The sequence below is a fragment of the Nocardia sp. NPDC004123 genome (assembly GCF_053603795.1).
In genome coordinates, this window is the sequence record NZ_JBSGGG010000028.1 from 1 (window position 1) to 112,078 (window position 112,078).

109 protein-coding genes and 1 pseudogene (1 of these 110 cut by a window edge) are annotated in these 112,078 nt (G+C 69.0%); 55 read left to right on the forward strand and 55 right to left on the reverse strand.

Features of this window, described 5'->3' with window-relative positions; translation table 11 throughout:
• Positions 1-443 precede the first annotated feature (443 nt).
• A complete protein-coding gene (locus tag ACWEQQ_RS34280; protein WP_452351207.1) occupies positions 444-1,256 on the forward strand; it encodes a carbon-nitrogen hydrolase family protein in 813 nt (270 codons plus the stop codon).
• Positions 1,257-1,569: 313 nt separating this feature from the next.
• Positions 1,570-2,361 (forward strand): SDR family oxidoreductase, encoded by a 792-nt coding sequence (locus ACWEQQ_RS34285; protein WP_452351129.1) that lies wholly within the window; start codon positions 1,570-1,572, stop codon positions 2,359-2,361.
• Positions 2,362-2,657: 296 nt separating this feature from the next.
• On the opposite strand, the gene ACWEQQ_RS34290 is transcribed toward ACWEQQ_RS34285, so the two are convergent.
• Positions 2,658-3,617: a MerR family transcriptional regulator gene (locus ACWEQQ_RS34290; protein ID WP_452351130.1), complete on the reverse strand. Its 960-nt coding sequence runs from the start codon at positions 3,615-3,617 to the stop codon at positions 2,658-2,660.
• A gap of 137 nt (positions 3,618-3,754) precedes the next feature.
• Here ACWEQQ_RS34290 and acpM point away from each other — a divergent pair, with 137 nt between their 5' ends.
• Together acpM and ACWEQQ_RS34300 are read left to right on the forward strand one after the other, a co-directional pair.
• The gene (acpM, locus tag ACWEQQ_RS34295; RefSeq protein ID WP_452340230.1) at positions 3,755-4,060 is read left to right on the forward strand and encodes a meromycolate extension acyl carrier protein AcpM; all 306 of its coding nucleotides are present in this window, start codon (positions 3,755-3,757) and stop codon (positions 4,058-4,060) included.
• Positions 4,061-4,103: 43 nt separating this feature from the next.
• A complete protein-coding gene (locus ACWEQQ_RS34300; protein WP_452340229.1) occupies positions 4,104-4,547 on the forward strand; it encodes an SRPBCC family protein in 444 nt (147 codons plus the stop codon).
• Between the two features lie 499 nt (positions 4,548-5,046).
• On the opposite strand, the gene ACWEQQ_RS34305 is transcribed toward ACWEQQ_RS34300, so the two are convergent.
• The 3 genes from ACWEQQ_RS34305 to ACWEQQ_RS34315 are packed head-to-tail and all read right to left on the reverse strand — an operon-like array spanning position 5,047 to position 7,551.
• Positions 5,047-5,451, reverse strand: coding sequence for a VOC family protein (locus ACWEQQ_RS34305; RefSeq protein ID WP_452351131.1), 405 nt, complete (start codon positions 5,449-5,451; stop codon positions 5,047-5,049).
• A 13-nt stretch (positions 5,452-5,464) separates the two neighbouring features.
• Positions 5,465-6,958, reverse strand: coding sequence for a UbiD family decarboxylase (locus tag ACWEQQ_RS34310; RefSeq protein ID WP_452351132.1), 1,494 nt, complete (start codon positions 6,956-6,958; stop codon positions 5,465-5,467).
• A 17-nt stretch (positions 6,959-6,975) separates the two neighbouring features.
• Positions 6,976-7,551, reverse strand: coding sequence for a UbiX family flavin prenyltransferase (locus ACWEQQ_RS34315; RefSeq protein WP_452340226.1), 576 nt, complete (start codon positions 7,549-7,551; stop codon positions 6,976-6,978).
• A 562-nt stretch (positions 7,552-8,113) separates the two neighbouring features.
• On the opposite strand from ACWEQQ_RS34315, the gene ACWEQQ_RS34320 reads away from it, so the two are divergent.
• The gene (locus ACWEQQ_RS34320) at positions 8,114-8,599 is read left to right on the forward strand and encodes a carboxymuconolactone decarboxylase family protein (RefSeq protein ID WP_379385545.1); all 486 of its coding nucleotides are present in this window, start codon (positions 8,114-8,116) and stop codon (positions 8,597-8,599) included.
• A 3-nt stretch (positions 8,600-8,602) separates the two neighbouring features.
• Here the strand turns inward: ACWEQQ_RS34320 and ACWEQQ_RS34325 are convergent, their stop codons facing one another.
• The 7 genes from ACWEQQ_RS34325 to ACWEQQ_RS34355 form a co-directional block, all read right to left on the reverse strand.
• On the reverse strand, positions 8,603-9,151 hold the full coding sequence (locus tag ACWEQQ_RS34325; RefSeq protein ID WP_379395265.1) for a hypothetical protein: 549 nt from the start codon (positions 9,149-9,151) through the stop codon (positions 8,603-8,605).
• The gene (locus ACWEQQ_RS34330; RefSeq protein WP_452340225.1) at positions 9,148-10,269 is read right to left on the reverse strand and encodes a hypothetical protein; all 1,122 of its coding nucleotides are present in this window, start codon (positions 10,267-10,269) and stop codon (positions 9,148-9,150) included. The genes ACWEQQ_RS34325 and ACWEQQ_RS34330 overlap by 4 nt, the downstream gene beginning before the upstream one ends.
• A gap of 29 nt (positions 10,270-10,298) precedes the next feature.
• Positions 10,299-10,706 carry a FixH family protein gene (locus ACWEQQ_RS34335; protein ID WP_452340224.1) on the reverse strand — a complete coding sequence of 136 codons (408 nt, stop codon included), beginning with the start codon at positions 10,704-10,706 and terminating at the stop codon, positions 10,299-10,301.
• On the reverse strand, positions 10,703-12,139 hold the full coding sequence (locus tag ACWEQQ_RS34340) for a hypothetical protein (protein WP_452351133.1): 1,437 nt from the start codon (positions 12,137-12,139) through the stop codon (positions 10,703-10,705). The genes ACWEQQ_RS34335 and ACWEQQ_RS34340 overlap by 4 nt, the downstream gene beginning before the upstream one ends.
• A gap of 121 nt (positions 12,140-12,260) precedes the next feature.
• Positions 12,261-12,668 (reverse strand): hypothetical protein, encoded by a 408-nt coding sequence (locus tag ACWEQQ_RS34345; RefSeq protein WP_452340222.1) that lies wholly within the window; start codon positions 12,666-12,668, stop codon positions 12,261-12,263.
• A gap of 199 nt (positions 12,669-12,867) precedes the next feature.
• Complete coding sequence (locus tag ACWEQQ_RS34350; protein ID WP_452351134.1) at positions 12,868-14,004, reverse strand: 2Fe-2S iron-sulfur cluster-binding protein; 1,137 nt, start codon at positions 14,002-14,004, stop codon at positions 12,868-12,870.
• 12 nt (positions 14,005-14,016) lie between these two features.
• Positions 14,017-15,504 carry a phytoene desaturase family protein gene (locus ACWEQQ_RS34355; RefSeq protein WP_452351135.1) on the reverse strand — a complete coding sequence of 496 codons (1,488 nt, stop codon included), beginning with the start codon at positions 15,502-15,504 and terminating at the stop codon, positions 14,017-14,019.
• A gap of 121 nt (positions 15,505-15,625) precedes the next feature.
• Between ACWEQQ_RS34355 and ACWEQQ_RS34360 the strand changes: the two genes are divergently transcribed.
• Positions 15,626-16,192, forward strand: coding sequence for a PadR family transcriptional regulator (locus ACWEQQ_RS34360; RefSeq protein ID WP_354840223.1), 567 nt, complete (start codon positions 15,626-15,628; stop codon positions 16,190-16,192).
• Between the two features lie 99 nt (positions 16,193-16,291).
• Entirely contained in the window at positions 16,292-16,918 is a 627-nt protein-coding gene (locus ACWEQQ_RS34365; protein WP_452340219.1) for a TetR/AcrR family transcriptional regulator, read from the forward strand.
• A gap of 3 nt (positions 16,919-16,921) precedes the next feature.
• Here ACWEQQ_RS34365 and ACWEQQ_RS34370 read toward each other — a convergent pair whose 3' ends face one another.
• The gene (locus ACWEQQ_RS34370; RefSeq protein ID WP_452351136.1) at positions 16,922-17,854 is read right to left on the reverse strand and encodes an alpha/beta fold hydrolase; all 933 of its coding nucleotides are present in this window, start codon (positions 17,852-17,854) and stop codon (positions 16,922-16,924) included.
• Between the two features lie 139 nt (positions 17,855-17,993).
• Between ACWEQQ_RS34370 and ACWEQQ_RS34375 the strand changes: the two genes are divergently transcribed.
• Positions 17,994-18,818 (forward strand): SDR family oxidoreductase, encoded by an 825-nt coding sequence (locus tag ACWEQQ_RS34375; protein ID WP_452351137.1) that lies wholly within the window; start codon positions 17,994-17,996, stop codon positions 18,816-18,818.
• A 15-nt stretch (positions 18,819-18,833) separates the two neighbouring features.
• Positions 18,834-19,868: a phosphotransferase family protein gene (locus ACWEQQ_RS34380; RefSeq protein ID WP_379440513.1), complete on the forward strand. Its 1,035-nt coding sequence runs from the start codon at positions 18,834-18,836 to the stop codon at positions 19,866-19,868.
• Between the two features lie 31 nt (positions 19,869-19,899).
• On the opposite strand, the gene ACWEQQ_RS34385 is transcribed toward ACWEQQ_RS34380, so the two are convergent.
• A complete protein-coding gene (locus ACWEQQ_RS34385) occupies positions 19,900-21,564 on the reverse strand; it encodes a bifunctional 3'-5' exonuclease/DNA polymerase (RefSeq protein WP_452340216.1) in 1,665 nt (554 codons plus the stop codon).
• A gap of 383 nt (positions 21,565-21,947) precedes the next feature.
• Here ACWEQQ_RS34385 and ACWEQQ_RS34390 point away from each other — a divergent pair, with 383 nt between their 5' ends.
• Positions 21,948-22,970, forward strand: a complete 1,023-nt coding sequence (locus ACWEQQ_RS34390) for a glycoside hydrolase family 6 protein (protein ID WP_452351138.1) — start codon at positions 21,948-21,950, stop codon at positions 22,968-22,970.
• Positions 22,971-22,973: 3 nt separating this feature from the next.
• Here ACWEQQ_RS34390 and ACWEQQ_RS34395 read toward each other — a convergent pair whose 3' ends face one another.
• From ACWEQQ_RS34395 to ACWEQQ_RS34405, 3 genes are all read right to left on the reverse strand, one after another.
• Complete coding sequence (locus tag ACWEQQ_RS34395) at positions 22,974-24,932, reverse strand: galactose oxidase-like domain-containing protein (protein WP_452340214.1); 1,959 nt, start codon at positions 24,930-24,932, stop codon at positions 22,974-22,976.
• A complete protein-coding gene (locus tag ACWEQQ_RS34400; RefSeq protein ID WP_452351139.1) occupies positions 24,926-26,710 on the reverse strand; it encodes a glycosyltransferase family 2 protein in 1,785 nt (594 codons plus the stop codon). Before ACWEQQ_RS34400 ends, ACWEQQ_RS34395 begins: the two co-directional genes overlap by 7 nt.
• 745 nt (positions 26,711-27,455) lie before the next feature.
• Entirely contained in the window at positions 27,456-28,334 is an 879-nt protein-coding gene (locus ACWEQQ_RS34405) for an oxygenase MpaB family protein (protein ID WP_452351208.1), read from the reverse strand.
• Between the two features lie 62 nt (positions 28,335-28,396).
• On the opposite strand from ACWEQQ_RS34405, the gene ACWEQQ_RS34410 reads away from it, so the two are divergent.
• The 3 genes from ACWEQQ_RS34410 to ACWEQQ_RS34420 all read left to right on the forward strand — a co-directional run bounded on the left by ACWEQQ_RS34410 (position 28,397) and on the right by ACWEQQ_RS34420 (position 29,731).
• Positions 28,397-28,717 carry a hypothetical protein gene (locus ACWEQQ_RS34410; RefSeq protein WP_452351140.1) on the forward strand — a complete coding sequence of 107 codons (321 nt, stop codon included), beginning with the start codon at positions 28,397-28,399 and terminating at the stop codon, positions 28,715-28,717.
• A 12-nt stretch (positions 28,718-28,729) separates the two neighbouring features.
• A complete protein-coding gene (locus tag ACWEQQ_RS34415; protein ID WP_452351141.1) occupies positions 28,730-28,861 on the forward strand; it encodes a hypothetical protein in 132 nt (43 codons plus the stop codon).
• 72 nt (positions 28,862-28,933) lie between these two features.
• Positions 28,934-29,731, forward strand: a complete 798-nt coding sequence (locus ACWEQQ_RS34420) for an SDR family oxidoreductase (RefSeq protein WP_452351142.1) — start codon at positions 28,934-28,936, stop codon at positions 29,729-29,731.
• A gap of 120 nt (positions 29,732-29,851) precedes the next feature.
• Here the strand turns inward: ACWEQQ_RS34420 and ACWEQQ_RS34425 are convergent, their stop codons facing one another.
• The 3 genes from ACWEQQ_RS34425 to ACWEQQ_RS34435 all read right to left on the reverse strand — a co-directional run bounded on the left by ACWEQQ_RS34425 (position 29,852) and on the right by ACWEQQ_RS34435 (position 32,157).
• Positions 29,852-30,739, reverse strand: coding sequence for an RNA polymerase sigma-70 factor (locus tag ACWEQQ_RS34425; protein WP_379385509.1), 888 nt, complete (start codon positions 30,737-30,739; stop codon positions 29,852-29,854).
• Positions 30,740-30,858: 119 nt separating this feature from the next.
• Positions 30,859-31,272, reverse strand: coding sequence for an SRPBCC family protein (locus ACWEQQ_RS34430; RefSeq protein ID WP_452340208.1), 414 nt, complete (start codon positions 31,270-31,272; stop codon positions 30,859-30,861).
• 21 nt (positions 31,273-31,293) lie between these two features.
• On the reverse strand, positions 31,294-32,157 hold the full coding sequence (locus ACWEQQ_RS34435) for a LysR family transcriptional regulator (RefSeq protein ID WP_452351143.1): 864 nt from the start codon (positions 32,155-32,157) through the stop codon (positions 31,294-31,296).
• Between the two features lie 101 nt (positions 32,158-32,258).
• Between ACWEQQ_RS34435 and ACWEQQ_RS34440 the strand changes: the two genes are divergently transcribed.
• On the forward strand, positions 32,259-32,765 hold the full coding sequence (locus ACWEQQ_RS34440) for a nuclear transport factor 2 family protein (protein ID WP_452351144.1): 507 nt from the start codon (positions 32,259-32,261) through the stop codon (positions 32,763-32,765).
• A gap of 114 nt (positions 32,766-32,879) precedes the next feature.
• The gene (locus ACWEQQ_RS34445; RefSeq protein ID WP_357007956.1) at positions 32,880-33,023 is read left to right on the forward strand and encodes a DUF6374 family protein; all 144 of its coding nucleotides are present in this window, start codon (positions 32,880-32,882) and stop codon (positions 33,021-33,023) included.
• 13 nt (positions 33,024-33,036) lie between these two features.
• Here ACWEQQ_RS34445 and ACWEQQ_RS34450 read toward each other — a convergent pair.
• The 5 genes and pseudogenes from ACWEQQ_RS34450 to ACWEQQ_RS34470 all read right to left on the reverse strand — a co-directional run.
• Positions 33,037-33,858, reverse strand: a pseudogene (locus tag ACWEQQ_RS34450) (STM4011 family radical SAM protein); the annotation flags it as partial.
• 6 nt (positions 33,859-33,864) lie between these two features.
• Complete coding sequence (locus tag ACWEQQ_RS34455) at positions 33,865-35,202, reverse strand: STM4012 family radical SAM protein (protein WP_452351145.1); 1,338 nt, start codon at positions 35,200-35,202, stop codon at positions 33,865-33,867.
• Complete coding sequence (locus tag ACWEQQ_RS34460) at positions 35,199-36,032, reverse strand: STM4013/SEN3800 family hydrolase (RefSeq protein WP_452351146.1); 834 nt, start codon at positions 36,030-36,032, stop codon at positions 35,199-35,201. The genes ACWEQQ_RS34455 and ACWEQQ_RS34460 overlap by 4 nt, the downstream gene beginning before the upstream one ends.
• 10 nt (positions 36,033-36,042) lie before the next feature.
• Entirely contained in the window at positions 36,043-37,173 is a 1,131-nt protein-coding gene (locus tag ACWEQQ_RS34465) for an STM4014 family protein (RefSeq protein WP_452351147.1), read from the reverse strand.
• Positions 37,170-38,120: an STM4015 family protein gene (locus ACWEQQ_RS34470; RefSeq protein ID WP_452351148.1), complete on the reverse strand. Its 951-nt coding sequence runs from the start codon at positions 38,118-38,120 to the stop codon at positions 37,170-37,172. The genes ACWEQQ_RS34465 and ACWEQQ_RS34470 overlap by 4 nt, the downstream gene beginning before the upstream one ends.
• Before the next feature lie 236 nt (positions 38,121-38,356).
• Here ACWEQQ_RS34470 and ACWEQQ_RS34475 point away from each other — a divergent pair, with 236 nt between their 5' ends.
• Together ACWEQQ_RS34475 and ACWEQQ_RS34480 are read left to right on the forward strand one after the other, a co-directional pair.
• Positions 38,357-38,674, forward strand: a complete 318-nt coding sequence (locus tag ACWEQQ_RS34475) for a hypothetical protein (RefSeq protein ID WP_452351149.1) — start codon at positions 38,357-38,359, stop codon at positions 38,672-38,674.
• A gap of 103 nt (positions 38,675-38,777) precedes the next feature.
• On the forward strand, positions 38,778-39,800 hold the full coding sequence (locus ACWEQQ_RS34480) for a DUF6745 domain-containing protein (RefSeq protein ID WP_452351150.1): 1,023 nt from the start codon (positions 38,778-38,780) through the stop codon (positions 39,798-39,800).
• 45 nt (positions 39,801-39,845) lie between these two features.
• On the opposite strand, the gene ACWEQQ_RS34485 is transcribed toward ACWEQQ_RS34480, so the two are convergent.
• From ACWEQQ_RS34485 to ACWEQQ_RS34525, 9 genes are all read right to left on the reverse strand, one after another.
• Positions 39,846-41,432, reverse strand: a complete 1,587-nt coding sequence (locus ACWEQQ_RS34485; protein WP_452351151.1) for a regulator — start codon at positions 41,430-41,432, stop codon at positions 39,846-39,848.
• A 12-nt stretch (positions 41,433-41,444) separates the two neighbouring features.
• Complete coding sequence (locus ACWEQQ_RS34490) at positions 41,445-42,143, reverse strand: cysteine hydrolase family protein (RefSeq protein ID WP_452351152.1); 699 nt, start codon at positions 42,141-42,143, stop codon at positions 41,445-41,447.
• Entirely contained in the window at positions 42,140-43,528 is a 1,389-nt protein-coding gene (locus tag ACWEQQ_RS34495; RefSeq protein WP_452351153.1) for an allophanate hydrolase, read from the reverse strand. The genes ACWEQQ_RS34490 and ACWEQQ_RS34495 overlap by 4 nt, the downstream gene beginning before the upstream one ends.
• A gap of 56 nt (positions 43,529-43,584) precedes the next feature.
• Complete coding sequence (locus ACWEQQ_RS34500; RefSeq protein WP_452340196.1) at positions 43,585-44,253, reverse strand: GntR family transcriptional regulator; 669 nt, start codon at positions 44,251-44,253, stop codon at positions 43,585-43,587.
• A gap of 97 nt (positions 44,254-44,350) precedes the next feature.
• Positions 44,351-45,421, reverse strand: coding sequence for an LLM class flavin-dependent oxidoreductase (locus ACWEQQ_RS34505; RefSeq protein WP_452351154.1), 1,071 nt, complete (start codon positions 45,419-45,421; stop codon positions 44,351-44,353).
• Entirely contained in the window at positions 45,421-45,936 is a 516-nt protein-coding gene (locus ACWEQQ_RS34510) for an SRPBCC family protein (protein WP_452340194.1), read from the reverse strand. Before ACWEQQ_RS34510 ends, ACWEQQ_RS34505 begins: the two co-directional genes overlap by 1 nt.
• Positions 45,937-46,037: 101 nt before the next feature.
• Positions 46,038-46,547 (reverse strand): winged helix-turn-helix transcriptional regulator, encoded by a 510-nt coding sequence (locus ACWEQQ_RS34515; RefSeq protein ID WP_379395200.1) that lies wholly within the window; start codon positions 46,545-46,547, stop codon positions 46,038-46,040.
• Positions 46,548-46,607: 60 nt separating this feature from the next.
• Positions 46,608-47,339, reverse strand: coding sequence for a hypothetical protein (locus tag ACWEQQ_RS34520; protein ID WP_452351155.1), 732 nt, complete (start codon positions 47,337-47,339; stop codon positions 46,608-46,610).
• 61 nt (positions 47,340-47,400) lie between these two features.
• On the reverse strand, positions 47,401-48,135 hold the full coding sequence (locus ACWEQQ_RS34525; RefSeq protein ID WP_452351156.1) for a maleylpyruvate isomerase family mycothiol-dependent enzyme: 735 nt from the start codon (positions 48,133-48,135) through the stop codon (positions 47,401-47,403).
• A gap of 314 nt (positions 48,136-48,449) precedes the next feature.
• Between ACWEQQ_RS34525 and ACWEQQ_RS34530 the strand changes: the two genes are divergently transcribed.
• Positions 48,450-49,580, forward strand: a complete 1,131-nt coding sequence (locus ACWEQQ_RS34530; RefSeq protein ID WP_452351157.1) for an agmatine deiminase family protein — start codon at positions 48,450-48,452, stop codon at positions 49,578-49,580.
• Between the two features lie 103 nt (positions 49,581-49,683).
• On the forward strand, positions 49,684-50,259 hold the full coding sequence (locus tag ACWEQQ_RS34535; protein ID WP_452340189.1) for a TetR/AcrR family transcriptional regulator: 576 nt from the start codon (positions 49,684-49,686) through the stop codon (positions 50,257-50,259).
• Positions 50,260-50,307: 48 nt separating this feature from the next.
• On the opposite strand, the gene ACWEQQ_RS34540 is transcribed toward ACWEQQ_RS34535, so the two are convergent.
• Positions 50,308-51,123 (reverse strand): alpha/beta fold hydrolase, encoded by an 816-nt coding sequence (locus ACWEQQ_RS34540; RefSeq protein WP_452340188.1) that lies wholly within the window; start codon positions 51,121-51,123, stop codon positions 50,308-50,310.
• Positions 51,124-51,358: 235 nt separating this feature from the next.
• Between ACWEQQ_RS34540 and ACWEQQ_RS34545 the strand changes: the two genes are divergently transcribed.
• From ACWEQQ_RS34545 to ACWEQQ_RS34555, 3 genes are all read left to right on the forward strand, one after another.
• Positions 51,359-51,679: an ArsR/SmtB family transcription factor gene (locus tag ACWEQQ_RS34545; RefSeq protein WP_364624478.1), complete on the forward strand. Its 321-nt coding sequence runs from the start codon at positions 51,359-51,361 to the stop codon at positions 51,677-51,679.
• 129 nt (positions 51,680-51,808) lie between these two features.
• Positions 51,809-53,602 (forward strand): phosphoenolpyruvate carboxykinase (GTP), encoded by a 1,794-nt coding sequence (locus ACWEQQ_RS34550; RefSeq protein ID WP_452340361.1) that lies wholly within the window; start codon positions 51,809-51,811, stop codon positions 53,600-53,602.
• Between the two features lie 2 nt (positions 53,603-53,604).
• A complete protein-coding gene (locus ACWEQQ_RS34555) occupies positions 53,605-53,985 on the forward strand; it encodes a DUF5313 family protein (RefSeq protein ID WP_452340187.1) in 381 nt (126 codons plus the stop codon).
• Positions 53,986-53,997: 12 nt separating this feature from the next.
• Here ACWEQQ_RS34555 and ACWEQQ_RS34560 read toward each other — a convergent pair whose 3' ends face one another.
• Positions 53,998-55,041 carry an extracellular solute-binding protein gene (locus ACWEQQ_RS34560; protein ID WP_452340186.1) on the reverse strand — a complete coding sequence of 348 codons (1,044 nt, stop codon included), beginning with the start codon at positions 55,039-55,041 and terminating at the stop codon, positions 53,998-54,000.
• Between the two features lie 350 nt (positions 55,042-55,391).
• On the opposite strand from ACWEQQ_RS34560, the gene ACWEQQ_RS34565 reads away from it, so the two are divergent.
• The 11 genes from ACWEQQ_RS34565 to pdxS all read left to right on the forward strand — a co-directional run bounded on the left by ACWEQQ_RS34565 (position 55,392) and on the right by pdxS (position 70,071).
• Positions 55,392-57,602 carry a SulP family inorganic anion transporter gene (locus ACWEQQ_RS34565; RefSeq protein WP_452340185.1) on the forward strand — a complete coding sequence of 737 codons (2,211 nt, stop codon included), beginning with the start codon at positions 55,392-55,394 and terminating at the stop codon, positions 57,600-57,602.
• Positions 57,603-57,786: 184 nt separating this feature from the next.
• On the forward strand, positions 57,787-60,018 hold the full coding sequence (locus ACWEQQ_RS34570; protein WP_452340184.1) for a SulP family inorganic anion transporter: 2,232 nt from the start codon (positions 57,787-57,789) through the stop codon (positions 60,016-60,018).
• Between the two features lie 264 nt (positions 60,019-60,282).
• Positions 60,283-61,062, forward strand: coding sequence for a (2Fe-2S)-binding protein (locus ACWEQQ_RS34575; protein ID WP_452351158.1), 780 nt, complete (start codon positions 60,283-60,285; stop codon positions 61,060-61,062).
• 486 nt (positions 61,063-61,548) lie between these two features.
• Positions 61,549-63,606, forward strand: coding sequence for a threonine--tRNA ligase (gene thrS / locus ACWEQQ_RS34580; protein ID WP_452340170.1), 2,058 nt, complete (start codon positions 61,549-61,551; stop codon positions 63,604-63,606).
• Positions 63,603-64,196 (forward strand): HIT family protein, encoded by a 594-nt coding sequence (locus ACWEQQ_RS34585; RefSeq protein WP_452351159.1) that lies wholly within the window; start codon positions 63,603-63,605, stop codon positions 64,194-64,196. Before thrS ends, ACWEQQ_RS34585 begins: the two co-directional genes overlap by 4 nt.
• Before the next feature lies 1 nt (position 64,197).
• Entirely contained in the window at positions 64,198-64,869 is a 672-nt protein-coding gene (pgsA, locus tag ACWEQQ_RS34590) for a phosphatidylinositol phosphate synthase (protein WP_452340168.1), read from the forward strand.
• A gap of 20 nt (positions 64,870-64,889) precedes the next feature.
• Complete coding sequence (locus ACWEQQ_RS34595; RefSeq protein ID WP_452340183.1) at positions 64,890-65,852, forward strand: phosphatidylinositol mannoside acyltransferase; 963 nt, start codon at positions 64,890-64,892, stop codon at positions 65,850-65,852.
• Positions 65,849-66,973, forward strand: coding sequence for a glycosyltransferase family 4 protein (locus tag ACWEQQ_RS34600; RefSeq protein WP_452340167.1), 1,125 nt, complete (start codon positions 65,849-65,851; stop codon positions 66,971-66,973). The genes ACWEQQ_RS34595 and ACWEQQ_RS34600 overlap by 4 nt, the downstream gene beginning before the upstream one ends.
• Positions 66,973-68,013, forward strand: a complete 1,041-nt coding sequence (locus tag ACWEQQ_RS34605; protein WP_379440519.1) for an NUDIX hydrolase — start codon at positions 66,973-66,975, stop codon at positions 68,011-68,013. The genes ACWEQQ_RS34600 and ACWEQQ_RS34605 overlap by 1 nt, the downstream gene beginning before the upstream one ends.
• 114 nt (positions 68,014-68,127) lie before the next feature.
• Entirely contained in the window at positions 68,128-68,796 is a 669-nt protein-coding gene (locus tag ACWEQQ_RS34610) for a hypothetical protein (protein ID WP_452351160.1), read from the forward strand.
• 372 nt (positions 68,797-69,168) lie between these two features.
• Positions 69,169-70,071, forward strand: coding sequence for a pyridoxal 5'-phosphate synthase lyase subunit PdxS (pdxS, locus tag ACWEQQ_RS34615; protein WP_452340165.1), 903 nt, complete (start codon positions 69,169-69,171; stop codon positions 70,069-70,071).
• An 81-nt stretch (positions 70,072-70,152) separates the two neighbouring features.
• Here the strand turns inward: pdxS and ACWEQQ_RS34620 are convergent, their stop codons facing one another.
• A complete protein-coding gene (locus ACWEQQ_RS34620; protein WP_452351161.1) occupies positions 70,153-70,641 on the reverse strand; it encodes an MmpS family transport accessory protein in 489 nt (162 codons plus the stop codon).
• Between the two features lie 465 nt (positions 70,642-71,106).
• On the opposite strand from ACWEQQ_RS34620, the gene ACWEQQ_RS34625 reads away from it, so the two are divergent.
• Complete coding sequence (locus tag ACWEQQ_RS34625) at positions 71,107-71,256, forward strand: hypothetical protein (RefSeq protein WP_452351162.1); 150 nt, start codon at positions 71,107-71,109, stop codon at positions 71,254-71,256.
• 42 nt (positions 71,257-71,298) lie between these two features.
• Entirely contained in the window at positions 71,299-71,736 is a 438-nt protein-coding gene (locus ACWEQQ_RS34630; RefSeq protein ID WP_452340162.1) for an SRPBCC family protein, read from the forward strand.
• 19 nt (positions 71,737-71,755) lie between these two features.
• Here ACWEQQ_RS34630 and ACWEQQ_RS34635 read toward each other — a convergent pair whose 3' ends face one another.
• Positions 71,756-72,700, reverse strand: coding sequence for a GlxA family transcriptional regulator (locus tag ACWEQQ_RS34635; RefSeq protein ID WP_452340182.1), 945 nt, complete (start codon positions 72,698-72,700; stop codon positions 71,756-71,758).
• A 111-nt stretch (positions 72,701-72,811) separates the two neighbouring features.
• Here ACWEQQ_RS34635 and ACWEQQ_RS34640 point away from each other — a divergent pair, with 111 nt between their 5' ends.
• The gene (locus ACWEQQ_RS34640) at positions 72,812-73,447 is read left to right on the forward strand and encodes an HD domain-containing protein (protein ID WP_452351163.1); all 636 of its coding nucleotides are present in this window, start codon (positions 72,812-72,814) and stop codon (positions 73,445-73,447) included.
• Here ACWEQQ_RS34640 and ACWEQQ_RS34645 read toward each other — a convergent pair.
• Positions 73,419-74,066: a TetR/AcrR family transcriptional regulator gene (locus tag ACWEQQ_RS34645; RefSeq protein ID WP_452340160.1), complete on the reverse strand. Its 648-nt coding sequence runs from the start codon at positions 74,064-74,066 to the stop codon at positions 73,419-73,421. The genes ACWEQQ_RS34640 and ACWEQQ_RS34645 overlap by 29 nt on opposite strands.
• A gap of 92 nt (positions 74,067-74,158) precedes the next feature.
• Here ACWEQQ_RS34645 and ACWEQQ_RS34650 point away from each other — a divergent pair, with 92 nt between their 5' ends.
• Positions 74,159-75,178, forward strand: coding sequence for a hypothetical protein (locus tag ACWEQQ_RS34650; RefSeq protein ID WP_452340159.1), 1,020 nt, complete (start codon positions 74,159-74,161; stop codon positions 75,176-75,178).
• Positions 75,179-75,220: 42 nt separating this feature from the next.
• Here the strand turns inward: ACWEQQ_RS34650 and ACWEQQ_RS34655 are convergent, their stop codons facing one another.
• The 10 genes from ACWEQQ_RS34655 to ACWEQQ_RS34700 all read right to left on the reverse strand — a co-directional run bounded on the left by ACWEQQ_RS34655 (position 75,221) and on the right by ACWEQQ_RS34700 (position 86,084).
• Positions 75,221-75,832, reverse strand: a complete 612-nt coding sequence (locus tag ACWEQQ_RS34655; protein ID WP_379395158.1) for a nucleoside/nucleotide kinase family protein — start codon at positions 75,830-75,832, stop codon at positions 75,221-75,223.
• A 41-nt stretch (positions 75,833-75,873) separates the two neighbouring features.
• On the reverse strand, positions 75,874-77,331 hold the full coding sequence (locus ACWEQQ_RS34660; RefSeq protein ID WP_452351164.1) for a hypothetical protein: 1,458 nt from the start codon (positions 77,329-77,331) through the stop codon (positions 75,874-75,876).
• A complete protein-coding gene (locus ACWEQQ_RS34665) occupies positions 77,328-78,026 on the reverse strand; it encodes an FHA domain-containing protein (protein WP_452351165.1) in 699 nt (232 codons plus the stop codon). The genes ACWEQQ_RS34660 and ACWEQQ_RS34665 overlap by 4 nt, the downstream gene beginning before the upstream one ends.
• Before the next feature lie 10 nt (positions 78,027-78,036).
• Positions 78,037-79,329, reverse strand: coding sequence for a VWA domain-containing protein (locus ACWEQQ_RS34670; RefSeq protein ID WP_452351166.1), 1,293 nt, complete (start codon positions 79,327-79,329; stop codon positions 78,037-78,039).
• On the reverse strand, positions 79,326-80,237 hold the full coding sequence (locus ACWEQQ_RS34675) for a protein phosphatase 2C domain-containing protein (RefSeq protein ID WP_452351167.1): 912 nt from the start codon (positions 80,235-80,237) through the stop codon (positions 79,326-79,328). The genes ACWEQQ_RS34670 and ACWEQQ_RS34675 overlap by 4 nt, the downstream gene beginning before the upstream one ends.
• Positions 80,238-80,240: 3 nt before the next feature.
• Positions 80,241-82,508 (reverse strand): tetratricopeptide repeat protein, encoded by a 2,268-nt coding sequence (locus ACWEQQ_RS34680; RefSeq protein ID WP_452351168.1) that lies wholly within the window; start codon positions 82,506-82,508, stop codon positions 80,241-80,243.
• Complete coding sequence (locus tag ACWEQQ_RS34685) at positions 82,505-82,759, reverse strand: hypothetical protein (protein ID WP_452351169.1); 255 nt, start codon at positions 82,757-82,759, stop codon at positions 82,505-82,507. Before ACWEQQ_RS34685 ends, ACWEQQ_RS34680 begins: the two co-directional genes overlap by 4 nt.
• A 174-nt stretch (positions 82,760-82,933) precedes the next feature.
• Positions 82,934-83,755 (reverse strand): PaaX family transcriptional regulator C-terminal domain-containing protein, encoded by an 822-nt coding sequence (locus ACWEQQ_RS34690; RefSeq protein WP_452351209.1) that lies wholly within the window; start codon positions 83,753-83,755, stop codon positions 82,934-82,936.
• An 84-nt stretch (positions 83,756-83,839) separates the two neighbouring features.
• Positions 83,840-85,042 carry a saccharopine dehydrogenase family protein gene (locus ACWEQQ_RS34695; RefSeq protein WP_452351170.1) on the reverse strand — a complete coding sequence of 401 codons (1,203 nt, stop codon included), beginning with the start codon at positions 85,040-85,042 and terminating at the stop codon, positions 83,840-83,842.
• Positions 85,043-85,061: 19 nt separating this feature from the next.
• Positions 85,062-86,084, reverse strand: a complete 1,023-nt coding sequence (locus tag ACWEQQ_RS34700; protein WP_452351171.1) for an alpha/beta hydrolase family protein — start codon at positions 86,082-86,084, stop codon at positions 85,062-85,064.
• Between the two features lie 89 nt (positions 86,085-86,173).
• Between ACWEQQ_RS34700 and ACWEQQ_RS34705 the strand changes: the two genes are divergently transcribed.
• The gene (locus ACWEQQ_RS34705) at positions 86,174-87,025 is read left to right on the forward strand and encodes an acyl-CoA thioesterase (RefSeq protein WP_452340150.1); all 852 of its coding nucleotides are present in this window, start codon (positions 86,174-86,176) and stop codon (positions 87,023-87,025) included.
• Between the two features lie 82 nt (positions 87,026-87,107).
• Here ACWEQQ_RS34705 and ACWEQQ_RS34710 read toward each other — a convergent pair whose 3' ends face one another.
• Positions 87,108-88,799 (reverse strand): APC family permease, encoded by a 1,692-nt coding sequence (locus ACWEQQ_RS34710; RefSeq protein WP_452340180.1) that lies wholly within the window; start codon positions 88,797-88,799, stop codon positions 87,108-87,110.
• A gap of 208 nt (positions 88,800-89,007) precedes the next feature.
• Between ACWEQQ_RS34710 and pdxT the strand changes: the two genes are divergently transcribed.
• The 7 genes from pdxT (at position 89,008) to ruvB (ending at position 94,025) form a co-directional block, all read left to right on the forward strand.
• Positions 89,008-89,631: a pyridoxal 5'-phosphate synthase glutaminase subunit PdxT gene (gene pdxT / locus ACWEQQ_RS34715; protein WP_452351210.1), complete on the forward strand. Its 624-nt coding sequence runs from the start codon at positions 89,008-89,010 to the stop codon at positions 89,629-89,631.
• Positions 89,632-89,726: 95 nt separating this feature from the next.
• Positions 89,727-90,479, forward strand: a complete 753-nt coding sequence (locus ACWEQQ_RS34720) for a YebC/PmpR family DNA-binding transcriptional regulator (protein ID WP_354837162.1) — start codon at positions 89,727-89,729, stop codon at positions 90,477-90,479.
• A gap of 96 nt (positions 90,480-90,575) precedes the next feature.
• Positions 90,576-91,100 carry an O-acetyl-ADP-ribose deacetylase gene (locus ACWEQQ_RS34725; RefSeq protein WP_452340148.1) on the forward strand — a complete coding sequence of 175 codons (525 nt, stop codon included), beginning with the start codon at positions 90,576-90,578 and terminating at the stop codon, positions 91,098-91,100.
• A 97-nt stretch (positions 91,101-91,197) separates the two neighbouring features.
• Positions 91,198-91,644, forward strand: a complete 447-nt coding sequence (locus ACWEQQ_RS34730; protein ID WP_452351172.1) for a hypothetical protein — start codon at positions 91,198-91,200, stop codon at positions 91,642-91,644.
• A 114-nt stretch (positions 91,645-91,758) separates the two neighbouring features.
• Positions 91,759-92,328, forward strand: coding sequence for a crossover junction endodeoxyribonuclease RuvC (ruvC, locus tag ACWEQQ_RS34735; RefSeq protein WP_452340178.1), 570 nt, complete (start codon positions 91,759-91,761; stop codon positions 92,326-92,328).
• Positions 92,325-92,930 (forward strand): Holliday junction branch migration protein RuvA, encoded by a 606-nt coding sequence (ruvA, locus tag ACWEQQ_RS34740; RefSeq protein WP_452351173.1) that lies wholly within the window; start codon positions 92,325-92,327, stop codon positions 92,928-92,930. The genes ruvC and ruvA overlap by 4 nt, the downstream gene beginning before the upstream one ends.
• Positions 92,931-92,936: 6 nt before the next feature.
• Positions 92,937-94,025 (forward strand): Holliday junction branch migration DNA helicase RuvB, encoded by a 1,089-nt coding sequence (gene ruvB / locus ACWEQQ_RS34745; RefSeq protein ID WP_452340145.1) that lies wholly within the window; start codon positions 92,937-92,939, stop codon positions 94,023-94,025.
• Between the two features lie 81 nt (positions 94,026-94,106).
• On the opposite strand, the gene ACWEQQ_RS34750 is transcribed toward ruvB, so the two are convergent.
• Positions 94,107-95,075 (reverse strand): NADP-dependent oxidoreductase, encoded by a 969-nt coding sequence (locus ACWEQQ_RS34750; protein WP_452351174.1) that lies wholly within the window; start codon positions 95,073-95,075, stop codon positions 94,107-94,109.
• 69 nt (positions 95,076-95,144) lie between these two features.
• On the opposite strand from ACWEQQ_RS34750, the gene ACWEQQ_RS34755 reads away from it, so the two are divergent.
• Positions 95,145-96,128: a GlxA family transcriptional regulator gene (locus ACWEQQ_RS34755; RefSeq protein WP_452351175.1), complete on the forward strand. Its 984-nt coding sequence runs from the start codon at positions 95,145-95,147 to the stop codon at positions 96,126-96,128.
• Between the two features lie 4 nt (positions 96,129-96,132).
• On the opposite strand, the gene ACWEQQ_RS34760 is transcribed toward ACWEQQ_RS34755, so the two are convergent.
• A complete protein-coding gene (locus ACWEQQ_RS34760) occupies positions 96,133-96,828 on the reverse strand; it encodes a FadR/GntR family transcriptional regulator (RefSeq protein WP_452340142.1) in 696 nt (231 codons plus the stop codon).
• Between the two features lie 149 nt (positions 96,829-96,977).
• Here ACWEQQ_RS34760 and ACWEQQ_RS34765 point away from each other — a divergent pair, with 149 nt between their 5' ends.
• The 3 genes from ACWEQQ_RS34765 to ACWEQQ_RS34775 are packed head-to-tail and all read left to right on the forward strand — an operon-like array spanning position 96,978 to position 100,797.
• Entirely contained in the window at positions 96,978-98,126 is a 1,149-nt protein-coding gene (locus tag ACWEQQ_RS34765) for an acetamidase/formamidase family protein (RefSeq protein WP_452340141.1), read from the forward strand.
• Entirely contained in the window at positions 98,126-99,322 is a 1,197-nt protein-coding gene (locus tag ACWEQQ_RS34770) for an amidase family protein (protein ID WP_452351176.1), read from the forward strand. The genes ACWEQQ_RS34765 and ACWEQQ_RS34770 overlap by 1 nt, the downstream gene beginning before the upstream one ends.
• A 23-nt stretch (positions 99,323-99,345) precedes the next feature.
• Entirely contained in the window at positions 99,346-100,797 is a 1,452-nt protein-coding gene (locus tag ACWEQQ_RS34775; RefSeq protein WP_452351177.1) for a DUF222 domain-containing protein, read from the forward strand.
• Positions 100,798-101,440: 643 nt separating this feature from the next.
• On the opposite strand, the gene ACWEQQ_RS34780 is transcribed toward ACWEQQ_RS34775, so the two are convergent.
• Both ACWEQQ_RS34780 and ACWEQQ_RS34785 read right to left on the reverse strand, forming a co-directional pair.
• A complete protein-coding gene (locus ACWEQQ_RS34780; RefSeq protein WP_452340138.1) occupies positions 101,441-102,736 on the reverse strand; it encodes an amidohydrolase family protein in 1,296 nt (431 codons plus the stop codon).
• Between the two features lie 80 nt (positions 102,737-102,816).
• A complete protein-coding gene (locus ACWEQQ_RS34785; protein ID WP_452340137.1) occupies positions 102,817-103,527 on the reverse strand; it encodes a GntR family transcriptional regulator in 711 nt (236 codons plus the stop codon).
• Positions 103,528-103,753: 226 nt separating this feature from the next.
• Between ACWEQQ_RS34785 and ACWEQQ_RS34790 the strand changes: the two genes are divergently transcribed.
• The 6 genes from ACWEQQ_RS34790 (at position 103,754) to ACWEQQ_RS34815 (ending at position 110,756) form a co-directional block, all read left to right on the forward strand.
• A complete protein-coding gene (locus ACWEQQ_RS34790) occupies positions 103,754-104,953 on the forward strand; it encodes an amidohydrolase (RefSeq protein WP_452351178.1) in 1,200 nt (399 codons plus the stop codon).
• 69 nt (positions 104,954-105,022) lie between these two features.
• Entirely contained in the window at positions 105,023-105,868 is an 846-nt protein-coding gene (locus ACWEQQ_RS34795; RefSeq protein ID WP_452351179.1) for an ABC transporter ATP-binding protein, read from the forward strand.
• The gene (locus tag ACWEQQ_RS34800) at positions 105,865-106,764 is read left to right on the forward strand and encodes an ABC transporter permease (RefSeq protein WP_452340134.1); all 900 of its coding nucleotides are present in this window, start codon (positions 105,865-105,867) and stop codon (positions 106,762-106,764) included. The genes ACWEQQ_RS34795 and ACWEQQ_RS34800 overlap by 4 nt, the downstream gene beginning before the upstream one ends.
• Positions 106,765-106,810: 46 nt before the next feature.
• The gene (locus tag ACWEQQ_RS34805) at positions 106,811-107,944 is read left to right on the forward strand and encodes an ABC transporter substrate-binding protein (RefSeq protein ID WP_452351180.1); all 1,134 of its coding nucleotides are present in this window, start codon (positions 106,811-106,813) and stop codon (positions 107,942-107,944) included.
• A gap of 13 nt (positions 107,945-107,957) precedes the next feature.
• Positions 107,958-109,238 (forward strand): cytosine permease, encoded by a 1,281-nt coding sequence (locus ACWEQQ_RS34810; protein WP_452351181.1) that lies wholly within the window; start codon positions 107,958-107,960, stop codon positions 109,236-109,238.
• A gap of 9 nt (positions 109,239-109,247) precedes the next feature.
• A complete protein-coding gene (locus tag ACWEQQ_RS34815; protein WP_452351182.1) occupies positions 109,248-110,756 on the forward strand; it encodes an amidase in 1,509 nt (502 codons plus the stop codon).
• Here the strand turns inward: ACWEQQ_RS34815 and ACWEQQ_RS34820 are convergent.
• Positions 110,716-111,498, reverse strand: a complete 783-nt coding sequence (locus tag ACWEQQ_RS34820; protein ID WP_452340130.1) for a hypothetical protein — start codon at positions 111,496-111,498, stop codon at positions 110,716-110,718. The genes ACWEQQ_RS34815 and ACWEQQ_RS34820 overlap by 41 nt on opposite strands.
• A gap of 94 nt (positions 111,499-111,592) precedes the next feature.
• Positions 111,593-112,078, reverse strand: the 3' portion of a protein-coding gene (locus ACWEQQ_RS34825; RefSeq protein WP_452340129.1) for a DivIVA domain-containing protein. Its footprint extends 84 nt past the window's final position; the window shows 486 of its 570 coding nt (coding positions 85-570); the start codon falls outside the window, past its right edge; its stop codon occupies positions 111,593-111,595.

Here is a 112,078-nt window from a genome sequence, read left to right on the forward strand (position 1 = left end):
CGGCTCGTACAGCTGCGGACATCGTGGGTCGAACGATAGTCGCTGGGCCGACTGGATCAGTGTGTGGAAGAACTGATCCTGCTCGGTAGCTACCACTGCTGAACTCCTCTGCTCGGTCATGTTTCACGCTGGTTGGCGCGCGGCCGGGCTTCCTTTTTCCTCCGCCGTGTTCTCGACGGCCTGGCGAACAGGGATGGCTGTCGACGGACCTATACCCGGAAAGGCGAGGCTCTGCGACTGCGCATCCCGCCGCGCAGACCGTCGCGCCTGGAATTCGCTGAAAGTGCCAACACTGCAAATCATTTTGGAGAGGTCAGGCTCCCTCGGCTGTGCACGATGAGCCGGGTGCGGACGTGACGCACCGCGCAGGCCGAGGATGGCTCAGGGAGTATAGGCGTTGGTGAGGGTGGCGACGTCGTCCAGGGGCGTCGAGAGTGTCGCGGATGGTCATTTGGCGGAGGCTGGAGGGGCCGGCACACCCGATCGAGGAAGACGTCGACCGCGTAGGTCACTGCATTCACATTGCGCGGCGTAATCTGCAGCGCATGAGAGTCGCAGCGGCACAGCTCACTTGCGCACCCACCGATGTCCGGGCCAATATCGGACAAATGGTCAGGCTTGCCGAACAGGCAGGCGCAGACTCCGCCGAGCTGATCGTGTTTCCGGAACTAGCGGTGACCGGATACGAACTGGCCGCCACTGCAGCCGATGAGAGCCTGTGGCTCCGCGCCGATGACCCTCGCCTGGATCCGCTGCGCACCAGCGGGATAGCGACCGTTGTGAACTGCGCTGCCCCCGACCTCGGCGGTCACCGTCCCGTGATCGCCACTTACGTCTACAGCGCCGCCGGCGATCTGCTCACCACCTATCACAAACAGCATTTGTTTGAGGAAGAGCAGCAGTTCTTCACCTCCGCGGACAAGGACGGCCGCTTCGAACTCCAGGGTTTACGTTTCTCCCTTGCCACTTGCTTCGACAACCATTTCCCCGACTTGGTCGGCCGAATCGCCGACGATGGTTGTGACGTTCATCTGGCCAGCGCCCTGTACGGCACCGGTCGCGGCATCGCCGAACGTGCGTCGATATATCCAGGCATCGCAGACCGTGCGAACGTTTACGTCGCCCTTGCCAACCACGTGGGACCTGCGGGCCCGGTCACCGGGTGCGGCCGCGCCGCTCTGTGGGACACCTCCGGAACCCTGCTGGCAGAGGCCGACGACCACACACCGATGTTCGTCGTCGCCGATATCGGCTAGCAATGGCGACACGTAGTAACCGGAGTGCGAAACCATCCCCCTGCAAACGGCATTCGTGGCTGACCATTAGTGGACCCCTCGGCGATCCCGACAGAGGCCGAGACGCGGCTGTGCGTACCCCGCGAATAATCCATGACCGGCAAGAGGTCGGGCAATTACGCTGCCGGCCATAGAGATCCCCGGCGCACTGCGCGCAGGCGTCTCGGTTTCTCTGGATGCGCACCGTGGCGACGCCTACATAGGGTGTTGGGGTTGTTCGGGCATCGGCGAGGTGTGAGTGCGCGGTGCCGGTCGGGTGATGAGAAGGGGCGCGATGACATCGCAGGCAGGGACCGCCGGACGTACTTATGTGGTTACCGGTTCGGCATCGGGAATCGGCGCGGCGACTGCTGCGCTGCTCCGTGAACGCGGTGCCAGGGTCATCGGATGCGATCTCGAAAACGCTGAGGTCCACGCTGATCTGTCCACGCCGCGAGGTCGTCGCTCACTCGTCGACCAGGTGGGTGAGGTTGGGCCGATCGATGCGGTGCTGGCGATTGCGGGCGGCGGCCGGACCGGCATGCTGGAAACGAATTACTTCGGCACTGTCGCAACGTTGGAGGGCCTTCGTCCGTTGCTGGCGCACAGTCCCGCGCCCCGCGCGGTGGCGGTGTCGTCGACATCGTCGCTGGCACCTGCGGACGAACGCATCATGCAGGCATGCCTCGACGGCGATGAGGCTGCTGCCGTCGCGTATCTGGCCAACGATCCGGCTGCCGGTGGCGCGACCGCTGGTTACGGGACTGCCAAGCGCGCCTTGAACCGCTGGGTGCGCAATGTCGCTCCGACCGCCGAGTGGGCCGGAGCCGGCATAGCGCTCAATGCAGTTGCCTCGGGTGTCGTCGACACTCCGGCAGCCGCGTGGATCTTCGCTGATGACAACGTGCGCAAGGCTGTCGAAACCGCTGCGCCACAACCCTTCGGCGGGTTCCCGGGCCGTCCGGAATGGGTTGCGGAACTCATCTGCTGGCTCGCCGGTGAGGCCAACCGTTTCGTAACCGGTCAGGTCATCTTCGCCGACGGTGGTTCCGAAGCAGCGGCGCTCGGCGACCACCACTGGCGGTAGTCCCGACCTGCCGACCTGGTCCGCATGGCAACAGCTGGACAACCTCCACTCGGCATTCCCGCGCACTGCCAGCGGTCGGTCAGCCGCCCGAGATGACGCCCGCCCGTTGACCTTCCGTAGCCACACCCGGAACCCCGGGGCACCCAAGACCCTACGACCGCCCCGAGGACCCCGGCAATCAGCATAGGGATCTTCCGAGGGCCCGCGTCGGCCGGTTCGAACGGCGCGTCAGCGATATGAGAGTGGGCAGCCAGGTATGACGCATGGCGTCGGTGATGTTGATCGGCGTGGTGAATTCATGGGAGCGAACGCTGGCCGGGTGGCTGTGCATCGGCGAGGTCGGTGGAGTGGGCCAGCGCGTTGTACAGCCAGTCGTGGGCTCGTCCGATAGTGACACGGGGTCCGAAGAACCGTTCTGTCAGAGTCCAGTAACGGTGAATCCGGTGGTCGGAATCGGTTGCGTCGATCAGCAATTGCTCGCGGAAGCGCGGGGAATCACGTTCCCCTCGTGCCTCGGCATGGGCGTTGACGAATCGGTCGAGTTCGGTGCCGGCGCGCGGCCGAACACCTTCCGCTACGAGTGGCACCACGTCCACTATTACGTTGCCCATGGTGATGTACAACGCTCGAGGGTCACGGATCAGCTCCGGTCGATTTCGCCAGTATTGCTGTCGCACGGCACTTTTCATGCCGGGGTCGGCTACGAGAGCGGCCAGCTCGGCATACGCGACAACCTCGTCGACGGACGGATCAGCAGGCGGCTCAGGGACATTCCAGCACACCCACATATCGCTGTCGCACCGCGGTATCGGTGTGAGAATGCGCCGCCAGAACCGTACGAGGCAATCGTGCACCGCGCCACCGTCCTGCGCGGCGGCCAGCAACGCGAGTCGCTCGGCCCGGTGTGCCGGGGCAACCGCCTCCATGGCGCGCAGTGACGCCCGCCGCCACGCCAGCGACCTGAGTTCGATATCGAGCCGTGCACTTTCGGCAGCGATGGCCTCCGCCATCGACCGCTCTTCTCGCAGCACGCCGGTGATCGAGTCCAACCCGAGACCGAGCGCGCGCAACCGCCGCACCAGCAGCAGTCGTTCGGTGGCGCTGTCGGCGTCGAAAATCCGATGCCCGCCCGCGCTGCGCTGGGATTCCAGAATGCCTTCGTCGCAATAGAACCGGATCGTCCGCACCGGAAGGCCGGTGCCGCGCGCCAACTCCCCGATGCTCACCGGCACACCGGATTGTGTGTCGTCCGTCACAACCTGTTGAACCTCCACCCCACTGGAGCTTTTAGCGTACTGGGCACTCCCGTCCGACCCCGACAGCGGAAACCGAAGCGGTCGTGGAGGACGAGTGGAGTACTACGCATATGTCGTCACACCGAGGAGGGTGTTTCGTGGCTACCACGCAAGAAGAAATCGTCGCCGGCATCGCGGAGATCGTCGAGGAGGTGACGGGTATCGACGCCGCGGAGGTGGTGATCGAGAAATCCTTCGTCGACGATCTGGACATCGACTCGTTGTCACTGGTGGAGATCGCTGTGCAACTGGAGGACAGGTACAGCGTGAAGGTTCCCGACGAGGACCTTGCGAGTCTGCGAACCGTCGGCGACGCGGTCGCCTACGTCCAGAAGATGGAGGCGGAGAAGCCGCAGCTCGCCGCGGAAATGGAAGCGAAATACAAGGAAGGCCAGGCGAATTGAGCAGCCTGGCGGCAGTATCGCCCCTCGTCGCGGTGGTGAGCCGGTGATCGCTGATCCACAGCTGAATCCCGCCGCAGTCGAGCTCGGCAGCTTCTTCCGACAGCCACCGGACGCTGTGTGGCGCGCGTTGACGGAGCCGGATCTGCTGGAGCGGTGGCTGCTTCGACCGACCGGGTTCGCCGCCTCGGCCGGCACCCACTTCCGATTCACCATCCCGGACTCATCGCCCAACGAGATCATCTGCGAGGTGCTGGCGGCTCGGCCGTGTGAGCAGTTGACCTACAGCTGGATATATCGGCAGGCCGAGTACCCCGCTCGCTGGATTGTCGACTGGACACTGCGGCCGCAGGGTCGTGGCACACGACTTCTGCTGACGCAGACAGGTTTCGACATCGAAGACCGCCGGCAGAAGATGGCACGCAACGCCACGGAGCGCAGCTGGAAGCGACTCGTCCTGCCGCGGCTCGGCGAGGTGATCCACCACTGAAACGGCGCCCCTGGGAGTCGGGGCTGCACGCCGGCGCGACGGCACACTACTGTGCCGGTTCTATTCACATTTCGAAAGGTTCAAAACCATGTATTTCATCTCGATGGCGTTAGGGATGTTCGGCCCTCTGCTCGTACCCACAGGAAGCTCGAACTGTTGGATGGACAGCACTGCCCCCGCCTGCTGGCCTCACTAGATTGATTCTCACGACCGGGGTAGGCGGAATTGCCGCCCACCCCGGTCGCCGACTTGCGCGCCGGGGAGCGCACAACGCGTGTGCGTTGTGCGCGGCTCGTCCGGCGGGGTCGCTCGAGCCCTGACCGGTAACCGTCCGGGATACGCCGGACGTCATGCTGCGCAACCGAATTCGGGACGCGGTCGACGATAGCCATACGATCTTCTGCCCGTCGGTCTTCCGAGGTCCCGCGCCGGCCGGACCGGTCAGCGCGGGTAGCGGCGTCAGAGCGTGTCGACCCGAGGCGGCGCGGTGGGACGGGCGCTAGGCGGTTGAGCGGCGTGAGAGATCCACCGCTGCGAGTTTCTCGTCCGACCACTGCACATACTCGAACAGTGTCCCGTCCGGGTTGTGCACCATCATGTTTCGCCCGGTCGGGATGTCGGCCGGCGGGGAGACGATGGTGGCGCCCTGGGCGTGCAGGTTCGCTTGGAATTCCTCCAGCGAGTCCACCGATATGACGATGTCCTGCTTCGGCGCGGCCGCGAGTGCGTCGGCGGGGCCGCCGATCAATACCAGCGGACCGATGGTCGCGATATCGAGATTGCCCTCCTCGAACCGGAAGTGCAGGTCGCACCGGATCCCGAATGCCTGCTCGTAATAGTCGACCGTCGCCGAGAAGCGATCGCTCTCGACGCGGACGGGGGTGAATGTCTTGACGATGCGCATCGTGGTGTCTTCCTTACTTCGCCTCGGAAAACCCGTACGCCGTCCACTGCTCGAGGACACGCTGCTGGATCTCGACGGGCCAGCCGTTTTCGAAGCTGCCCTTTACCGGTCGCTTCCCGGCGGGATAGAGGTCGGCGAGCAGGCAGTTGTAGATAACCTTCCCGGCGCTGAAGCTGTGCTGCTCCTCCGCGGACAGGTAGATGCCCAGGGGATCGGTGAGTTTGCGTTCGAAATGGAATTCACCGCGGTTCACATCGGGATGCGAGCGTGTCGCGAACGCCCACACCACCTGATCGAGATCGGTGATGTCGATATCGTCCTCGACCAGCAGGATCTTGGGCGCGTGCACCGCCGCGGGGCCACCGAGCACGACCTCCGCGACCTTGTCGACCAGTTCGTGAGAGGGCAGTCCCGAGGTCTCGTGCCAGTCCGCACGGACCGCCAGGGTCAGCCAGTGCACGGCGGCCTCGAAGTTGTACCAGGCCGAGGAGATCGGCAGCCCGGCCTCGCGCAGCAGGTGCAGGATTTCGGCCGCGGCGGCCGTGCCGGTGATGGTGTCGTCCTCCTCGACCGGAGGCCCTGCCGCTACCACCGGGAGAATCGCGTTGTCCTGGTAGGTGATCGCGGTGACCTGGAAGCGTGCCTTCAGCGAGCTCACCGTCGCGTTGTAGCCGGGGTACTCGTTGAACGGGCCCTCCTCGACGTCATCGTCGAGCAGGATGTGGCCCTCGACCACGATTTCCGCGGTGGCCGGAACCATCAGATCGACCGTTTCGGCCGGTACCACCTCGATACCCTCACCGAAAAGCCCACCCAGATAATGGCTTTCGTCCACGCCCTGGGGTAGCGGCATACCGCTCACGACCACCAGGCCCGGTTCGACCCCGAGCGCCACCGCGATCGGCATCGGAGTGCCTGCCTCGGTCCACATCGCCCGGATGATGCCGATCTGCTGCGACTGCGGCAGCAAACAGGCCAGAGTCGACTTGTCGTGCACCATCATTCGATTGACGGACCAGTTCGTCCAGGAGCCGTCGGGCGTCTTGACGATATTGGCGCCGAAGGTCTGGAGATAGCGGCCGCCGTCATTGCCGTGGATCAATGGGGTCGGAAAGGCGAACAGGTCGATATCGTCGCCGAGCATGATGTTCTGTTTGCACGGCGCGGAGACCGACCCGACCACCGTCGGCGGAATGCCCGGCTTGGTGCGGGCGTCGGCGAGGACGTCGACGATCTGCTGGCCGGTGGCGTCGGCGGGCAGCCCCACGGACAGTGCGAGCCGGGCCAGTTGGTGCTGCGGGGCGCTGAGTGCCGCGGGAGCGCCGAAGAGCCGGAAGCCGGTATCGGTGTAGCCGGTGAGATTCGTGAAAAGTGGTGCCGGAGCACGCAAGTCGTAGCAGCGACGGATGATCGCGCCGACTTCGAGATTCCAGTCGACCTCCTTGTCGATGGTGTGGATCTCGCCGATCTTCTCCAGTTCGGCGATGAATTCACGCAGACTTGTCAAGTGGGTCAAGGTATTTCCTATTCTCCCCAGCGGGGTAGATCGGGCATGTCGATGCCGAGCAGGTCCAGCGCACGACCCGCGGTGTGGTCGACGATGTCCTGCACGCTCTGCGGTCGCAGATAGAACGCGGGAACCGGCGGCATCACGATGGCCCCGGATTCGGTCGCGGCGGCCATCGCTCGCAGATGCCCGAGAGTCAGTGGCGTCTCGCGGACCATCAGCACCAGGCGCCGCCGCTCCTTCACCGTCACATCGGCGGCTCGAGTGAGCAGATTGTCGCCATTGGCGTAAGCGATCGCCGAGAGGGTGCGGATCGAGCACGGCGCCACGATCATCCCCACGGTCCGGAAAGAACCGGATGCGATCGCCGCACCGATATCGGCGGGCCGGTAGGACACATCAGCCATTTCCGCGAGATCCCGCGCGCTCAGTTCCGTTTCGTAAGCGCGCGTCTGCTGACCAGCGGGCGTAACGACCAGATGCGTCTCAACACCGGCCTTCCGGGCAAACTCCAGCACCCGCAGGCCGTAGCCGATGCCCGTGGCGCCGCTTATTCCCACGACCAGCCGCCGTGGCGATTCGTCGCCGTTCATGGCACTTCCCTAACTCGCAGTTGTCACACGCGGACGTCGTCCTCGGGCCTACCTGCACGAGGGTTCCAGCCGGCGCTGGCAGTCCGCTGGCAGGCGATTGCCTGTGGAGGCATCGGGTGTTCTTGCGGCCGAGGCGTATTCGGAAGCGCGTGCGTCCGAGAGCTGGAGGCGATCAGTCGTGGGGGGAGGTCCAGTCTGTCGAGAGCCAAGGCATCAGCTGGGCTTCGCGCCGGAGTTGGCCGGCGACCTCTGGCCGGTGCGGTCTCCTCTCGACCCACGCTCCGTCGACCGACGCGGCAAAGCAATCCCATCCATCGGAAAACCCCCCGCAGCCCACGGTACGACACGGGCGAACACTCAACCGGCGCCCGCGGGATCCAAACGCGCACTACCACAGCGAAATTGGCGGGAGGCCGCTGCTCGCCTGCGCAGAGTGCCGCGATTGGGCCGGTTGTCTGCCGCGGCGGGGACATGTGGCCTGTGTCATAGCCGGGCGGTGTCACAAATCCGGGGTGGCCGGCACCTCATGGTCGTCCCACTGACGATGAAGGAGATGGACGCTATGAGTGCTCGGCTCGATATGTTCGCGAATGAGGTCGGTGCGAAGTTCGCCAAGCGGTTTGCGAATGCCAGTCTGGTGATCACGCAGTCGGAGGTGCCGAAAACGACCCAGGAGCTGGTGAGTTTGCGGGCCAGCCAGATCAATGGGTGTGGCTTTTGTACCGATGCGCACACCAAGGAGCTGGCGGCCGCGGGAGAGCCGCCGGTTCGGATCAATCTGGTGGCGACCTGGCGGGAGGCGTCGGTGTTCAGCGAGGCGGAACAGGCGGCGCTGGCCTTCGCCGAGGAGGGCACCAGGCTGGCGGATGCCCACCTCGGAGTCTCCGACGAGACCTGGGCGCAGGTTCGGAAACACTACGACGACAACCAGACCGCGGCCCTGGTGGCGTTGGTGGCCATGATCAATGCCGCCAACCGGCTCGGTGTCATCCTGCATCAGCAGGGTGGGTCCTACGAGCCCGGCATGTTCGCCGGGGCCACCGACTGACCGTCAGACGGGCTGCGGGGCCGTGACCGGGCGTCGGCTGCGGCGCCAGGCGTAGGCGAGGAAGGCGATCAGGCCGATCAGCGGAATCGTGCTGACGGCCCAGCTCACACCCAGTGGGGGACCGGGCTGCTGGAGAACCGGGAGGTTCGCCAGATCGCCTTCACCGCGGCCCTGGGGGCCGTCGATGACGAAGTGGAAGGTCCACGCGCCCTGCTCATCCAGGGAGCGCACGTCCAGGCCCCAGACGTCGCGCTTGCGCGGATGCCGCGACAGCGGTTCGGCGCGGCGCACCTTCCCGTTGGGCTGGTACTCGGTGAGCGTGCCGGTCTTGTCCTCGATGCCCCCGTCGGGGATGAAGGTGAAGTCCAGCGATTGCATTGCGCGCAAAGGCCATTCGCTGAATCCCACGGTCAGCGAGTAGGGCCCGGCCTGCACATGCTCGGTGTGCACGATATTGACGGGCTGATACGCCGACGCCGTCGCGGCGGTGCCCGCGGTCAGCCCGAGAATCGCGAGAATCGTTGCGGCGGTGGCGAGTAGACGGTTGATCATGCGCTGACCTTCTCGGACGGGGCGGACAGCCGCAGCATGTCGCCGAAGCGCCAGCCCAGGTAGCCGCCGAGCGCACCCAGCAGCGCGGCCGCGACGGTGGTGGCGATGATGACGGAGGCGTGCGAGAGGCGGGCGTCGTAGATGATCACCTGCTGCACGGGATTGAACCCGCCGATGATCGCCCCGCCGAGCCCACCGGCCAGCGCGGGCAGCAGGCGCGCCGGGCTGTCGGTGCGCCGCAGCAGCAGATCGATCACGAGGCCCACCGGGATCAGGCAGAACGGAATGAGCGCCGGAGTCGCCGGAATGCCCCGGATGTGTTCGCGCATGGGCAATCCCACGAAATCGGCGTAGGCGCGGGCCGCCCACGGTGCGAACCACCAGAACACGCCCTGGATCGCCGAGGAGAAGACGGCGGTGACGGTCGCGCCCCACCGCTGGAATCCCGCACCCACGACCATCAGCAGAATCACCATGAACGCGGTGACCGCGACCGTCCACCGCACAGTCCCGGTGCTCAGCCGCTGCACCGCCAGCGCGGTGACGGTGCTCGAGGTCGCCAGGTGCGCCAGCGCGAACAGCGCGCCGATCCGCCCCCACCGATGGGCCCGCGCCGCCCCGAACACGATCACCGTGCCCACCGAGATCACCGTGCTGGACAGGAACAGCCCGATGTGCGGCGGCGAGTCGATGATCGCGTCGAATCCGTAGAGGCTGTGCCACCACAGATCCCACAGTCCGTACAGCAGGAACGACGCCGCGCCCAGCGCCGCCACCATGTACCCCAGCGGCGCGGTGAACGTCCGCCCGAACACGCTGATGCCGGGCCCGCCCAGCTCACCGTCCACCCGCCGCCCCGCCCGGCCCGCCGCCGAGGTGACGAGAATGACCGTGAGACCGGTGAATCCGGCGATCGCCGCACTGGCATAGATGAACAGGTGCGGCAGCGTGAAGAAGGTGTCGGGCCCGACATCGGAGTGCCACTGGATGTCCCAGGTCGATCCGACGGCGAAGGTCATGCTGGCCGCGAACAGGATGGCCGCGGGCAGCCAGGGGCGGATGGTGATCGGCGCGGTCGCCTCGGCGGTGAGCCCGCGCCCGTTGGCGGTGAGGTCCATGGTCTGCTCCTGATCCTCTTTCGTTCGATTCAGTTGGCCTGGACGGAGAAGGTGGCGCTGCCGGATCCCGGTGCGCCGGACAGTTTCACGGCGATCTCCCACTGCCCCGGCATGGGCAGCGTCACGGTCGCCCGGTAGTGCCCGGGCGTGACGACCGCGGCGGTGCTCGGCGGGAGCGCGTGGCCCATCTGTGGCATGGCGGGCTCCACCGAGACGCGATCCGGGGTGGCGGCGGTGCCGTGCTGGTCGGTGATGTCGAGGTCGACGGTGTTGTCGCCGGTGTGCGGCGATCCGCCGGAGACACGCAGCTGCACCTGGTAGGGCCCGGCGGCACTGCGCGGCACCGGTTTCGCGCTGCCGGACGGCCACAGCCACCAGGTCAGCAGCGCGGCCACCAGCACGACGATCGCCGCGATCAGTGCTGTGCGCCTGGTCATTGCGGCACCCCCGCTCGGACGTCGACCGTGGTCGGAATGGTCATGACGGAATAGCCGCGCTCGGCCTGCGCCCACACCAGGTATCGGCCGGGCAGCGGAAAAGTGAAGGTGAACGCCACATTCGGGCCGTAGGCGGCGACGGTCTCGTCCGGCGGCTGGGCGCCGACGGCGGGCGTCGGGGCCATGGCGTGGGCGTGCGCCCAGATCGGCGCCGTCGCCGCGGACGTCCCGGCGGGCACGCCGTCCGGCAGCGGGCCGACCGCGATGAGATGGCCGATCATCCCCAGCCAGGGCTGTAGATCCGCGGCACCGCCGTAGGCCGCGGTGAGGGTGACAGGTTCGCCCGCGATCGGCTCGGTGGTCGTCAGAGTCGTCCCGCTCGGTGCGGGATCGGTCGCGCCGGAACCGGATCGACCGCCGACGTGCAGCGCGGACCGCAGCAACTGCACACCCCCGCCGCGCCGGGCGATCTCCGCCGCGACCGCGTAATCGCCGGACTCCCCGAGCCCCAGGCTGACCCGGTACTCCCCGGGCGCGGTGCGGATCGGATGCCGATGCCAGAACGTCCCGGCCGGCCCGACCACCATGAGGTGCAGCAGCGCGTCATCGGTGACCAGCAGATCGTCCACGGGCCGCCCCGTCGCCGAATCGGTCAGCGACAGCTCGACTTCCGTCGGTTGCCCGGCCGGCGCACGCTGCGCACCCACGGTCAGATTCACCGGCGGCCGTGAATAATTCGTGGTCAGCGGCAGATCGCGTTCGGGGAACGGATTGCCGATATTGCCGGACGTGGGATCGAGCAGGCTGCCCGCCGGCCGCGGCTGCGGCGCACTCGAGGACAGCACCGCCCCCGTGGTCCCGACGGTCAGCGCGGCGATGAGCGCGCCCACCGGAATCAGTGTCGGCCAGCCTCTTTTCGAGAGGAGGGCGGTACCCAGCGCGACCAGTAGCAGCACACCCGCCGCGAAGAAGCCACCGTAAGCGGCCCGCTCCCACGGCGTCACCACGCGGGCGGCGACGAGGAACGGAATCCGGGCGGTCCGTTCGCCGTCCGAGACCGACAGCTCCCACGGCCCGGCGTGATCCACCCGCAGTGTCGTGGCATACAGCCCCGGCCGATCCGCGAGTTCGACCGTGCCCGAGGAGGTCTCGCCACCCTGATCGACCGGCGCGGCGCTGACCGTCAGCGCCCCGGCCGCCGACCCGGCATGGCTCACCACCTCGACGCGCAGCGGTCCCGGCTCGGCCCGCCGGATCACCACCGTGAGCTCGCGCGCCCCCAGCGATTGCGCCACCGTCAGATCACCCCCGCTCGCCGCGCCATCGGCCCGGGCGTCGGGCGCGGACGCGAAATCCCACCCCAGCAGGAACGCGCAGAGCACGCCCACCACCAGGCATGCGCCGCGCAGGCGAACGATCAACGGCGGCTGCACTGTTCCGAAGCTACCGAAAAACCACCGTCCGGAAATCCCACCCGCGGGGGATGTGTCCTCAGGGTGCGGTCAGGGTAGGGTTCCCGGTCCGCTGGGACGGGTTGCCCCGTGGCGGGAGTCGTTATTCCGGCTGGGCCAAGGCGTTCCGGAGCCAGCTGGGCCCGGCCGTCGTCGCTCCGAGCGCCTCGACCCGAGCCCGCAAACCACGATCGGCCGTCACCACGAGCACCGAACCGGCCCGGGCCCCGGCCTTTCCGGCCTCGGCCGCGACCACTTCGACGATGGTGTCGTCCCCGGAACCGTCCGCGAGTACCACCCGCAGTTCGGCCCCCGCGCTGTCGGCAGCGGCCTTGGCGGCCCCTTCGAGCACCACGACCACGTCCGTCACCCCGGGCAGCCGCTCCCGCAGCGGACCCAGCTCCGCGAGCAACCGCCGCGCCGCCCCGGCCCGATCCCGCCACCACCCGTCCGGCCGCGAACCCACCACGTTGGCCGCGTCCACCACAACCACCAGCCCGGCATCCTCCACCGCCTCAGTCTCCACCGCTGGCGCCGAACCGCCGCGGCCAGGTGCACAGCGGCCCGTGGCCGGCGTGGGCGTTCCACGGCCCTCGTTCACCTCGGCGCCGCCGGGACGGATCCCGTGGGTATGAACCTGTTCCGGGGACGAGGCTCTCGGCCCGGTTCGCGCCGTTGCGCGCGGCCCGGGCCAAACCGGTGGGGAAGAGTCAGAGGTCGAGTTCGACGTCGGTGAGGGGATAGGCGACGCAGGAGTGGGTGTAACCGGTGGCGGGGTCGGAGAGGCGGAGTTTGGCTTCGGCGGCGGTGTGGACTTCGCCTTTCAGGACGCGGATGCGGCAGAGGCTGCATTCGCCGGAGCGGCAGGCGGCTTCGGGGCGGATGCCGTTGTCTTCGAGGGCGTCGAGGAGGGGCCGATTGCGTGGAGTGCGGAAGGTGGTGTCGCGGACGGTGACCGTGACCTCCTCGGCGGGATCGGCGGTGGTGGGCCAGTGCGGATGGGCGGTGGGGTCGGCGGGAGCGCCGTTGGCTTCGAAACGGATTCGCTTGCGGGGGTGGCCCAGGTCGTTGAGCTGCTCCAGGGCATAGGGGTAGAGAGCCTGGGGGCCGCAGACGTAGACCATGCGGTTGCCGAGGGAGCCGGTCAGGTCGGAAATGGTGTCGGCCGACAGGAATCCGGTGCGGCCCGTCCAGTCGGGGGACGGGTCGGCGATGACGTGGTCGACGGTGATGCCGGGGTGCGCGGCGAAGGTGTCGAGTTCCTCGCGGAAGAGGATGTCGGAGGCGTCCCGCGAACCGTAGATCAGATGGAATTCGCGGACCGGCCCGCGGTCGGTGAGCTCGCGGATCATGCTCATGGCCGGTGCGACGCCCGAACCGCCGGCCAGGAACACCACGCGGTCACCGTGGAAGAGCGGATTGTGGTGGAAGGTCCCCATCGGCCCGGTGGTGGTGAGCACCTGCCCCGCCTCGACGGTGTCGAGGAGGAGATTGCTGATCCGGCCGCCCGGCACCCGCCGCACCGTCAGGTCGTAGAAGCCGAGCTCCGTGGGGCTGGAGGACATCGCGAACGGACGGCTGGTGCCGTCGAAGAAGACGTTCACGTACTGTCCCGCCAGAAATGGCGGCAGCGTCGCGCCGTCGAGGCCGCGCAGCCGGAATGTCTTGGCGGACACGGTTTCTTCGAGCACGGTGTCCACCCGCAGCAGCAGTCGCTTGGGGTGATAGGCGTCCACGGTGGCGCTGGCCTCCGCGCTGTGGTCGCGGGTTTCGGGCAGGCGGGCCTCGATCTCCTCGAGAATGCTTGCCGCGCCGTCGAATCGGGTGGCGAGTGGGTGTCGTTTCACGATGTGCTCCGTTCAGGCGGCCTGGGTGCGCAGCAGGCGGCGCGCGACGCGGGCCCCGGCCTCGAGTGTGGGTTGGAATCCGCCCATGCCGGACCAGGACCCGGCGACATGCAGTCCGGGGACATGGGTTTCGCGTTCGCTGTTGCGGAACAGCCAGCCCTCGGTGGCGTCCTGGTCGTAGCCGTAGATGGACCCGCCCGGATGACCCAGATACCGCATCATGGTCAAAGGCGTTGCCACATCGACCTCTTCGATGGCGTCGCGGATACCCGGCGTCACCGCCTCGCACAGATCCAGCAGTGTCTCGGCGAAGGCGAACTTGGTGCGCGCGTACTCCGCCGGCGCCACGGTCTTCCAGATGTCGGCGTACTGCAACGTCATCAGGCTGACATGGGTGGTCCCCGCCGGTGCGAACCCGATGGGCGCGACATCGTAGGAGCTGACACAGATTCCGCGCGCCGGCTCGAACGACTTCCACGCCTGGTAGGTGCGATCGTCGTCGGTGTCCCGGTTGACGAACGTCGTGCTGGTGGTGAAGCCCAGCTCCGCGGGCGTCGCGTCCAGGCCCATGTGCAGCACGAACCCGGACACCCCGATCCGCCTGGTGGCCAGATCGTTTCGCACCGCCGCCGGCACCGCGATCCCGTCCAGCATGGCGTAGGTGGTGGGCAGCGAGGCATTCGACACCACCTCGGGCGCGGTCACCTCGGCCCCGTCCTCGAGCCGCACCCCGAGCACCCGCCCGCCCGCGGTGAGAATCGCCTCGACCCCGGTATTGAACCGCACCTGCCCGCCCGCCTGCAGGAACGAGTCGAGTATCGCCGCCGACATGGCCTGGGACCCGCCGCGCACATGCCACGGTTTGAACTCGAAGTAGGCGAACAGCGTCAGCGCCAGATCCTGGAACCGCAGCTCGGACGGCGGCTGGCCGAGATAGGTCCAGTACATGGCGAGCGCGACCTTGATCCGGTCATCGTCGAAGTATTCGTCGAGCACCTGCTGCAGCGGGCGCAGCCCGTACCGGAACAGCACCGGATCGATCTGCTCGGCGGGCATGCCGCGCATGGCCGCGATCTGCCAGAACGTCACCTGCTTGATCAGCTCGAAGAACCGCGCCACCCGATCCCGGCTGCCCGGGAACTCGGCGTCGAGGACGTCGATCGCCGCATCCCAGTCGGCCGGAATCGTCACGTCCAGCCGGCCGGGGACGACCGCCCGGTACAGATCATGCTCCTGCACGAACTCCAGCCGGTCCGCGATCCCCAGCTGCTGGAACAGCCCCTCGCGCAAGGAGATCGGCTGTCCCTCCACGCCCACCCCGGACAGCTGGTGCAGCGCCACCTCGAACTCGAATCGCCCGCGCCGGAACGAGGTTCCGCAGCCGCCGGGCACATTGTGCCGCTCCACCAGCAGCGTCCGCGCCCCTGCGCGCTGCAGTGTGGCCGCGGCGGTCAGTCCGGCATTGCCCGCGCCGATGACGATGGCGTCGTAGTCGTGCATGCCCACCTCCAATAGTCAATTAATTGAGTATATGGTTCACACCGTAGCGGCCGGAGATTGTGGTGTCTACGGGAAATTAGACAAGAAATTGAATAATCGCCGATGGTGGTAGCCTGGGCGGATGGCGCTACGCAACGCGGTTCTGGCCACCCTGCTGGAGGGGGAGGCATCGGGCTACGACCTGGCCAAGGGCTTCGACGCCTCGGTCGCCAACTTCTGGCTGGCCACCCCGCAGCAGCTCTACAAGGAGCTCGAGCGCATGGCCGCCGAGGGTCTCATCGAGACCCGTGTGGTCGAGCAGGAGCGCCGCCCCAACAAGCGCCTGCACTCCATCACCCCGGCCGGACGGGCGGCGCTGCACGCGTTCATCGCCGAGCCCTCCAAACCGACCGCCATCCGCGACGAGATGATGGTGAAGGTCCAGGCCATGGAGGCCGAGGACGCCCCCGCGGTGCGGGCGGCCGTCGCCGAGAAACTGGAGTGGTCGAAGGCGAAACTGGCCCGCTACGAACGACTGCGCGGCCGCCTGCTGGACGGGCGCAGCGAGCAGGCCTACCTCGCCGAGGTCGACCGCATCGGCCCGTACCTGAGCCTGCTGCGCGGAATCGCCTTCGAGCAGGAGAACATTCGCTGGGCCGAGTTCGCGCTGCCGGTCATCGACCGGCGCATCGCCGCACACTCGCGGTAACCGGTCACCCGCCGTCGGAGTCGTGCCGGTTGATACGGTGTCCGCCTGGAAAGTTGTCCGCGAAACGACAGGTAGTGATCAGCGTTGGCGTCCGAATCGATGACAGGCGAGGGTGAATCCCGCCGTACCGCCCCGCCCACCCGGCGCGGTCAGCGCACGCGCGGCGCCCTCATCGCCGCCGCGCGCGAGGTCTTCGAACGCGACGGCTACCTCGACGCCAAGATCGCCGACATCTCCAAGACCGCCGGCATGGCGTCGGGCTCCTTCTACACCTATTTCGACAGCAAGGACGAGATCTTCGCGGCCCTGGTCGAACAGGTCTCGGAGGAGATGCTGCACCCGCACGTGCGCGAGCGCAGCGGGATCACCGACACCCGGGCGCTCATCGAGGCCGCCAATCGCGACTACCTGCTGTCCTACAAACGCAATGCCCGGCTGATGGCGCTGTTCGAGCAGGTCGCCCACATCGACGAGAACTTCCGCCGTCTGCGCGTCGAGCGCGGCAAGGCGTTCGCGCAGCGCAATGCCCGGATGATCCGCGGGCTGCAGGAGTCCGGGCAGGCCAGCGCCGACCTGGATCCGATGATCACCGCGCACGCGCTCTCGGCCATGGTGAGCCGCATGGCGTACATGGTTTACGTTCAGAAGCAACGGATTCCGTTCGAGAAGCTGGTGACGACGCTGACCCAGCTGTGGGTGAACGCGCTGCAGTTGCAGACCGAGTAGCGCTCAGCCGAGCCCGCGTGCGAAGTCGATCAGCGCGGCATTGACCTCGACGGGCCGTTCCTGCTGAATCCAGTGCCCCGCGCCGTCGAGGACGATCGTGCCGCGCAGATCGCTGAGCAGCGCCGACATCTTCTGCATGGGTGTGAACCGGATGACCGGATCGGTGGATCCGGCGAGGAACAGCGACGGCTGGGCGATCTTCACGCCCTCCAGATGTGCGGTCCGCTCCCAGGTGCGGTCCAGATTGCGGTAGTAGTTGAGCCCGCCGGTGAACCCGGTGGCGGTGAAAGTCTCGACGTAGTACTCGAATTCGGGTTCGCTGAGCCACTCCGGCAGCGGCGGCTCGGGGGTGCCGGTGTCCAGGAACGTGGCGGCGCTCATGATGTCGTCCTGCAGCAGCGTGCGGCGCGGGTCCGCGGCCAGCACCGCGTCGGCGACCCCGGGTTCCTGGAACCACACCATGTAGAAATCCGCCCCCAGCCGCGCGCGCATGATCGACAGCGGCGGCCCGGACGACCGCGGGGTCGCGGGGACGCTCAGCCCCGCCACCGCGCGCACCCGCTCCGGATACTCCCGGGCCATGTGCCATACCACCGACGCGCCCCAGTCGTGGCCGACGAAGATGGCGTCCTCCAGCTCATAGGCGTCGAGCAGCCCGGCCAGATCCCCGCATACCGTGAGCATGTCGTACTCCTCGACCCGCTCGGGCCGCGAGCTGCCGCCGTAGCCGCGCATATCCGGGGTGAGTGTCCGGAACCCGGCCTCGGCCAGCGCGAAAACCTGATGCCGCCACGAGAATCCGAGCTCGGGGAACCCGTGGCAGAACACCACCGGCGCCCCCGCGCCGTGCTCGACCACCCGCAGCTCGATGCCATTGGCCGCCACCTGGGCGCTGCCCAGCCGTTTCCACTCGTCCACCAGATGTGCTGTCCGCATCGGTTGTTCACCTCTCGCCGCCGGGCCGGTTGACGCCGGACGGGTCATGAACTTGAATCCGACGTAGGTTTCATATTCCATCAGCCGGCGCCTCCGATCCACCCGGGTCGGGTGCCGGCACGGGCCGTAGGGAGCACACGTGCAGGTCGCGGGTAGGAACGCCATTGTCACCGGAGGCGGTGGCGGCATCGGCGGGGCCATCGCCGCCCGGCTGGCGCGGGCCGGGGCGCGGGTCGTCGTCGCCGACCTGAACGGCGAGGCCGCCGCGGCGGTCGCGGCGACGCTGAACGCGGAGTTCCCGGGCGCGGCCGTGGCGGTCGGGGCCGATGTATCCGACACCGCCCGCATCGAGGAGCTCATCGCCCGCGCCGAGGCCGAATTCGGGCCGGTCGACCTGTATTTCGCCAATGCGGGCGTGATCGGGCCGGTCGGGCTCGGCGACGAGAAGGATTGGGAGACCACCCTCGACGTCAACCTCAATGCCCACATCCGCGCGGCGCGGCTGCTGGTCCCCGGCTGGGTGGAACGCGGCGAGGGCTACTTCGTCAGCACGGCGTCGGCGGCGGGCCTGCTGACCCAGATCGGCTCGGCCGCATACGCGGTCACCAAGCACGCGGCCGTGGGGTTCGCCGAATGGCTGTCGGTCACCTACGGCGACCAGGGCGTCCGGGTCAGCTGCCTGTGCCCGATGGGCGTGGAGACGCCGCTGCTGCGGGCGGGCGAGAACTCCGGGGACGCCATCGGCATGGCCGCCACCCGGGCGGTCACCTCGGCCGGTGCGGTGCTGACCCCCGATGCGGTGGCCGAGCTGGTCATGGCCGCGCTGGACGACGAGCGGTTCCTCATCCTGCCCCACCCGGAGGTGCTCGACATGTACCGTCGCAAGGGCGCGGATTACGACCGCTGGCTGTCGGGCATGCGGCACTATCAGGCGCGGCTGCTGGACAGCGGCGACGGCCACTGAGCATCGGGGAGACACATGAGCGACGATCAGCGGCCCGGCGAACTACCCGGCCTGGATCTCGAGCGACTCGCGGTGTGGCTGGCCGACACTCGGCCGGGCCTGGTGACCGGTCCGCTGCGCGGCCGGTTGATCGCGGGCGGGAAGTCCAATCTCACCTATGAGATCAGCGACGGCGAGTCGGCGTGGATCCTGCGGCGGCCGCCGCTGGGGCACGTGCTCGCCACCGCGCACGACATGGCCCGCGAGTACCGGGTGATCACCGCGCTCGCGGACACCGGTGTGCCGGTGCCCGCCACCTACGCACTGTGCCAGGACGACGACATCATCGGTGCGCCTTTCTATGTCATGGAACGGATCGTCGGCACGCCCTACCGGACCGCGGCCGAACTGGCGCCACTCGGCGCCGACCGGACCCGGGTCATCGCCACCGGCCTCATCGACACGCTGGCCGCCCTGCACACCGTCGACCCGGGCGCGGTCGGGCTGGCGGACTTCGGGCGGCCGGACGGATTCCTGGAGCGGCAGGTGCGGCGCTGGAAGAAGCAGCTCGACGCCTCCTACAGCCGCGACCTGCCCGCCGCCGTCGAACTGCACGATCTGCTGGCGAAGAACCTGCCCGCGCAGTCGGCAACGGGCATCGTGCACGGCGACTACCGGCTCGACAATGTGCTCGTCGACGCCGAGGACCGGGTCGCGGCCGTAATCGACTGGGAGATGGCCACACTCGGCGATCCGCTCACCGATATCGGCCTGCTGCTGGTCTATCAGCGCATGAGCGACAGCGTCATGCCCGGGGTCAGCGATGTCGCGCTCGCGCCCGGCTATCCGGTCGAATCCGAAGTGCTGGAACGCTATTCGACGGGCACCGGCCGCGATGTGTCCGAGATCGGGTTCTATATCGCGCTGGCGTCGTTCAAGCTGGCGGTGATCAGCGAGGGCATCCACTTCCGTCACATTCACGGCCAGACCGTGGGACCCGGCTTCGAGCACATGGGCGAGGCGGTCGAGCCGCTGCTGGCCGCGGGGCTGTCCGCGCTGCGCACGCCGTAGGGGCGAAACCCGCAGCGCTGCCGGGGATTTCCTATTTCGCGTCCGCGTAGCACTCCACGATCGCGGTCGTGCAGGGGAAGCGGACCGGCGTCGGGCCGAAAGCCAGCTCTCCGGCGGTGTCCGCGGCCGCGGTGATGGCCGCCGCGACGGCGGCCGCCTCTTCCTCCGGGCAGTGCACGATGACCTCGTCGTGCTGGAAGAAGACCAGCTCGGCGCGCAGTCCCGCGGTGTGCATCGCATGGCGCAGGCCCGCCAGCACCAGCAGGGTCCAGTCGGCGGCACTGCCCTGCACGACGAAGTTCCTGGTGAAGCGACCGCGAGCCCGCGCCCTCGGGGTGGAGCCGTACCCGGTGGCGGCCCCATCCTCGGTGTCCGCCTGGTCGAATGACGTCGCGGGCGGGCAGGTGCGGCCGAACCAGGTGCGCACCAGGCGGCCCTCCTCCCCGGCGGCCGCCGCGTCGTCGACATAGGCCACCGCGTCCGGATACCGGCGGCGCAGCTCGGCCATGTGGGTGAGTGCGTCGCCCGAGGTCTGGCCGTAGATCGCGCCCAGCATGGCGACCTTGGCCTGGGCGCGGTCGCCGCCGAACGCGCGGGCCGCGAGGTCGGCGTAGAGATCCTCACCCCGGCCCGCCACCTCCATCAACCCGGGATCGCGGGAGATGGCGGCGAGCACGCGCGGCTCCATCTGATCGGCGTCGGCGACCACCAGCCGCCAGCCCGGATCGGCGCGGATCGCGCGGCGCACCACCTTCGGAATCTGGAGTGCGCCACCGCCATTGGTGGTCCAGCGGCCGGTCACCGTGCCGCCCGGCAGGTACTCGGGACGGAAGCGGCCGTCGTGCACCCACTGGTCGATCCAGGACCAGCCGTGCGCGGTGTACAGGCGGTAGAGCGACTTGTAGGCCAGCAGCGGCGCGACCGCCGGGTGGTCGATCTCCCGGAGCTCCCATTTTCTGGTGGAGGACAACGAGATTCCCGCCCGTTGGAACGCTCGGATGATGTCCTGTGGCAGGTCCGGGCGGACCCGCGCCCCGCCGAAGGCCCGCGATACCTCCTCGGCCAGCTCCGCCATGCGCCGTGGTTCCGCGGTGCCGGAAATGCGTTCTCCGAGCATGGAATCGAGCAGTTCGCGGTGCAGGTCGGCGCGCCAAGGGATCCCGGCCCGCGACATCTCGGTGGCCACCAGCAGGCCCGCCGACTCGGCGGTGAGCAGCAGGTGCATGCGGTGCGGGTATTCCGCCGCGGCCGTGCGGGCGATCTGTCCCGCGTACACCTCCAGCAGTGCGGTGAACTCGTCGGTCCCGGATGGCAGTGGTACCGGGCCGGATTCGAACAGGGTCGGCTGGGTGTCGGCGGCCCGCGCGGGCGCGTCCTCCGGCACGGGGAGCCGATGCAGCCGGGCCCAGGCCGCCGCCAGCGAACGGGCCTGCCCGGACTGGCCCTCCTCGTGCCCGATCAACAGCGACTCGGCCGCCTCCACGTCGTAGCAGCGATCCACCCGCACGCCCGCCTCGAGCAGCCGCCGATAGGTTCCGGCGGTCGAGCGCCACACCCACCGCTCGGCCTCCGGACGCGAGCGCACGGCCTCGGCCAGCGAGGACTCCTCGACCACCGGACCCGCGGGCCGACCGGCCCGATCCAGCGGGCACACCCGTGCCCCGCCGTCACCCGTCTCCGCCACCGCCCATCGCATACCGATGAGTCTCGCAGTGGGCACAGACAAGTGAGTCTGGCAGTTGGCACAGCATGGCAGGCGAGCGGCCGGCCGCTTCCGGCGCTGGTTCCCCGGCGGTCGGTGAAGCGATCCGATATGACGCACTGCTCGTCCTTGTCGGCGAAATTGGAGTAGGACGTGCCTTTGGTCGGTCCGGCGCTGGTGCAGGTCTCCGGGATGGACGTGGCCTCGAGCCCTGCCCGGCGAGCGAACAGGTGCGGGGCGGCGTCCAGCAGTGTGGTCAGGGTGATGGCCTGTGGTCCGGTTGGTCGGGAAGCAGGTGAGGTGATCGGTAACTGGGCTGCGCCGCAGGGGAATCGGTCGAGTGCCCGGTCGCGTGGGCCTACCGGCATACTGTCTGCATGCGGCGACAGCGGACGGGGCGATATCGGTCGCGCTCGCTCCGAGCGGGGATGCTGTGCGCGGTGCTGGTGCAGCTCTTCGTGACGGGGTGCGGCCGGGACACTGCCGAGCCCGCGGTGGTGGTGCCCGAGCGGAACGCTCCCGCCAGTGGGGAGTATCTGCTCGAGTCCAGCGACAAGTACTACGCGGATCTGCAGGCCACGCTGCCTGCGGTGAGCGATCCGCGAGTGCGGGCGAATCTCGAGCGGCTGATCCGGACGCCCGTCGCGGAATGGCTGCCGCACGATCTGGATGTGACGGCGGGGACGATTCGGCGGGACATCGCGCGGGGGCAGGCGAGCGATTCCATCCCGATGTTCGTCGCCTACAACATTCCGGGGCGTGACCTGCACGGCGAATCCGGCGGGGGACAGGCCGGGGCGGACTCGTACCAGCAGTGGATAGCCGGTGTCAGCGAGGCGATCGGAACGAATCCGGCGATCGTGATCCTCGAACCGGACGCGCTGGCCCACGCCACGGAGATGAACGACGCCGATCGCGCGGCCCGTTTGTCACTGCTCGGATTCGCGTATGCCGAACTGCTCCAGCATAATCCGGCCACCGCGGTGTACCTCGATGTCGGCAACAGCACCTGGGTGGATCCCGTGCGGGTGGCGGATCTGCTGCGCGCCATCAGTCCCGGACAGCCCGTCGCCGGAATCTCGCTCAATGTGGCCAACCGGCGGCCGGAGGCCGAGATCCGGTCCTACGCGACGCGCATCGAGCAGGCCTACGGGCATCAGCTGTTCGTCATGATCGACAGCTCGGTCAACGGCGCGCCGAACACCGCCGACCTGGTCGAGTGGTGTAATCCGCAGGGGCAGCGGGTCGGAACGCTGCCGAGTACCCGCTTCGACCGGGACCTGATGATCGAGCACGCGTTCATCAAGACGCCGGGGCAATCCGACGGCCGTTGCGGTACCAGCGGGGCCCCGGCGGGCGAATTCGACCGGCAGTTGCTGCTCGATCAGCTGTCCTGGTGATCTTCAGCCCAGGTGCACCCATTTCGCCATGCTGGGCACGCCGGCGGAGTTCAGTGCGAAGAGCATGTAATAACCGGACGGGGCAATGGCCGGGTTGTCCGGAATGCTCACGGAGACACCGGAATCCGTGTGGGTCATCGGCAGGTCGACCACCCGCTCATTGGTGTCGGTGACATGCGTGATCGCCGCCGGGGCGAGCAGCCGCACGAACTTGATGTCTGCCGCGGCCGGGACCTCGGCCTGGCTGCTGCCGACGGTGTACTCGAAGGTCGCGCCGCGCCGGATCTGGTCGGGCCCGCCGGTGATCACCGGTCGCGCGACCGCCCCGCCGTCGGGCCGGTACAGGTATGGGGGCGTATAGATTTCGATGCGGCGCTCGAACTTGCCGGGCAGGGTGTTCGCCTTGTCGGCGAACAGCGGATTCGAGCCGTCGGTCATGATCTGGCCCGATGGCAGCAGCACCGCCGTGGAGTGGTAGTCGCGGCCCACGGTCGGATCGGCCATCGGATGCAGGACGCCCTGCTGATCGAGCAGAAAGGCGGCCAGGATGTCGCTGGCCCCGCGGCCGCGATAGTCGTTGGCGCCATTGGTGATGAACACGTCCCCGCTGGGCAGCGGCACCAGATTCGGGTAGCGGGTGCCCTGGGGCAGCACGGTCAGCGGCGTGAACCTGGGCTGCGCGTCGTTCAGGTCGACGATGTCGATGCGTCCGGTGGACAGCGCCGAATCGCCCACGCCGCCACCGCCGACCACGAGCAGCCGTTGCTGCTGCACCGGGCCCAGCCAGGTCGAGGAGCCGGTCTCGAGCATGTTCGGGTCACGCAGGCCGGGCACGAGCTGGAACGAATTGTCGGTCAGGTTCCAGATTCCCGGATCGCGGTGCTCCTCGGCGGGGCCCCAGCCGGTACTGGGGCCGCTGAAGAACAGGCGGCCGGGAGTGGCGGTCTGGAAGACCGCCGGATAGGTGGGGAAGATGCGGCGCAGGTCGTCGCGCTCGGTCCAGGCGCCGGTCGCGGGATCGTAGATCTCGGTCTGCCCGTCCAGGATTCGGCCCGAGCCGTCCAGCCCGGACATGACCATCACCTTGCCGTCGGGTAGCCGGGTCAGGGTCGGATACCAACGGGCGTAACCCATACTGCCGACAGCGGTATAGGTCTCGGTCCACGGGTTGAAGACGTACGCCGCGTCGATGCCCTGGTATTCCTTCTTCTTCAGGGCCATCTCGGGAGCGAAGCCGTACAGGTTCTGCTGCTGGGCGTAGGTCAGGCCGCCGATGGTGTAGTGGTCGTTGTGATCCCAGACGCCGTCGGCGCCCGGCGCGTCGGCGGCGACGTAGACATTGCGGTCGGTCGCGGAGACCTTGTAGGTGACCGGATCCTTGGCGGCGGGCGGGACGGTGATATCGCGATCGGAGCGGTAGACCTTGCCGCTGTCCTTGCCCGTGAACGTCGTTCCCTTGGGGACGAATCCCGGATGGTCGGGATCCTCGTTGCGGATCGTCATGTATCCGCCCGCGTGCGTGAGGTTCTCGGGCAGCACCTCGTAGCTGCCGGTGCCGCCCGCGATCAGCACCGTGCCGTCGGCCAGGTAGGCGTGATCGGAGCAGAACAGGTCGGTGGGGGTGTCGATGCGCTTGGCGGTGTGGGTCTCCGGGTCGAAGATCAGCGAGTTGTAGACGCCCTTGTCGGAATTGTGGTGGTCGTTGCCGCTGCCGGCGATGAGCAGCACCTTGCCGGTGGGCAGCACGATCGAGTGAATGATATTGGCGTCGACGTCCTTCGGCAGCGTGACGACCTCCCACTTGCCGAACTGCGCCTTGTAGGTATCGGAATTGATCAGCCGATTGTGCTGGAAACGGTGGTAGAGCGCCGCCACCGTGGCGGTGGTGGCGATGGCGAGGGTGCCGACCACCACGGCGGTGACCACCCAGCGGACGAACCGGGTCGGTGTCTTCTTCAGCACGCCCGCTCCTCCTCCGCGATCTCGACGAGCTCGAATTCGGTGGTGTCAGCGGGTCTCCGGCCTGCGGACCAGGCCAGCCAGAGCGGGTTCAGCTGCCACACCAGCATGGGTGCGGCCGAGATCAGTGCGCCGAACAGTGGCCACATCATGGTGGCGGGGGCCGCGTAGCCGCGCACGGTGGTGAGGACCGCCACGGTGACGTAGAAGACGAGCCACATGAGATTGAGCCGGAAGGTGAACCAGCTGTCGCCGCGCGACTTCGAACCCTTCGGGGTGACGTCGAAGCCGACCGGACGCCGAAGCAGGCACTTGATCAGCGAATTGGCGTACACGGGCGCGGTGATGACGCTCATGAACATGCCGTAGACGCCCCAGGAATTGGTCGTCTCGTAGGGGCTCACATTGTGCCGCCGGACCCAGGTGTACAGCGTCATCTGGCTCACCGACGCCCAGCCGTAGAACAGGAACCAGCTGCCCGGCGACACCACCGCGCCGCTCACCCCGAACCAGCTGAAGATCGCCACATTGGCCGCGCCCAGTAGCCACACCGTTCCCATGACCGGGTAGAAGGCCATGAGCAGCAGGTAGTGCACCACGCGCGCCGGGGTGCGCCACATGCCCAGCATCTGGAGGACGAACGGACCGAACAGCATGTGCTCGATGGCGCCGCGCGCCCAGCGGTTCTGCTGCTTGTAGAAGTCGCCCCAGGACGCCGGGCCCTCGCCGTGCGCCAGCAGGTCCGGGGTGTACACGCCCTTCCAGCTGTGGCCGGTGGCCGGATTGCGTTGCGGCAGAATGGCGAAACTCGTCGCCATATCCTCGGTGATGGACGGCTGGATGCCGCCGATACCGGTGAGGACGCTCATCCGGAGGGCGTAGCTGGTGCCCACCAGCATGGGTGCGCCGTGTGCGTTGGCGGCGGTTTGAATGAGGCTGTGGAAAACGAATTGCTGGCTCTCGGCCAGTTTCGCCACGACATTGTCGGTGGCATTGGCATACGCCTGCGGGCCCGCCACATACGCCACATCCGGGTCATTGAAATAACCCAGCATCCTTTCCCCGAATTCGGGCATGGGTTTGTGATCGGGGTCGATGCCCATGACCACGTCGTAGCGCGGGAGATCGGGGTCCGCGCGGATCATGTCGAGGCCGGCATTGATATTGCCGAATTTGGTGCGGGTCTCGAACGGGCCCTTCTTCTGGTGGTATTCGGGTTTGCCGCCGCGGGTCACATAGCGCACCCGATTGCCGTGTCGGCGATCCACCTCGGCCACCAGCTCGCGCACCCGGCCCGGCTGGTCCGGATCGCCCTCGTCCAGCACGTAGATGTCGAAGACGCCGGGGTGCCGATGCCGGATCTCCTTGGCCGCCACCAGGGTTCGCTCCAGGACGGCGATGTCCTCGCTGCGGGGGACGAAGGTGATGAGCAGGGCGACGTTCAGGCCCGGGCGGGCGCGGATCGGCACCGGTTTGCGAGCCAGCGCGGTGGTCAGCGACATGGCCATCACGAGGGCGAAGCGAATCACCTCGACGGTGACCACCAGGGTCACCATGATGATCGCGATCGTCCCGAACTGCTCGTACTTGTCGGTCGCGCCGAGACCGTTGTCGACCAGCCATAGTACGTACCCACCGCCCAGTCCGGTCGAGGCGAGCGATAGCGCCACGGTCAGCAGCCGCCGCCGGCTGCCCTCCAGATATCGGAACGACACGGTTTCGCCGACACCGTCGAGGATCTCCCCGGTGACGGTGGCCTTGGCGACCCGCGCGTCGACCAAATCCTGTGCAGTGTACGATTTTTCGGTAGTGTGCTCGGTGGGGTGTCGGCGTGGGCCGTACGCACCCGAAAAAACCACGGACAGCAACGTATTCCCCCAGGTGAAGCGGGCTCCGCAGAACTCTCGTTCAACGCCGAACGCTCACGCCAGAGATTAGCAGAGCGCGTACTCGTATGCTGATCGATCTGTCTGGGCCACAAAGGTTTCCAGGGCTATCGAACGCTTGGTATGCACGATCGGCCCCGTTGCCTGCCCCGTGCGCTGGGATATTCGGTGTCGCCCGGTGTTCTGTTTCACTCCAATCTCGGTCCGGATGAGTGCGGACCGGTCGGATTGAACTGCGGGCACAAGAGGCCGAAATGAGTTCCGGGGACGGTGATATCGCGGCGCGACGGTGTGTGGTGACCATGTTCTCGACGCGGGCTAGATCCGCGGGAATAGGCCTTCGCCAATATCTCGATGAAGTCGGAATCGTTTCGGCGGCGGGGGATTTCGTTCGACTGGAACCGCAGGCCGCGGTCGAATGGCTGGCTCGCGTCTTGGCTGGCTCGCGTCTCGCGCTCGGTGACCGAAATCGTTTCCGCGACTGCGGTATCCGGTCAACGTGGCCCTGGCCGCCCGCATAACAAGATCAGGGAGCTCTCAGCGTGGAATTTGTCCCCGCGGTGAGAACTCCCTGATCTTGAGTCCTGCTGGTGCTACTTGTCGGGGATGACGAAGACGACCAGGTGATATTGAGTGGGGGTTACGTCGTGGGGTAGGTGTGGGAGTCGGTGGTGTATTCGGCGTGGCCGTAGGTGGCGAGGCGTTTTTTGACGATGCGGGTGGTGTAGGCGTCGGCGGCTCGGCGGAGGGTGGGGCGGGTGGTGAGGGCGGACATGAGGAGGAAGCGGAGGGTGATGAAGGGGGCGGTCAGGGCTACTCGGGCGATGTCGGCGGGGGTGAGGGTGACGCTCATGGCGGCGGCGGCTTTGCGGTCGCCGCCGCGGAAGGCGACGAAGAAGACTCGGCTCCAGCTCTTTTCGACGGCGTCGGCGGCGCGGTCGTAGCCGGAGGTGCCGGGGCGCAGGTAGGCGGCCATGGTGGAGCGGACCAGTTCGCCGCAGGTGGCGTCGTCGAAATCGTCGCGCAGGACGGCGGCGCGGGCGTGGAAGACTTCGCGGATACCCTCGGCGGTGGTGGGGAGCAGCTCCTCGGGCAGGCCGAGCAGGAAACAGCGGTAGCGGGTGAACTCCAGGATCGCGCGTTCGCGGGCATCGAAGTCGGTGCGGCCGCGGCGGGCGGCCAGCATGGTGAGCAGGTAGATGTTGATCAGGCCCGCGGGCATCTGGTCGACCTGCGGCACCGGGACGCCGTACACGCCGGCATCCCACTGCTCGGTGCGCTGGAGGGCGTGGTAGCGCACCATCGAATGCATCAGCCGCACCATGGCCGCGGCCTCGAAGCCCTCGCCGAAACGTCCCAGCGCGCCCGGAAGTGTCGTCACCGCAAAGAAATTCGAGGTTTCGTTGACCCGTCGCGCGGCGCGGCGGCCCGACAGCGCTCCGGTGAGCGTCATGGGCAGGGCCGCGTAGGTGTTGAGGAAGGTGGCCAGGAAGGCGCCGCGGGTCAGGAAGGGCGACAGGAACGCCCTTCCACGCCGCCACCCCGAATCGGATCGCCGAGGCCGCCGGAATCACGCGGCCCGTGCTGTACCAGCAGTTCGGCGACCTGGCCGGACTGTTCGTCGCCCTCATCGACCGGGAGGCCGGGCGCGCGGCGAGCCAGTTCGTCGAGATGGTCGTCGAGGCCGGGGAGTCGCAGGACACCGACCCCTTCGTGCGTGCCTTCTCCGGTGCGATCCGCGCGATCGACTCCCATCCCGCGACCTGGCGGCTGTTCCTGTTCCCGCCCGAGGGCGCGCCACCGGTGCTGTACCAGCGGCTGGCCCGATCGCAGGAGACTGTGCGGGGATTCCTGGAACAGGAACTGGTGGAAGCCTTTCCCGATCTTCCCGATCCGGAGTAGTCCGCCCGGATCGTGCACGCGGCGGGCCGGGAGCTGCTGCAGCTGCGGCTGTCCGATCCGGAACATGCCACGATCGAACGGCTCGTGGCGCTGGTGCGGCATCTGCGGGCCACCGTCCTCGCCGCGGGCAAACCCGCCGACTGACAGCGGTCGGCCGGACGAAGTCCGGGCGCCGAATGTTCCGGTGTCCGGAACATATACGGGTTGCGTGACGCGATGGTGTCGCCGAGTGGCCGCGCCGGTCGAATACGCTCGGCGTTCGTGACCACATCGAAGATCGTTCTTGTCACCGGTGCCGGGACCGGGTTGGGCCGCACCATGACCCATGCGCTGACCGCGGCCGGACATCGGGTCGTGGCGGTCGGGCGCACGGCGGCCACCCTGGACGAGGTCGTCGCCTCGGCACCCGGGCCGGGCAGCGTGACGGCCGTGCCCGCCGATGTCACCGAGCCGGCGGCGGTGGACGCGGTGTTCGCGCACATCGTGCAGCGGTGGGGGCGGCTGGATGTGCTGATCAACAATGCCGGGATCTTCGGGCCCACGCTGCCGATCGACGAGGTGCCGGTAGCGGACTGGAAACAGGTCGTCGACATCAACCTGACCGGATCGTTCCTGTGCGCGCAGGCCGCATTCCGGCTCATGCGGACGCAGACGCCGCAGGGCGGACGGATCATCAACAACGGGTCGATCTCCGCGCATACCCCGCGGCCGAATACCGTCGCCTACGCGGCCAGCAAGCACGGCATCACCGGGCTCACCAAGGCGCTGGCGCTGGAGGGCCGCGCGCACAATATCGCCGCGGGACAGATCGATATCGGCAATGCCGCAACCGAACTCACGGCCGGGATCGCGGCGGGGTCGCTGCAGGCGGACGGGAGCATCCGTCCGGAGCCGACGATCGATGCCTCGCACGTGGCCCGGCTGGTGGTCCAGACCGTCGAGCTGCCGCTCGAGGTGAACGTGCCGTTCCTGACCGTGATGGCGACGGGCATGCCCTACATCGGGCGCGGCTGACCGTCGGCGGCGCGTGGCATCACAAGGCGTGCAACAGCATTCGGAGACCCGCTCGTGCGGCGCGGCCACCCCGTGCGCACCCACCTGACGTACCTGAACGGCCCTGCCGCGTAGCCGGATTCACCGGCTCAGGCTGGTCTCCTGCGTCATGCGCGAGAGTTTCTCCGGGTTGCGCACCGAGTAGAACCCGGTGATGAGACCGTTGTCGATGCGGATCGCCAGGACGGTGTCCACCTCGTCGTCGACCCGGAAGACCAGTGCCGGATGACCGTTGACCATGGCCGGCTCGATCTTCATACCCGCGGCGACGGTCCTCCAGCCCACGCTGAACAGCCGCGCCACGTGATCCGCGCCCGTAATCGGCCGCGGCAGTGCCTGTTTGATCCCGCCGCCGTCACCCAGCGCGACCACGTCGGGGGCCAGCAGATCGAGCAACCCCTGCAGGTCGCCGGTATTGAGCGCGCGCTGGAAGGCTTCGAGCACATCGCGGGTCTCGGCCGCGGACACCGCCTCGCGCGGACGCCGCGACGCGACATGCGAGCGGGCGCGATGGGCGATCTGGCGTACCGCGGCCGAGGTCTTGTCGACGGCCTCGGCGATCTCGTCGTAGGGCAGGTCGAACACCTCGCGCAGCACGAACACCGCCCGCTCGGTCGGCGTGAGCGTCTCGAGCACCAGCAGCATGGCCATCGAAACACTCTCGGCCAGCTCGACATCCTCGGCCACATCGGGCGCGGTCAGCAGCGGCTCCGGCAGCCACTGACCGACATAGGACTCCTTGCGGCGGCCCAGCGTGCGCAGCCGCACCAGCGCCTGCCGCGTCGTGATCCGCACCAGATAGGCGCGCTGATCCAGCACGGTGTCCAGGTCGACGCCGGTCCAGCGCAGCCAGGTCTCCTGCAGCACGTCCTCGGCGTCGGCCGCCGAGCCGAGCATCTCGTAGGCAACGGTGAACAGCAGATTCCGATGCGCGACGAACGCCTCGGTCGCGGCCGTGGTCCCGGTCATGGGTGGCTCCTGTCCTCACTCTCGACCCGTGTCAGTCCACAAGACACCGGGCGCGGGCGATCTGTGACACCGCGACCCTAATTGATCTTGGATTGCCCGGTGAGCGGTCCCGGAACGCGTCACCTGGGTTCGGCGGAGGCTTCGATGGCCTGCTTCATCTCGGCGATGCCGTACTGCGTGCGAATCCGTACCTCGGGGGCGGCGGAATCGGGGAGCAGATCGGTGGTCCAGATCAGGCGCGCGTGGTCGGCGTGGGCGCGGACTTCGAAGCAGGCATGGTGGTAGTCCAGCCGGGGGCGGGCGCCCTCGGCTACAGAGTAGACCAGCCGACGGGTGTCGTCGTCGACGCTGATGATGAGTTCCCGGATGACGTGACCGTCGGGGAAGGTGAGGAACCGGTGGACACCTTCGATCCGGGTGCCGGCCACCCGCCCGGGGAGCAGGCGTTCGTGGACGGCGCCGATATCGCGGATCACCTCCCAAACATGGTGCGGCAAGGCGTTGATCGCGATCTCGTGGCGGATGGAGGCCATGGTCGGGTGGGTTCCTTTCGGCTACTTCATGAACGATTCCGCGGCGGCGGCGAACGCGCGGACGCGGGCGGTGTCGCGGCCCGCGGGCCATATCAGGCCCCACGTCACCGTCGGCGCGTCACGCAGCGGCACGTAGGTGACATCGGGGCGCGCGTGATAGCGCAGGGCGTGGGCGCCGAGGGCCAGCACGCCCTGTCCGGTTCCGGCCAGCGTCAACGCTTCCTGCATCGTGGCCGTGACCGGGCCGGATTGTGCTGTGGCCGTGGGGATTTCCGCCCCCGCGAGCCGGATGACCGTGACCTTGTCGAGTTCGCTGACCGGTATCGAGGTTCGGCCGGCCCACGGGTGGGACGCGGCGACGGCGAGGACGCGGGCCTCGCTGATCAGCACCGGTCCCCGTTCGAGGTCCGGTGCCGGCTCGTCCGGAAACGCGCACAGCGCCAGATCGATGTCCCCGGCGCGCAGCCGGTCCGGGATCTCGGCGGGCTGCGCCTCTCGTATCCGCACCTCGCAGTCGGGAATTCGGCGCTGGAACTCGGCGGTGGCGCCGACCAGCAACTGGGCGGCGGCCGGGCCGACGAAGCCGACCCGGAGCACGCCGGTCAGGCCGCGCCCGGCGTCGATGGCGTGCCGCACCGCGGTGGCGACGTCCTCCCATGCCGGGCGCAGCTCCCGCACCAATTGCCTTCCCACCGGCGTGAGTTCGACGCGTCGGCTGGTCCGGTCGAACAGTGGCACACCGACGCGGCGCTCCAATTTGCTCACGGTCTGGCTCACCCGGGCGGTCGAGACGCGCAGCCGCTCGGCCGTCCGGCCGAAATGCAGTTCCTCGGCCAGCGCCAGCAGGGTCTCCACCTCGTACCGCTCGATCACCGGCCATCCCATCGTTAAGTCCTGCCTAACGATCCTTGTCGAAAGCGGCATTGTTCGCCAATTGCACTGGCAGCAGAGTGAAACCAACAGATCGACCGACCCGGGAGCACCCAATGAGCACCACGCACCAGGCCCTGTCCGCACCTTCGACCGACATCGCCGCGGTCGTCGCGGAACTGCGCGACCGCGTCGAAATCACCGACGCCCTCTACCGTTTCGGGCTGGGGCAGGACACCAAGGACCGTGACCTGTTCGCTTCGGCCTTCACCGCCGACGCCGAACTCGACTTCCGCCCGGCCGCCTCGCGCTGGGGCGGCGCACCGCCGGTGATGGCCGGCCGCGACACCATCGTCACCACCATCCTGGCCATGTTCATCGGACGGGTGAACACCACTCATCAGGTCACCAACCCCCGCATCACCATCGACGGCGACACCGCCCGGATGACCGCCCTGGTCGAAGCCCAGCACCTGCTGGTCGCCGACCCCAGCGTCCACGCCCTGTTGAAGAACCCCTACGACCTCGAACTCCAGCGCGAGGGCGACCGCTGGCTCATCCGCCGCATGCGCATCGACAACACCTGGTACACCGGGGATCCCACAGCCATCTTCGGAGGATGACAGTTGCCGCTCCAGGGGAGTCGCGCGCGATCGAACCGGCGTACTCGAACAAACGTTCTACTCGAGGTATCGTTCCGGGCCATGCCGGAACTCTCACGACGCGACTGGGCGACGATGAACCTCAAAGAGGTGCAGCGGCAATTGCTGAAGGCGGCGTCGTTCGGGAAGGTGTTGTCGCCGGAGCAATTGGAGAACGCTGCGGGGAAGATCGGGGAGGGGTTGCGGATCTTTCTGGAGGAGATGGATCGGCCCAGGTAGCGGGGATGCGCTCGAGGACGCCGCCGGCGAAGACGTCGTAGAGGGGCAGCGTTTCGAGGTGGACGTAGCCGATGTGGCAGTCGCAGGCCGACAGCGGGCACGGGCGGGGGAGCAGCGCGGCGCGGTAGCTGCCGTCGTAGAGGTTGCCCAGTTCGGTGCGGACGAAATGGCAGCGGCGGACCGTGCCGTCGCCATCGACCGAGATGACGGATTCGCCGGTGCGGCAGGGGAGTCCGGCGGCGGGGTGGGGGTGCCGGCTGTAGGGGAACAGGGGGTCGAGAGCGGTCCAGGCGGCGGCATCCGCGTCGGAGAGTTCATGGCCCTCGGGGGCATTGACCCACAGGTAGACGTGCGCGGGCAGGTCGGCGCGCAGGCGCCGGGCGTCGGGGAGATGCTCGGGAAAGCCGACGATGCCGACGCTGAAACGGATACCGCGCCGGTCCAGGTCGGCGCATTTCGCGGCGAAGCGGTCGTAGGGGGTCTGGCCGGGGTGGTAGGTGCACCACAGGGCGACGGTGTCCGGATCGGCGTCGGCCAGCCAGTCGGTGCGGCAGCTGAGATTGGTCTGGATGGCGACTCGCGCGACATTCGGCAGCCGGGACAGGTCGACGAGCGCGCGCCGGTACCAGGAGCGGACCAGGCCCTCACCCCAGGGCGTGACCAGGATCGACAACCGGTCCCCGTGCTGATCGGCGGCCCATGCGGTGAAGCGTTCGAGCGCGGCCCGGTCGGCGCGCAGCTGCTCGCGACTGTCGCGGCGCTTGGCGAACGGGCAGTAGGGGCAGTCGTAATCGCAGGAGGACAGCGGTCCGCGGTAGAGAATCGTGAGATCCACGGCGGCTCACCGGGGTTCGTAGGCGGCCATGGCGGCGTGCACCGCGGGCGAGAACAGTCGCGGGCCCAGGGCATCGGAGTAGGCCAGGCCCGCGGGCGTCAGGCGTAGTAGCTCCGGGCCGGAATCGGGGTCCAGCCAACCCGATTCGGCGAACTCGGCGAGCTCGGCCGGGTAGTGGTCGGCGGGCTCGCCGCCGAATCGCTCCCGGTAGGCGGCGACCGCCATCCCCTCGGCCTGCAACAGCGATTGCAGCAGGTGGCGTCGGCGGGCCTCGTCGGTGTCGATCCGGCGGCCGACCTCGGCGCGCGTGAAATCGGTTGTCCGCGTGTAGGTGTCGATGATGCCGCGGACCTCGCGGGTCGCCACCGCGTAGTCGAAGGAATAGTGGAGCCCCGACGTGTAGGACCGGGCACCGCAGCCCAGGCCGATCATCCCGTCGGTCTGGCAGGCGTAATCGTCCGGGCCGGCAGCCGGTGCGTCGATCCGCCGGAACATGCGCATCGACCGCTGCTCGTAGCCCTTCGCCAGCAGCTTGTCGCGGCCTATCGCGTACAGCCGCAGCCGCTGCTCGTCCCAGTCCGCGTCGGCGTCCGCACCGAGTCGCCCGAGTCCGGTCAACGGCCGGACATACAGCGGGTACAGGTACAGCTCCTCGGGCCGCCAGGCCAGCGCCGCGTCCAGCGAGGTCAGCCAGGTCGCTTCGGTCTGCCCCTCGATGCCGTAGATCAGATCGATGTTCAGCACCGGAATCCGCGCCGCCCGAATCGCTTCGAGAGCCGCCTCGACCTCACCGCGCCGCTGCGGTCGCACCGCGGCCCGCGCCTCGGCGTCGACGAAACTCTGCACACCGATGCTCACCCGGGTCGCGCCGCGCCGCGCCAGCACGGCCAGCCGGTCCGGGGTCGCGGTCCCGGGCGAGGTCTCCACCGACAGCGGAATCGCCGGCAGCTCCGCGCCCATCACCGATTCCATGATGTCGCACAGCCGTTCCAGCTCACCGGCGGTCAGGAACGTCGGCGTCCCGCCGCCGAAGGCCGCGGCCGCGAATCGCACGGGTCCGTCGCCCAGCGCGGCCCGCACCGCCCGGGCCTGCCGCTCCAGCGCGTCGAGATACCGCGTGGTCAGCTCCTCCGGCGCGCCCACCCGGGTGAACAGATTGCAGAAGCCACACCGGTATTCGCAGAACGGAATGTGCGCGTACAGCGACAGCGCGTCCTTCGGTTCCGCCGCCCACAGCTCGCTCAGCAGCGGCCGATCCGCACCGAGCGGCCGGTACGCCGTCTTGTGCGGATAGCCGTAGACGTAGCTCTGATACGGCCGCGGCCGGGTGGCAATCGTGGTCATGCGGATCTCTCCAGGAAGAACTGAGCGTAGGGCACCGTCCACACCGCCTCGTGGCCGAGCCGATGCCCGGTGAAACCGCCGTCCCCGTAGGCGGTTCCGTGATCGGAGCACACGATGGCGAAGCAGCGGCGGCGGCCGGCGGCCGCGGCGAACAGGCGGCCGATGTGCCGGTCCACGTATTCCAGTGCGGCGGCGTGGGTCTCACGCGAGTCGCCCGCCTCCCGCGTCGCGCCCGGGAGGTGGAACCAGTTGGGCTGGTGCAGCGCCGACACATTCACGAACAGGAACAGCTGCCGCTCCGCGGGCAGTGCCGCGATCACCTCCTCGGCGCGGGCGACCTGCGCTTCGAAGGAGGTCGGCGAGGCCACCGAGAAGTCCCTGTCCCAGTGGCTCTCCTCGAACAGCCCGGGCAGTACCGAACCCATCGGCCCGCGCTTGTTGAAGAACCCGACACCGCCGATGCACACCGTGTGATATCCGCGTCCGGCCAGCGCCGACACGAAATCCGGTGTGTCGTAGACGAAGGTGCGCCCGGCCGTGGTCTCGCTGCCCTCGAATCGCGCGGCGAACAGCCGCGGATGCGGGCCCGGCGTCGCCGGCGTGGGCAGGAATCCGGCGAAGATGGCCTGGTGCGAGGCATAGGTGAAACTGCCCGGCGCATGCCGCTTCTCCCAGCGGCCGCCCGGTAGATGCCGGGCCAGATTCGGCAGTCGTCCGGCGGCGGCCAGTTCGGCCGCCACATCGAACCGCAGCGTGTCGAGGGTGACCAGCAGCAGGTCGTCGCGGCCGATCACCTCGTTCATATCCGGGTCCGGCGCAGGGGTTTCCACGCTCGGGTGGTCAGACGATGACATGCCGCCCGCTTCCGATCCGGCGCAGGATCGCGGCCACCTGCGCGTCATAGGTGTCCGCCCGCTCCGCCCCGCTCCCGTCGAGGCCACGCAGCCGGGGCAGCAGGTCGCCGAAGGCATTGACCTCACCTACCGCGAAGCGCCGCCAGCCGGTGGCGGGCAGCAGATCGACGCCCACCCGGGAGAATCCGGGGAAGCAGGCGGCGGCGCGCTCGCAGATGGCCAGGGCGCCGGCCCAGCTGCCGCCCGCGGCGGTGATGGCCGCGCGGGCCTCGGCCAGATCGCCGCGCGCGCCGCCCAAATGGAGATTGGTCATGGGGGAGCCGCTGGTGCGCACCACCGCGTGGGTGGCGCGCCCGCCCACGACCACCACGCGCAGGTCCGCGCTGCGGCCGTGCTGGGACGCCTTCGGCAGCCAGCGTTCGATGTGCAGACCGTCCGGCGCCAGCGCGTCGACAATGGCCGCGACCTCGGATTCGCTGGTGTACCGGCGGACCCGCAGCGAATTGAACAGCCGCCCATCCGGATCGCGCTGCACCGAGGTGGTCGCCTGGACCCGGCCGCGACCGGCGGTCTCGACGGCCAGCACCCCCGAGGCCGACGAGCCGTGCGCGAGCTTGACGAATACCCGCGGCAGCCGGTGCGCGGTCATGAGTTCCCGGACATCGTCCCAGCCGCGCACCCGCGTCCCCGTCCCCGAGGTCGGTGAGAACGGTACGGGTACACCGGCTTCCCGCAGTACGGCATGGCAGCGGCGTTTGTCGAAGAGCACGGCCAGCGCGTCCGGGTCGTCGAGCAGCCGTGCGCCGGCGGCGTGCACCCGCGCACCGGCCGTCCGCGCGGCCGCGACGAATCGTTCGTACCAGACGGCCGTGCCCTCGACCCGCGTCGCATCCTCGACATCCCGCAGCCGCCGCTCGACCTCGGGATCCTCACCCGGCGAGTCCAGCCGCACCAGCTCGCCCGCCCCGAATTCCGCACGCCCGCACAGCACATCCAGCCACGGCACCACCCGCGCCTCGGCCATCCCGGCGCGCCACACCGCGTCCTGGAACATGGTCACGCGCCGGTTGCCCGGATTGCCCACCACGGCAAGGCGCGTCGCCCCCGCACCGGTCATTCCGCCACGGCCGTGTAGCGGCGATCGGCCGGATTCTCTTCGTCGTTCTCGACCTCGGCCTCCGACAGATCCACCGTGACACCTGGCAGCGCCGCGGTCAGCCGCGCCCGCAGGGAGGCACTGATGAAGTGGTGGTGCAGATCGAGGGTGTGCAGATGGGTGAGCGGCTGTCCGTGCAGCAGCGCCGTCGCACCCTCGTCGCCGAGCGTGCCCAGGGACAGATCGAGGGTCTGCAGGCGCGCCACGACAGGCGCCCCGGCCACCGCGGCGGCGACCTCGTCCTGAATCTCGCTGTTGCGCAGACCCAGTGAGGTCAGCTTCGGCAACCGGTCCCCGGACAGCAGCGGGGCGAGATCGGCGACGGTGGCGTCACCGCCGTAATTGGATACGCCCAGCCACAATTCGAGGTGCTCGAGCGCGGGCAGCGAACTCGCGCCGATCCCGCGCACCACATCCCCGCCCAGGCCGCCGGTCTCCACGACCAGCGTGCGAAGCGCCGCGTGCTGGGTCGGCGGGAACGCCAGGTGCTCGCCGCCGCGGATCCGAAGTTCCTCCAGCGCCGGGAAATTGGCCAGCAGCGGCGTGACATCCGACTGCTGGATCCAGGAGATCTCCGCCTCCTCGTAGGTGATCTCGCCGAGGAAGACCGCGCGCAGCGCCGGGAACCGTTCCCGCACCCGGATGAGCTCGTCGATCACCAGATCGGAGTTGTGGTCGTAGACCTCACCCCACTGCCCGATCACCAGCGCCCGCACCCGGGTGGTGTCCACCGCCGCGAGGAAACGCGCGAAGGCCGCCGGCCACTCCTCCGGGGAGTCGCCGTACGGATCGACGGCGATTCGCCATGCGGCCGCGTCCGCCGCGGGCGGCGCGACTTCCGCCGCGTCCCCGGAGAACTCGACAATGGGAAGGCCGTGGAATTCCTGCAGATGGGTGGAAATGGTCATATGACGGGCTCCGTACGCCAGGGCTGTGATCTGTCCGTGCCCGCCAGTTCTACCAAGAGCACCCGACAGGTCACCGGCGCGGGGCGCTGCCGAGCGCCCCGGCACGCCGACCCACTCGGCGACAGCGATGGAGCGATGGCGTGGGGCATTCGACCGTGGCCGCGAATTGTCGTACCCCATCGCTAGTTTCGAGTGAGCCGGACGCACGGGGCGCCGGTGCTCACGGGGAGGACCTCATGTTCCGTCAAGGAGATGTGCTGATCATGCCGATCGCCGAGTCGGAGCTGCCGGCGCACGCGACCGAGACGCCGCCCGAACCGCGGGATGCGCGCGGGCGCATGGTGCTCGCGCTCGGGGAGGTGACCGGGCATGCGCACGCGGTGGCCGCACCCGGGCAGCTACTGCGCTCCGGCGCCCAGCTACTGATGCACCTGCCCGAGGGTGGGCGCGTGGTGCACGAGGAACACGCGCCGATTCCCCTGCCCAAGGGCTGGTTCCGCGTCATCCGCCAGCGGGAGTACTTCCCCGGCGCAGTCCGCATCGTCGCCGACTGAACCTGCGCAGTCGCCGACCAGTCCGGTGCCGACCGGACTCGCCCGGCCGCTGACCGAATCAGTTCGCCTGGTGCCGATCCGCCTGATAACCAAGGGATTTCACATGCAGCTTCTGGACGAGTGGCGCGCGGTCGCGGCCGCCACCGGACCCGCCGATCGCGCCGCCGCCGAGGAGGCCGCCCGGCGTGCCTATGCCAGTGCCGGTCTGGCCGCCCCGACCCGGTATCTGTGGGTGGCTTCACCTTTGGCGGCCGTCGCCGCCATCCGCGCACTGGACGACCCGGGCCGCAGCGTCCGCGACGAGGTGCGTACCCGGCCCTGGGCGGCTGAACGCGGCCGTGTGCACGACCAGCTCGGCCCTGCCGGCTGGTCGGAACTGTGGAACGCGACCGGCGCTCGCCTGTGGGACGCCACCCGCACCCTCACCGACCGCATCCGCCTCGGCGTCGTGGACGCCGCCGTCGCTGTCGATCCCGCCGACCGGAAGGCCCGCGCCGAGGCCGAGCGCGACATCCACGCCATCTTCCTCGATGCCGTCCTCGGCCAGCACGACGCCGCCTGGCTGTCCGCCTTCCCCGACAGCGAACGCCTGGCCGGCCTGGCGGGTGTCGCCCGCGCCGCGGGCTGGTGGTGGCCGTTCGAGCACGTCATCGTCTTCTGCGAGCGCCCCGACCGCCTGGAACGCGACGAGGCCGGCCGCCTGCACGCCCAGGACGGCCCCGCCCTGGTCTACCCCGACGGTTTCGCCCTGCACGCGTGGCGCGGAATGCCGGTCCCCGCTTCCCTTTTCGACGATCTGACCACCCTCACCGCCGCCCGCATCCGCACCGAGGAGAACGCCGAACTCCGCCGGGTCATGCTCGAATTCTTCGGCTACGACCGCTATCTCGCCGAATCCGGCGCCGAGCCGGTCCACCGCGACGAGACCGGCATCCTCTGGCGCATCCAACTCCCCGACGACGAGGACGTCGTCATGGTCGAGGTGGTCAACTCCACCCCAGAACCCGACGGCACCCATCGCACCTACTGGCTACGCGTCCCACCCGCCACCCGCACCGCCAAGGAGGGCGTCGCCTGGACCTTCGCCCTCGACGGCGACACCTACGCCCCCGTCCGCCAGACCTAGTCCGAGATCGCTGCACCAGGCGTGACCGATGTCCGCTTGCTGGACCTATTCCGAGAACGGCTCGGCCGCAGCAGTATCCGGGGTCGTGCGGGTCGTGCGCAGCATGGAGCAGGCCAGGCACACCAGGCCGAAGAACAGATAGCCGAGGGCAACCTTCGGGGCGGCGGCCCAGCCGACCTCGGGTGCGTGGATCAACCCGACGAAGCTGAGCACCGCACCGGCCGCGCAGGCGAGAGCCGCTGCCCGGAACCGTTTGTCGAGGACGAAGGTGACCATGGCGCCGAGTACCAGTCCGGCCAGCACCGCGCCCTCGCCGAGCGTCTTCAGCCCGTCGTAGACCACCCCGGCCTGCCCCAGCGCACCCATGCCGACCTTGTCCGCGGTGGTGCCCGCCGCGCTGAGCGCATTGTCGATCTGGCCGACGCCCCACTCCGCCAGGTTCGGCAGCAGCGCGGCCACCACCGCCACCGCATGCGGGCGCGGCACCGCTTGGAACGCCTGCGCCCCGATCAGCAGACCGATGTACAACAGGATCGGCACGATCGCCGGAATGGGCAGCAGCGTGGCGAGCACTCCGAAAAGCCCCAGCAGACACATCAATCCGATGATCGCGCCACTGGCCAGCGAGTACCCGGTGCGCCCGCCGGCGTCCTTCCAACCGGGGTGGCCGATGTACACGGCTGGTGGGAACGGCGACCCGAATCCGGATCCGATGATCGCGCCGAACCCGTCGGCCAGCAGCACGCTGCGCAGGTTGTAGTTGTCGCCCGCCGCCGCGGCGCTCTCCACATTGCTCATGGCCTCGGTGAAGTTGTAGACGCCCAGCGGAATCGCGGTGGCCAGCAGCGGCGCCAGATGCGCGAGCCCGTCGAAGAGCAGGTGCAGCCGTAGATCCGGCAGTCCGAGCGCGATATCGTGGGCGGCCTTCGACACATCCGGCACCGACATGTAGCCGCCGATCCAGCCGATGGCCGTGCCCGTCAGCAGCGCCACCAGCCCGACCGGAACATTGCCCGGCAGCCGCACATCGGTGAAGAAGCCGATGAGAATGATGGCCAGCACCGGCAATCCGATCCAGGCGGCCTCCCACATCTGCGCGGCGGGCCGCATGGCGATGAAGGTGATGGAGATGCCGGCCAGGGTGCCCAGCATGGCCGCGCGCGGTGTGATGCGGCGGATGAAGGGCCCGACGAACGCGCCGATCATGACGATCACGCCGATCATGAACGCCCAGGCCAAGCCCGCCGACCACGCCTTCATCGGGTCGCCGGTCTTCAGGTAGATCGGCAGCATGACCACGAACACGACGATGAACATGTGCGGCACGCTGGGCCCGTAGGGCAGCGCCGTGACCGTGGCGCGGCCCTCCCGGCGGGCCAGCCGCCGCGCCAGCATCATGTAATAGAGGTTGCCCAGCACCAGCGCGACGCCCAGGGCCGGCAGCACGGTCCCCAGCACATCGGCGCTCGGGATCTTCACCACCGCGACCGACAGGGTGGTGAGGGTCAGGACATTGACCAGGATATTGAACGACAGGCCGAAGAAGGCATTGGTGTCGCCGCGGGTCCACCACGGCAGCGACAGCGGTGCGGCCGAACCGGTTTCACCGGGCAGCTCGGTATCGACGGACATGGGAGTTCCTGTTCACTGGGCCGGGGCGGGGGAGACGGCGGAGGTGAGCGCGCCGAGGACGGCCGCCGAATCGGCGACCCAGCCGAAGATGCCGCCCTGCGCGGCGATCATGGCCAGGCCGGCGCGCTGGAATTCCGGGAAATACGAACCGACGCAATCGGAGACGACCAGGCATTCGTAGCCGCGGTCATTGGCCTCGCGCACCGTGGTGTGCACACAGACCTCGGTGGTGACGCCGGTGACCAGCAGTGAGCGAATTCCCGTGCGGGCCAGCACATCCGCCAGCTCGGTGGCGTAGAACGCGCCCTTGCCGGGCTTGTCGATCACCACCTCGTCGTCGCGGGGCGCGAGTTCGTCGATGATGTCGTGGCCGTATTCGCCGCGGATCAGGATGCGCCCGAACCGGCCCGGGTCCCCGATGCGCTGGGCGGGGTTGCCCCGCGCCAGCTTCGCCGGTGGGCAGTCCGACAGGTCGGGCAGATGGCCTTCGCGGGTGTGGATGACGGGGAGCCCGGCGGCGCGGGCGGCGGCCAGCAGCGCCGCCAGCGGCTCGATGACAGTGCGCAGCAGCGCCACGTCGTTGCCGAGGCTCTCGCCGAAACCGCCGGGTAGCAGGAAATCGCGCTGCATGTCGATGACGAGCAACGCCAGGGTGTTCGGGTCGAAGGTGAAATCCGCGGGTTGCGCCGGAATGTGGTGAAGTGCCGTCATTGTCGTTCTTTCTGTGCGAGCCGGAATTCCGAATGCGCCACGGCCGGGCGCGGCTCGTCGAGGATGCGGGCGGCCGCCGCGAGCACGGTGTCGTCGGCCAGGGCCGGTCCGAATACCATGACCGCCAGCGGGCGGCCATCCGCGGTGCTGCCCACCGGCACCGAAATCGCGGTCAGATCCAGCAGATTCCCGAAATGCGTGTAGTGGCCCAGCACGGTGTTGGTGGCGATGGGATCGGCCTGTACCTGCGCCACGGTGAAGGTGGTGCCGATGGTGGGCACCACGACCACGTCGAATGCTGCCCACATTCGCGCGACCGCGGCCCGCAATTCCTGCAGGCGCTGCTGTGCGCGGAACACGTCGACCGCGGTGAATCGGAATCCGCCGGTGAGGATCTCGCGGATCACCGGCAGGATCGAGCCGGGCTGCGCGGCCAGGAAGGTCTCGAACTCCACCAGCCGCTCGGCCACCCACGGACCCTGGTACAGCAGTTCGCCCGCGGCCAGGAAGGGTTCCAGCGTGGTGGGTACACAGTCGAATCCGTGCCGTCCCAGCCGATCTCGCACGCCCAGATGGGCGGCCCGGAAGACCTCGTCGCCGAAGAATTCCAGTTCGGCCGCGTCGGGCAGGCCGACCCGCACCCGCCCGCCGCCGAAACGCGGCCCGCGCTCCCGGCTCCACGGATCGTCCGAATCCACGCCCGCGATCACCTCGAAGACCCGGTCCAGATCCTCCACCGTGGTCGCCATCAGGGACAGGCAGTCCAGCGATCGGCAGGCCGGCACCAGGCCCACCGTGCTGATCAGCCCGCGCGAGGGCTTCCAGCCGAGGATCCCGTTGAGCGCGGCCGGCACCCGGCCCGATCCGGCCGTATCGGTGGCCACGCAGAACGGCACCTCGCCCAGCGCTACCGCGCGTGCCGACCCGGAACTGGAGCCGCCGCAGATCAATTCGCCGCCGTAGACGCTGCGCGGAATGGGGTAGGGCGTGCGGGTGCCGTTGAGCCCGGTCGCGAACTGGTCCAGGTTGGTCTTGCCGACGAACAGCGCGCCCGCGTGCAGCAGGCGCTGGACCGCGGGCGCGGTCTCGGTGGCCGTGTAGGCGAAATCGGGACAGGCGAGGGTGGTGGGCCACCCCGCCACGTCGATGGAGTCCTTCACTCCGAACGGCACCCCGTACAGCGGCAGGGTGCGCGCCCCCGGGCGGCGTTCGATCTCGGCGGCGGCGGCCAGCAGCTGCTCACGCGGCACCGGGGTGATCCAGGTGCCGTCCGCGCCGCGAGCGGCGATGGCGTCGGCGACCCGCGCGGCGGTGTGCGTCGGCGAGCCGCTGCCGCTTTCGTGTGAGGCCAGAATCTCCACGACCGTGGGACCGGTGGTGCTCATCTGTCGATTGTCGACAGAATGTGTGAAATCGGCGGTCCCGCAATGTATCCGCTGTGTTAGCGGATATCCAGGTCCAGATAGGCCAGCTCGCCGTGCCGTACCAGCGCGTCGCAGGCGACGGCGGCGTCGCCCGACTCCAGGGCGGCCAGCAGTTCGGCGTGGCGTCGAATGCCATTGCGGCGCTGCGCGATCCGCGCCTCGGTGCGCAGGTTGCGGGCCATCGGCAGCTGGAGTTTCAGCAGGATCGGCTCATACGCCAGATCCAGTTGCCGGTTGCCCGCCAGCGCCACGATGGCGACATGGAAGCGCCGATGGGCATTGTCGCGCTCGACCAGGTCCCCGGCGGCGTCGGCCGCGCGCATCTCCTCGAGCGCCGCCCGCACCTCGCGTAGCGGATCACCCTCTGCCGCAAGCGGGAAAGCCTTCTCGATGGCGTGCCGCTCCAGCACCCGCCGCAACTCGAACAGCTGCAGGATGTCGGTCGCCGACCACACCGCGACCCGGAACCCCCGGCGCGGCACATGCTCGATCAGCCCCTCCTGCGCCAGCAGCCGCAATGCCTCCCGCACCGGCGCGCGACTGGTCCCCAGCCGCGCGCACAGCGCCTCCTCGCCGATTCGCTCTCCGGGTTCGAACACCCCGCTGAGCACCTCGGCCCGCACCTGCCGGGTCGCCACCTCCACCAGACTCGGCGGCAATCCCGCCCCATTCGTCCCCGGCACCATGAATCGAGATTATGCTGTCCGGTCCGCGACAGCCCGCTCGCTGCGGCGATCGCGGAAAGGACTGTGCCCTGGCCGAAACCGGGCCGGGCGGCCGAGGTCAGTCGGCGGGCGACGGCGAGCTGATCGGGGTGTGGTCGAGGTCGGCGATGAGGTCCAGGGCCTGGGCGAGGTTGGACAGCTTGGTGTCGAGGGTGTCGCCCGCGGGGTAGAGGCGGACGGTGTCGACGCCGACGTCGCTCCACGTCCGGAGCCGGCGTCGCACCATGTCCGGGGTGCCGATCAAGGTGGTGGCGAGGATCATGTCGTCGGTGACCAGCGCGGTTGCTCCCGCGCGGTCGCCGGCCTGCCAGCGTTGCCGGATCTCGCCGGTGACGTCGGACCAGCCCTGGCGGGCGTAGGCGGCGTTGTAGAAGTTGGTCTTCTCGCTGCCCATGCCGCCGATGCTGAAGGCCAGCTCCAGTTTTCGGCCGGCGACGTGGCGGGTGACGGCTTCCTCGTCGTCGAAGAATGCGACCTCCGCGCCCTGGCAGACATCGATGTCGGCGCGGGTGCGACCGGCCGCGGCGAGGCCGGCGTCGAGGTGGTCGAAGTAGGCGCGGGAGCCCTCGGGGACGAAACTGGTGCCCAGCCAGCCGTCGGCCACCCGGCCGGTGAGCTCGAGCATCCTGGGCGACATGCTGGCGATGTAGATCGGGATGCCGGTGTTGGCGGGAATCGACAGCCGCATCGGTTTGCTGTTGCCGTCCAAGGGGATTCGGATCGTGTCGCCCTGGTAGGAGATCTTCTCGCCGGCCGTGGCCTGCCTGATGACGTCGATGGTCTCGCGCATGCGGGTGAGGGCGCGGGCGAACGGGACGCCGTGCAGCCCTTCCATGACCTGCGGGCCGGAGGAGCCCAGGCCGAGCAGGAAGCGGCCCTGGGAGAGTTCGGCCAGGGTGAGCGCGGCCTGGGCGATGGCCACCGGTGACCGGGTGCCGACCTGGATGATGCCGGAGCCCAGCAGGATTCGATCGGTGCGGGCGGCGAGGTACCCGAGCACGGACGGGGCGTCGGAGCCCCAGGCCTCGGCGACCCAGCAGATGTCCAGGCCCATGGTCTCGGCCTCACGAACGAAGTCGATGACCTGCTGGGAATCGCGGGAGAGTTCGACGGTGGTGGCGGTGCGCATCAGCGGGTCCCCTCCTCGGCGCGGCGCTTGATGTCGGCGACCACGGCCTGCATGGCGGCCTCGAATTCCCGCATGCGCACGAACACGATCTTCTCCTCCTTCTCGGGCATGGCCTCGATGGCGATGCTCAGCCCGGAGCGGCCGGGGCCCATGCGGACCCACTGCCGCAGAGTCGTGCCGCCGTCCGCGGACTCGACGGTGAAACGCCAGGTGGCCGAGGGGTACTCGGGATCACTGACCGCCCAGGCGAAGACGTGCGGCGGATCCCATTGCACGACATGGGAAGTCGTCGACCATTCGCCCAGCGCCTCGTGCCGGCTGGTGCCCACGAAGGTGCTGCCCACGCCGGGCGGGGTGTCCGGCCGCACCCAGTGCGCCGATTGCAGTTCCGCGCTCATCTCCGGCATCAGCCCGATATCCGAGACGAGCGCCCACACCGCCTCGGGCGTCGCGTCGATCCAGATCTCGGCCTGCGCCGTCGGTCCATCGGCATACTTCGCGCCGGTCCACTCCATGCGTCACCTCGCTGTGAAAGCTGCTACTGACTCGATGGTTGCATAAATAGACGATGCAGGTCAACGCATGATTCCGGGATGTCACCCGGAATCCGGGAAAGCTACTTGGTCTCCTGCCGCGCGAACCGCGCCTGGATATCGGGCCGCTCGCGCAGCCGCTCGGGATAGCCGGGCCCCATGCGCAGCCGCGACTCCTCGATCGGCACCGGTTGATCGCAGTGCTCGCACACCACCTTGAGCTGGGTGTCGTGCCCGCACGCCGTGTGGTTCAGGATCACCGGCGGCCCGTCCGCGTCGGCCAGCCAGCGGTCACCCCACCGCGACATCACCAGCAGCACATCCCAGAAGTCGCGGCCCTTCTCGGTCAGCACGTACTCGTACCAGGTGGGTTCGGTGTGGTACGGCCGCTTTTCGAGCAGCCCCTCCTCGACCAGCCGCTTGAGCCGATCGCTGAGCGTATTGCGGGCGATTCCCAATTCCTGCTGGAACTCGTCGAATCGCCGCACCCCGTAGAAGGCTTCACGCAGCACCAGCGGCGTCCACCAGTCCCCGAGCAGATCCATGGTCCGGGCGACCGAGCAGGGCCACCGCGCGAACGACGTACGCTTCATCCCCCGAGGATACTGGTCTCACCATAGGACCATGCAGATGACAGCGATGCCCTCAGGCGATCACAGCTGGCACGCCAGAGCGGCGGTACCGGTGCCGTGCACGAATTCGCGATCGCCGTAACGCAGTTGGCCGTCGTTCCAGGCGCCGCCGAGTCCGGTCACGAAATTCCGCACCAGATCCTGGTCGGCGCGGTCGGCAACCAGCACCAGATCGCCCGATTCGGTGACCGATCCGCCACCGAGCCGGTCACGCACCTGCGGATCCGCGACCAGGGCATCGTGGAAGCGGGTGCGGTCGATGCCCGGGACGGTGACGGTGAAGCCATCGGCGCGGACATCGTCGGCGGGCAGGTACTCGAAGGTCAGGACCGATTCCTGGTTGTAGCGCACCCGCAGGTCGTCGGCGACCCAGCACAGATTCTTGAAATCGGTACAGGCCAGCTGGAATTGGCGGGACCGCTCGTAGGTGGCCGCCCCGGTGTCCGGGGACCAGAACACCCCGTCCAGCAGTTCCGATCCGACGGGCAGCGCCAGTTCGGTGAGCGCGGTCGCGTCCACCTCCAGCTCGAACTGCGACAACCGGTCGCTCAGCCGGGGATCGGCCGGGTCGGTGATGGTGGCGGTGTTGGTGGTGGCGAACAGCTCGGAGGTGGGCTGGGTGGGATCCCCCGGAACGCACGACGCCGGTCCGTACGCCCGTGCGGGCGCCGCGGCCGGACCTGTCGCGACAGCCCCGGCGCCGGCGATCACGAGGACGGCGGCCAGCGTAGCGGTGATGCGAAGGGCGGTCATAGTTTTCGAGTCTGACTGGCGCCGGGGCCGGGCGGGAGCGGGATGACCGAATTCGGGGTGGTCAGATCCAGGCCGGGGCCGGCGGCACCGTGTCGGCGCCCGCGGCGGTGAGGCCGGTGGCGGTGGCCGGGATCCGGCCGCTGAGCCACCCGAGCAGGTCGGCCTGCGTACCCGTGATGCCGATCGGCGACGCGTGCCCGTCCCCCTGCAGCTCCCGGCGGAAGTCGCTGTCGGTGGCTCGCAGTCGCAGGGCCGGGCCGTCGGGTGTCCGGGCGGAGAGCGCGTCGGCGATGTCGTCGAGAATCCAGCGCGCCGCGGATTCGGGAATGTCGGAGAACGAATATCCGGCATTCAGGTCGGCGTGGTGAATCTCCAATTCCCGCAACCGCATCGGCACCAGCGCCTCCGGCGTCCGCAGTTCCCCGGTGCGCGGCCGGACGGTCCGCTCCCACGCCTCGGCCGGCAGCAGTCGCACCGCGTCGGCGAATCGCCGCGCGCCGGCGGCCACATCGGCCAGCTGTTCGGCCACCGGTCGCGCGGCGCCCGCCTCGATCTCGGCGGCCCGCGCCGCCATGCTCGCGTACTGCGGGGTCTCCACGCCGGTGCGCGCCCAGGTGAGCAGGCGCACCAGGCTGTCCCCGGCCCGGCAGACGTGCGCGATGACATGGCCCCGCGTCCACGGCGGGATCAGCGAGGCGCCGCCGATCCGGTCGTCGGTGAGCGTCTCGACCGTCGCGAGGAACCGTTGCGTGGACTCCTCGATCGGTTCCAGCCAGCCCGCGCACTTGCTTGCCACTACCTGCTTCCTTCCTGTCGTCGATCATCGTCAGGGCCACCCTAGGGCGGGTTCGGTGGCGAAGATGGCGGCGTCGCAAAGATATACGGCTCTCGTCAAACGGCCCTGCCGATCCCGTGCCCGCGCGCCGGGCGCGCCCGTGCCGGGTGACCTACGTCGCGTTCCTTGACTGAAAATTCAGTCAGGAATACAGTCCTTGGTGCCCGGCTCGGGGTCGTCGTGTGCGGACGGCCGTTCTACCAGCGGGTTCAGCGGATTCAGCGCGCCGGAGAGGGAAACGCCGCGCCGTGCCCCTCACACAAGGAGACTGCGAGATGCAACGACGCCGGTTCATGCGATCCGGGATTTTGACCATGGGCGGGCTGCTGCTCGCGGGCTGCGACGGGCCGATCTCGTCGTGGTTCAGCGGCGACACCTCGTCCTCCACGCCCAGCGACGGCCGCTCCTGGGCGATGCCTGACGAGGGCGCGCCCCACAAGCGCACCTGGATGGCCTTCGGCGCGAGCGAAGCCATCTGGGGTAGGCAGTTGCTGCCGCAGGTCCGCCAGAACCTGGCCACCATCGCCGCCGCCATCGCCCGCTTCGAACCGGTGTCCATGCTGGTGCGCCAGGACGAACTCGACATGGCGCGAAACCTGCTGGGCGGCGCGAATGTCGAGCTCATCGTCGCCGACCTCGACGACCTCTGGATGCGCGACACCGGCCCGGTGTTCGTGCGGGGCAACGGCACCAAGGCCGGCGTCGATTTCAACTTCAACGGCTGGGGCGGCAAACAGCAGCACCGCCGCGACGCCAAGGTCGCCACCGTGGTCGACGGCCGCGCCGGGGTGGAGACCGTGCACACCGATCTGGTGCTCGAGGGCGGCGGCCTCGAGGTCGACGGCGAGGGCACCGCGCTCATCACCGAATCCTGTGTGCTGAACAACAATCGGAATCCGGGCTGGAAGAAGCCCGACGTCGAGGCCGAGCTCCACCGTTTGCTCGGCCTCGAGAAGGTGATCTGGTTGCCGGGCATCGCCGGGCACGACATCACCGACGGCCACACCGATTTCTATGCCCGCTTCGCCCGCCCCGGCGTCGTGGTCGCGGGACTCGACAACAACGAGGAGTCCTTCGACTACGACGTGACCCGCCGTCACCTCGACATCCTGCACAATGCCACCGACGCGCAGGGCCGTCCGCTCGAGATCGAAACCCTCGAAGCGCCTTCGGAATTGCGCTACCGGGGCGCGGGCGACGACTTCGCCGCGGGGTACATCAACTTCTATGTCTGCAACGGCGGCGTCATCGCCCCCGAATTCGGTGACTCCGAGGCCGATTCGGCGGCGCGGTCCACGCTGCAGCGCCTGTTCCCGGACCGGACCGTGGTGCAGATCAATATCGACGCCATCGCGGCCGGTGGCGGCGGCATCCACTGCACCACCCAGCAGGAACCCGTCGACTGAGGCATCCGAGCCCTCGGTGAAGCCTGTAATTCGCCGGGGCGCGGCCGGTTCGAGGCGCCGCCCGTTCCGGACCGGCCGCGCAATCGTTCTAGAGTGAGGAATCGTGTCGGACCGTCAGACCCAGATCCTGGAAGCCGCCGTTCGCGTCATCGCGCAGGACGGAGTCCGCGGACTGCGGGTCGAGAAACTGGCCGCCGCCGCCGGCGTGTCCACCGCGCTGATCTACTACCACTTCAAGGACCGCGCCGGCATCCTGCGCGCGGCTCTCGAGCACATCAATCACCGGGCGGAGTCCTACACCGACCAGGCCTTCGCCGACCTCGTGGACCCGCGCGCGCAGGTCGAGCGCATGCTGCTGCTGGAACTGCAGGACACCGACGAGGTCCGCGAGAACAGCGTCGCCTGGGGTGAACTGCGCGCCAGCGCGGCCTTCGATCCCACACTGCGCGAACCGCTCCGGGCCAGCACCGAATCCTGGAACTCCGATGTGGAGACGCTCATCCTGCACGGTCAGGAAACCGGTTCCATCCCACTGGATCTCGACGCCGCGGCCGTCGCGGAACGGCTCACCGCCCTGGTCGAGGGTCTGAGCGAGCGCTGGCACAGCGGCTCGCTCACCCTCGACCGGGCCCGCACCCTGCTGGCCGGCGCGATTGCCGCCGAACTCGGTGCGCCCTAGCGCTGTCCGGTGCCTTCTCTCCGGGGTGAGGCCGGAATCTGCTGGGGCTCAGGCATGCCCGTCGGTGAGGAAGTCGATGATGGTGCGGTTGACCTCCTCGGGGCGTTCCAGATACCCGTAGTGGCCGCACTTCTCGATCTCGACGAAGCGCGCGCCCGGAATCGCCGCGGCCACCTCCCGGCCGAAAACCGGTGGCAGCATGCGATCGTCGGCGAATCCGACGACCAGGCTGGGAATGGTGATCCGGGCGTAGTCGGGGAGCCGATTGCCCGAGCGGTCCATGCGCAGCTGGGCCAGCACCCCTGGCGCGGGCTCCGTCGCGCTCGCCGAGTACTCGAAGATGTCGAGCCACTGCTGGGCCTGGTCGTCGGCCTCGAGCGTGTGCGGGGAGAGGTTCAGCATCGCCTTGATGGCCGCCGCGTACTCCGGCGGCAGTTTCACGCCCTGCTCCTGCAGGGCCCGCTCGCCGCGGCTCAACATGCTCGCCAGCGGATGCGCCCGTCCGGTGGTGGCCAGCATGACCGCCCTGCGCACCAGCTCCGGCCGCGCCAGCGCGAGCTCCTGCGTCACGCGCGCACCCAGGGACGTGCCCACCACATGTGCTGGGCCGCCGAGGTGTTCGATGAGGGCCGCGGTGTCGGCGACCAGATCCTCGATGCGCATGCCGTGCGCGCTCTCCTCCGAGGGCGCGATGCCGCGATTGTCGAAGGTGGCGACCCGGAAGCCCGACTTCACCAGTGCCGGAACCTGATACGTGCGCCACACCCGGCCCGGGCTGCCGGTGCCCATGACCAGCACGACCAGCGGCCCGCTGCCGGTGACGTCGTAGTTGAGTCGGATGCCGTTCAGGGTGGCGAGGGGCACGGTTGGTCTTTCTGGTAGGCGGTCCGGCGAACGACCGAACGTACCACGCACGCGGAATCTCATCGCTCGGCAAAACGGCTCATCCCTGGCTGACACGCGCGGCCGCCGCACGCCCGTGCCACGCCGGGGCGAATGGGCCTTGATTGGCCTGGTTGCTAAACTCTGCAATTGCCGGGTGGGTCGTGCGCAGGGATGATCCGCCGCCAGTGGAAGGAATGGCTCGCAGGTGCCAGGAATGCAACGGCCGCTCTATCAGATGAAGGCGGACTTCTTCAAAACGCTGGGCCATCCCGTGCGCATTCGAGTGCTCGAACTGCTCAGTCAGCGGGAGCACGCGGTCTCGGAGATGCTCACCGAAATCGGGGTGGAGGCCGCGAATCTGTCCCAGCAGCTGTCCATTCTGCGGCGGGCCGGTCTGGTCACCGCCCGCCGGGAGGGACTCTCGGTCACCTACGCGCTGACCTCGCCGCAGGTCGCCGAACTGCTCGCGGTGGCCCGCGCGATTCTCACCGGCGTGGTCTCCGGCCAGGCCGAGGCGCTCGAACAGCCCGCTTAGCGGGTGTCCCGGCACCCGTCCGGCGGCCCCGCCCGCCTTTCTGCTTGCGTGTTTTCTAAACTAAAAACCTAGTTGTTTCCGTCAGAGAGGCTCGCCGTGCTTGAACGTCCCCTCGCCGCCGTCGCCACCATGCCGACCGACCATCCCGGCATCCTGGCCTGGGTTGCGGAGATCGCCGAGTTGACCATGCCCGAGCGCATCGTCTACTGCGACGGCTCTCGCGACGAATGGGATCGGCTCACCGCCGAGCTGGTGGCCAAGGGGACCTTCGTCCCGCTGTCGGCCAAGCCGAACTCGTTCTGGTGCGTCTCGGATCCCGGCGACGTGGCACGGGTGGAGGACCGGACCTTCATCTGCTCGGAGCGTGAGAGCGACGCCGGGCCGACCAACAACTGGGTGGATCCGCTCGACATGCGCACCGTCATGACCGAGCACTACCGCGGGGCGATGGCCGGGCGCACCATGTACGTGATCGCCTTCTGCATGGGCCCGCTGGATGCCGCCGAGCCGAAATACGGTGTGGAGATCACCGATTCGGCCTACGTCGCGGTGTCGATGCAGATCATGACCCGCTCCGGCGCGCCGGTCTGGGAAAAGCTCACCGGCGACACGGAATACGTGCAGTGCCTGCACTCGGTGGGCGCGCCGCTCGGCCCCGGGCAGCCCGATGTGCCGTGGCCGTGTGACAAGACCAAATACATCGCGCACTTCCCCGAGACCCGCACGATCTGGAGCTACGGCTCCGGCTACGGCGGCAACGCGCTGCTGGGCAAGAAGTGCTTCGCGCTGCGCATCGCCTCGGTCCTCGGCCGCGACGAGGGCTGGCTGGCCGAGCACATGCTCATCCTGAAACTGACCTCGCCGCAAGGGAAGACGCACTACATCGCCGCGGCCTTCCCGTCCTCGTGCGGCAAGACCAACCTCGCCATGCTCGAGCCCACCCTGCCCGGGTGGCAGGCCGAGACCGTCGGCGACGACATCGCCTGGATGCGGTTCGGGGCCGACGGGCGGCTCTACGCGGTGAACCCGGAGGCCGGATTCTTCGGCGTCGCACCGGGAACCAGCATGCGGACCAATCCGAACGCCATCGCCACCATCGATGCGGGCAATTCCATCTTCACCAATACCGCTCGCGCCGACGACGGCGACGTGTGGTGGGAGGGCCTGACCGACCAGGCCCCGGCCCACCTCCTCGACTGGCACGGCAAGGACTGGACGCCCGGCTCGGAAACCTCCGCCGCGCACCCGAATTCGCGCTACTGCACCCCGATCGAGCAGTGCCCGTCGGTGGCCCCCGAATGGAACGACCCGCGCGGCGTGCCGATCTCGGCGATCTTCTTCGGCGGCCGGCGCGCCACCACCATCCCGCTCATCGCGGAATCCTTCGACTGGGCACACGGGGTGTTCACCGCCTCGGTGCTGTCGTCGGAGACCACGGCCGCCGCGGCCGGCAAGGTCGGCGTGGTGCGCCGCGATCCCATGGCCATGCTGCCGTTCCTGGGCTACCACGTGGGCGACTACTTCGCGCACTGGCTGGCGATGGGGGAGCGCGCGGGCGCGCAGCTGCCGAAGGTCTTCCAGGTCAACTGGTTCCGGCGCAGCGCCGACGGGAAGTTCCTGTGGCCCGGCTTCGGCGACAATGTGCGCGTGCTGAAGTGGGCGCTCGAACGGCTGGACGGCACCGCTCCGGCCGAGCGCACCCCGATCGGCTTCGTGCCCACCGCCGCCGCGCTCGACCTCGACGGACTCGGCGACGGCTACCGCGGCCTGATCGACGCCGCCCTGACCGTCGATCGCGGCGAATGGGTGCGTGAGCTCGAATCGATCGACGAGTGGTACGCCACCATCGGCGGCAACCGCCTGCCCGATGCCCTGCGCGCCGAACTCGCCGCCCTGAAACTCCGCCTGGCCGAGGAAGTCTGACCGTGCCCGACCAGACCAGCCCGAATCCGCTGCAGCGCCTGCGCTACATCTGCGGCGGGACGCTGCCGCCGGCCATGTCGCAGTGGGTGATCGACGATCTGACCGGCCCGGGGGCGGCACGGCGCTACATGCTGCGCATCCTCATCCCGATCATCCCGCCGCTGTGCCTGTTCCTGCTCATTCCCGGCCCGCTGTGGATCGGGCTGGCCATGATGGCGCTGCTGTACCTGCCGCTGATCTACTTCACGGCCGCGCTCATGTACGTGTTCCGCCGGGCCCGCCTCACCAAGCACGGCCTGGATCCGGCCCTGGCCGACCAGCGCGAACGCGATCGCGCCGCCGCCGCGCGGGCCGCCTACGAGCGGGCGCACGGCCGCGGCTGAACCCGGGGCGGATCAGCTCAGGTAGCGCTGGGTGAATTCGGTCAGGATGCCGGTGCCGTTGCCCTTCACCTGATCCCAGGAGAAGGGCAGCTGCTTGACCTCGTCGTAGGAGCGGGTGCCGGGTGCGACCGGGACGTCGGTGCGCGCGGGAATCATCTTGTGCGCGGCGGTGATCTGCTGGGCCTCGGGGGTGAACATGTAGTCCACCAGGGCTTTCGCGGCCGCCGGGTTGCGGGTGGTGTTCAGGATGAAGACCGGGCGCGGGGTGATGACGGTGCCCGAGGACGGTGAGATGACCCGCAGCGGAACGCCTTTGGCGGCCGCGTCGTAGGCCGCGTAGTCGACGCCGCCGAGGACGACGGCGTAGCCGCCCGCGGCCACCTGGTCGAGGGCGGGGCCGTTGCCGCCGCGCACCACCATGCCATTGTCGAAGAGGGCGTCGAACATGGCCCAGGTGCGGTCCTTGCCCCACGCGCTGACCATGGCGGCCAGCAGGTCCCGGGCAGTGCCGGATTCGCGCGGGTCCGGCATGATCACCCGGCCGCGGAATTCGGGCGCGGCCAGATCGGCCCAGTCGTTGGGCAGGCGCGGGCTCGCCTTGCTGTTGACCACCATGGTGAGCGCCGACCCGTCCCGGCCGATGAAGCCGTGATCCTTGCCGATCCATCCGTCGTGCACCCGGTCCGCGCCGCGCGGGGTGTAGGGCAGGGTGCGGCCCTGCAGGTCGTACTCCGCCGCGGGCGTCCAGGACGCCAGGTACACCACATCGGCCCGCGGCTGCGGGCCCTCCTTGTCGAGGATGGCGGTGATCTTGCCGGTTTCGCCGTTGACGACGTTCACCTTCACCCCGGACGCCCGGGTGAACCCGGCCAGCAGGTCGTCGGTGAGGTCCTGCGGATTCGCCGAGTACAGGGTGAGTTGCCCGGACAGCCCGGGCGGCGGGGTCCACGAACTGGTCACGGCGGGAACGGATGCCGGTTCGGCGTGCGTGCCGCAACCGGTGGTCGCGAGCGCGGCGGCGACGGCCGCGATGACAGTGCGGCGGGGGAGCGACATTCCGCGGAACCCTTTCCGAAGGACCCCGTCTCACTTCGGGTTCCACAGCAATCTGGCGCGAGAGATTAGGCAGCGTCTCTGACTCGGCAGGGTGCGGCGGGTGAACATCCGGTGACATCTCGGACAGCGGCAGTCCTTGTGCGCGGTGCAGTGAGCTGTGTCACAGTTTAATAGCGGTTCGCCCCAACTGTCGCAAACGTTTTTCATTTCTTTTGCACTGTCTTTACGATTACCCGCGATCTGCCAAGCGTCGTGGTTCTCCAGCCTCGCCCGCCGCTGCCTCTCGATTCGATGCCAGTACATGTTGACCGATGAACCGGGCGGCCCTGCCGTGCCGGCGAAGGAGAAATATGTCCACCGACACCGATCAGCCTCCACGGACGTCGCTTCCCGGCTTCGCCGCCCTGGTGCGCCACGATCTACCCGCCTCGTTCGTCGTCTTCCTGGTCTCCCTGCCGCTGTCCATCGGCATCGCCGTCGCCGTGGGCGCGCCGGTCGCCGCCGGACTCATCGCCGCGGTGGTGGGCGGCGTGGTCGCCGGACTCTTCGGCGGATCGACCCTCCAGGTGAGCGGGCCCACCGCCTCGCTGACCGTGGTGGTCGCCGAATCCATCACCCAATTCGGCTGGGCCGCTACCTGTTTCATCACCATCCTGGCCGGTGGCCTGCAGATTCTGTTCGGGCTCAGCCGGATCGCACGCGGGGTGCTGGCCATCGCGCCGGTGGTGGTGCACGCCATGCTCGCCGGAATCGGCATCGTCATCGCGCTCGAACAGGTGCACGTGCTCATGGGCGGCGATTCGCTGACCTCGTCCTGGGACGCCATCGTCGCGCTGCCGCGCCAGCTGGCCTCGGTTCACCCCGGTGACCTGTGCATCGGACTGGTCGTCATCGCCATCCTGCTCGGCTGGCGGCGGCTGCCCGCACCGGCCACCCGGGTGCCGGCGCCACTGGTGGCGGTGGTGGTCGCGACCCTGCTGGCGCGCGTGCTGCCGGTGCGGGTCGAGCGCATCACGCTCAATGGCTCACTGCCGGCGGAACTGCACCTGCCCCAGGTGCCGCACGGCAGCTGGGCCACGGTGGCGCTGATGGCGGTGACCATCGCGCTCATCGCCAGCGTGGAGACCCTGCTGTCGGCCGTGGCGGTGGACCGGATGCGTCAGAACTCCAGGCGCCGAACGGATCTGGACCGCGAGCTGCTCGGCCAGGGCGCGGCCAACATGGTCTCCGGGTTGATCGGCGGCCTGCCGGTGGCGGCGGTCATCGTGCGCAGCATCACCAATGTCAAAGCGGGAGCGCGCACCAGGGCCTCGACCATGCTGCACGGGCTGTGGATCCTGCTCTTCTCGGTGGCGCTGGTCGACGTGGTGCGCTCGATTCCCAAGGCGGCGCTGGCCGGACTGCTCATCGTGGTTGGCATTCAGCTGATCAAACTCGCCCACATCCGGCGCGCCCAGCGCACCGGCGACCTGGTGGTGTACGCCGCCACCGCCTTCGTGGTGGTGTTCTGGAATCTGTTGCTGGGCATGCTGGTCGGGCTCGCACTGGCCTTCGGCCTGCTGCTGTGGCGGGTGGTGCGGGTGTCGGTGGCGGCCGAGGAGGTGGACGCGCCGCGCTGGCGGGTCACCGTCGACGGCAGCTTCACCTTCCTGGCGCTGCCCAAGCTCGCCGCCGAACTCGCCAAGGTGCCCGGCAGCGCCGAGGTGGTGGTCGAGATGACCGTCGACTTCATGGACCACGCCGCCTACGACGCGGTGCAGGACTGGGTGGACCAGCACCGGAGTGCAGGCGGCACAGTCGAATTCGTGGAGGTCGGCGCGGTGCGCATGGCCGATGTCGCCGACGGGCCGCCCGCCCGCGGGCACTCCCGGCACCTGCTGAACGAGGTCCTCGGACCCTGGCGGCGCACCGCCACCGACGTGGACCCGATCGTCGCCGGCGTGGCCGCCTATCACCGCAGCCACGCGCACGTCGTGCGCCCGCACCTCGGAGTGCTGCGCGACGGTCAGGAACCGGACTCGCTTTTCGTCACGTGTGCCGACTCCCGCATCGTGCCGAACGTGATCACCAACAGCGGTCCGGGTGACCTGTTCACGGTACGCAATGTGGGCAACCTGATTCCGCGTGATGCCCAGGACTCGTCGATGGAGGCCGCGCTCATCTACGCCCTCGACAAGCTGGATGTCCGCTCGGTGGTGGTGTGCGGGCACTCCGGGTGCGGCGCCATGGGCGCGCTGCACAGCGAACTGGTCACCGGGTCCCAGCTCGACGACTGGCTCGCGCATGCCCGGCCCAGCCTCGAGCGCTTCCGGCTCGGGCATCCGGTCGCGGTGGCCGCGGCGGCCGCCGGGTTCGGTCCGGTCGATCAGCTCGGCATGGTGAATGTGGCGGTGCAGCTGGAAACGCTGTACGCGCATCCGGTGGTTCGCCGCGGCGTGCAGGAGCGCGGCGTGGTGCTCTCGGGCCTGTTCTTCGATATCGCCACCGCGCGCGTGGTGGAGGTCACCGTGGACGGGATCGCCGAGATCGACGACGTCGGGCGGGTGACCCAACCCGCGTGACGGCCGGGGAAGAAGGGGTGTGGGCCCGAGAGGGTTCACACTCCTTGTGCGTTGGGGGCCTTCTTTCTCAGACTTTGCTAAGTCTTTACCTTTACTCTTGGCTCTGCTCGTCCGGTGAGTCTGCGGCCAGAGCTGTCCGCAGCCTTTATTCGATGCCCCCTGTACATGCTCGCTGAGGAGCGAAATGTCTCGCGACACCGATTCACCGCCAGGCAGAACCGACGGTTCACCGCCAGGCAGCACCGACGGCCGGCTCGACAGCCTGCTGCGTCATGATCTTCCTGCATCCCTTGTCGTCTTTCTCGTCGCACTGCCGCTCTCGCTCGGCATTGCGGTCGCCTCCGGCGCGCCCATCGCCGCCGGACTCATCGCCGCCGTGGTCGGCGGCCTCGTGGTCGGCCTGCTCGGCGGTTCGCCGCTGCAGGTCAGCGGGCCCGCGGCCGGCCTGACCGTGGTGGTCGCCACCACCATCAACGAATTCGGCTGGAAGACAGCCTGTTTCATCACCGCGCTGGCCGGTGTGCTGCAAATCCTGTTCGGGCTCAGCCGCATTGCCCGCGCCGCGCTGGCCATCGCGCCGGTCGTGGTGCACGCCATGCTCGCCGGTATCGGTGTCACCATCGCGCTGCAGCAATTCCATGTGCTGCTCGGCGGCACCTCGCAGAGCTCCGCGTGGGAGAACCTGAAGGAACTGCCGAACCAGCTGCTCAACCTGCACGGCGACGACTTCGTCGTCGGCCTGGTGGTCATCGCCATCATGCTCAGCTGGAAGTACGTGCCGGGCAAACTGAAGGTGCTGCCCGGCCCGCTGATCGCCGTGGTCGCCGGCACCGTGCTGTCGCTGGTGCTGCCCGGTAATCCGGAGCGAATCGTGTTGAGCGGCTCGCTGTTCGACGCCATCGGCCTGCCTGAGCTGCCCTCCGGCGAGTGGGGTGAGGTGGTGCTCGCGGCACTGACCATCGCCCTGATCGCGAGCGTCGAGAGCCTGCTGTCGGCCGTCGCCGTGGACAAGATGCACACCGGCGCGCGCACCAACTTCGACCGCGAACTGGTCGGGCAGGGCGCGGCCAATGTGATCTCCGGCGGCCTCGGCGGCCTGCCCGTCACCGGCGTCATCGTGCGCAGTGCCACCAATGTGCAGGCCGGCGCCCGCACGCGCGCCTCGGCCCTCCTGCACGGCCTCTGGATCCTGGTGTTCTCGGTAGCGCTGGTCGGCCTGGTGCAGCAGATTCCCAAATCGGCCCTGGCCGGTCTGCTCATCGTGGTCGGCATCCAGCTGGTCAAGCTCGCCCACATCAAGCTGGCCCGGCGCACCGGCGACCTGCTGGTGTACCTGGTGACCGTGCTCGGCGTGGTGTTCCTGAATCTGCTCGAGGGCGTCATCATCGGCCTGGCGCTGGCCTTCGGCCTGCTGCTGTGGCGGGTCGTGCGCGTCTCGGTGACCGCCGGCGAGGTGGCCGGCACCGATCGCTGGCTGGTCAGCATCGACGGCACCTGCACGTTCCTGGCACTGCCGAAGCTGTCCTCGGAACTGGCCAAGGTGCCCGGCGGGACCGACGTGCTGGTCGAGATGAGCGTCGACTTCCTCGACCACGCCGCCTACGAGGCCATCCACGACTGGGCCGGCCAGCACGAGAGCACCGGCGGCACAGTCGAATTCGTGGAACTCGGCACCGCCCGCATGGCGCACGCCCTGACGGGCCCGCCGGTGCGCGGGCGCGCCCGCACCCTGCTCGACGATGTGCTGCGCCCCTGGCGCGAGGACGACGGCAACCCGATCACCCAGGGCGTGGCCGCCTTCCATCAGCGCAACGCCCACCTGGTGCGCCCGCACCTGGACGAGCTACGCGACGGGCAGAACCCGCACTCGCTCTTCCTGACCTGCGCGGATTCCCGGATCGTGCCCAACATGATCACCAACAGCGGGCCCGGTGACATGTTCACCATCCGCAATGTCGGCAACCTGGTGGTCCCCGGCGGCCGCGACAGTTCCATCGAGGCGGCGCTCGCCTTCGCCGTCGACGATCTGGTCGTGGACAACGTCGTGGTCTGCGGTCACTCCGCGTGCGGCGCGATGAAGGCACTGGTCGCGGGCGGGCCCACCGGGCCCGGCCTGGGCAACTGGCTGGTCCACGGCCGGGCCAGCCTGGATCGCTTCCGCGCCGGCGACCCGATCGCCGCCGTGGCGGCGCGTGCCGGATTCGGGGTGGCCGACCAGCTGTCCATCGTGAACGTGGCCGTCCAGCTGGACACGCTGCGCGCCCACCCGGTGGTCCGGCGGGCGATCCTGGAACGCGGTCTCGAGGTCTCCGGCCTGTTCTTCGACATCGGGACCGCCCGAGTCCTGGAGGTCACCGCCACGGGCCTCCGGGAAATCGACGCACCCGAGCTATCGGCGTTGGCCCACACGCACTGATAGCGCCCACCCTGCGATGGTGCGGGCTTCCCGTTCGGGAAGCCCGCACCATCGTGTTTTCCGGGGTGGCGATCCGGCCGGTGCTCGCCGCCGGGCGCGTCGGCGCGGTGAGGGAGCCCGTGCGGCATACGCTGAGCGCGCCTCGCGGCATCCTGAGTCGAGCGGGTGCGCCGGGGGTCGCGGGGGAGCGGCCCACATCGGCGCGGAAACGTGACATCGTGGGTAGTAATCACCGTGGATCGGCCGGATCGGAGTCGAATGGAAATGGTTGCGCAACCCCCCGTTTCACAGGCGCTGGTGCCGGGCACCGACCTACTGCGACCACAGTGGCTGGCCGAGCGGATCGCCGACATGGGGATCTCGTGGGGGACTGCCAACACGCGAGTGTCGGGGACGCTGTGGTGGTGCATGGCGGCCTCGTCGCTGGTGGATCCGATCGTCGCGGCCATCGCGAGCGGGCGGCCCGCCTTCGACCCCGCGCTCGAGCACATCGCCCTGGAGATCCGGCCCGACGGCGGCGTGGAGCGGGTGCTGCCGGAACCGCGCGGCTACCTCGTCGGCGCGGGTCCGCTGCCCATCGAATCCTGGTCTCCGATCGCGCCATCGCCGCGACCCGGGGAGGCAGCGGGCCCGGCGAGTGCCGGTCCGGTGGTGCCCGCCGAGGACACGGACGCCGAGTCCGCAGGCTGCTGTGCGACGGCGTCCGTCGGACATGCGTTGCGGCACACGCTGACTCGCGTGATTCCGGTGGTGGCCGAGGTGTCCGGCGCGGGTGCTGCTTCGCTGTGGGCGATCGTGGCCGACGCCATCGGCAACCGCGCCCTGGACATCGGGGCCGAGGACGCCGGTGCCCGCCTGGCCCGCGATGTCGCGGGCCGGCTGCCGGTGCCACGGTTCCAGGACGTCGGCAGCCGCACCTTCGTCCGCCGCATCTCCTGCTGCCTGGTCTTCGAGGTGCCGGGCTGCGAGATGTGCACCAGCTGCCCCAAACGCCCCGCCCCCGAACGCGAAGCCCTGCTCGCCGAGGTCGCCGCGCGCGGCTGACGGCCCGGCGGAGCGTGCCGGCGCGACCGTGCCCGCCCGCAGCCGCCAGCGCGGCTGCCCGAAACCTCCTGCGGCACAGGACAAGCGCACCCGTCCGAGGCCGCCGCACGCGGGTGGCGGTTTCGGCTCCCGCGATGAATTCGCTTGCCGTGCCGGTGCGGTCGCCCGGAGAATCATGCGGTCGACCTGCCCGGGAGCCCTGGACTTCGCGGTTCGGGCCGATCTTGTTCCACCGGTGCCCCGGATCCTCGATTCCTCGTGCTGATCGGGTGTTTCACCTGGTCACCGGGGCGGGATCGGCCCGGGCCGGGACCTGCGCGGTGGCGGGCGACGCGGCGGGGCCGGTCCATCGGCGCACGGTGACAACCGTGCCGATAGAGTGGTGCCGCCGGGGCTCTGCCCTTCACGAAGGGGGTGCCCGGTCATCCAGTCCAACCTGTACGGCGGATCGACCACCCGCCGTGAACCGCCAAGGAGTGTCCAGCCGTGACCACCTCACCCCAGCAGACCCCAGTCGCCCGCGTCCGGGTTACGGCTGGGACTACCGCCGGGGCCGCGGTGCGCGAGGCGGACCTGCCGAGCAAGGGCCCGGCCGCGGTCATCGTGGTGCGTGACGCCGAGGGCGCGCTCAAGGACCTGTCCTGGGTGCCCGAACTCGACACCGAGGTCGAGGTGGTCACCGCCGATTCCCCGGACGGCCGCAATGTGATCCGGCACTCGGCCGCGCACGTGCTGGCCCAGGCGGTGCAGCAGGAGTTCCCCGAGGCCAAGCTGGGCATCGGCCCGTTCATCAAGGACGGCTTCTACTACGACTTCCAGGTCGACCGCCCCTTCACCCCCGAGGATCTGGCCAAGCTGGAGTCCCGGATGAAGAAGATCATCAAAGGCGCGCAGCGGTTTTCGCGCCGGGTGGTCGAGGTCGACGAGGCCCGCGTCGAGCTGGCCAAGGAGCCGTTCAAGCTCGAGCTCATCTCCGACAAGTCGGGCATCGACGATCCGGAGGTCATGGAGGTCGGCGGTAAAGAGCTGACCGTCTACGACAACCTGGACCCGCGCACCGGCGAGAAGCTGTGGGGCGACCTGTGCCGCGGCCCGCACATCCCGACCACCAAGTACATTCCGGCCTTCAAGCTGACCCGCTCCTCGGCCGCCTACTGGCGTGGTGACCAGTCCCGCGAGGACCTGCAGCGCATCTACGGCACCGCCTGGGAATCCAGCGAGGCGCTGGACGAGCATCTGCGCCTGCTCGAGGAGGCCGAGAAGCGCGACCACCGCAAGCTCGGCCTGGAACTGGACCTGTTCTCCTTCCCCGACGAGCTCGGTTCCGGTCTGCCGGTGTTCCACCCCAAGGGCGGCATCATCCGCAAGGAGCTCGAGGACTACTCGCGCCGCCGCCACATCGCCGCCGGCTACGAGTTCGTCAACACCCCGCACATCACCAAGGGTCATCTCTTCGAGGTCTCCGGCCACCTGGACTGGTACCACGACGGCATGTTCCCGGCCATGCACCTCGACGCCGAACTCAACGAGGACGGCTCGGTGCGCAAGCCCGGCCAGGACTACTACGTCAAGCCGATGAACTGCCCGATGCACAACCTGATCTTCCGGTCGCGCGGGCGCTCCTACCGTGAACTGCCGTTGCGCATGTTCGAATTCGGCTCGGTCTACCGCTACGAGAAGTCCGGCGTCGTGCACGGCCTCACCCGGGTGCGCGGCATGACCCAGGACGACGCGCACATCTACTGCACCAAGGAGCAGATGCACGCGGAGCTGACCAACACGCTGCAGTTCGTGCTCTCGCTGCTGCGCGACTACGGCCTCGACGACTTCTACCTGGAGCTGTCCACCAAGGACCCGCAGAAGTTCGTGGGCTCCGACGAGCTGTGGGAGGAGGCCACCGAGACCCTGCGCAAGGTGGCCACCGACTCCGGTCTGGAGCTGGTGCCGGATCCGGGCGGGGCCGCCTTCTACGGCCCGAAGATCTCGGTCCAGGCCAAGGACGCACTCGGCCGCACCTGGCAGATGTCCACCATCCAGCTGGACTTCAACCTGCCCGAGCGTTTCGAGCTGGAGTACACCGGCTCCGACGGCGGCAAGCACCGCCCGGTCATGATCCACCGCGCGCTCTTCGGCTCCATCGAGCGCTTCTTCGGCGTGCTCACCGAGCACTACGCGGGCGCGTTCCCGGCCTGGCTGGCGCCGGTGCAGGTGGTCGGCATCCCGGTCGCCGAGACCTTCGTCGAGCACCTGGACGGCGTGATCGAACGCCTGCGGGACAACGGCATTCGCGCCGAGGTCGACCGCAGCGACGACCGCATGCAGAAGAAGATCTTCAACCAGACCGCGCAGAAGGTGCCGTTCATGCTGCTGGCCGGCGCGCGCGATGTGGAGAGCGGCGCGGTCAGCTTCCGCTTCCGCGACGGCACCCAGGTCAACGGTGTGCCCGTGGCCGACGCGGTGGCCACCATCGTGGACTGGATCGGGCGCCGCGAGAACCAGTCGCCGACCGCGGAGGGCTTCGAGATCCGCAAGGCGGATCGATGAGTGAATGGATTGCCCCCGTGTCCGAGCAGATCGTGGATACCGGTGCCGGGGATCCGGACCGCCTGCAGCGGTTGTGGACCCCGTACCGGATGTCCTACATCACCGGCGAGGCCGAGGATCGGAAGATCGACACGGCCAAGAAGACCGGGCACCCCTTCACCGACATTCCGGAGATGTCGGACGAGGACGGCCTGATCGTCGCGCGCGGTGAATGGGTCTACGCGGTGCTGAACCTGTACCCGTACAACCCGGGCCACATGATGGTGGTGCCCTACCGCCGGGTCGCCAACCTCGAGGACCTGACCACCGAGGAGAGCGCCGAGCTGATGGCGTTCACTCAGCAGGCGATCCGGGTGATGAAGCAGGTGTCGCGGCCCGAGGGCTTCAATGTCGGCCTGAATCTCGGTGGCGTTGCCGGTGGTTCACTCGCCGATCACCTGCATCAACATATCGTGCCGCGCTGGAGTGGGGACGCGAACTTCATTACCGTCGTCGGCGGAGTGAAGGTGATGCCGCAGCTGCTCCGGGAAACCCGGGCGCTGCTGGCACAGGCGTGGAAGGAAGCCGACGCATGGAAGGACGCGGGATAGCGTGCTGAGCTTCTTCGGTCGCGAGACGTTCGCCAAAGCGACTGCGCCGCTGGGCAAAGCGCTGGTGAGCACGGGGCTCACGCCCGATGCGATGACGCTCATCGGCACCACCGCCTCGATCGTCGCGGCGGTGACCCTGTTCCCGACCGATCACCTGTTCTGGGGAACGATGGTGATCTGGCTGTTCGTCATGTTCGACATGCTGGACGGGGCCATGGCCCGCGCCCGGGGCGGCGGCACGAAATACGGTGCGGTGCTGGACGCCACGTGTGACCGCGTGGCCGACGGCGCCATCTTCGCGGGGCTGGCCTGGTGGTCGGTGTACCACGCGAACTCCAAGCATCTGTTCGTGGCGACCCTGGTGGTGCTGGTGACCTCGCAGGTCATCTCGTACGCGAAGGCGCGGGCGGAGGCCAGCGGGCTCTCGGCCGACGGCGGCCTGATCGAGCGGCCCGACCGGCTGGTCATCGTGCTGGTCGGCGCCGGATTGACCGGTATCGGCGGCTACTTCGGCATCACCTGGCTGTCGTACGCGGTGTACGCGGCCATGTACGCGCTGGCCGTGCTCAGCATCATCACCGTCTTCCAGCGGGTGCTGGCGGTGCGTAATTCCCCTGGCGCCCGTGACATCATCGCCCCCACGGCGAAGGCTCCGGAGGAACCGCAGCGGTGACAACCGATTTCACGTCCGCGATGACCGACAAGGCGTACGCGGCCGGGTGGCGGCTTGTCCGCGGACTGCCGGAGGGCATGGTGCGCAAGGGCTTCGACGCGGGCGCGAACGCCATCGCCCGGCGATCGAACCGGAAGGCGCACCGCGGGCACCCGAACCAGCTGCGCCGCAACCTCGCCCGCGTGCTGGGCACGACACCGGCGGCGGTGCCGGACAGCCTGATCGCGGCGAGTATGCGGTCCTACGCCCGCTATTGGCGCGAGGCGTTCCGGCTGCCGTCGATGGACCACACCGCACTCGGACAGCTGCACGTGCACGGGGTCGAACACCTGGACGCGGCGCTGGCCCGCGGCAAGGGTGTGCTGCTGGTGCTGCCGCACTCGGGCAACTGGGATATGGCCGGGGTCTGGCTGGCACAGAACTACGGCCCGTTCTCCACTGTCCAAGAGCGTTTGAAGCCGGAGTCGCTGTTCGAGCGGTTCGTCGAGTACCGGGCGAGCCTGGGCTTCGAGGTGTTCCCGCTGACCGGTGGCGAGCAGCCGCCGTTCCCGCAGCTGGCCGATCGGCTGCGGGACAACAAGGTGGTCTGCCTGATGGGGGATCGCGACCTTACCGGCAAGGGGGTGCCGGTCACCATGTTCGGTGAACGCACCTGGCTGCCCGCCGGCGCGGCCAAGCTGGCCGCCGGCACCGGTGCCGCGCTGCTGCCGGTGCACTGCTGGTTCACCACCGAGGCCGACGGCCGCGAGGGCTGGGGCATGCAGGTCTTCGAGGCGCTGGATCTGTCCGGTGGCGTCGCGCCCGCCACCCAGGCGCTGACCGATGTGTTCGCCGCCAATATCGCTGCCCATCCGGCGGACTGGCACATGCTGCAACCCCTGTGGGAAAGCGACCTGTCGCAGGCCAGACTGGAACGTATCGCCGCTGCGCAACAGGCGCTGGGCTATGACGCGCAGGGGTCGCAGGGAACAGGGGCGCTATGAGAATCGGCATGGTCTGCCCGTATTCGTTCGACGTGCCGGGCGGGGTGCAGGCACATGTCGTGGAGCTGGCGCAGGTGCTCATCGAGCGCGGCCACAAGGTGAGCGTGCTCGCGCCCGCCGCCGACGACACGCCGCTGCCCGATTTCGTGGTGTCGGCCGGCAAGGCCGTGGCCATCCCTTACAACGGCTCGGTGGCGCGACTGTCCTTCGGGCCCACCGCCTATACCCGGATCCGCCGCTGGATCGCCGAGAACGACTTCGACGTCCTGCACATCCACGAACCCAACGCACCCAGCCTGTCCATGCTGGCGCTGAAGATCGCGGAGGGGCCGATCGTCGCCACCTTCCACACCTCGACCACGAAGTCGCTGGTGCTGAGCACTTTTCAGGGTGTGCTGCGGCCGTACCACGAGAAGATCAGCGGGCGGATCGCGGTGAGCGAGCTGGCGCGGCGCTGGCAGGTGGAGGCGCTCGGCGGGGACGCGGTCGAGATCCCCAACGGTGTCGACGTGCCCGCGTTCGCGCACGCGCCGCTGCTGGCCGGGTATCCGCGTCCGGGGAAGTCGGTGCTGTTCCTGGGCCGGTTCGACGAGCCGCGCAAGGGCATGGAGGTGCTGCTCGGCGCGCTGCCGGAACTGGTGCGCCGGCATCCGCAGCTCGAGCTGCTGATCGTCGGCCGCGGTGACGAGGACCGGCTGCGCCGCGAGGCGGGGGAGAACGCGGGACACCTGCGCTTCCTCGGTCAGGTGTCGGATGCCGAGAAGGCCTCGGCCATGCGCAGTGCCGATGTCTATGTCGCGCCCAATCTCGGCGGTGAGAGCTTCGGCATCGTGCTGGTCGAGGCCATGGCCGCCGGGACCGCCGTGGTGGCCAGCGATCTCGATGCCTTCCGCCGGGTGCTGCGCGACGGCACCGCGGGCCAGCTGGTGCCGGTCGGGGACTCGGCGCGGCTGGGCGAGGCGATCAGCGGCATGCTCACCGACGACGCCCGGCGCGAGGAGTTCATCCGCACCGCGAATCAGGTTGTCGGCGAATATGATTGGCCGGTCGTGGCCGAGCAGATCCTGCGGGTGTACGAGACCGTGACCGTCGGCGACGTGCGCGTCAGGACCGCCGGATGATCACCTTCTCCGCGACGACCATCCTGGTCCTCGCCCTCGTCGCGGCCCTCATCGTCACCGCCGCGGTCTGGGCCTACACCACCGCCAACCGCCTCGACCGCCTGCACGTGCGCACCGACCAGGCCCGCCACGCGCTGGACGCGGCCCTGGCCCGGCGCGCGGTGGTGGGGCGCTCGGTGGCCACCACCCTGGCCGGGCTCTACGATCCGTCCCTGGTCGAGCAGGCCCGCCGGCTGACCGCCCTGGCCGACCGGGCCGAACGCTCCAACTGGCGCGACCGCGAAACCGTCGAGAACCAGCTCGCCGCCGCCCTGTCCGCGGTCGACATCGCCCTGTTGCCGCCCCAGCTGGTGGCCGAGCTCGCCGATGCCGAGGCCCGGGTCCTCATCGCCCGCCGCTTCCACAACGACGCGGTGCGCGACACCCTCGCCCTGCGCACCCGCCGCCTGGTCCGCTGGCTGCACCTCGGCGGTACCGCACCGCTGCCGACCTACTTCGAGATCGCCGAACGGGTCACCCCCGCCGCCTCCACCGGCCTCGACGTCGACACCGTCCGCACCTCGGCCCGCGTGGTCCTGGTCGACGAGAACGACCGCGTCCTGCTGCTGCAGGGCGTCGACCCCAAGGTCCCCGACGTCCCGTTCTGGTTCACCATCGGCGGCGGCGTCAACCCCGGGGAAACCCTGCGAGAGGCCGCGATCCGCGAGCTCTACGAGGAAACCGGCCACGCCGCCGACTCCTCGGCCCTGCGCGGCCCCCTCTGGCGCCGGGTCGCGGTGTTCCCCTTCAACGGCGAACTCATCCGCTCGGAGGAACTCTTCTTCGCGCTGCGTGCCAAGGCGTTCGACCCGGTTCCCACCAACCTCGACTACATCGAACGCCGCTCCATCACCGGCAGCAAATGGTGCACCCCCACCGACATCGCCCAGATCGACCACTCCGGCGAGACCGTCTACCCCTACCACCTCGACCAACTCCTCGCCGAGGCCATCGCGGCCGCCGACTCCGACATCGACCCCGAAGTCCGCTCCATCCGCTGACAACCGCCGGCCTCGGTCCGGTGGGTGGGATCGGCGGCTGAAAGCTCGCATTCCGGGCGGCGGGCGGGGCTACGGTGGGGCGATCAATGGCGATCTGTGGCAAGGACTTACGGCATGAAGTTGATGTATGTGTTGTGGGGCGCGGGGCTGGGGGAGCGGCTGCGGGGCGAGGAGCTGCGCAAAGAGCTGGCCGGGGTGGGGGTGACGGCCTATCAGGTGAATGTGCGGGATGCCGATGTCGAGGCCGCGCAGGTGAAGCACACCACCTATGACGCGCCGATCGACGCCATCGTGAGCGTGTGGACCGAGGGCGGGCACGCGGCGGTCACCGATGTGCTGCGGACGGTGGCGGACGACGTGAACGGCTGGGTCGTGGATGAGCGCCGGCCCATCGAGCCCCCGGTGGTCGAGGACGGGGTCCGGACCGACGCGCTGGCGAATATCGCGATTCTGCGGATTCCCGAGGACCTGACGCGCGAGGAGTGGCTGCATCGGTGGCACGTCCTGCACACGCCAGTGGCTATCGAGACGCAGGACACGTTCGGCTACGTCCAGAACACCGTCACCGAGGCGATCACCGACGGCAAGCGGGTCGACGCCCTCGTCGAGGAACTGTTCCCGATGGCGGCCATGACCAGCGCACATGCCTTCTACGGCAGCGGCGGGGACGACGCGGAACTGCAGCGGCGCGTGACCGCCATGATGGAGAGCGTCGTCCGCTTCGGCGCGCACCTGAACCTGGATCTGGTGCCTACGAGCCGGTACGTCTACACCCTGGGCTGACCGGCGGCTTCCCGGACCTTCCGTGATCTGTGGCGCAGTCTCGGCTAGGGTCCCTGGGAAGGTTTGCCGCGCAACGGAATCGGCGGACCGTGTGTGGAAGGTGGAAAATTCTTCGTGTCTTACCTGCTCTATGACTTCCTGGAGCCGTTGATGGGTCCGGCCGCGGCCGAGTACTGGGCGACGATTTTCGTCGTCGGACCGCTCTAGTGGCGACGCGGTAACCCTGGCGCTGTGACGCCCGTCATCCCTTGCGGAGCGGGCAGTCCAGTCGTGTCGGACTGGCTATGAAGTGGCCTGAAAGCGCCGCCTAGAATCGACCTGTTCGATTCCGAGCGATCCGACCGATTGGCCCACATGACCCAGGAGTTTGCCGTGACCACGCCCGACACCACCCCCACCATCGGTACCGCCCGCGTCAAGCGCGGCATGGCCGAGATGCTGAAGGGCGGTGTGATCATGGATGTCGTCACGCCGGAGCAGGCCAAGATCGCCGAGGATGCCGGCGCCGTCGCGGTCATGGCGCTGGAGCGGGTCCCCGCCGACATTCGCGCCCAGGGTGGCGTGTCCCGCATGTCGGATCCGGACATGATCGACGGCATCATCAACGCCGTCTCCATCCCCGTCATGGCGAAGGCCCGCATCGGTCACTTCGTCGAGGCGCAGATCCTGCAGTCGCTGGGTGTCGACTACATCGACGAGTCCGAGGTGCTGACCCCGGCCGACTACGCCAACCACATCGACAAGTTCGCCTTCACCGTCCCGTTCGTGTGTGGCGCGACCAACCTGGGCGAGGCGCTGCGCCGAATCACCGAGGGCGCGGCCATGATCCGCTCCAAGGGTGAGGCCGGCACCGGCGACGTCTCCAACGCCACCACCCACATGCGCAAGATCCGCGACGAGATCCGCCGCCTGACCTCCCTGCCGAAGGACGAGCTCTACGTCGCGGCCAAGGAACTGCAGGCCCCCTACGAGCTGGTCGCCGAGATCGCCGAGACCGGCAAGCTCCCCGTCGTGCTGTTCACCGCGGGCGGCATCGCCACCCCCGCCGATGCCGCCATGATGATGCAGCTCGGCGCCGAGGGCGTCTTCGTCGGCTCGGGCATCTTCAAGTCCGGCAACCCGGCCGAGCGTGCTGCCGCCATCGTCAAGGCCACCACCTTCTACGACGACCCCGATGTCCTCGCGAAGGTCTCGCGCGGCCTGGGTGAGGCCATGGTCGGCATCAATGTCGAGGAGATCCCCCAGCCCCACCGCCTCGCCGAGCGCGGCTGGTAGTCGGCTCCGGCCGGTAAACGGCTCCGCGACAATCTGATTCGACATCGCCGGGTGGTCTTCGAACCACCCGGCGATTGTCGTTCACTTGCTGCCGATGATATTGCTCAGATCCGTGGTGCAGGTGGCCATGGCCAGCGAACCGGTGGCCGTGTTCTCCACCAGCACCTTGTCGCCCTGCACGATGCGGCAGGTGATGGTCGCACTGTCATCGTCGGCGGCCGTCGCGGTGAGGGTGGCCATCTTGAGAAAGCCGGTCAGGGTGACATCCTTGCTCCACGGCAGTTGTGCCGCTGTGTTCGTCCCCGATCCCGTGTCGCCGATGCTGTAGGTGATCGACGGCTTGACGTATGTGCCTTCGCCGGACCCGGTCACCTCGTAGCGCACATCCACGGTGCGCTTGGACTCCTTGGCGACGTCGTTCGCGGCCTTGCCGAACACCGCTGTGCAGGCTGCGAACGGCAGCACGATGAACAGCAGCAGTGCCCCCACGATCCACGGCCAGATCTTCCGCTTCTTGGGCGGTGGCGGCTGCATCGGATATCCCGGAGCCGGAACACCTTGGTACGTCATGAATCCCCTTGATTTGTATTGCTCTGGACCGGAGCGGAACCGTATCAGCGGGATCGCGCGGTGAGAACCGCCCGGAGCGGGGACGGATAGGTCGTTCAATCGGTCGGGGAATCCGTTGGTATCGGACGGAATTGGAGATTCTTGCCGAAGTCGGCAGACCGAGGATCTCAGGTGGTTTCGCGGTGGCATTGTGCACTGTTCCGCAATCGCATTGTGCACGAGTGACCTTCGGCCCTTGCCGGGTTGCCGGGTGGGTGCCAGGTGTCAATGACCGCATACGTGGCAGCCGCGGTGCTCCGGGCCCGCCCATACCGGCGGCTACCTGCGTGCATACCGTTCAGCAAACCCCAGCTAATTGTTGCGGACTGTACTGCGACAAATATTTACTGCCTGGTACTTCCTCGCCAGTCTTCGGCTCAGTCACCGGTGAATCGTCATGAACAGCCATTCCGGCAAGGAGCCAGCATGCTGGTAATCGACCACTTCACCTGTGGGTGGCTCACCCGTGTCCTGGCCTATGTCATGTCCGTCACCGGGTCGTTGCTGGCGCTGCGAATCCGGGCGCGGACACGCCGCCCGGGTGGTGGCCCGGCCGCCCGGTTGCTGGTGTCATGAACCAGCATCGCTGCCGAACACCCCTGAGGCGAAAGGACCGCCATGCCCGCCGCGTCCCGTACGGTGACCATCGCCCGCCCCATCGACGAAGTGTTCGCCTTCTTCGCCGACTCGACCAACAGCGCCCGCTGGCGTACCGGCGTCAAGCAGATCACCGCCGAAGGCCCGCCCGCCGTGGGCACCGTCTACCGTCAGACGGTCTCGGGTCCCGGCGGCCGGGGCATCCCCGCCGACGTCCAGATCACCGAGTACCTCCCGAACGAGAAGGTCGTCCTGAAGGGCATCGCGGGACCGCTGCGTCCCACGGTCACCTATGCCTTCGCGCCGGTGGCGGCGGGCACCGCGGTGACCTTCTCGCTGGCCGCGGAACTGTCGGGCTTCAAGAAGCTGCTCATGAACCGCCCGGTCCAGAAGACCATGACCGCAGAGGTTTCCGGTCTGGATCGCGCCAAGGCCCTGCTCGAGTCCGGGACGGCCTGACCGCGCCGGCACCGTCCGGTCAGGCCCGGCGCGCGGTCCGGAACTGGGCCCGATAGGCGGACGGGGTGATGCCGAAGCGCCGGAAGAAGATGCGGCGCAAGGATTCCTCGCTGCCCAGACCGGATCGGTGGGCGGCGGCGGTGACCGAGGCCCCGGCCTCCAGCATCGCCTGTGCGGCCTCGACGCGCGCCGATTCCACGAATACCGCCGGGGTGGTGTCGAGTTCGTCGCGGAACAGGCGCGTGAGCTGCCGGGTGCTCACGGCGGCGCGGGCCGCCATGGCGGTGAGCGAATGGTCGGCGGCCGGGTCGGCGAACACCTCGTCGACGACGGCGCGCACATCGTCCCGGCGCGGCACCGCGGTGCGGGACGCCACCGAGAACTGCGATTGCCCGCCTGGCCGTCGCAGGAAGACGACCAGTTCCCGGGCCACCTCGCGGGCGAGGTCGGCGCCCTCGTCCTCCTCGACCAGGGCCAGGGTCAGGTCGAGACCCGCGCTGACTCCGGCCGAGGTGAGGTATTTGCCGTCGCGAATGTAGATGGCATCCGGTTCGACCGTGATCGACGGGTACGCGCGGGCCAGCCGGGCGGCATGCCGCCAATGTGTGGTCGCCCGGCGGCCGTCGAGAAAACCGGCCTGCGCCAGGACGAAAGCGCCCGTGCACACCGAAGCCGTGCGGCGCGTGGACGGCGACAGGGCGCGAACGGCGTCCAGAATCGCGCTGTCGACGGGGGAGTGCGGAAACCGGTCGTCGCCCGGCACGATCAGCGTGTGCACGCGGCCCACCTCGGCCGCAGCCGCGTCGACGAGCAGGCGCGTACCCGCCGCGGTGGTGACCGGTGCGCCATCCGGTGAGCACAGCGTCACGTCATAGCGCGCGCCCGACCCGGCGGCGGTGCTCAGCACCTCCAGTACGGCGGTGACATCGAGCAGCCGGACGCCGTCGAAGGCCAGCACCGCCATTCGCTTCCTGCCCACCCACCCGAACCTAGCACTCGGGCATGTCCGGATCTGTGGGGTTCCTGTCCGGAAAGACACGGTGCCGCTCCTATCGGTTCGGCGAGTGTGGTTGCCATGGAACACATTGCCGATATCGCCATCCCCGACAGCGCTCTGGCCCGCGAGGCCACCGAACTGGTCCGCGACACCGCGGGCGAACTGCTCTTCGATCACTCCCGCCGGGTCTACCTGTTCGGTGCGCTGCAGGGTGCGCGCCGCGGGCTCGGCTACGACCCCGAACTGCTCTACGTGGCGGCCATGTTCCACGACCTGGGTCTGACACCCCGGCACCAGGATTCCCGGCAGCGCTTCGAGATCGACGGCGCGGACGAAGCCCGGGCCTTCCTGCGCGCGCACGGCATCCCCGCCGAGCGGGCCGAGATCGCCTGGACCGCAATCGCTCTGCACACCACCCCGGAGATCCCGGCCCACATGGCACCCGAGATCGCCCTGGTCACCGCCGGTGTCGAGCTCGATGTGCTCGGCATCGGCTACGACGATGTCACCGAGGAGCAGCGCGCCGCGGTGATCCGCGCCCACCCGCGCCCGGATTTCAAGCGCCGCATCCTGGCCGCCTTCACCGACGGGATCGCCCATCGCCCGGACACCACCTTCGGGAATGTGAAAGCCGATGTCCTGGAACACTTCTCGCCAGGATTCCGGCGCGGCGACTTCGTCGAGGTCATTCTCGATTCGCCCTGGGCGGCCTGATCTCGCCCCGGTGGTGACTCGCAGCCGAATAGCCGCGGATCAGTGGCAGGTACACGGTGTCGACGATGTCCACCAGCACGTCGTCGGGCACCGTCGGCACGCCGCGCGTCACGAACTCGTTGCGCAGCAGGTCGATCGGCGTGGTGGCGACCCGGGCCACGCACGCCGCGGGCGGGGCCTCGCCGCGGTCGGCCGCCCGCTCGAGGATGGTGAGCCACGGCCGGGTCCCCGCGTCCCCGGACTGTTCCCGCAATTGCGCGAGCAGTTCGGGCTCGTTCGCGAGCTGGGAGAGCAGGCTGCGCAGGATCTCGCCGAGCGGCGAGGACAGATGGGAGTTGGCGCGGCGCAACAACTCCAGCGCGTCCGCACGCAGGGCGCCCGTGTCCGGCAGTTCGAGCGCTGCCGAGGTCAATTGCCGATACGCCGCGACGCCCAGTGCGGCGCGGTTGGGCCAGCGCCGGTAGATGGCGTTCTTGTTGGTGCCCGCCCGGGCGGCGACGGCATCCATGGTCATCCCGGGGTATCCGGATTCGAGCAGTTCGTCCACGGCCGCGCGCAGGATCGCCTGTTCCAGTGCCGGGCCGCGGCGGCGGGTCGGGCGCTCTGTCGATTCGCTCATAACGGTACTGAGCGTACCTTGCGAGACCGGTTCGCAGCGGGCTATGGTCGCAACTAGGGTACGAACAGTACCGTAAATGGAGGAGGTAGCCGATGAGAGCGATCGGCGTTTGCTACGACACCGGCTTCGTGAACCTGGGCAGCAGCACCCACGAGCCGTTCGATATCGCACGGGTCCGAGAGGACATGCGAGTCATCCGCGCTGACCTGCACTGCGGCGCGGTCCGCATCACCGGCGGGTACCCGGAACGGCTGAATCTGGCGGCCTCCGAGGCCGCGGCCGCCGGATTGGAGGTCTGGGTGTGCCCGTTCCTGAACGACGTCACCGAGGACGAGGTCCTCGCCGTCGTCGCCGACTGCGCCGAACACGCGGAACGCCTGCGTGCGAGCGGCGCGGAGATCGTGCTGGCGGTCGGGTCCGAGCTCGCCATGTTCGTGCTCGGTTACCTGCCCGGCGAAACCCTGGCCGAGCGGGCCGCCGCCCTCCGCACCCCGGCGGGTCAGGCCGCGCTCGCCGGAATCCCCGCTCGCGTCAACGATCTCCTGGCCCGCGCCGCCGCGATCGCCCGGGACCGGTTCCGCGGCAGGCTGACCTATTGCAGCCTGCCGTTCGAGCAGGTCGACTGGGAGCTCTTCGACATCCTCGCCACCGACGCCGGATACCGCGGCGCGGAGCTGGCCCCCGGCTATCGGGACACCATGCGCGCCTACGTCGCTCAGGGTGAGCAGCTCGGAAAGCCGGTGGCCATCACCGAATTCGGCTGCCCGTCCTTCCGCGGCGCGCCCGATGCGGGCCCGCACGGCTTCGACATCATCGAATGGGACCCGGACACCGCGAGGCCGCTACGCCTCGATGGCGTCTACGAGCGTGACGAGCCCGCCCAGGCCGACCACCTCACCGACCTGCTCGGCATCCTCGATACCGCGGGCGTGGACGCCGCCTTCTACTACTGCTTCGCCCGCTACGACCTGCCGCACCGCGACGACCTCGCATTCGACCTGGACCTGGCGAGCCCGGGACTGGTGAAAGTCCTTCAGCCCGAAAGCGGTTCGCTGACCTGGGAGCCCAAGGCGGCGTTCGGGGCCCTGGCGGAGCAGGCGGAATCGCGCTGAGTTCCGTTCCGCGGCTCGGCCGATCAGGATTGTCGGGCGGGTTCAGCCGACCCGGATCGCCGGCCGGTCCGGATGGTCCCAGGCGACCTGGATATCGGGTTCTTCGGCGTGCTCGCGCTGGAACTCGAGCAGCCCGTCCACGGTGAACAGGCTCGCGGCGTCCGTCCGGCGGCGCAGCGCCCCCGCCGACATGCGCAGGCCGACAGTCAGATCGAAGTCCAGTCCGCGCCCGAGCAGCATGGGTCCGGCGATGAACAGCACCGTGGTGTCGTCGGCGGTGCGGATGCGAGCGCGGGCGGAGCGATCGGCGCGTTCATCCCAGAGCGCGGGCAGGTAGCGCCCGGTGTCCCGGAGCGGTTTGAGGACTTCACGATTCAGCGCCGCGTAGTCGAACCACCCGGTGCGGTAGGTGAATTCGCTGTCGCGATCGTATTCCAGGCGCACGGAGGCGGGCCGCACGAAATCATGCAGCGACACCACCGCGGCGGGACGGCCCCGGGTGCGCAGGAGTTCGGCGACGCCGTTCGCGACGGTGAGCGGATCTGCGGCATCCGCGCCGTCGACCGCGATCACCGCATACCCCGCCAGCGTCATGGCCCGCTCGGCGATGAGTGCGTACAGGGCGTCGGGGCTGATGGCGGTGAAATCGGGCACGAGACCATCTTGGCCGAGGTCTGGTGCCCGGTCACCTCCGGTCAGCGGTACTCGGCCAGGCGCGGGCGGACACCGAGCAGCACCAGCACCGCGACGACCACGGCCGCGCCGTACGGGAGCCAGGTGCTCCAGCCCGACAGATCGCTCTCGCCCTGGGTGATCGCGGTGTCGAAGGCGTGCTGGTTGATGTCGATGGTCGACACCAGGGCCTTGTCGTAGGCGGCGAAGTGGTCGTTGGAAGCACCGGTGTCGAGGGCGATGGCCGCCCGCAGATCCGAGCCCGCCAGTCCGCGCAGCGCGTGATCGTCGTGCTGGTAGGCCTGATAGGTGAGCAGGTTCTGCTCGGCGGCCTGGCGCTCGCCGGAGAAGGTGATGTTGCGCAGTTCCTGGCCGAGGAAGGAGTCGGCGCTGATGGCCTGCGCGAGATCGCCGCTGTGTGCGCCGATCGCCTGGTCGAGCGCGCCCGCGTAGTCGTCGACGCCGCGCACCTGGACGCCGGCCAGTCGCTGCGCTTTCTCGAAGTAGCTCTGCTGGTATGTCGCCGCGCGTGCGGGGTCGAGCAGGTACCGGCTCTCGTCGGCATTGGCGTCGTAGCTCAGCGCCCGCGCCTGCCGCAGCGCCAGCAGCGAGTCGAAGGCGTCCTGCTTGGCGACGGTGAGCTGGTGTGCCGCCGAGGCATTCGCGAGGTAGCCGCCGGTCAGCACCCCCAGCATCAGCACGGTGGTCGCGGCCAGCGCCGGGTTGACCCGCCGGTGCAGCATCACCCGCAGCACGACCTGCAATCCCGCCAGCACGACGAGCAGCAGCAGCCCCAGCACGGCGATGCGCACGCGGGCCGCGACCGTGGTGTGCTCGCTGTCCTGGTACGCCTGGCTCAGCACACCGCTGTTGGTGTCGGCCAGTTTCTGGGCGCGCGACAGCAGCTCCGGCACCATCCCCGTCGCCGCCCGGTAGGCCTCCAGGGTGCGTGCCGAGGGCTGTCCCGCTGCCCCGCGGTCGAGATCGCCGAGCTGGAAGGTGTCCGCGGCCAGTGCCTCGTACTGTCCGAACTTGTCGAGCAGCTCCCGGATCTGGCGGGACGCATCGTCATTGGTGGCGATGGTCATGGCCTGCTGCAGGTCGGCGTCGGCCTGCACGCGCCGCTGCTCGTAGGCGGTCAGGGCGTTCTTGCGTACGCTCGCCAGCGTCGAATCGTTTCCGGCGAGCAGCACATTCGCCAGCTGCGCGTCCATGTCCGCCAGCGCGAAGTACAGATCCTCTGTGGCGGTCACCGTCGGTGCCGTGTGGTTGCCGATGACGTCGATACCGTGCCGGGTCGTTCGTGCGTCGGCGGCCATCACCAGCGCGGTCACCGCGGTGAGCACGACCGCGGCGATGGCCAGCAGCCGGATCCAGCCCGGCGTGTCCGACCGCCCGGGCAGCAGTCCGCGCAGCCGCGCGAGCGCGCCCGGATCGGCCTCGGTGCGTGCAGTCTGGGGACGGGTGAGCATCGTCGTCATGACGGGGTGTCCTGCTTCAGGGTGAGAGTGGTCCACGCGCCCAGGTGGATCCGATCACCGGATCGCACCGGCACCGCCTGCCCACGCGGAATGGGATCGGCGGCCGCGTTCACGCGGGTGCCGTTGGTGGAGCCGAGATCGATGACGGCCCAGCCGTTTCCGGGCTGGGCGACGAACAGCACGTGCAGGTGCGAAATGCCCGGATCCTGTGGGGGACCGGTGAGATCGATCTCGGGATCGATGCCCTTGGAGGCGCTGTAGCGGCCCACCCGGACCTGCGTGCCCTGCAGCGCGAAGACGCGTTCGGGGCAGTACCCGGGGAATTCGACGTCGTCGTCCTCGCTGCGCATGGTGTCGAAGTACTCGCGGTCAGCGAAAACGGTTGCCGTCCACGTGGTTCCGGGTACCTCGAACGCGGGCGGCGCGCCCATCGCCGGCGCGGGCGCGACCACGGTCGGTGCCGGCACGACCACCGTGGCAGCCGGCGCGGCCCGCGTCACCCCGGGCCCGCCCGCCACGAAGTCGTAACTGCACCCCTCGCAGAACCGTCCCGTCTGCGGCTCGCCGCACACCGGGCACGGCACCCCCGTGGGTTCCGGTGCGGGCGAGGGTTTCTCGCCCGGGTCCATGAGCAGCCCGCACACATCGCAGTAGTCGCCGGCCACCGAATCGTGTCCCGCCGGACAGGTCAGCATGGTCGTCCCCTCACCGCTTGTGCACGCGGGAGGTCTTGGTCGACCGCGTGTCCAAGGTCATCTCGTCGGCCTTGCGCACCGCGGACTTCAGCCGCACGGTCCCGGTCCGCGCATCGAGCACGTCGACCACGCCCTCCAGAAGTTTGGCCGTGTCCGCATTGCCGGAGGCCGCGGCGATCTGCACCGCGCGCCCGAGTTTCCTGGTGGCCGTGTCGAGGTCGCCGTCGCGGCGCGCGGCGAGGCCCTCCTGGATGACCCCGGCGAGTTCGGCCTGCCCGGTGTAGTGGGCCACTTCCGGGCTGATCTTGCTGGACTGGGCGACGTCGTCGGTCCACACGGCCTTGATCAGTCCCTGCCCCAGCACCTCGGCCCGATCCCCGCTGCCGCGCACCAGCGCGACCCGCCCGGCGAGCATGACATCGCCGAGTCCGCCGGGCGCGACCTCGACGCAGATGTGGTAGTCGCGGCTCTCCGCGCCACCCCAGGAGCCGGTCGGGTATTCGCCGGTCTGCGTGCCGGTTTCGGTGCGCCGCCCGGTCAGGTCCAGCAGCTCCGGCGCGACCTGCTTGACGAATTTCACGGTGGCCCCGCGCGGGGTCCACAGCCGCAGCGCGACATCGGCGACCGACTTGCCCATGGCGGTGGTGGTCATGGCCTGGAAGTCGGCCACCAGATCCCGGGGGTCGGCGACGATGTCGACGGTGCCGAGCAGCGCGCTCGAGATCTTGCGCAGTTCCGCGATCTCCCAATCGGTGCCGACGCCGCGGCAGTCGCACACGTACACCCCGGTGCTGGCCTGGATTTCGGCGTCGAGCTGCTGCGGCGTCTCGTGCTCGTCACGGCCGTCGGTGAGCAGGATGGCGTGGCGCAGCCCGGCCCGGTCCCCGAACAGCTGCCGCGCCAGCCGCAGCCAGGTGCCGATCGCGGTGCCGCCCCCGGCGCGCAGGTTCTGCACGGCCGCAATGGCATTGGCCTTGTTGCCGGGGGAGGCGGTGATCAGCGACGGCGTGACCGGGTACACCATGCGCGCCTGGTCGGTGCCCGCCACCACGGCGAAGTCCACGCCGTCGCGCACCGCCGAGATGGCGGCGGCGGTGGCGTTCTTGGCGGCGGCCAGTTTGCCGTAGGCGTGGTCCATGCTGCCCGAGCAGTCGACGATGATCACCTCGGCCGCCCCGCCGCCGCCCGGTATCGCGCCGCCGCCGGTCGCGCTCACGGTGACGACCGCGTCGACCCGCGTCGCACCGGCGGGCAGGTACTCGTTCTGGAAGGTGTCGATGCGGAAACCCAAGGGGTCGTTCATGATCGGTCATTCCTCGAGAGGGCGGGAAACGGTGCGACGGCGACGGTGATGTTGTCGCCGCCGCCGGCGGCCAGCGCCCGATCGGCCAGCTGGTGGGCCGCGGCGCGGGGGTCGGTCAGAGCGGACGGCAGGGCGAGCGCGGTGAGCGCGGCGGCGTCGGGGTAGTAGTTCCACAGTCCGTCGCTGCACAGCAGCACCGCGCCCGGCCCGTCCGGGACGAAGGTGCGCAGATGGGGTTCGACGCCGTCGGCGTCGGCCCCGAGCCAGGCGGTGAGGGTGTGCGCGTCGGGAATGGACATGGCGGTCACCTCGTCGACGCCCAGATCCACCAGCCCGGCCGCCACCGAATCGTCGATGCTCAACCGGCGCGGCGGGGTGGCCGCGGGGTCGGCGGTGAGCCAGTAGGCGCGGCTGTCGCCGATGGACCCGACGGTGACCGCGGTCGCGGTGACCGCCGCGGTCACGATGGTGCAGGACGGTGTCAGTTCGCCCCGATCACCCAGGGCCGCAACGGCTTCGGCCGCCGCGCCGATGGCCAGCAGGGTCGCCCCCTCCGCGCCGAGACCCGCGCCGAGCGCGGCCGCCAGCCGGTCCGCGGCGGTGGCGGCGGCCCGCTGGGCGGCGTCGGCGGCGTGCTCGGAGCTGGACACCCCGTCGCACACCACCAGGATCCGGGTGCCGTCGAGGACGCGCAGCGCCATCGCATCCTCGTTGTGCGCGTGCCGTTTCCCGCGATCGCTGACCGCGGCGAGCGCGCCGAGGTCGAGCTGCCACCGGTCGGGCACGGCCGCCGGCGTGATCTCACCGGTCAGCGCTGCGCCGCAGTCCTCGCAGAATCGGTCGCCGTCGGCGCATCGCGCTCCGCACGCCGGGCACACGTCGGTCGTCTCCTCGAGTGTCGTCGTCATGGCTCACACCCAGCTGACGGGGCGAATGGCATTGGCGCGGTTCACCAGATCCCGCCGCGTCACTTTGTCGGGGGCCAGTCGCGCCAGTGTCCGGAACTGGGATTCCAGCGCGGTCCGCAGCTCGCGATCGGCGAATCGGCAGCCCAGCACCGTCGCGCCCGGCTCGACCGGCTGGGCGGCCGCCAGGGTGCGCGCGGCGTCGAGGACGGCAATGCTGCGCCACGCCCTGTGCTCCGGATCCAGCGGCAGACCGCTGAGGCGAGCGCCGGCGGCGACGAGATACCCGTGCCGGTCCGACCCGCCCGCGAGTTGCGCGCCGAAGGCGGCGAGCTGGGCGGCGGTGTGATGGCTGGAGCCGGCGGGCACCGATTCCGCGGCGGCGATGGCGCCGTCGATATCGCGCTCCTGCAGCCGGGTGCGGGCCAGACCGAAGGCGGCACTGGGGTATCCGTGGTCGGTCCGCCACACCTGCAGGTACAGCCGGGACGCGGCGTCGAACTCACCCGCGCACTCCCGGGCCGCAGCGAGCGCCAGCTTGGCCGCGGCCTCACCGGGCAGCATGCCGTGGACGGTGTCGAAATGCTCGCGGGCGGCGGTGCAGTCGCGGCGGGCCAGGGCGGTCGCCCCGCGATACCAGGTGATCCGCCAGTCGGCGTCCTCCGACTCCTCCAGTGCGGCGAGTTCGGCGGTGGCCGTGTCGAAGTCGCCGCTCTCGATGCGGGCGCGGACCAGTGCCAGGGCCACCTCCGGCGAGGACACCGGTGCGGCCTCCAGCGCGGTCACCAGCTGCCGGGGATCACCGATCGAGGTGGTGGCCAGGAAGCCCGCCGCGGGATCGGACGGATCGACCATGGGCACCGGCAGTGCCGCCACGATGGCGAGCGGGTCCGGTGTCGCGGGCCACTGCTGCGGGTCGGCGCCGAAAGCCGCACGCTCGCCGCTGAACACGGTCGACAGCGCCGGCCGCGGCTGCCCGTCCTCGGCGGCCACCACCTCGCGCAGCACGCCGGTGACCTGCTCGGCCATCTCCGAGGCGGACCCGAACCGCTCGTTCGGGTCGGCGGCGGTGGCGCGCTCGAGCAGCCGCCGGAACGACGGGAACTGCGCCAGCACCGGCACCTCCGTCGCGGGCGGCAGGGTGTACCGGTAGGCGTGCTGGTAGTCGAAGTTGAAGGTCAGCACGGCCAGTGTCCGCGCCACGGTGAACAGATCCGACTCCACCGACGCGCCTTGGGTTTCCAGCTCCGGCGCACAGTAGCCGTCGGTCTTGAACCCGGCGCTGTCCTCGTCGTCCATGTGCCGGACGGCGCCGAGGTCGATGAGCTTGAGCTGCTCCTCGGTCTGAATCATATTGTCGGGCTTGAAATCGCAGTACAGCAGATCCAAGCCGTGCAGGTAGCCGAGCGCGGGCAGGATCTCGAGAATGTAGGCCAGCCCCCGGGCCAGCGGCAACGGCTGCAGCCGTCCGGCCGGATCATGCTGGGAGCGCAGCTCTTTCAGCGATGCCCCACCGATGTACTCCATGACGATGTAGCCGACCGGCTCCTGCGTGCGGGGGTCGGGATGGCGGACGAAGTTGAAGATCTTGACGATGTTCGGGTGCTCCACCGACGCCAGGAACTGCCGCTCGGCCACCGCCGCCGCCAGGGCGTCGGCGTCACCGGTGTCGAGCAGGCCCTTGAGCACCACCCAGCGGTCGCTGACATTGCGGTCGCGGGCCAGATAGATCCAGCCCAGGCCGCCGTGGGCCAGACAGCCCAGCACCTCGTACTGCCCGGCCACCAGATCTCCGGCCGTCAGCTTCGGGGTGAAGGAGTAGGCGGTGCCGCACTGGCGGCAGAAGCCCTCGGTGCGGCCCGGCACCCCCTCGCGGCCGCGGCCCACCCGCTGATTGCAGTTGCTGCAGAAGCGTTCGTGCTCGGGCACCTGCGGATCGGCCATGACCGCCGTGGACGGATCCCGGTAGGGCACCTGCGGAATCGACACCAGGCCCGCGCCCAGGCGGCCCCGGCTGGACCGCGCGGTGCGGGTCGAGCGGGAGGAGGAGCGGCTGGAGCCGCGGCGGCTCTGCCGGCCCGAGCGGGCCGAGCCCACCCCGGTCCGGGAAACCGGATGCCCATCGGGCGTCGGCGCGGCCTCGGTGAAGGTGGCCGCGAGGACCGGTGCCGAAACGTGCTGTGCCGGTGCGGCAGGCGCCAGCCCACATTCGTCGCAGAAGCCGTCCTGAATGGTGCCGCCGCAATCCGGCCGCAGGCAGTGGGTCATGGTCATGCCGTCTTCTCGGTGATAGCCCGCTGAAACTCGGCCACCGCGCGGGTGGTGGCGGCGAGATCGCAAGGGGCGGAATGGAGTAGCTCGTGCAGCGCGAGGGCATCGTCGCCATCGGGCCGCTCCGGCAGTGGATGGCCGATGGCGCTCGCACCCGTCAGCGGCACCCCGTCCAGAAACCGGACGCCTGGATCGTTTTCCGGCTCCGCGAGATTCGCGGCGATTTCACCATGGTCGGCATCGAGCCGGGCCAAGGCCTGATCGACCTCGGCTATTGCCAACACTGGCACCCCCCGTTTCAGCGATGTCCCTCATCGAGCGTGAGCCCGTCAGCACATGCTGCCACCGCTGGGCGTAAGCAAACCGTAAGGATTTTCCGGGTTCCGGGTCACCGCCACGACCGGGCCGGGGGATGATGTGCTGTCGGTCTAATCCCGGGCGCCGGTGGGGGTGGTGATCTCGGCGACCGCCTCCGCGTACCAGCGGAACAGCCGAATCGGCGGCAGGGGAGCGGCATTCAGCGCCGCCCAGCAGTCCGCCACGGCGGCGCGCGCGGTCACCCCGATCCAGTGCTCGGGAAGCAGCTCCGGCGGCAGCAGCGGATCGGACACGACGGCACGATCGAACTCGCTCGCCAAAGTGATTGCCAGCGAGAGCTGCCGGGTCGGATCCGCGGTGCGCAGCGCCGGCAGGGTGCGCTCGGCGGCCGCGAGCAGCCGCTCGTGCCCGGCGGCCAGCCGGTCCAACGGCCACAATCGCGCCGCGAGCTCGGCACCCCCGGTGATCCCCCCGACCGAGAGCTCATCGGTCGACAGCGTGGTGAGCTGCCCGTCGATGCCGAGTTTCCTTGCCAGGGAACGGATTCGGTCTTCCCATGCATGCGGCGACACATACAGCCCGCCCTGGATCGGCGCGCCGCCGCGGTACACGATGTCCTCGCGCATGGCGTCACGCGCCTGCCGATTCGCCTCGGGCACCGCGAACGCCACCAGATGCCAGACGCCGTCCCACTGCACCTCCCCGCGATCCTGGGCATAGGCGAAGCGCAAGTACTCCAGATCGGGTTCGATGGTCCCGCGGGTGTCCTCGGTGGCGCGCAGCACCGCCTTGCGCCCACGCCCCTCGTGCGTGAATCGACCCTCGGCCACCAGCCTTTTGATGCACAGCCGCACCTGCTGATCGCTCATGCCGAGCACGGCCGCGACATCGTAGAGCTCACCGGCGTCGATCGTGGCGTCCTCCCGGATCATGCTCTCCACGAGCGTCCGGGTCGGAATCTCGGTGGCCGGAATCAGATCGTCCACGGCGTACTCCTCACTCCACGATGCACGGTGCTACCCGACCGGTTCCCGCTCGATGACGACCGGTGAGCCGCCACCGAATTCGCGGCCCAGATCCGCGAAGAACCGCGACGCGTCGATGACCGCCTCCGGTGGATGCACCCCCGGCCGGCGGGCGCGGCCGTCGATGACCTGGGACATGCCCAGCGCCAAGGGCATCCCGGTCGCCCGCGCCATATCGCCGAACAGCTTATCGATGCCGCCGGCCACCGACGGGTCCAGGTGTGCCAGCACCCGATATTCGCGCCCGGCTCGCCGGCCCGACAGAGCGGCGAAGAACGGCGGCAGATTCCCCGGCCCCCGGGTCCGCAGGGCCGTCGGCACCGAGCGGGCGATCCGCGCCAGCGTCGGCCGCGCCAGCTCCTGCGCGGCCGCCTCATTGGTGAGCCGGCCCGCGTCGATATCGCGGCGCAGCATCTCCAGATAGGCCAGCGTCGACGGCGTCACCACCATCAGGTTGGCCGCGTCGCCGACCGGTTTCAGGCTGCGCTGCAAGGTGATCGGCTCGGGGTGGCCGATGGTGTAGGCGGTGCCGCGCCGCCCGCCGGGCAGGGTGAGCTCGACCGGGCGCAGAGGGCGCTGCGCGACCACCCGGCCCGCCGTCACCGCCGAGATACTGCCGCTGCTCTGCTGCATCCAGTGGACGGCCGCCGCTGTCGGCTGCTCGTCGGCGAGCAGCGACTCCGCACCGCCGCCCGCGCCCGGAACATCCACCGGCCACGCGGTATACGCGTCCAGAACGGTGTCGAGCTCGGCCGCCGCCAGCGCCGCCAGCAGATTGCTGATCCCGGGACTGGCGCCCATTCCCACGATCGCGCACACTCCGGCCGCGCGTGCCCGGTCATCGAGCCCGAGCATGTCGACCGTCGGCTCCCAGTCGTCGCAGATATCGAGATAGTGCGTGCCGGTGTCGATCGCGGCGCTCAGCACGGTGCGGCCGAATCGGTAGTAGGGGCCGACGGTATTGAGCACCAGATCGACCTGCGCGAGCGCGTCGCGCAGGGCGGGAGCGTCGGTGACATCGAGCGGGCGCGCGGACACCGGTACCCGGGCGCCGGCGAGGCGCCGGGCCACCGCCGCGGCGGCCTGCCCGTCCCGATCGGCGATCACGATCCGCTCGACGCCCAGCAGCCGGGCGGCGGTGTCGACGGCGGCGGCGCCCATCGCGCCCGCCGCGCCGAGGGCGAGGATCCTCATGACGTACTCCTGTGCAGCATCAGTGGTTCGGTGGCTGGGCGGCGTATTCGCGCAACGCGTCGAGATAGCCCGGGGCATAGAGGGATCGGGGCGCGAACAGTGCGACCAGGAAGGACCGCAGGCCGTCGGGCTTGTCGAGATCGAACTTCACGATGTTGTGCGAGGCGTCCGGGAAGGTCCGGACGGTGAGCAGGCTCGCGGGTATCGATTCCCGGTACACGCGCGCCGTTTCGGCGACATCGACATTGAGGTCGTGCTCGCCGAGCAGCAGCAGCGTCGGAACCCGCAGCCGCGCAAGGGCTTCGGTGGCATCGGAGCGGAAGTTCTTGCTCACGAACCGCCAGCGGTCCGCCGCCATGGGCGGGGAATCCGCGGTGGCCGCGAGGTATCGGTCATAGCTCGCGCCCGCGCGCAGCAGTGACAGATCGTTCTCGCGCCGCCGCAGCTCGGCGGCGATCTCGTCGTCGGAGGCGTGCCGCTCGCGCAGTTCGGCGCGCAGGTTGTACTCGCCCTGCCGGATCCAGTTGACGGCCGTGCCGACCGCGATCATGAACCGCAGCTCCGGATGCCGGACCGCCACCTCGGGCAGGACCCACCCGGCCTGGCTGATCCCCCACAGGCCGATACGGCCCGCGTCGATGTCCGGACGCCCGCGTGCCCATGCGATCGCGGCCTCGGTCTCGGCGGCCCGATCCGGCATGCTCTGGTCCAGCCAGTTGCCCGGCGCGCCGTCGACACCCGGCTTGTCCCACGCCAGTGACGCATACCCGGCCTGCGCGAAGGTCTCCCAGATCGGCCGGTAGAACTCGTCGCGGTCGGCGGTGGCCGCGCCGTCGCCGTGCACGAATACCACCAGCCCGAACGGTCCGTCCCCGTGTTCCGGTAGCGCCAGCGTGCCCTGCAGCGGTTGAGCGCCCCCGGTGATGGTGACCCGCTCCGCGCGAATGTCGAAGTCGTGCTGGACGATCACCCATCCGCCCGCCGACAGCACCAGTGCGGCAACGCAACTCACGGCGGTGAGGGTCCGGCGCTTCCAGCTCATGAAAGTATCGTAACAGAAACGATCGTGGAGATATTGATAGATTTGCGCGGTTGTTAGCCTGAGCGCGACAAACGCGAAGGGACGGGTGCATGGCGACGATCGAAGAGGCGCTCGAAATAGAGCAACTCGAACGCGACATCTTCCGTGGCGCGTCCACCAAGACGCAGCTGCCACGCACATTCGGCGGGCAGGTGGCGGGGCAGGCGCTGGTGGCGGCGGTACGCACGGTGGATCCGCACTATCAGGTGCATTCACTGCACGGGTATTTCCTGCGGCCGGGCAATCCGGAGCAGCCCACCGTCTACCTGGTGGACCGCATCCGCGACGGCCGCTCCTTCTGCACGCGCCGAGTCACCGGCGTGCAGAACGGCGAGGCCATCTTCACCATGTCGGCCTCCTTCCACGTCGGCGACGCGGGACCCGAGCATCAGGACCGGATGCCGTCGGTGCCGCCGCCGGCCGAATTGCCCGACGCCAAGGAGTCCATGAGCCCGGAACGGCTGTGGGCCATGCGCGAATGGGAGCACTGGGACATTCGCACCATCCCGCAGGGGGAGGTGGATCGCCGCGACGGCCTCGCCGCCCAGCAGCAGGTGTGGTTCCGCTACCGGCACGCGCTGCCCGACGATCCGCTGTTCCACGTCTGCACCCTGGCGTACATGAGCGATATGACCCTGCTCGGCTCGTCCAAGGTCATCCACCCGGACGAGCCCACCCAGAACGCCTCGCTCGACCACGCCATGTGGTTTCTGCGCCCGTTCCGCGCCGACGACTGGCTGCTCTACGACCAGCAGTCGCCCTCGGCGGGTGCGGGCCGCGCGCTGACCGGCGGGCGGATCTGGAACCAGGCCGGGGAACTGGTGGCGGTGGTCGTGCAGGAGGGGCTGATCCGTACCTTCCGTGACGAGCAGGCCGAGTCGTACCCGGCCGGTACGGCCTGAGCCGCACCCGAAACCGTCCGAGCCACAAACAAATCGAGCGCGCCGCCGGTGAATTCCGGCGGCGCGCTCGGGTTTTCGAGGATCAGGCGGTCTGCACCCGCAGGTGGCACACCACCGTGTCGTTCATCTTGCGCAGCACCCGCTCCAGCTCGTCACTGCGATGGCTGGGCAGCACATGGTTCCACCCGGCGGGCGGCTCGATCTCGGCGATCACCACCACCTTGCGGCGGCCGGTGAAATGGTCGGCGACATAGCGCGCCACCGGGCCGCCGACCGTCGAATCGCCGTCCTCGAGCAGCACCAGGCGCACATCCGGATGCCAGGCCTCCCACTCCTTGGTGAAGACGGTGATGTTCTCGCCCGGCAGGCACACGTGCACCGCGGTGACATCGCGGCCCAGCGACATGGCCGCCGAGAGCGCCTCCCGGCTCAGCTCCGACACCTCCGACACCGGCACCACGATCGCGGTCTCGGTGGCCTTCGGCTCGGCGGGCACACAGCCCACGCCGCGGCAGCCGTCGATGCGGGTGTAGATCGTGCGGATCCGTTCCATGGCCACCACCAGCAGCGGTAGTACGACCACGATCAGCCACGCGCCCTCGGTGAATTTCATTGCGGTGGTGACGATCAGCGCTACGCAGGTGAGCACCGCGCCGAAGCCGTTCAGCGCCGCCCGCCACTGCCAGCCCTGGGTGCGCACGTCCAGCCAGTGCCGGACCATGCCGACCTGGGCGATGGTGAAGCCCACGAACACGCCGATCGCGAACAGCGGCACCAGCGCGTTCATATCGCCGCGGGACGCGGCCAGCAGTACCGCCGAGGACACGCCCAGCGCCAGCACACCGAACCGGTACACCTGTCGTTGCGAGCTCACCGCGAACCGGTGCGGCAGCGAATTGTCGTCGGCGAGAATCTTGGTCAGCGTGGGCAGGCCGCCGTAGGAGGTGTTGGCCGCCAGCGCCAGCAGGATCACGGTCGCGAATTGCACGATGTAGTAGGCGATTCCGTGGCCCAGTGCCGACTCGGTCAGCTGCGACAGGATCGTGGTGCCCTCGATCGGGTGGATCGAGAACTTGCCGATCAGCGTGGCCAGCCCGAGGAGCATGAGGCCCAGCAGCACGCCCAGCGCCACCTCGGCCCGCTGCGCGCGCTTGACCTTGGGCTGGGCGAAACTGGGCACCGCGTTGGCGATGGCCTCCACCCCGGTCAGGGCCGCGCAGCCACTGGAGAAGGCCTTGAGCAGCAACAGGATTCCGATGGTGCGTGCGTTCTCCGCGACCGCCGCGCCGGTGGCGACCGTGGCCGGTTCCGACCGCAGCAGGCCCGCGATGATCACCGCGAAGATGCCGAGCACGAACACCGCGGTCGGGGCCATGAAAGCGCGGGCGCTCTCGCGGATGCCGTACAGATTGAGCACGGTGATCCCGGCCAGCACGGCCAGGCAGATCCACACCGTGTAGGGGAACAGCTGCGGGAACGCGGAGGTCAGTGCCGCCACGCCCGCGGCGATCGACACCGCGACATTCAGCACGTAGTCCACGATCAGCGAGGCCGCGGCCACCAGACTGGTCCGCCGGCCCAGCCGGGCCTTGGCCACCGCGTACGCGCCGCCGCCGTTCGGGAAGGCGGCGATGACCTGCCGGTAGGACGCGATGAGCACGGCCAGCAGCACCACGATCGCCAGGGTCACGGGCAGCGTGAAGCCGAGCCCGGCCGTCCCGGCGGCCGCCAGCACCAGCACGATCGCCTCCGGCCCGTAGGCCACCGAGGCCATGGCGTCCAGCGAGAGCCCGGCCAGCCCGGTCGCGACGGTCAGCCCGTGCCGCGGAGGAGGAGCGTCGACTCCTCTGTGCGGCCCGGGCGAGGTTTGCGGTAGCAAATCAGTCACATGCCGCAGTGTTCACCCGAAAGCGCTGATGGACACCCCTCCTTACGAATCCCTGACGCTCTGGGTGAGCAGGGCCACACACCCCTGCAAACGTATGCTCGACGGCGTGAAACCGAGGATTGGTGTGCTGGCGCTGCAGGGCGATGTGCGTGAACACCTGCATGCTCTCGAGGCGTGCGGGGCGGATGTGGTGCCCGTGCGCCGCGAATCGGAGTTGGCCGCCGTCGACGGTCTGGTGCTGCCCGGTGGCGAATCCACCACCATCAGCAAGCTGCTCGAGGTCTTCGACCTGCTGGAACCGGTCAGGCAGCGACTCCGTGACGGCCTGCCCGCCTACGGTTCCTGCGCCGGCATGATCCTGCTCGCCTCCGAGGTCCTCGACACCCGCCCGGACATGCAGCCGTTGCGCGGCATCGATATGACGGTGCGGCGCAATGCCTTCGGGCGTCAGGTCGACTCCTTCGAGGCCGACCTGGACTTCGCGGGTCTCGACGATGGCCCGGTCCGCGCGGTGTTCATCCGCGCCCCCTGGGTCGAGCGGGCCGGGGACGGCGTCGAGGTGCTCGCGCGGGTGCCCGCGGGCCCGGCGGCCGGGCGCATCGTCGCGGTGCGGCAGGGCAATGTCATGGCCACCTCCTTCCATCCGGAGGTGACCGGCGATCTGCGGGTGCACAAGCTGTTCGTGGACACCGTGGTGCGTCCGCGCGCCGGAGTCTGAAAGTGCACTCGAGTAGACTGGTGCAGTTGTCCGTCCTCCGGGGCGGGTAGTTTGCCACTTGAACCACAGCGCCCCCTGAAACGAGGAAGTAGGGAATGAGCGGCCACTCAAAATGGGCCACCACCAAGCACAAGAAGGCCGGGATCGACGCGAAGCGCGGCAAGCTCTTCGCGAAGTTGATCAAGAACATCGAGGTGGCGGCCCGCACCGGTGGTAGTGACCCGGACGGCAACCCGACTCTGTACGACGCCATCCAGAAGGCGAAGAAGTCGTCGGTCCCCAATGACAACATCGAGCGCGCCCGCAAGCGCGGCGGTGGCGAAGAGGCCGGTGGCGCGGACTGGCAGACCATCATGTACGAGGGCTACGGCCCCAATGGTGTCGCCGTGCTGATCGAGTGCCTCACCGACAACCGCAACCGCGCCGCCGGCGAGGTGCGCGTGGCGATGACCCGCAATGGCGGCAATATGGCCGACCCGGGCTCGGTGTCGTACCTGTTCCACCGCAAGGGCCTCATCACCCTGGAGAAGAACGGCCTCTCCGAGGACGACGTGCTCATGGCGGTGCTCGACGCGGGTGCCGAAGAAGTCAACGACCTGGGCGACGCCTTCGAGATCATCTCCGAGCCGGGTGACCTGATCGCCGTGCGCACCGCCCTGCAGCAGGCCGGAATCGACTACGACTCCGCCGAGTCGAGCTTCCAGCCGTCGATGTCGGTGGCCGTCGACGCGGACGCCGCGCGCAAGGTGTTCAAGCTGATCGACGCGCTCGAAGACAGCGACGACGTGCAGAACGTCTTCACCAACATCGACGTCTCCGACGAGGTGCTGGCCGAGCTCGACGCCTGATCGAGCTCCGAACGACGCGGGCCGCCTCCCGAACCGGGAGGCGGCCCGCGTCGTAAATTCCCGGGCTCCGCGGGTGCCGGGTGCGAGAATCGCGGCGTGCCCGAATTGCGCGCCGTGCGAGGCGATATCACCGAACAGCAGGTCGATGTCATTGTGAACGCCGCGAATTCCTCCCTGCTGGGCGGCGGGGGAGTGGACGGGGCGATCCACCGCAAGGGCGGACCGGAGATCCTCGCCGCCTGCCGCGCACTGCGGGCCTCCCGGTACGGCAGCGGCCTGAAGACCGGGCAGGCGGTCGCGACCACCGCCGGAAACCTCCCCGCCCGCTGGGTGATTCACACCGTCGGCCCCGTGTGGTCGGCGACCGAGGACCGCTCCGCGCTGCTGGCCTCCTGCTACCGCGAATCCCTGCGCGTGGCAGACGAACTCGGCGCGGACACCGTGGCCTTCCCGGCCATCTCCACCGGCGTGTACGGCTGGCCCATGGACGACGGCGCGCGCATCGCCGTAGAGACCGTGCGCGGCGCCGAGACCCGGGTGCGGGAGGTGCGGTTCGTCCTCTTCGGCGACGAGGCGTTCCGAATCTTCGCCGCGGCACTCGCCGCGAATCAGGGTGCCTGAGCGGGCGAATTCCGGGTTTACCCCGATATGCGTGAAACCTCCTGTGCGGCAAGCTGAATCCCGGGTCGGGTCATAGTCGATAGGAGTTGATTCATACATGGCTCAACGGTTGCTGGTCGGTCTGGGCGCTGCGGCCCTGATCACCGCCGCGGCTGGCACCCTGGCCCCGGCGGCATTCGCGACGGATCTGGCCGAGGGGGTTTCCTGCAGTGATCGCAGCTGCCGCAACGACACCGACGACATCTATCGCATCCAGGTGCGGGTGCACTGCTCGGGAGTCGGTGACGGGTACGAGACGTCGGTCTGGGTGAACAGCCACACCACCGAACAGACCCAGGTCGGGTGCACCGGCCGCTGGGTGTCCGGTGGATTCCGCCCCGGCACGCCCTCGATGAACTCGGACGGCACCTGGAACTCGCCTCCGATGGAGAAGGAGCCCGACAGGTTCGAGCCCAGTTACCTGACGGGCATCGACTACCTGAGTGCCGTGGTCGACAACAGCGGCCGCCGACGCCCCGGCGCCCCCGCGCCCAGCGGCTCCTGATTGCGGCCGGATCACCCGAGCCCGCACCGCGACCGGCCGTGTCGATGGACAATGTCGCCGCGAGGGTCCGTTAGACTCTCGAACAGTTGTTCGTTCATGGTGAGAGGGGTTTCGGTGCGGGTGATGGGCGTCGACCCCGGGCTCACCCGGTGCGGCCTCAGCATGGTCGTCGGCAGCATGGGCCGGCAGGTCTCCATGCTCGCCGTCGACGTGGTGCGCACCCCGCCGGAAATGGAGCTGGCGCAACGGCTTCTGCTGGTCGCCGACGCCGCCGAGGCCTGGATGGACACCCATGAGCCCGAGGCCGTGGCCATCGAACGCGTCTTCTCCCAGCACAATGTGCGCACCGCCATGGCCACCGCGCAGGCGGGCGGCGTCATCGCGCTCGCGGCCGCCCGGCGGCAGATCCCGGTGCATTTCCACACGCCGTCTCAGGTGAAGGCGGCCGTCACCGGCAATGGTTCGGCGGACAAGGCGCAAGTGACCGCCATGGTGACCCGTATCCTCGGGCTGGCCGTCGCGCCCAAGCCCGCTGACGCCGCCGACGCGCTCGCCCTGGCGATCTGCCACTGCTGGCGCGCACCCATGCTGGAACGCATGGCCAAGGCGGAGGCGATGGCCGAGCGGCAACGGCGCATGTACGAGGAAAGGCTTGCCCAGCAACGGAAGGCGGTAACGCGGTGATCGCGTCGGTACGCGGCGAGGTACTCGAGATCGGGCTCGACCATGTGGTCATCGAGGCGGCGGGGGTCGGCTATCGGCTCAACGCCACCCCGGCCACCCTGGCCGGGCTCACCCGCGGCGAGGACGCCCGGCTCTACACGACCATGATCGTGCGTGAGGACTCCATGACGCTGTTCGGCTTCGCCGACACCGAGGCGCGGGAGCTGTTCGTGCTGTTGCAGACCGTGTCGGGTGTGGGCCCGAAGCTGGCCATGGCCGTGCTCGCGGTGCTCGAACCCGAGGCGCTGCGCAAGGCGCTCGCGGAATCGAATGTGGCGGCGCTGACCCGGGTCCCGGGTGTCGGCAAGCGCGGCGCCGAACGCATGGTGGTCGAGCTGCGGGACAAGGTGGATCTGGTTCCGGTGCAGTCCGGCCCGCCCGGATCCGGGCCCGCGCCCACGGCCACCCCGGTGCGCGAGCAGGTGGTGGACGCGCTCATCGGGCTGGGCTTCCCGGCCCGGCAGGCGGAGGGTGCGGTGGACGCCGTGCTGGCCGACGACCCCGGCATCGGCACCTCGCAGGCGCTGCGCACGGCGCTCGGGCTGCTGGGCAAGAATCGATAGGCCGTCATGAGCGACGAGTTCGACGATATCGACGACACCGAATCCGCCGTCAGCGCAAGCTATCTGCAATCCGATGGCGAGATCGAGGCCAGCCTGCGCCCGAAGTCCCTCGACGACTTCATCGGCCAGCCGCGGGTGCGCGAACAGCTGGCGCTGGTGCTGCGCGGGGCGAAACTGCGCGGCGGCACCCCCGACCACGTGCTGCTGTCCGGCCCGCCGGGGCTGGGCAAGACGAGTATGGCCATGATCATCGCCGGCGAACTGGGCACCGCGCTGCGGCTCACCTCCGGCCCGGCGCTGGAGCGCGCGGGCGACCTGGCCGCCATGCTCAGCAATCTGGTCGAGGGCGATGTGCTGTTCATCGACGAGATCCACCGCATGGCGCGGCCGGCCGAGGAAATGCTGTACCTGGCCATGGAGGACTTCCGCGTCGACGTGGTGGTCGGCAAAGGCCCTGGCGCGACGTCGATTCCACTCGATATCGCGCCTTTCACGCTGGTCGGCGCGACCACTCGATCAGGTGCCCTGACCGGCCCGCTGCGCGACCGCTTCGGTTTCACCGGCCACATGGACTTCTACGAACCCGAAGAGCTGCAGAAGATTCTGGAACGCTCGGCCCGAATCCTGGGCGTGCGCTTGGAGTCCGACGCGGCGGCCGAGATCGCGGGCCGCTCCCGTGGCACGCCCCGCATCGCGAACCGGCTGCTCCGGCGCGTCCGTGATTATGCCGAGGTCAAGGCCGACGGGCTTGTCACGCGTGAAATCGCCTGTGCCGCACTGGCGGTGTACGACGTGGACGCACTGGGGCTGGACCGCCTCGACCGCGCGGTGCTGAGCGCGCTGATCCGCAGCTTCAACGGCGGCCCGGTCGGGGTCTCCACCCTCGCCGTCGCGGTCGGCGAGGAAGCGGCCACCGTCGAGGAGGTGTGTGAACCCTTCCTGGTACGGGCCGGATTGGTGGCCCGCACGCCCCGCGGCCGCATCGCGACAGCGGCGGCGTGGGAGCACCTCGGCTTGGTCCCGCCGCCGGACCTGGTCTTCGGATCGATCGAAGTGCGGCGTCACGAGCCCCAGCTGGATCTGTTCGAGCCGTAAACCGTTCACGGGTGCGAACTTCCGTGAACAGAACCGCGCCGCTTGCCGTGCTCCGGCGGGCGGCGCGGTTCCATCGCTACTTCACTCGACGGTGAGGACGAGCTTTCCGACGGTACGGCCGGTCTCGCCGAGAGCATGGGCCTTGGCCGCGTCGGCGAGCGGGAATGACCCCGCGATGGTGGGGCGCAGCGCGCCGGATTCGGCGAGCTCGCGCAGCGCCTCCATCCCGGTGTGATCGGCCTCGACGAGCAGGATCTCGGCGCGCACGCCGAGCCGTTCGGCCTCGGCCTTGTAATGGTCACCGCCATTGGCGCGCAGGGAAACCAGGATGCCGCCGGGGCGCAGGGTGCGCAGGGACCGCTGGGCGTGGTCGGCGTCGATGGGGTCGAGGACCATATCGATATCGCGGACCGTGTCCGCGAAATCGGTGGTGCGGTAGTCGATCACCTCGTCGACGCCGATGCCGCGCAGGAAATCGTGGTTGGCGGCGCTGGCGGTGCCGATCACGTACGCGCCGCGCGCCTTGGCGATCTGCACCGCGAAGTGCCCCACGCCGCCGGCGGCGGCGTGGATCAGAATCCGCTGCCCGGCCTGCACATTCGCGGTGTCGACCAGCGCCTGATAGGCGGTCAGGGCGGCCAGCGGGATGGCGGCGGACTGCGCGTGGTCGAGATTGGCGGGCTTGCGGGCGAAGGCCCGGGCCGGTCCGGTGACGTATTCGGCGGCCGCGCCGTGCCCGTGCGGGTAGGGGAGCATGCCGAACACCGCGTCGCCGGGCTTGAACAGGGTGACGCCGATCCCGGTCGCCACCACCTCGCCGGAGACGTCCCAGCCCAGCACGAACGGCGGCGGGGGCAGGAACAGGCCCGCGCGGCGGCGGTGACCCCAGTCGGTCGGGTTCAGGGCCGCGGCGCGCACCCGCACCAGGATCTCGCTCGGACCGGGCTGCGGCACCGGCAGTTCCACCTCGTGCAGGACCTCGGGACCGCCGAGCACGTCCTGGCGGATGGCCTTCATGGTGGTGGGGATGGTGATCTCCTTTTCGCTCATGCCTCCAGCTTGCCGCCGGGGGAGCGGGGAGGAAATGGCACGATTGCCAATATTCGATAGGATCGTGCCATGCAGTCGGAGAAGCTTCAGCCGCACCGGGTCGTCGTCCTGGCGCTCGACGGGGTCTACCCGTTCGAGCTCGGCATCCCGAACCGGGTGTTCGGCACTGCCGACGGACTGTACGAGGTGATCACCTGCTCCCTGGACGGGCGGCCGGTCCGCAGCAGTTCCGACTTCGACATCGCGGTCGCGCACGACGCGAGCCTGCTGGAAAGCGCCGACACCGTGGTCATTCCGCCGTGTGATGTTGTGCCGATCCTGGAAAGTGGCCTGCCGCAGGCCGTTTCGGATGCACTGGGCTTCATCCGCCCGGGCGTGCGACTGGTCTCCATCTGCACGGGAGCGATCGTGGTCGCCGCCGCGGGCCTGCTCGACGATCGGCCCGCGACCACCCACTGGAACTTCGCCGACCGGTTCCGGCGGACCTTCCCGAGGGTCCACGTCGACCCGAACGTCCTCTACGTCGACGACGGTGACATCCTCACCTCCGCCGGCGCCACCGCCGGAGTCGACCTGTGCCTGCACCTGATTCGCGCCGACCACGGCAGCGAAGTCGCCAATATGGTCGCTCGCCGCTGTGTCGTCCCGCCCTGGCGCGAAGGCGGGCAGGCGCAGTTCATCGAACAGCCGGTGCCCCCGCCGACCGCCGCGGGCACGGCCAGCGCTCGCCAGTGGGCGCTCGAGAACCTGGACCGGCCGCTGACCATGGCCGACCTCGCGGATCGAGCGCGCATGAGCGGCCGCACCTTCGCCCGCCGGTTCCGTGACGAGGTCGGGATGAGCCCGGGACGATGGCTGATTCAGCAGCGGGTGTTCCGCGCCCGCGAATTGCTGGAGACCACAGAGCTTTCCGTCGATCGGATCGCCGGGGAGGTCGGCTTCGCCACCGGAGCCTCCCTGCGCCAGCACCTGCACGAGGCGATCGGTGTGTCGCCACTGGCCTATCGGCGCACCTTCCGGACCGAGGTGGCGGTCGGCGCGATGCGCGCCTGAGCGCTCAGCGCGGTGCGATGCTGAGTTCGCGGACCTCCCGCAGATGCCGTTGCATCGCGGCGGCCGCGGCCGCGCTGTCGTGGGCCGCCACGGCCTCGTAGATCCGGTGATGGCCCTCGAGCGACAGGCGGCGGGCGTGACGTGAGCGGTGGGAGAGCGTGCGGGTGCTCCTGGTCCACTCGGTGGTCATGGTGCACAGCGTCACCAGGAGCGGATTCTGCGCCGCGTGCGCTAGCAGGGTGTGGAATTCGATGTCGAGCCTGAGGGATTCGGCGGGGGACAGGGTGTCGCTGGAACAGGTCAGGACGTCGTCGAGGGACAGCAGGTTCGAGTCCAGGGCACGCAGGGCGGCCAGCTCCGCGATGCGCGGTTCCACCAGATCACGCAATTCGATGGCGTGGCCGAGCTCGATATCCAGCGCCCGCAGGCCCTCTGTCAGCGCGTCCGCGTGCCGCGGGGTTTCGGTGACGGTGCTGCCGCGGCCCTGACGGCGTTCGATGAGCTGCTTGGATTCCAGCTCGAACATGGCCTGGCGCAAGGATGATCGCGACACGTTCATATTCGCGGCCAGCTCGCGTTCCGACGGCAGCCGATCCCCGGCCCGCAGCTCGCCATTGGTGATCAGCGCCTCCAGATGCGCGGCGACCTCCGCGCTGACGCTGCGCGCGCGCCGGCGCAGCGGGGGAATCGATGCTGTCATCGCCCGAGTTTAAATCCGTTCCCGGCCAGGCCATTTCGGCCAGGTTAAACGCCAGTTACGTTCGGTTTCGAGCCCCGTCACCGCCCGTTCGCCGGGCTTATGGTCGGCACATCGGATGGTCCGACCAATTCGGTCGGGTAGGAGAGGTAGTGAGCGTGACGTCGATCGTGCGGGAGTTCATCCCGGCGTTTCCGGTGCTGCAACCGGGTGAGGGGATCGGCTCCGAGACCGGTTATCTGCCGGTCGATCCGTCGGCGGTGCTGTGGGGGCGCCTGCCCTGTGCTCGGGACCGGCCGATCGCGGCCGTCGAACCGGGGCACAGCATCGTGGTCGACACCGTCAGTCATGAAGGGATTCTCGACGACCAGGGCTCCGATCCCGTCGGGTATTTCGGGCGGAACGGCGTCGAACGCGACCAGGTGCTGGCCGACGCCGTCGAGGTCGCCGCGACCAGGAATCGTGACTCGCTGGCCGGGCCACACATCGTCACCGGGCCGATCGCGGTGACCGGAGCGCAGCCGGGTGACCTGCTCGCCATCCGCATCGACGAGCTGACCATGCGCGCACCCTACGGCGTGGTCTCCACGCGGCACGCGCGCGGCGTGCTGGCCCATCGGCGCGGATTCGACGGGAACTACGGGCAGTTCTGTGCGGTGGAATCGCGGGAGGGGAGGTGGTTCGGCGCCATGCCCATGCATCCGGATCGGCCGCAGCGGGCCAGTTTTCCGCTGCATCCGTTCCTGGGGATCATGGGCGTCGCGACCGACACCGAGAGCCGGGTGTCGTCGGTGCCGCCGGGGCTGCACGGCGGCAATATCGACATCCGCCGCCTGACGGCCGGTGCGACATTGTTTCTGCCGGTTCAGGTTCCGGACGCGCTGTTCTATATCGGCGACCCGCATTTCGCCCAGGGGAACGGCGAAGTGGCACTGACCGCGCTGGAAGCGCCACTGCGGGCGCGATTGACGGTCGATGTGATTCCGGGCGCACAGGTCGCGGCCGGACTGGGCCGGACGATCGGGCCGTTCGCCGCCGCACACGGGCTGGTCATTCCGACCGGCTTGGACGAGGACCTGAACCGGGCGCTCGAGGTCTGCGTCCGCAACGCGGTGGAACTGGTGGTCTCGCTGTTCGACGCCGATCCGCAGCAGGCGTACCTGTATCTCAGCGCGGCAGCGGATTTCACCATCTCGCAGGCGGTGGACCAGGTGCGTGGGGTGCACGGTGAGGTACGGGTCGCCGACTTCGCCCACCACGCCGCGACCGAGCTGGCCCGGCGCGTCCTCGAGCGGGCCTGATGACGATCGTGAAGCAGATCCCGGACCGCGCAACGGATTTCGATCGGCGGGTATGGCGTGAACTGGGTGCACCGCTGGTCCGGGCCACCGGCGAAGGCGTTCTCAGCGGGCACACCGTGGCAGTGAAGGATCTCTACTCCGTCGCCGGGTTTCCGCTCGGTGGGGGAGTTCCGGACTATCTCGGCGCGCCCGCGCCGTCCCACGCGCCCGTGGTGGCCCGCCTGCTGGCGGCCGGTGCCGACATCACCGGCATCGCGCAGACCGACGAATTCGCCTACAGCATCACCGGCGGCAATGGGCGCTATGGGATGCCGGTGAATCCCGCTGCTCCACACCGGGTTCCGGGGGGATCGTCGAGCGGCTCCGCGGTCGCCGTGGCGAGTGGCGCGGTCACCATCGGGCTCGGCACGGATACGGCCGGGTCGATCCGGGTTCCGGCCGCCTATCAGCGATTGTGGGGAATCCGTACTTCGCACGGCGCGATACCCACCACGGGGGTGCTGCCGCTCGCGCAATCATTCGACACGGTGGGATGGATGACGCGTGACGCGCTCACCTTGGCGGCTGTCGCGGAATGTCTGCTGCCCGAACAGGAATCGGGCGTCGCACAGTTGATCGTGGATCCGAGGTTGTGCGCTGTCGCCGATGACGAGCCGGCGGCCGCGAGTCTCGCCGCCGCCAAGCGGATGGGTGCCGCTGAGGCAGATCTGAACGCCGACACAGCATCGTGGTTCACGGCGTTCCGGACGGTCCAGGCATTCGAAGCCTGGTCCAACCATGGAGCCTGGATCCAGGCGCATCCCGGAGCACTCGAATCCGAAGTGGCGCAGCGCTTCCGGTTCGCATCGACGATCACCCCGTCGCAAACGATGGAGGCCCGCGAAGTGCTACGCAGAGCCGCCGAACATCTCCGCGCCGCACTGCGCGACCGGATTCTGGTATTGCCCATTACCGCCACACCGCCGCCATCCCGGACGGCCGCCGCCGAAGCATTGGAATCGGGGCGAACACGCACCCTGCATTTGACGTGTTTGGCCGCTATCGCAGGCGCACCTGCCGTCACCTTCCCGCTGGCGGATATTGGCGGAATTCCAAATGGTCTGTGTTTGATTGGGGCGCCCGGTATGGATCGAACCGTTATTCGACATTCAATCGAAAAGGCAAGGAATACTGGACAATTCGGGTTCTCTCAATGATTGCGTGGCGGTAGAATTAGCCCATGGATTCGAAGGGGGAAACACTCGACACGTGCGGCATCGCCGACCTGGCGGCCGCCGTCGAAACCCTGTCGAATTCCGTCCTCCACGGAAACCTGAACCCGTTCTCCGACAGTGATGTCGTGGAGTTGATGCAGCGGCTTGAAACCTGCAAACGCCAACTGTCGGCGCTGGATTCACGCCTGATCATCGAGGCCTGCAACCGTTCGCTGCCCGAAGGCAGTGGAGCGAAGAATGTGGTGCCGTTCCTGCGTCAAACGTTGGGGTTGTCGAGGTATGACGCGTCGGTGCGGGTGAAGATCACCCGCCAGTGCGGGGAGTTCTTCGAACCCACCGGACACCTGCGTCCGGCCACCTTGGCTGCGACTGCCGAAGCCTTTGAGGCAGGCGACATCTCGCGCGATCACGTCCGCAACATCATCGACGTGATGAACCACCTGCCCGCCGACATCTCCGCCGAGACGCGCGCGGAAGCCGAACACCTCTTGGTCGATCACTCCTGCATCGGCTGGCCCGATGACCTGCCCAAGATCGGCCGCGACATCCTCGCCCGCATCGACCCCGACGGCAAGGTCGTCTCCGACGCCGACCGCCGTCGCCGCCGCGGCCTGGTCCTCGGCCGTCCCGGAGTGGATGGCATGTCGTGGATCGAGGGCTGGATCACCCCCGAACTGCGGGCACTGCTCGACGCCGTCTTCGCCAAGCTCGCCCGTCCGGGCATGTGCAACATCGACGACACCGACAGCGTTGCCGCCACCGTCAGGGTCGTCGACTCGAGGGTCCTCGAGGCGGCTGCCCGTCGGGACCGTCGTGATGCCGGTCAGCGCACCCACGACGCGTTGTTCGCGTTGCTGCAGCCCGGTGTCGACCCTGCCAAGCTGGGCTCCCACCGGGGTCTGCCGGTGCAGGCCATCGTCACTATCTCGCTCAACGATCTGGAGCGTGGGGCCGGGGTTGCGACCACCGCCTCCGGTGGCCACGTCTCCATCAATGAGGCGTTGAAGCTGGCCGAGGGGACCCGCCCGGTGCTGGTGGTCCTCGACGCGGACGGGCTGCCGCTGTACCTGGGTCGCTGCCAGCGCCTGGCCGGCCCGGCTCAGCGTTTGGCGTTGATCGCCCGCGACAAGGGATGCACCCGCCCGGGATGCGAGGCACCCGCGAGTATGTGTGCGGTGCACCACATCACCGACTGGGCCGAAGGCGGCCCCACCGATCTGACCAACCTGACGCTCGTCTGTGATCACTGCCATGCGCTGGTCAACGACAGTGCCGAGGGTTGGAAAACCGTTGTCATGGGCAAGGATTCCCCGTATCGGGGTCGCACCGGGTGGATTGCCCCGAAACGTCTTGACCCCACCGGCATTCCTCGCGTGAACGACAGACATCACGTCGGTGAGTGGGTCGCTGCTGCCATCGATTCCAGTTGCTCGAGGTGGGGTTCACGGGCCGCGTGATTCCCGGCTGCTCGTGTGCTGCTGGCGTGCGCAGGGACCGGGGAGTGTGGTCACCTCGCCTGCCCTACCGGACTTGGGCTCACGCCGGGTTGAGAGCCGCCACCCACCGATCCCGGCCCACGGACCGCACGCATCGCCTTCTACAGACAAACCCACCGCGACCGCGATCGGTACCTGCCCCGGCCACTCCTGCGACAGCCGCCATCTCCCCCCTCGCTTCACACGCGACCGGCTCCAGGGGATCGCAACCGAATCGGTCGACCGCATCTTCAGGGCCCAAGGTCCTGGAGTCCTGCCAACTGGTCAGCGCTCGCGGCCGCCGCTCGGGCCCATCCGGCCGGTGCCCCAATCCCCCGGCAGCACGGACCTATCTCCAACCCGCCGACTCCAGTCCTCACCACAGTGCCTCCTGCCGGGAGGCCGATCCACGGCGCCACTACTGATCGGCAATGTCCCCCAAGGGGCGCAAGCGATCATGTGGCGACCCCAACCCCGTGATCTGAAGGAATACCTCCTGCAGCAACCCCACATGCGGCTTCAAAGGTGAGGGGGCTGGTAGGTGTAGGCGCGAACGTGAGCCCGGCCCTCCCCTTCTCCAGGCGTCTCTTGTCTTTTAATCTTTTGGTCTTTGTCTTTTGGTCTTTTAGTTTTTGTCTCTTGGGTTTTCGTCATTCCGGATTACCTCCTGCACGCGGGTGGTGCGGGCGGTCAGGCGTCCGGACTTGAAGACATAGTTTCGATCGGGGCGGTCGAGTAGGGCACCTTCGACTCTTCGTGTGGAGAGCACCACCAGATCGGCGGACGCGCCGACGCGTAGCCCGTATCGCTCCGAGATGCCAATGGTGCGGGCGGCCTCGGTGGTTGCCATTGCGAGCACCCGGGTCAAGTCCTCGGGGCCGGAGAGGTGTGCGGTCTGGGCCAGGAAGAGTCCGATATCGAGCATGTCGGCGTTGCCGTATGGGGTGAAGGCATTGCGGATGTTGTTGGATGAGTAAGCCGTTGTGATTCCTGCCTGCCAGAGCTCGCGGATCGGGGCGATGCCGCGGCGCACGTTGGTGAGATCTGATCGGCCACCGAGATGCATGTCGGTGGCGGGCAGGGGGACGACGGAGATTCCGCTCGCCGCCAATTGTTCCAGGGTGCGGGCGCGATCGGCACGGGGACGACCGGCCAGGGAGGTCATGTGACCGAGTGCGACCCGCCCGTGCCGGCCGGTGCGCTCGGTGACCTCGGCGATGTAGTCGGCCATGGCATAGCGGGGGTCGGTGGCGTCGTCGGCGAAGTCGGCGTGAATGTCGAGCGGGACATCGAATTCGGCGGCCAGGTCGAAGACGAGGTCGATGTGGCGGCGGCAGTCTTCGACGGTGCGTTCGTTGTAGGCGCAGCCGCCCAGGACGTCCGCGCCCGCGTGCAGACTCTCGCGGAGGAGGTCGAGGGTGCCGGGAGCTTGGAGAATACCCTCCTGCGGGAATGCGACGATTTGAATGTCGAGGCGGTCGCGATACTCCTCGCGCAGATCCAGCAGTGCGGTCACGCCACGCAGGCCCACGATCGGGTCGACATCGGGGTGCGCGCGAATGGCGGTGGTGCCATTGCCGATCGCCATGTCGAGGACACGGCGGGCGCGGTCGCGGATGGCGGCGACGGTGAAGCCGCGCTTGAGTTCGGCGGTCACGCTGATGGCCCCGGCCAGGGTGCCGTCCGGATTGGACTTCTCGTCGTCGAGGAGCGCCTTGTCCAGGTGCACATGGGATTCGATCAGGCCGGGAATGACGACTCGTCCGGCGCAGTCGATTTCCTCGGCGCCCCGGCCGGTGAGCGCGGGCCCGATCGCGGTGATGACACCGCCGTCGATCGCGATGTCGACCAGTTCCGCGTCGTCGGCGATACGCGCGGCGCGCAACATCAGATCCACGGTGTGCGGCAACGGATCCGCCATGGTGACCTCCCGGACGAAGTGACTCCGTTTTGTATACGAGAGCCGTGTTTCGTCCCGGGGTGGCAATTGCTGCGCCGATGTTACGAAGTGTGCGACCTCGAAGCACGCTGTCGCGCAGTGTTTTCGGTGCGCGGCAACGCGGTGTCCTCGGTGTGTTTCCGGAATCTGTAGGCGTTCGCGGCGTGCGCGATGTGGGCGCTCACCACATCGGCCGCGCGGTCGGGGTCACCGGCCTCCAGTGCGGCGCAGATCTCTTCGTGCTCGCTCCACGAATCACTGGCGCGGCGCGGAAGTTCGACCGAGTACACCCAGGCGATCTTCCAGCTCAGCTGCATGATCAGCTGCGCGAGCAGGGTACTGCCCGACGCTTCGGCGAGCACCTCGTGGAAGCGGCTGTTGAGCCGGGCCAGCTCGTCCAGCCGGCCCGCCCGCACCGCGTCCTGGCCCAGCGCGGTGAGTTCCTTGAGGCGGCCGAGTTGTTCGGGCGTGCGCCGAACCGCCGCCCGAGACGCACAGAGCGGTTCCAGGCGGGCCCGGATCTCCAGCAGGTCGGCGGCCTCGTCCTCGGTGAGCTCCGCCACGAACACCCCGGCGTAGGGCCGTGAGGAGGCGAAACCCTCGGCTTCCAGGGTGCGCAGCGCTTCCCGGACGGGGACGCGGGAGACGCCGTAGCTCTCGGCGAGCGACTCCTCGGTGAGTCGTTGGCCGGGGGCGTACGCGCCACGAATGATGTCGTCACGGATGGCGCGGCACAGCTGCTGCGGTGTCATGCGCCCGGCGGTGCTGGTCACTACGGCCTCATCTGACGATCGGTGGAATGGGGATTTGCATACGATCCATCGTGGCCTCGCCCGACGGGATCCCGCAAATCTACTGCACCGATCAGATATTCGCGGGTGCAGCTGTGTCGCAGGGGTTTCGGGTCGCTGAGCAGGCAGTATTTGTATACGATGCGGCCATTCCGTTCGGAAGGATTCCCGACTTGCCGTTCTCTCTTCGATACAGGTGGTGCACTCCATGAACGATCTCCTGCTGCGCGGCGGCCGCCCCTGGACTCCCGGAGTCCCGCTCGCCGCCGCCGACATTCTGGTCCGGGACGGCCGGATCACGGCGATCGCGCCCGATCTGAGCGCCGAGGGCGTCGACACCGTGGATCTGGCCGGGGCGCTGGTGCTTCCGGGCCTGGTCGAGTCGCACTGTCACCTCGACAAAACCATGTTCGGCGGTCCCTGGGTGCCCAATACCGGCGGGCCGACCCTGGCCGGGCGCATCGCCAACGGCGAGGGCCGCCGTGACGAGCTCGGGCTGCCCAGCGCCGACTACGCGTCGAACCTGCTGGGGGCCATGGTGTCCGGCGGGACCGTACATGTCCGCAGTCATATCGACATCGACCCGGAGGTGGGGCTGCGGGGCGTGGAGGCGGTCCGGGCGGCCGCGGCGCGGCACGCGGACCGGGTCGACGTGCAATTGGTCGCCTTTCCGCAGGGCGGTCTGCTGACCCGGCCGGGCACCGGCAAGCTGCTGGAAGCCGCGCTGGCCGAGGGCGTCGAGGTGATCGGCGGGCTGGATCCGGCCGGCTACGACGGGAATCCGACCGGCCAGCTCGATCTGATCTTCGGTCTCGCCGAGAAATACGGCGCGCGCATCGATATCCACCTGCACGACCGGGGCGCGCTGGGCGCCTGGCAGTTCGACCTGATCGCGGCCCGGACCAGGGCCACGGGGCTGGCGGGACGGGTCACCATCAGCCACGCCTACGCGATGGGGGAGCTCGCCCCGGGTGAGCAGCGCCGGATCGCCGAAAACCTCGCCGACGCCGGGGTTTCCATGATCACCTGCGCGGTGGGTGACGCGCCGGTGGTGCCGGTGCGGGTGATGCACGAGGCGGGGGCCGGGCTGGCCCTGGGCAATGACGGCGTCCGGGACCTGTGGACGCCCTACGGCGACGGCGACATGCTGCGCCGGATCATGCAGGTGGCCTTCCGGGATCGGCTGGTGTCCGATGCCGATATCGAACTGGCGCTGGCGGCCGGAACCTATGGCGGCGCCGCGGTTCTCGGGATCGAGGATTACGGGTTGCGGGTGGGCGCACCCGCCGACCTGTTCACCGTCGACGCCGAAACACCCGCTGCGGCTGTGGTTTCCGTTCCGACCCGAAAGCTGGTGGTCAAGCGCGGTCGGGTGGTCGCGCGCGCTGGCCGGCTCAGCGCGGGCTGATCGTATACGAAACAAAGGTGTAATCGCGTGGACCGCATCCGGCAATGATCCGCCGATAGAACTGTGGACATGCGCACCACCGCCTCAACCATCGTCAAAGGCCAAGGCCCGGACGGGAATACGGAGGCCGCCGAGGGCGGCAATGTATACACCGATCCGGCCTTGGCCTTTCAGCATGTCGGCCTGACCTTCGAGAACGGCACGCACGCGCTCGACGGCATCGATATCGCCATCCGGCCGGGAGAGTTCGTATCCCTGGTCGGCCCGTCCGGCTGTGGCAAGTCCACCCTGCTGCGCCTCGCCGCCGGATTCGAGCAGCCCACCGCCGGAACAGTTTCCGTCGCCACCGGCAAACTCGGCTACGTCTTCCAGGAGGCGACGCTGCTGCCGTGGCGCTCGGTGCTGCGCAATGTCGAGCTGCCCGCGGAGCTCGCCGGCGTGGACAAGACCACCCGGCGGACGGCCGCGCGCGAAGCGCTGGAGCTGGTCGGGCTCTCCGGCTTCGAGAACCACAAGCCCGCACAGCTTTCCGGTGGCATGCGCATGCGGGCGTCGATCGCGCGGGCGCTGACAGGTGCACCTGAACTGTTCCTGTTCGACGAGCCGTTCGGGGCGCTCGACGAGATCACCCGGCAGCGCCTGAACGAGGAGGTCAGCGGGCTGTACCGGCGATCGGGCTTCACCGGGGTGTTCGTGACGCACTCGGTGGCCGAGGCGGTGTTCATGTCGAGCCGGGTCGTCGTGCTGACCGGGCGGCCGGGCCGGGTGGCGGCGGATATCCCGGTGCCGCTGGATTTCCCGCGATCACCGGAGTCGCGGTACACGCCCGAGTTCGGCGCCGTCGCGGCGGAGGTGTCGGCGGCGTTGCACGACGCCGAGCGAGGAACTGCGCGGATCGGGGGGAGGGCCGCATGACCGCCGCGACCGCCGACAGCGGAATCGTCGTGCCCGAGACGGCCGTGCCGCCCAAGACGACCGAGGCGACCGCGCGGCCGCCGCGCACGCCCCGGAAACTCCGCTGGCCCTTCGCCGTCACCCCGGTGCGCGTGCTCGCGCCCGCGCTGGTGTTCGCACTGGTCATGGCCGCCTGGACGATCGCGAGCCACCTCCTGATCCCGCAGGAATCCCGATTCCTGCTGCCGCCACCGGAATCGGTGGTGTCCAAGGGCCTGCTCAATGCCGCCACCCGCGCCGAGATCCTCACCGCCCTCGCCTCGACCGTGCAGATCGCGCTGGTCGGTCTGCTGATCGCCATTGTGCTCGGGGTGGCGTTCGCGGTGATCATGAGCCAGGCCCGCTGGGCCGAGTATTCGCTCTACCCGTATGCCGTGATCCTGCAGACGATTCCGGTGCTGGCCGTGGTGCCGCTGTTCGGCTTCTGGTTCGGCTACGAATTCGGCAGCCGGGTCATCGTCTGCGTGATGGTGTCGCTGTTCCCGGTCATCACCAACACCCTGTTCGGCTTGAAGTCGGTGCAGGCGTCCGAGCACGACCTGTTCACGCTGCACGGCGCCAACCGGTGGCAGCGGCTGCTGAAGCTGCAACTCCCGGCGGCGCTGCCCGCCATGATCTCGGGATTCAAGATCTCGGCGGGCATGGCCGTGATCGGCTCGATCGTCGCCGACTTCTTCTTCCGCCAGGGCAATCCGGGCATCGGCCGGATGATCGACGTCTACCGGCAGCGGCTGGCCACCGAGGAACTGCTGACCGCGCTGCTGCTGTCCTCGCTGGTGGGCCTGGTCCTGTTCTGGATCTTCGATTTCCTGGCCGGGCGCGTGGACCGCGCCCACGGCAAGCGCGCCGGCGAATAGCCGAACAGATTCTCCCGCAATCGGTTTCAACCCTCAAGGAATGCTCGTGAAGAAACGTGTCCTCGCCGCTGCCGCGATCACCGGCAGTGTCCTGCTCACCGCCGCCTGCGGTGGCGGCGCCTCCACCCCGAAACCCTCCGGGCAGGGCGTGCTGGCCGGAGTCTGTCCGTCCACCATCGTGATCCAGACGGACTGGTACGCCACACCCGAACGCGCGGCGGCCTATCAGCTGGTCGGCCCGAACGGCACCGTCGACCCCAAGAAGGGCGCGTACACCGGCCCGCTGGGCGACACCGGCGTGAATATCGAAGTGCGGCTGGGCGGTCCGTTCCTCGGTGGCCAACCGGTACCCGCGCAGATGTACCAGGACAACTCCATCACCCTCGGACTGGTCCCGACCGACGAGCAGGTGCGAGCCAAGGCGAAGTTCCCGCTGACCGGCGTCTTCGCCTCGCTCGCGAAGAACCCGCAGATCATCATGTGGGATCCCGCCACCTACACCGTCAACTCGTGGAAGGACGTGGCCGCGACCAACGCCCCGATCCTGTACTCCGAGGGCAAGATCTACATGGACTACCTGATCGCCGGCGGGTACGTGAAGAAGGAACAGGCCGACGCCTCCTACGACGGCACGCCCAGCCGCTTCGTCGCCGAGCACGGCCGGGTCATGCAGCAGGCCTACGTCTCCAACGAGCCGTACCGCTGGGAGCACGACGTCAAGGGCTGGCAGAAGCCCACCGGTCACCTGCTGGTCGCCGACGCCGGATACGAGAGCTACCCGCACGCCTGGTCGGTCCGCAGCGGCGAACTCGACAAACTGCGCCCCTGCCTGCAGAAGCTCGTCCCCATGCTGCAGCAGGCCCAGATCGACTACGTCACCAATCCCGACCCCACCAACCAGGCCCTGCTCCGCATCGCGCAGACGATTCCGGACGGCCCGCCCATCTCCGCCGCCGGCAATACCGACTCCGTCCGGGTCCAGCTGGAGAACAAGATCGTCGCCAACGGCCCCGGCAATACCCTCGGCAATTTCGACACCGACCGCGTCACCCGCGCCATCGCGCAGGTCACTCCGCTGCTGCGCGCCAAGGGCCAGCAGGTCCCCGACAACCTCACCGCCGCGGACCTGGTCACCAACGAATTCATCGACCCCGCAAAGGGTCTCAAGCAGCAGGGATAGGCGGGGCCGAACCATGTCGAGTCACGAATACGAGCAGGAACCGGTCCCGGCCACCGAGCGCCGGAGCCTGCTCTCGGTGGCGGCGGTCTGGGTCGGATTCCCGATGTGCCTGGGCAACGCGGTCTTCGGCGGCTTGATCGTCTACAGCCAGGGCATGGGGCACGGGCTGCTGGCGATCCTGCTGGGCAATCTGCTGTTGTTCGGCTACATCGGCACGCTGAGCTGGATCGGCGGGCAGACCGGCCGCAATTTCTCGCTGCAGGCGCGACGCGCTTTCGGCGACCGCGGGCGCGCCGTGGTGGTCGGCTTCCTGGCCACGGTCGTGATCGGCTGGTTCTCCTATCAGGTCGGGCTCACCGGCACCACGCTCCAAGGCATGTACGGGTGGAATCCGTTCTGGGGCGGGGTGATCGGCGGGACGTTCTTCGTGGTGCTCACCCTCGCCGGGATCCGGGCCCTGTCGCTCATCGGCCTGATCGGCACGCCCCTGTTCCTGATCATGGCGGGCCTGGCCCTGTATTACGGTCTCGGGCACGGGCATTCGCTCTCGGGGGTGCTCGGTTACGCCGGCGGCGGCGGGCCGCTGGGATTCTGGGCGTGCGTGAGCATCGTGGTCGGCGGCTTCGCCGATTCGGGCACCATGACCGCCGACTTCACCCGCTGGGCCCGCGACGGCCGGGCGGGGGTGCTGGCCGCGGCCGCGGCCTTCCCGTTCGCCAATTCGATCGCGTTCCTCGTCGGTGGCGTGGTGGTCGCGATCGGCGGCGCGAGCGATCCGGCGTCGAACGGCGGGGCCTTCCTCGGACTACTCGCCGGGCACGGCTCCCTGATCACCGGGCTGTCGGTGCTGTTCGTGTTCGCGAACCTGGGATCGGTTGCGGCGCACTGCCTCTACAACGGAGCGGTGGGCTGGGCCGGGATCACCCCGCTGCGCATGCGGCCGCTGGCGGTGACGCTGGGCCTGATCGGCACCGTGGTGGCGCTGACCGGAATCTGGGCGCACATCGTCAACTGGCTGGTCCTGCTGGGCGTGGTGGTGCCGCCGATCGGCGCGGTCCTCATCGTCGATCACCTGCTGGCCCGGCGCCGGGCCGCGGCGGGTGCGCCGGTCCGGCCGGTCGCGTTCGCGGCGTGGGGGATCGGGGCGGTGGCCGCCGGGATCGCGCACTATCAGCTGGCGGGCTCGGTGGACGCGGTCATCGGGTTCGTCACCGCGGTGGCGGTGCAGGCCGGAATCACGGCGGTACTGCCGACGGCCGCACGCGAACCCGCCGTCGCCGCCGTGAGCGGATGAGGTCTCACAGTGAATTCCGCTGAGCGAGAGGAACTCTGCTTCCTCCCCGCCACCGAACTCGCCGCCCGGGTCCGGTCACGGGAGCTGTCGCCGGTCGAGATCGTCGACGCGGTACTCGACCGGATAGCAGAATTCGACCCACTGCTGCATGCCTTCTGCACCCCCACGCCGGACCTGGCGCGGCGACAGGCGCGGCGGGTGGCCGATGGACTGGCGCGCGGCCTCGATCCGGGGCCGCTCGCGGGAGTGCCGCTCGGGATCAAGGACCTGCTGTCCACCAAGGGAATTCGCACGACCGCCGGGTCGTGGGTTTATCGCGATCACATCCCGGACGAGGACGACATCGTGGTCGAACGCGCTCTCGCGGCGGGCGCGATCTGCCTGGGCAAGACCAATACTTCCGAATTCGGTTACAGCGCAACCGGGCTCAATCGCCTGTTCCCGGCCACCCGCAATCCGTGGGACCTCACGAGGAGCCCCGGCGGATCCAGTGCGGGGTCGGCGGCGGCGGTCGCGGCCGGGCTGGGGCCCGCGGCCCTGGGCAGTGACGGCGGATGCTCGGTCCGCGCGCCCGCGGCGTTGTGCGGGCTGGTCGGAGTCAAGCCGTCGATGGGTCGGGTGCCGGTGTATCCGGGCTGCCGCGACGAGCGGCTGCCCGGCGTATCCGGCTGGGAGAGTGTCGAACACATCGGCCCGATCACCCGGACCGTCGGTGACGCGGCACTGCTGCTGTCGGTGCTCGCCGGCCCCGATCCGCGCGATCGGCACTCCATTCCGTGTCAGGACGTGGACTGGATCGGCGCGGCCCGGGCCGGTGCCGAGCATCCGGAGTCGGTGGCCGGGCTGCGGGTCGGATTCAGTGCCGATCTCGGGTACCTGGCGGTGGATCCTCAGGTTCGGGCGGTGGTCGAACGAGCGGTGCTGGAGGTCGTGGGCGGCCGCCTCGGATGCCGCGTCGAGGACGTGACGCCCGGGTGGGCGGACCCCGCCGCCGCCTTCTCCGCGCTGATCATCGCCGAGACCGATCTGACCGGCATGCGAGCCATGATCGACGCGTACGGCGAGCGGATGTCGCCGTACGTGATCGACTGGATCCGGCAACCGTGGACCGCACAGCACTTCACCGACGCGAACATCGCGCGCAAGGCGCTGGTGAACACCATGGCCCGGCTCATGCGCCACCTCGATGTCCTCATCACTCCGACCACGGCCGTCCCGGCCTTTCCGGTGGAGCTGACCGGTCCCGAAATCATCGACGGCACAGCGGTTTCCGATTCTGCCTGGATCGGATTCAACTATCCCGCCAATCTCACCGGCCAGCCTGCCGCCAGCCTTCCGGCGGGCTGGACCGACACCGGCCTCCCCATCGGACTCCAGATCATCGGCCGCCACCTCGACGACGCCACCGTGATCCGGCTGGCCGCGGCCATCGAGCGCGTCGCTCCCTGGGCGCACCGCAGGCCGCCGGTGGCACCGGTCAGCTCGGCGACGCGGCTGGGTGCGACGGTGCCGGGATGACGGTGGCGTCGGTTGCGGGTGCCGCCGGTTCCGGGGCGGCCGATTCCGGTGTGCCCCGGAAGAAGTCGGCGTAGACGCGAAATGCCATGGCGAGGTAGGCGAGGGTCTTGGGAATCATGAGCAGACCCAGCTGGGGGATGCGGCGAGCCCACAGGATGACGGGCAGGTAGCAGGCGAAGGACGCGGCCATGGCGTCGGAGAGGAAGCGGAAGGTGCGATCGCCGGTGCGGGTGGCTTCGCGGCGCATGAGGTACATCTCGCCGGCGCCCACGGCCAGCAGCGGGAGATTGCGGTCCACGCCGTACCCGGCGGGCGTCTCGTCCCGGTCCCAGTTGTTGAACGGCGTTGCCAGCAGGATCAATCGCACGAACGACAGCCCCAGCAGCGATTTGGTGAAACCGTCCCAGGAGCGCCGGAACCGCAGCCGCCAGGCATCCAGTGACAGCACATAGAACAGGGTGATCGTGATCGAGGTGGCCATCTCTCCCAGCCCGATCAGACTCGCCCGCCGTCCCCGCAGGCTCAGATACCCGCGGTCCTCGCCGCGTGCCATGGACACCGCGCGCAACGCCAGGTGTGCGGTGTCGCCGGTCGCCAGCAGGGTGAACGCCTCCTCGAATCGCGCCGCGGTTTCCCGCTGCTCCCGCGGAACCCGGTCGCGATTGCGCCGCATGGCGATCACCAGCCCCCAGATGATCGCCAGGTAGGACATGTTGAAGGCCAACTCGAATCGTCTACGCATGACGATCAGTCTGTTGCGTCGGCTCCTCCGGAAGCAGGGCCCAAGGTCCCTACACGCGAGACGTCCGATGGAGATTCTGCTCCGACTTCGGGTGTCAGTGCCGGGATGCTTCGGGCTTCTCGAGCTGGTGTATCACCAGGTCGAGAAAGGCGTCGACCTCCTCGCGGTGATAGGCGGGCGCGCCGTCGGTGGCGAGGTGGAAAGTGATGTCCCGGATATCGTTCGGGGTGAGGCCGTTGGGGCCGTGGTGGGCGAGCGTCGCCGCCAGGCGGTCGAGGAACGCGCCCACTTCCTCGGCCAGATAGCCGGGGAAACCAAAAGGGGGAGCGGAGAATTGGATGCGCAGGACGTCGTCGTGGGTGAGGGTGTCGGGCGTGCGGCCGGCGGGGAGGCGTCCGCGGCCGCGGCGTAGGTATTCCAGTTCCGTGCAGACGTGGTCGAGGAAGTCGTCCACCTCGTCGATGTCGTAGCCGCGATGTCCGGGTGGGGGACCGTCGAATTCGATGTGCCGGATCTCGGCGATGCTCAGATGGTCGCGGCCGAGCATGGTGTCGGCGATGCGTGCGCAGAAGGCGTCCAC

Bases quoted from the DNA above. Each gene is read 5' to 3' on its own strand.
- ACWEQQ_RS34280 (WP_452351207.1), top strand. From the start codon at position 444: ATGGTCATTTGGCGGAGGCTGGAGGGGCCGGCACACCCGATCGAGGAA.
- ACWEQQ_RS34285 (WP_452351129.1), top strand. From the start codon at position 1,570: ATGACATCGCAGGCAGGGACCGCCGGACGTACTTATGTGGTTACCGGT.
- ACWEQQ_RS34305 (WP_452351131.1), bottom strand. From the start codon at position 5,451: ATGCGCATCGTCAAGACATTCACCCCCGTCCGCGTCGAGAGCGATCGC.
- ACWEQQ_RS34315 (WP_452340226.1), bottom strand. From the start codon at position 7,551: ATGAACGGCGACGAATCGCCACGGCGGCTGGTCGTGGGAATAAGCGGC.
- ACWEQQ_RS34320 (WP_379385545.1), top strand. From the start codon at position 8,114: ATGAGTGCTCGGCTCGATATGTTCGCGAATGAGGTCGGTGCGAAGTTC.
- ACWEQQ_RS34325 (WP_379395265.1), bottom strand. From the start codon at position 9,151: ATGATCAACCGTCTACTCGCCACCGCCGCAACGATTCTCGCGATTCTC.
- ACWEQQ_RS34330 (WP_452340225.1), bottom strand. From the start codon at position 10,269: ATGGACCTCACCGCCAACGGGCGCGGGCTCACCGCCGAGGCGACCGCG.
- ACWEQQ_RS34335 (WP_452340224.1), bottom strand. From the start codon at position 10,706: ATGACCAGGCGCACAGCACTGATCGCGGCGATCGTCGTGCTGGTGGCC.
- ACWEQQ_RS34355 (WP_452351135.1), bottom strand. From the start codon at position 15,504: ATGCACGACTACGACGCCATCGTCATCGGCGCGGGCAATGCCGGACTG.
- ACWEQQ_RS34360 (WP_354840223.1), top strand. From the start codon at position 15,626: ATGGCGCTACGCAACGCGGTTCTGGCCACCCTGCTGGAGGGGGAGGCA.
- ACWEQQ_RS34365 (WP_452340219.1), top strand. From the start codon at position 16,292: ATGACAGGCGAGGGTGAATCCCGCCGTACCGCCCCGCCCACCCGGCGC.
- ACWEQQ_RS34370 (WP_452351136.1), bottom strand. From the start codon at position 17,854: ATGCGGACAGCACATCTGGTGGACGAGTGGAAACGGCTGGGCAGCGCC.
- ACWEQQ_RS34380 (WP_379440513.1), top strand. From the start codon at position 18,834: ATGAGCGACGATCAGCGGCCCGGCGAACTACCCGGCCTGGATCTCGAG.
- ACWEQQ_RS34385 (WP_452340216.1), bottom strand. From the start codon at position 21,564: ATGCGATGGGCGGTGGCGGAGACGGGTGACGGCGGGGCACGGGTGTGC.
- ACWEQQ_RS34390 (WP_452351138.1), top strand. From the start codon at position 21,948: ATGCGGCGACAGCGGACGGGGCGATATCGGTCGCGCTCGCTCCGAGCG.
- ACWEQQ_RS34420 (WP_452351142.1), top strand. From the start codon at position 28,934: ATGGTGTCGCCGAGTGGCCGCGCCGGTCGAATACGCTCGGCGTTCGTG.
- ACWEQQ_RS34425 (WP_379385509.1), bottom strand. From the start codon at position 30,739: ATGACCGGGACCACGGCCGCGACCGAGGCGTTCGTCGCGCATCGGAAT.
- ACWEQQ_RS34430 (WP_452340208.1), bottom strand. From the start codon at position 31,272: ATGGCCTCCATCCGCCACGAGATCGCGATCAACGCCTTGCCGCACCAT.
- ACWEQQ_RS34435 (WP_452351143.1), bottom strand. From the start codon at position 32,157: ATGGGATGGCCGGTGATCGAGCGGTACGAGGTGGAGACCCTGCTGGCG.
- ACWEQQ_RS34440 (WP_452351144.1), top strand. From the start codon at position 32,259: ATGAGCACCACGCACCAGGCCCTGTCCGCACCTTCGACCGACATCGCC.
- ACWEQQ_RS34445 (WP_357007956.1), top strand. From the start codon at position 32,880: ATGAACCTCAAAGAGGTGCAGCGGCAATTGCTGAAGGCGGCGTCGTTC.
- ACWEQQ_RS34455 (WP_452351145.1), bottom strand. From the start codon at position 35,202: ATGACCACGATTGCCACCCGGCCGCGGCCGTATCAGAGCTACGTCTAC.
- ACWEQQ_RS34465 (WP_452351147.1), bottom strand. From the start codon at position 37,173: ATGACCGGTGCGGGGGCGACGCGCCTTGCCGTGGTGGGCAATCCGGGC.
- ACWEQQ_RS34470 (WP_452351148.1), bottom strand. From the start codon at position 38,120: ATGACCATTTCCACCCATCTGCAGGAATTCCACGGCCTTCCCATTGTC.
- ACWEQQ_RS34475 (WP_452351149.1), top strand. From the start codon at position 38,357: ATGTTCCGTCAAGGAGATGTGCTGATCATGCCGATCGCCGAGTCGGAG.
- ACWEQQ_RS34480 (WP_452351150.1), top strand. From the start codon at position 38,778: ATGCAGCTTCTGGACGAGTGGCGCGCGGTCGCGGCCGCCACCGGACCC.
- ACWEQQ_RS34485 (WP_452351151.1), bottom strand. From the start codon at position 41,432: ATGTCCGTCGATACCGAGCTGCCCGGTGAAACCGGTTCGGCCGCACCG.
- ACWEQQ_RS34490 (WP_452351152.1), bottom strand. From the start codon at position 42,143: ATGACGGCACTTCACCACATTCCGGCGCAACCCGCGGATTTCACCTTC.
- ACWEQQ_RS34495 (WP_452351153.1), bottom strand. From the start codon at position 43,528: ATGAGCACCACCGGTCCCACGGTCGTGGAGATTCTGGCCTCACACGAA.
- ACWEQQ_RS34500 (WP_452340196.1), bottom strand. From the start codon at position 44,253: ATGGTGCCGGGGACGAATGGGGCGGGATTGCCGCCGAGTCTGGTGGAG.
- ACWEQQ_RS34505 (WP_452351154.1), bottom strand. From the start codon at position 45,421: ATGCGCACCGCCACCACCGTCGAACTCTCCCGCGATTCCCAGCAGGTC.
- ACWEQQ_RS34510 (WP_452340194.1), bottom strand. From the start codon at position 45,936: ATGGAGTGGACCGGCGCGAAGTATGCCGATGGACCGACGGCGCAGGCC.
- ACWEQQ_RS34515 (WP_379395200.1), bottom strand. From the start codon at position 46,547: ATGAAGCGTACGTCGTTCGCGCGGTGGCCCTGCTCGGTCGCCCGGACC.
- ACWEQQ_RS34520 (WP_452351155.1), bottom strand. From the start codon at position 47,339: ATGACCGCCCTTCGCATCACCGCTACGCTGGCCGCCGTCCTCGTGATC.
- ACWEQQ_RS34530 (WP_452351157.1), top strand. From the start codon at position 48,450: ATGCAACGACGCCGGTTCATGCGATCCGGGATTTTGACCATGGGCGGG.
- ACWEQQ_RS34545 (WP_364624478.1), top strand. From the start codon at position 51,359: ATGCAACGGCCGCTCTATCAGATGAAGGCGGACTTCTTCAAAACGCTG.
- ACWEQQ_RS34550 (WP_452340361.1), top strand. From the start codon at position 51,809: ATGCCGACCGACCATCCCGGCATCCTGGCCTGGGTTGCGGAGATCGCC.
- ACWEQQ_RS34560 (WP_452340186.1), bottom strand. From the start codon at position 55,041: ATGTCGCTCCCCCGCCGCACTGTCATCGCGGCCGTCGCCGCCGCGCTC.
- ACWEQQ_RS34565 (WP_452340185.1), top strand. From the start codon at position 55,392: ATGTCCACCGACACCGATCAGCCTCCACGGACGTCGCTTCCCGGCTTC.
- ACWEQQ_RS34570 (WP_452340184.1), top strand. From the start codon at position 57,787: ATGTCTCGCGACACCGATTCACCGCCAGGCAGAACCGACGGTTCACCG.
- ACWEQQ_RS34575 (WP_452351158.1), top strand. From the start codon at position 60,283: ATGGTTGCGCAACCCCCCGTTTCACAGGCGCTGGTGCCGGGCACCGAC.
- ACWEQQ_RS34585 (WP_452351159.1), top strand. From the start codon at position 63,603: ATGAGTGAATGGATTGCCCCCGTGTCCGAGCAGATCGTGGATACCGGT.
- ACWEQQ_RS34595 (WP_452340183.1), top strand. From the start codon at position 64,890: ATGACCGACAAGGCGTACGCGGCCGGGTGGCGGCTTGTCCGCGGACTG.
- ACWEQQ_RS34600 (WP_452340167.1), top strand. From the start codon at position 65,849: ATGAGAATCGGCATGGTCTGCCCGTATTCGTTCGACGTGCCGGGCGGG.
- ACWEQQ_RS34610 (WP_452351160.1), top strand. From the start codon at position 68,128: ATGAAGTTGATGTATGTGTTGTGGGGCGCGGGGCTGGGGGAGCGGCTG.
- ACWEQQ_RS34620 (WP_452351161.1), bottom strand. From the start codon at position 70,641: ATGACGTACCAAGGTGTTCCGGCTCCGGGATATCCGATGCAGCCGCCA.
- ACWEQQ_RS34625 (WP_452351162.1), top strand. From the start codon at position 71,107: ATGCTGGTAATCGACCACTTCACCTGTGGGTGGCTCACCCGTGTCCTG.
- ACWEQQ_RS34630 (WP_452340162.1), top strand. From the start codon at position 71,299: ATGCCCGCCGCGTCCCGTACGGTGACCATCGCCCGCCCCATCGACGAA.
- ACWEQQ_RS34635 (WP_452340182.1), bottom strand. From the start codon at position 72,700: ATGGCGGTGCTGGCCTTCGACGGCGTCCGGCTGCTCGATGTCACCGCC.
- ACWEQQ_RS34640 (WP_452351163.1), top strand. From the start codon at position 72,812: ATGGAACACATTGCCGATATCGCCATCCCCGACAGCGCTCTGGCCCGC.
- ACWEQQ_RS34645 (WP_452340160.1), bottom strand. From the start codon at position 74,066: ATGAGCGAATCGACAGAGCGCCCGACCCGCCGCCGCGGCCCGGCACTG.
- ACWEQQ_RS34650 (WP_452340159.1), top strand. From the start codon at position 74,159: ATGAGAGCGATCGGCGTTTGCTACGACACCGGCTTCGTGAACCTGGGC.
- ACWEQQ_RS34660 (WP_452351164.1), bottom strand. From the start codon at position 77,331: ATGACGACGATGCTCACCCGTCCCCAGACTGCACGCACCGAGGCCGAT.
- ACWEQQ_RS34665 (WP_452351165.1), bottom strand. From the start codon at position 78,026: ATGCTGACCTGTCCGGCGGGACACGATTCGGTGGCCGGCGACTACTGC.
- ACWEQQ_RS34670 (WP_452351166.1), bottom strand. From the start codon at position 79,329: ATGAACGACCCCTTGGGTTTCCGCATCGACACCTTCCAGAACGAGTAC.
- ACWEQQ_RS34675 (WP_452351167.1), bottom strand. From the start codon at position 80,237: ATGACGACGACACTCGAGGAGACGACCGACGTGTGCCCGGCGTGCGGA.
- ACWEQQ_RS34680 (WP_452351168.1), bottom strand. From the start codon at position 82,508: ATGACCATGACCCACTGCCTGCGGCCGGATTGCGGCGGCACCATTCAG.
- ACWEQQ_RS34690 (WP_452351209.1), bottom strand. From the start codon at position 83,755: ATGATCCGGGAGGACGCCACGATCGACGCCGGTGAGCTCTACGATGTC.
- ACWEQQ_RS34695 (WP_452351170.1), bottom strand. From the start codon at position 85,042: ATGAGGATCCTCGCCCTCGGCGCGGCGGGCGCGATGGGCGCCGCCGCC.
- ACWEQQ_RS34700 (WP_452351171.1), bottom strand. From the start codon at position 86,084: ATGAGCTGGAAGCGCCGGACCCTCACCGCCGTGAGTTGCGTTGCCGCA.
- ACWEQQ_RS34705 (WP_452340150.1), top strand. From the start codon at position 86,174: ATGGCGACGATCGAAGAGGCGCTCGAAATAGAGCAACTCGAACGCGAC.
- ACWEQQ_RS34710 (WP_452340180.1), bottom strand. From the start codon at position 88,799: ATGGCCTCGGTGGCCTACGGGCCGGAGGCGATCGTGCTGGTGCTGGCG.
- pdxT (WP_452351210.1), top strand. From the start codon at position 89,008: ATGCTCGACGGCGTGAAACCGAGGATTGGTGTGCTGGCGCTGCAGGGC.
- ACWEQQ_RS34720 (WP_354837162.1), top strand. From the start codon at position 89,727: ATGAGCGGCCACTCAAAATGGGCCACCACCAAGCACAAGAAGGCCGGG.
- ACWEQQ_RS34730 (WP_452351172.1), top strand. From the start codon at position 91,198: ATGGCTCAACGGTTGCTGGTCGGTCTGGGCGCTGCGGCCCTGATCACC.
- ruvB (WP_452340145.1), top strand. From the start codon at position 92,937: ATGAGCGACGAGTTCGACGATATCGACGACACCGAATCCGCCGTCAGC.
- ACWEQQ_RS34750 (WP_452351174.1), bottom strand. From the start codon at position 95,075: ATGAGCGAAAAGGAGATCACCATCCCCACCACCATGAAGGCCATCCGC.
- ACWEQQ_RS34755 (WP_452351175.1), top strand. From the start codon at position 95,145: ATGCAGTCGGAGAAGCTTCAGCCGCACCGGGTCGTCGTCCTGGCGCTC.
- ACWEQQ_RS34760 (WP_452340142.1), bottom strand. From the start codon at position 96,828: ATGACAGCATCGATTCCCCCGCTGCGCCGGCGCGCGCGCAGCGTCAGC.
- ACWEQQ_RS34770 (WP_452351176.1), top strand. From the start codon at position 98,126: ATGACGATCGTGAAGCAGATCCCGGACCGCGCAACGGATTTCGATCGG.
- ACWEQQ_RS34775 (WP_452351177.1), top strand. From the start codon at position 99,346: ATGGATTCGAAGGGGGAAACACTCGACACGTGCGGCATCGCCGACCTG.
- ACWEQQ_RS34780 (WP_452340138.1), bottom strand. From the start codon at position 102,736: ATGGCGGATCCGTTGCCGCACACCGTGGATCTGATGTTGCGCGCCGCG.
- ACWEQQ_RS34790 (WP_452351178.1), top strand. From the start codon at position 103,754: ATGAACGATCTCCTGCTGCGCGGCGGCCGCCCCTGGACTCCCGGAGTC.
- ACWEQQ_RS34795 (WP_452351179.1), top strand. From the start codon at position 105,023: ATGCGCACCACCGCCTCAACCATCGTCAAAGGCCAAGGCCCGGACGGG.
- ACWEQQ_RS34800 (WP_452340134.1), top strand. From the start codon at position 105,865: ATGACCGCCGCGACCGCCGACAGCGGAATCGTCGTGCCCGAGACGGCC.
- ACWEQQ_RS34810 (WP_452351181.1), top strand. From the start codon at position 107,958: ATGTCGAGTCACGAATACGAGCAGGAACCGGTCCCGGCCACCGAGCGC.
- ACWEQQ_RS34820 (WP_452340130.1), bottom strand. From the start codon at position 111,498: ATGCGTAGACGATTCGAGTTGGCCTTCAACATGTCCTACCTGGCGATC.